Genomic DNA, 99,325 nt, shown 5'->3' on the forward strand with positions numbered 1-99,325 from the left:
ATGACACGCGGATACTTGTAAGGCGCCGTTATCTCCTTGACGAACTTCTGAATATCAACAATCAGCTCGTCACTCGGTTCATATCCGGAATTAAGGACAATAAACGCCTTGACGACCATACCGCGTATTCGGTCGGGTGTGCCGACAACCGCCGATTCCTTGACCGCGGGATGCTCCAGAAGTGCCGATTCGACCTCGAACGGACCGATTCTGTATCCCGAACTCTTAATGACATCATCGTTTCTGCCGACGAACCAGAAATATCCGTCTTCGTCGCGGTATGCCTTATCTCCGGTATAGTAAAATCCGTTCACGAACGACTCGCGGTTCGCCTCTTCGTTGTTGAGGTATTCGACGATAAGACCGACGGGTCTGGGATTGAGCGAGATGGCAATTCTGCCCTCCTCGTAGTCCTTCACGGGTTTTCCTTCGTCATCGTGAAGCTCGATATTCCAGCCGGGCGAGGGCTTGCCCATCGAACCGGGCTTGTTCTTGATACAGGTGAAGGACGCTATCGCACAGCAGGTCTCGGACTGACCGTATCCCTCGTGAATCGTAAGACCGGTTCCCTCCTCCCAGATTCTGATAACCTCGGGATTCAAGGGCTCGCCGGCACTGCAGCAGTGGCGAAGCTCGGAGAGATCGAATTTGCTTAAATCCGCCAATATCAGCATGCGGTAGATTGTCGGCGGACAGCAGAAACTCGTAACCTCATACTTCTCGAGGAAGGGCAGAAGCTGGGTTGCCTCGAATTTGCCCCTGAAATCAATTACAAGCTGACATGCGCCCGCAATCCACTGACCGAAGATCTTGCCCCACGCACATTTCGCCCATCCCGTATCCGAGGACGTGAAGTGGACGTCGTTTGGTGTAAGGTCATGCCAGAGTTCGGCGGTAACGCGGTGACCGAGCGGATACGCATTGTTGTGCAGCACCATCTTCGGCTCGCCCGTGGTGCCGGATGTGAAATATATAAGCATCGGATCTTTGGAGCGTGTGCGCAGATCCGCGGGCATACTGACGGATTTATGGGATACCGGCGCCGGATAGAGAAGTTCCATCGGATAGCTCGCCCAGTTCTCGAGCTCTCCGTCGACGACCATCCTTGTCCTCAGCGTCGGGCACTGCTTGCAGATCTTGTTGATCTTGGGTGCATTCTCAAGGTCGGTGATGACCATCTTGAACTTGCCGGCATTTATTCTGTATTTGAGGTCCTTCGGTGTAAGCAGAGTCGGACACGGACATACAACCGCACCGAGTTTTATGAGTCCGATGACAAATATCCACCATTCGGGGACGCGGTGCAGCATAATCAGAACGCGGTCGCCTTTGTTTATATTGTATTTTAACAGGATATTTGCGACCTGATTCGAGAGATTCTTAAGATCGCGGAATGAATACTTCTTCTCCAGACCCTGCTGATTGGTCCAGATCATTGCAAGTTTGTTTCTGTCGGTCTCCGCCCACTTGTCTATGACATCGTATCCGAAGTTAAAGTATTCGGGAACGTCTATCGAGAATGTCTTGCATGTCTCCTCGTAATTCTTCATATTGTAGGCTTTCTCAAACGGCACTCTTGATACGGATTCTTCGGGAATGCTCTCGGCGCCGCTGGCTTTATCGATTTCGCTCTGCGGAATTCTCCAGAGTCTGCCGATCTTTACCCCCTTCATCTGACCGTCACGAAGCCATGTGTGTACCGTACGCGCCTCGACCTTGAGTGCGTCGGCAACTTCCTGAGGCGTGAAGTACTTCTCGGAGTCTTTGTTCATGACTACATGTATGTATCTCTAGTAGATTAATGTTGTTTTACGTCACGACACTGCACCGCAATTTCTGACACAAAACAACATAGTACGCCAAAGCAATCGCTTACCCGTTACCTCAAAGTACTTCGGATGCACCGTCACACCCGTCCGGACACGTCCCTGCACACCGGACATGCCCGACACTCCGGGACACTTCGGGACACGTTCAACACTGCGAACAATTTATGATCTCAGCCCCGCTTTCACCGGCAGCTATCTTACGCCATATGCCGTCATGAAAGGAAAACATCTTTTTTTAACGGCAATTTGCCCATATTTTCGCAAAGAAATAGTTAATATTATGCTAAGGCGGACTGAAAATTATATACACAAATGTCTGATAAGAAATACGAGTCCCTGAAAATAGAAAATATAGTTGCCTCGGGAGAAATAGCGGACACAATCGATCTGGAAAAGATATCCAAGAACATTGAGAACTGCGAACTCAATACAAAACGCTTCCCGGGAGCGGTCTACAGAATAGAAGATCCTAAGGTAGCATCCCTCATCTTCTCCTCGGGAAAGGTTGTTCTTACGGGATTACGCGACAAAGACGAACTTCCCCGCGGATTAAAGAAGATCATCTCGTCGCTCGGAAAAGTGGGAATAAAGACATTCGACGAACCGCGGGTTGCGATAACAAATATTGTCTGCTCATACGATATCGGAAAGCAGATCAACCTTAACCGCGTTGTAGTGACCTTAAATCTCGAAAGCATCGAGTATGAGCCGGAACAGTTCCCGGGTCTCGTCTACAGAATCGACGATCCCAAGATTGTCGCCTTAATCTTCTCCTCCGGCAAAATAATCCTCACCGGCGGCAAGAATATCGATGACGTAAAACGCGGTCTGGACTTCCTCGAGCAGAAACTCGACAGCATAATGTAGATCTCCCGATTTGACCCAAATACGAAAAACGGAAAAAAATCTTTTTATATTTTATTTGTAATTTTTTAAATTCCAAATTTTTAATTTCTTAAATTTTTAAATTTTAAATTTTTAATCACTGCCAGAACTTGTGGTTCTTGATATAATTTCTCTCCGCCTTTAAGATCTCCATATAAAACTCATCGCCCTTCTTAAATGTCGCAATTATTCTGGATACGGAATCGGGACCGACACCCCTTGCGGCAAACGCGGTTACCGCCGCCTTTCCGCTTGATAGAACAATGTTGGCGTTACGAAGCATCTTTACCTCAACGGCACGCTCTTCCGGCGTCTTTGTCTTCTTCGTCGCAATTTTGATATTGTCTTCCTCATAGGGCTTGAGCGCCGCAATCAGCCTCGCACCGCACTTCGGGCAGACAATCTCGTCGGGAACGCGCCCTACCGTGGTCCTGCTCTTCCAATCGCGGCAGTTCATGCAGAAGAGAATGATATTGTCATTCTCCAGCCTGTTCTTTATCGTCGTCAGAACCGCGGCATCCGCCGACTGCGGTGGGATTACATCCCGCGACGAAGATATACCCTCGCGCCCGATGGCACTCAGCGGCGCTATAACGACATCGCAGGCACCCGAATGAATCTCCGAGAGGATAAGTTCCGCCTTATCCGTGTCCATATTTATTGTGAAAAGCTCGCGATAGGCTTCTTTTTGTATGACGGTATTGTCGAAGAGTTCGGTCAGGCGGTGAATGCTTATCTTTTCGTAATCGGCATCGGAATCGATTGCACCGAACTTCTTTGCGACCTGAACCAGCTTCCATTTGTAGATTGCCGTGCGCTTAAGGGCAAGCTGGAGAATCCCGCGAACAGACTGCGGATCTATCGACCTTATCACTTCCAGGACGTCGGTCGAGCGGATTCCGCTCGTGAGTCTGAACACGATTCTGTATGCTCCGACCTCTATCCCCACCGAACTTCCGAAACGTGCGGCAAGAAGAACCGAGATAACGCGTCCGAGAGCCTCGTTTCCTTTGTGACCGCCGCAGACGTTTAAGACGACACCGTCGGGGTAGTATTCGATTGTAATCAGATTGTCCGATGCAATCGGCGAATTCGTATGCACCATACCCTCGAGAAAACTCTCGGCAAACCTGCGCGAGACCGCATCCGTCTTATATCCCGCAAAATCGCCGGTACGCCTGAGTCTGCCGACCTCGCGTGCAACATCGAACGGAACCGGGATCTGCTCACCCTCCCATGACGGCAGTTCGCCCTGAGCCTTCTTGGTCGGCTCCACCTTGATGATGCCGTCCTCGATTGCAAGAACGCGCCAGAGCTGACCTTTTGTTATGAAAGCCGCGCCCGTATAGATAAAACCGACGACAAAGGACTCGTCCAGAGTTCCCACATTCCTGCGCGAGACTATATCGTAGACTTTGACCTTTTTCTCGTCGTTTATCATCGAAAAGTTGGAATACAGATAATCTCTCGTCCTGCCGGTCTTGATTATCATACCCGATTCCGTCTTTATCATGCGGTGCTTGACCATCTGACCTGCGACGGTCTCTATGAGTTCGTCGAGGGTCTGTGCCCCGCAGTCCGAGAATACCGCCGTCCTCTCGAGAATATCATGCAGACGCTCGAAGGATATCTCGCCGTATTCGACCGCAATCGCGGCAATCTGGTTGGCAAGGACGTCGGCGGCATTCCTGATGAGAGTCAGATCCTCGCATTCGTTCGAAAGTCCGCGCCTCACGATAACGACGGACTCCAGAAGATCGTCAAAGCCGGTTGCAAGAATCCGCCCCACCGAGACCGTATCGAGTTTGTGACCGGCACGGCCTACCCTCTGAAGAAGTCGCGCCACCTCACGCGGAGAACCGAACTGAATCACCTGACCGACATGCCCTATATCGAGACCGAGTTCCATCGAGGACGTGCATATGAGGGCTTTGAGTTCGCCGCGCTTGTATCTGTCCTCGGCGTCGATCCTGACCTCGCGAGAGAGAGAGCCGTGGTGCACGTCGACATCGCCCCTCTCAATCAGTTCGTGACCCAGAGCTTCGGCGGTCACCCTCGTATTCACGAAGACGAGGGAGGAATCCTTCGAGTCTATCGCTTTTTCGACGGCTTTCACCTGCTCCGTGAAGGATTCGCCGGCATACTTCACGTCGACCGAGAGCAGGGGGGCGACGGGTATGTTGACAAGCTCATACGGTCGCTTTCCGCAGAGATACTCGGCAACGGCATCCGGATTGCCGACCGTTGCCGAGAGTGCAATCCGCTGGAATTCGCCGGAATACTCCCGCAGGCGCTCAAGTCCGACCGCAAGCTGTGCGCCGCGCTTGTTGCCGGCAAGCTCGTGAATCTCGTCCACGATGACGTAACGCACGTTTTTCATGTGCTCCCGCAGTTTTTTGCCGGTGAACATCGCCTGAAGAGTTTCGGGTGTCGTTATAAGCAGGTCGGGCGGCTTCAATGTCTGTTTTCGTCGCTCCGCCTGTGTCGTATCGCCGTGGCGGACGCCGACGGTAAGCCCGAGTTCATGGCACCACCACTCGAGGCGCAGGAGTATGTCGCGGTTCAGAGAGCGCAGCGGCGTTATGTATATCGCCTTAAAGCCGCTGCCTTCGGTAGAAAGCAACTTGTGAAATACGGGGAGCATGGCGCTCTCGGTCTTGCCCGTGCCCGTGGGTGCGATACAGAGGGTGTGACTGCCGCGCATTATAGGCGGAATCGTCTGTTCCTGCGTATCCGAAAGCTCCGTGAAGTTCCTTTTCTTCAAAAGAGCCTTTATTCTGTCGTCAAGCGAGTCTGCGGCGCCCATCTCAGTCCTCACCCCGTCTTGAGCCCTCGATATCGGGGCGGTTTCTTAAGCGATCTCCCGAACGCTTACTCCGGCGCCCGCTGTGCCCGCTGCTCCCGTTATGCTCTTTTCGCTTTTTTCGCTCTTTGCGCCCGTTACGCACGGGAATCTTCTTCTCTTCACCCTCGTCAATGAGGTTTCCGAGCGTGTTTATGTATGTGCCGTCGCTTAAGAAGACCTCGGCGTCGGATGTGTTTATGCACCTTGACAGCGGTCCGAGTCTGCTCAATTTCAGTTCGCGGACATCAATGCCGCCGGCAAGCTCAAAGAATGCGGGCACAAAGAGAACATGCGTATTTGCCGTCTTTTCGGCGAAATTTACGTCGGGTTCGGCATCGTTCGATTCGTTGTCATTCGTTTCGCCATTATTCTGTACGGCATCACCCGCCGTATCCGCATCACACGCGCAACTCTCGGAAAGTGCCGCTCTGCCGCGGGCTTTCCTTCCTGCGCTTTTTCCCGTTTTGTCCGTTTTCTCCGCTTTGCCCGCGTCCCTCTTCGAACCGCCGCCTTTACCTGCCTTCAAAGCCGCAGCCCCGCCTTCACCCTCATCGGAATAGGAACCCGATGATTCCATCCCGAAAAATCCGCCGTATTGCTCGTTCTTCCTGTATTTTGAGATGAATTCATCGGCATCGAGGCTGCATAGGAGATATGCGGGCTGCGAACGCAGCGAGCATCCTACCTCGTCATAAAGGCAGACCACGGGATGTGCGTGACCGCATACGATAAGTCTTCCGAGGAGGTCACCCGAGGGATATGTATGTCCGTGAATGTATCCGACGCCGTCTATGACCGCACCTTCTTTATCGAGGAGTTCGTCCGCCTCCAGAAAACGCTCGATGCCGACATCGTGGTTTCCGGGCAAGACCTTAAAGGGGACTTTCTCGCGAATCTTCGAGAATATCCTAGGCATCTCGTTTATCTCCTGCCATGTCGTCACGGGAATGGAGTGTTTGACGTCGCCCAGAAGAACCAGCAGGTCACATTTCGACTCGTCAATGCACTTTAAAAGCCGATTCAGACGCTCATCGCTGTTGCTTTGTATGTGAAGACCGTGGCGCGCCAGAAAAGTCTCCGCACCGAAATGCGCATCGGCGACGACCAGCACCCGCATCGTGTTCACGACTATGAGTGCGGGTCCCTGCGGCATAAATTCGGGCATCATTTTCGGTTTCCGTTCTCCTGCGTTCTCCTGTGTTCTCCTGTGTTCTCCTACAGTATCTTTATGTATCCGCCTTTTGGCAGATAGAGACTGCCGTCCTCCAAAAGTCTGTTTATGCTTTCATCGGCTTTCTCTCTGGGGATATTCCTCTCTTTACAGATATTGTAGAAGTCATCCCGCAATATGCCTTTCTTCGTGCTGTTCTCCTCTATTATCGAGAGAATGAGGTCATCGGCGTTTTCCTCCGAGGAACCGTCACCCGTGATTCCCGCACCGGCAACGCCGCTGCCTTCGGAACCGGCAGCCCCGTCCTCGCCCGTCGCCGACGGCATAAGACTGACGGCAATCACCGCGCTCTTCGCCATCGCACATATCTCCGCCGCCGCTTTCCTCCCGGCATCGGAGAGCCTTTCGGCGCCGGCGAGCAGGGACTCCATTCTCTCGGCTGTCTCATCCGCGGTCTGCAAAACCCATCTCACGCGGTTCTCCTTTGTCGACGGCGATACGGAATACGGGTGAATCATGCAGTCGCAGCCGTCGATTTTCGGACTTACTGCGGCTCTGTCTTTGAATAACGCCGCTTTTCCCCCACCGTCCGTTCCGCCCAATCCGACGAATCCGTCGGATCCGTCGAATCCCACGACTTCGCCGTATACGCATACAAACGAGGGTATCTCCATGCCGGAAATAACGCGGGCGCAGTCGGCCCTGTCGTTTCCGAAATTCAGCAGAAAAACGCCGGTCGGGTCCGCAACACGTGCGGAGAGGACAATCCCGCGATTATTCCTCTTTATATCCGTCAATACCCCGCAGACAAGAATGTCCTTCGGAGTCTCGGCGAAAATATCGGCAAACGAGCCTGCGGCTCTCCTCAAAGCGGGATTCAATGCCGCTCTTCCGACGCAGGCGCCGGCGGTACTGCCTTCATTGCCGGCGGCAACCGTATCATCCCGAGCCAATCTCTCGCGGATCCTGAATTCGCCGGCAAAATAACAGAGTGACATTTCCCTTGCTCCCTTGCTCTCCGGATTACCGATATTTCCCGAATAATCCTGTATATTATTTTATCGGGATAATTATTGATAATTTTCCGAGACCTTTTTCGGACAAATGATATTTTTGCGATCCGCTGCCGGACAAACAATCCTTCAGTCCACGACAAAATAATCCTTCAGAATTTTTCTTTGAACAATTACCCCGATATCGTTGCATATCCGACCGATATACGGCTGTATGAACAAATAGCATTTCATATTAATTAATGAAAGAAAGGATCTGTTATACAGTATAACAGCAATGTATAACTGCAATATACCGGCAATCCGTATCGGCATATAACGGTCAAAGGCGGTCCGAACGGATACCGAAAAAAAGAGGGAGATTAACGAGAATGGGCGAGAACAACACAATCTGGATTGAAAAATACAGACCGGCTACATTGAACGATGTCGTGGGGCAGCGCGAGATAGTCGAGCGTCTGAAGAACTATGTCGGTGCGCAGAGCCTTCCGCACCTGCTCTTCACGGGAACGGCGGGTATAGGAAAGACGACATCCGCCGTTGCACTGGCGCGTGAGTTCTTCGGCGAAAACTGGCAGGTAAACTTCAGGGAACTCAACGCATCCGATGAAAGGGGCATCGATGTTGTCAGAAATCAGATTAAGCAGTTTGCGCGCACGGCGCCGATAGGGAATGCGACCTTCAAGATACTCTTCCTCGACGAAGCCGACGCGCTCACAAACGACGCTCAGTCGGCACTGAGGCGCACGATGGAAAATTACGCCCACACGTGCCGTTTTATTCTGTCCTGCAACTACTCGTCAAAGATAATCGACCCGATTCAGAGCCGCTGCGCAATATACCGTTTCAAGCCGCTGGACAGGGAGGCAATCACCGAAGAACTCAAGAGAATTGCGAAGAACGAAGGTCTCACGATAAGCGAAGCCGCGATGGACGCCATTATCTACGTCGCGCAGGGCGATATGAGAAAAGCCATCAATGCCCTTCAGGGCGCGGCAATAATCAACGCCGATATCTCCGAGGACATGATCTATGAGATAACGTCGACGGCAAAACCCGACGAGATCCTCGAACTCCTCCACATCATTCTGAAAGGAAACTTCGAGGCCGCGGAGAACACCCTCAACGAGCTCACGGTCAAGCGCGGAATTGCCCCGAACGAACTCATAAATCAGTTCTACAGGACCCTTGTCAATGACACGACACTCGACCGCAGGCTGAAAGTCGAACTCATCAGCCATCTGGGCGAGGCCGATTTCAGGATAAGCGAAGGCGCGGATCAGAACATACAGATGGAAGCTCTCATGGCGCGCTGTGTCTTAAGCGCCGTCAATCACGGTAGTACAAAATGAAGGATAACGCAAAGGACAACGACGAAATGCTGCCCTTCGAAGGCGCGGATTCACAGAGCGAAGCCGCAAAAGTCACCGACAAGGCTGGCGACTGGGCGAAGTTCCTCAAAAAATACTACATGGCGGAACTCGGAGAGATCGGACGCGAATACTCCTTCCAGAACTCCAAAAAATCCCTTGTCATCGACTATCAGAAACTCGAGAAATGGGGACGAAAAGGTCTGGGTCTTGCCGACGAACTCCTCAAAAATCCCTCAAAGGTCATCGGCGACGTCAAAGACGCCGTCAAAACCTATAACCTCATCTTCACCAAGGAAGAGGAGGACAAGGCGGACGAGATCAATATCCGCTTCATAAAACTCCCGAAAAGGACCAATATCCGCGATATACGCTCCTCGCACATCAACACCTTCATCTCGGTGGAAGGTATCGTCAGAAAAGTAACCGAGGTCAGACCGCGTCTGGTCTACGGCGTATTCCGCTGCCTCAACTGCGGAACGCTGACGCAACCCTATGCCCAGCCGAGTTTCGGCGCCTTCACCGAGCCTTACCGCAACTGTACGCAGTGCGAGCGGCAGACAAAGTTCGAGCTCGTGCCCGCGCTCTCGAAATTCGTGGATACACAGAAGGTCAGAATCCAGGAGTCCCCCGAAGGTCTTCGCGGCGGAGAACAGCCTCAAAGCCTCGACGTGGACATCACCGACGACCTTGTATCGAACGTGTCGCCGGGTGACAGAGTCATAATAAACGGCATAATGCGCTCGTATCAGAAGACAAACGGCACCACAAAGTCGCCGCTCTTCGACCTCTACCTCCAGGCAAACTCAATCGAGATGAGCGAGAAAGAGTTCGAGGAGGTCGACATCTCGGAGGAAGACGAGAAAGAGATCCTTGAGCTTAGCCGCGATCCCGAGATCTACCGCAAATTCGGGCACTCGATAGCGCCGTCAATCTACGGCAACGACGAGGTCAAGGAATCCATAGCGCTTATCCTATTCGGAGGCGTCATGAAGACGCTCCCCGACGGCACCCACCTTAGGGGCGATATTCATATGCTCCTCGTCGGTGACCCGGGTATTGCAAAGTCGCAGATGCTGCGTTACGTTATCAGACTGGCTCCGCGCGGAATCTACACGAGCGGCAAATCCTCGACATCCGCGGGTCTCACCGCCACCGCCGTCAAAGACGATTTCGGCGACGGACGCTGGACACTCGAGGCGGGTGCCCTGGTCCTTGCGGATATGGGTATCGCCGCCGTCGATGAGATGGATAAGATGGATAAAGACGACCGCAGTTCGCTTCACGAGGCAATGGAACAGCAGTCTATTTCCGTCGCAAAGGCGGGAATCACCGCAACGCTGCGTTCGCGCTGCGCACTTCTCGGTGCCGCCAACCCGAAGATGGGGCGTTTCGACCAGTACGGATCGATCTCCGAACAGATCAATATGCCGCCGTCGCTTCTCTCGCGTTTCGATCTTATCTTCATCATGAGAGACCGCCCCGATCAGCAGCTGGACCGTGCAATCGGAGAGCATATCCTGAAAGCCCACGAAGTCGGTGAACTCCTTGAACTCAACAATAAATCGCCGATAGAAAACCTCTCCGAGGACGGTCTTAACAACAGGCTTGCGCCGGTCACACCCGAGATAGACCCCGTCCTGTTCAGGAAATACGTCGCCTACTCAAAGAGAAACTGTATTCCGCAGATCAGCAAAGAAGCCAGAGAGATACTTATTCAGTATTACCTCAACCTTCGCGGGCTTGCCGCCGACAACTCAAAACCCGTTCCCGTTACCGCAAGACAGCTGGAGGCACTCGTAAGACTTGCGGAGGCAAGCGCAAGGGTAAGACTCAGCCCCACGGTTGACGAATCGGATGCAAGCCGCGTCATTAAGATAGTCGACCGCTGTCTTCGCGATGTGGCATACGATCCCAATACGAATTCATTCGATATCGACAGACTTGAAACGGGATTTTCGCAGCAGAAACGCAATATGTTCCGTGACATAATCGACGAGATCAAGAAATATACCGAAAAAACGACGGATGACGGTAAGAGAGTGGATTTCGCACAGAAAGACAAGGTGATTGAAGGGCTTGTGGCCAAAGGTTACAACAAGGAAGAGGTAAAGAAGAGAATTGATGAACTCCATAAAGACGGCCAGATAATGGAGCCGAGAAACGGCATTCTGAAACTGCTGTAACCCGGGGAATCGGATAAAGAATAAAATAAAGAATCAAATAAGAATCAAATAAAGAATAAAAAATAAATAAATTATATTATATCAGGCTTTGAAAACAGTTTAAGGACAGGAAATGAGCGCAGATAAAACAGACAGGAATACGACGCCCGACAACAAAGCACAGGCAGTCTTTGAGGCGGGCATAAAACTCGGTGCACTCTATCACCAGTGGGTGGGGACACCGATATCACCGAAGACCGCGGCATCGGTCGAGAAGGCAATCGAGAATGCCGTCGGACTCCAGCCTTATGTCACTGACATAAAGGTGAAGATTCACACCGAGATGATGGCCATAAATTCGTTCGGATACAGCGAGCTTGCCGGAAAGATGTTCGAAGTCCGCATTACCACGGTATACGAAGGCGCAAAGTGTGTTGCCGAGCTTAAACTCGAGAACGAATACCCGATGATGAAGATTCTCAGTCTGGAAGAGATATAACCGTAGATATAACCGTAAAATAACCTAATACACATTTTTGGGACAGATCCTTCAAATGATTTTAGACGATATACCGATAACCGACGATCATATCCATATCGATACAATAAACGGTCTCGGAGTAAAGGCGGCAACGGATTTCAAAAACGCCGGCGGCACGCATATGTTTGCGGTCTCGCTGCCGTCGTGGACCTTCGGAATTGTTCCGCACCGTGCCGAAGATTTCCGGAAAGTCTTCGAGAACACCCTTGATGCCGCGGAATCGATACGCGGGACCGGTCTCACGGTTTTTGCCGTTATTGGGGTACATCCCGCCGAGATAACAAAGATTGCGGCGCATACGTCAATGGCACTCCCCGAGATCGAGGAGATTATGAAAGGCGGCATGGACATTGCCGCAAAGTATGTCGCCGAAGGCGAGGCCGTTGCGCTCAAGAGCGGCAGACCGCACTATCCCGTCGATGACGATGTATGGGCGGCGTCCAACAGAATACTCATGCATTCGCTCGAACTTGCAAAAGACTGCGGCTGCGCCCTTCAGATACACGCGGAGACGGGACCCTGCGCCGATGTCGCCGATATGGCAAAGAGCGCCGGCATCGACCCCTGCCGCGTCGTCAAGCATTTCGCGGAGAACGACACACCGCTTTCGCCATCGTTCATAGCAAAGTACGACGGCATTGCGGAATTTGCAGCGAAATCTGCGAGAGAAAACAGGTATTTTACAATGGAGAGCGACTATATGGACGACCCGACACGCCCGGGATCGGTTATCGGTCCGAAGTCGGTCCCGCGGTTCACAAGAAGACTTCTCGAGAAGGACGCAATTACCCTTGATGATGCGGTACGCATCCATAAGATCTCGCCCGAAAAGATATATTCCGTGGATATCGAGCTTTGAAACGGCGATTTCCGGCCGACGTTTTTCCGCCGGCGGTCTTCGGGGTACAGACCCATTCACAGACACTTGTATAATCAAACAGCACCAATAATAATGCAGAGATGTATCTGAAGGTTTACAGGATAGACGGAGTCGATAAACTTCTCGCGGCATGCGACAGAGAACTCATAAACCGGAAATTTACCGAAGGCGACCTTGAACTCGACATATCCGAAAAGTTCTACGGAACCGAGCTTTCCGACCGCGACGAACTTCTGAGAGCACTGAAGAAGGTCTCCATGGCAAACCTTGCCGGCGAGAGGGTTATCTCGATTGCGGTCGAGGCGGGGATCATCGACGCCGACGCCTGCATAAAGATCGCCGGCGTCCCCCACATCCAGATACTGTGAATCCTATGAATCATTGAATCCTCTGAAATCTGTGAATCTTCTGAATTCTCTGAATCCTCAGAATCCATAAAGAACCGAAATACCGAATTATCATGAATATACGACAGAATATATGCCCTAAATGCGGAGGACCCAGCGAGGGGGGTCTCTGCAACAGATGCAAAGCCGCCGCCGTCGAGTGGATCACGCATGACGCCAGAGTGCCCTGCGTGCAGTGCCCTACCTGCGGATCGCTCAAACACCAGAATACGTGGTCCGACTGCGCTCTCGACCGCGAAAAACTCATAGAAGAGATTGCGCTCAACTCGATTCACGTCCACGAGGACGTCCATGCACTCAGCGTCGAGATAAGGCACCATGACCCCAGCCCCAACCGAACCTCGGTCAGGGTAAACGTTCAGGGCAAGATATACGGCGTTCCCGTCGAAAAGGACGTCAATGTCCTTATTCTCTGGTCGAGAGAGCAGTGCGACAGGTGCAGCAGGTATGCCGGCGGATACTATGCGGGAACCATCCAGCTCCGCGCCGAAGGCAGAAAACCCGACGAATACGAGCGCAACAGTGCCGTCGATATCGCGCACAGGGTCGAGGACGAGGTCCAGAGGCACGGCGAAAGGCTATCGTTTGTCACCGATATCGAGGAAAACAAAGACGGCATGGACATAATCATCTCCAGCCACAATCTCGGAGAACTTGTCTCCAAGGCACTTACAAAGGAGCTCGGCGGCAAGATTACCCGTCACCCCAAACTAATCGGCGAAAAGAACGGCAAACAGGTCTACCGCATAACGTATCTGGTCAGACTGCCGAAATATCAGAAAGGCGACGTCTTCGAGAACAACGGCAGATACTACGAGATTCGCGGAACCGAAGGCAATCTCGTCCAGTACTTCGATCTCATGGACGGCTCCACGAAGATCTCGAAGGATGAGCCGGAAGGACGAAAGATAGGCAATGTCGCGGACTCCGAACACTCAACGGTGATCTACATAAACGGCGATACCGCCGCAATCCTCGATCCGAAGACCTACGAGAATATCGAGGTCATCATCTACCCGTGGCACGAGATCTACGCGGGAGACAGAGTCAGATTCCTCCGCGATCCGAGCAACGAGAGGATAATCTTCGTCGGATAAGAATCCGGCATCTCTTTTTTTCTTTTACCCATGCACGTCAGAATCGTTCCCGCCGAAAAACTCAAAGAGACGGATGGCGCTGAATGGGCGGATCCGACAAGGCGCACCTTTGTCGACGCGGGGAAGGCATATGTTCCCGTAAAAGACGGCTTTGACTATGACTGCGAACTGAATCCGCCGAAAAAATACCGCGGACCCGGATATCAGATGATCGGGGATACGGCGCTCATTCATTACCGTATGCCCTCCGAAGACGAACTGAAAAGTCTTATCGGGTGGGAAAAGCCCGCCTGCGTCCTGCTTCTCAAAGGATACGAAGGCGTAAAACGAACTCCCGCTGTCGAGGTGCTCTACGGCGAGACGCACGAGGTCTGCCATAAGGAGAACGGCTGCATATACTCTCTCGATCCCTCAAAGGTCATGTTCTCCATGGGCAACCGCAACGAAAAGACCAGAATGGCGAAGATGACGCGCAATGGCGAGAGGATTGCGGATATGTTCGCGGGAATCGGCTATTTCACGCTCCCTGCGGCAATCGCGGGGGCAAAGGTTCACGCAATGGAGATTAACCCCGTCTCTTACGGATACCTTGTGAAAAACGCCGGATTAAACAGCGTTTCACAACGTGTCGATGCGGAATGCGGGGACTGTCGGGATCTGCTCAAAGGAAAATACGACCGTGCATTCATGGGTCATTTCGAGTCGCAGGATATGCTCCCCGACATCCTGCCGCATATGAAACAGGGTGGTATTTTACATGTGCACAGCATAGATGATATTACACAGACCATCCGTGCGGCTTTGGGCGAGTCCGGTTTTGACGCCGATGAGGCTGAGATATCGGTAAACAGGGTAAAGAAATACGCGCCGCACAGATGGCATATTGTCTCGGATGTGATATTGCCATGAATGGTGAGGGTTATGGTTCGTGTAAAGATTCGGGAAACGGTGCAGGCAGCGGTTCGGGTAAATGTTCCGCTGTTCCCTTCGGCGAAGGAATAAGGCAGACTCTTGCGGGTAAAACCGTTGTTCTGGCGATTACCGGCAGTATTGCCGCAGTCGAGGTCGTGAAACTTGCACGGGCGCTGAGAAGGAAAGGCGCAAAGGTTCAGGCGGTTATGAGCGAAGCGGCAACGGGTATAATTACGCCCGATGCCGTGACATATGCCTGCGATACTCAGACGATTACGAAGATAAGCGGCAATATCGAGCATGTGAAGTTCTGCGGCATAGGCGGAACCGGGGACGTGCTCCTTATTGCGCCGGCAACGGCGAACACAATCTCTAAGATTGCCTGCGGAATCGACGACACCCCCGTAACCACCTTTGCGACGACGGCAATCGGCAGGGGAATGCCGGTCGTGATCGCGCCGGCAATGCACGAGAGCATGTATAATCATCCCGCTGTGGTCGAAAACATAAGAAAACTGAAAAGTTACGGCATTTCCTTCGTCGATCCTTTCATGGCGGAGAACAAAGCCAAGTTCGCATCGAATGACGAGATTATCCTCGAAGTCGAACGTGCGGTCGGCGGAAAACCTCTTCTGAACAAAAAAGTGATTATCACCGGCGGAGCCTGCCGCGAGGCTCTCGACGACGTCAGGGTGCTTACGACGCGTTCCGGCGGCAGAATGGGGCGCGAACTTGCACTCGAAGCCTACAGACTCGGCGCGGACGTTACCTATGTCCACGGCGGCGATGAGGTTGCGCTTGTAAGGAACGTGATTATCGAAAGCGCCGAAGACATGCGAAACGCCGTCCTCGGTGCGATTAAAGACGGCTGCGACTTCTATCTGAGTGCGGCGGCAATCTCGGACTACAAACCCGAGAAGATTGCTGGCAAGATCCCGTCAAACAGAGATATCTCGATAAAGCTCCTGCCGCTTCCAAAGATTCTCGACGAAGTCGTAAGCGCACTGAAATCAACGCCATCGTCGAAGAACGCAAAGATAGCGGCGTTCAAGCTCGGCGACGATGCCGACGAAAAGGCGGAAAAGATGGTTGCCGCGGGAATAGACCTTGTCTGTGCAAACGGCGCCGAGAATATGGGAGCAGACTGCGGCAGATACGGACTGCACACAAAGGACGGGGTTGCGCAGGTCAGCGGAACAAAAGAAGAAACAGCGGGGGAAATATGGAGAAGACTGCTCTGACATTCTGCCCCGGACATATCTCCGGCTGGTTCAGACAGATGCCCGACAAAGAAGGAAATCCTTCGAGCGTCGGCGGCGGAATCGTCATCACCGAGGGTGTTTTTGCCGAAGCGAAGAAATCGGATGAGTTATCCGTTAAGATCTGCTATGTCGACAGAAGCGGCAATGCCGTTGCCGAGATCTACGGCTCTAACGTGATTGAATACGCAATGCAGTCCCTCGGAATTACCGCGGAGATAACCACGAGAAGCATTCTGCCGATGAGCTCGGGTTTCGGTCTGAGTGCGGCATCCCTCCTCGCGTCCTTAAAAGCCGTATCCGACATCTTCGACCTGAAGATGAGCAACAAAGATATCGCAAAAATCGCAAACAGCACCGAGATTCATTTTAAGACGGGACTCGGGGACGTCGCCGCATGCATGAACGGCGGCTATATCTGCCGCAAAACCCCTGGCATAGACGGAAAGATAATCCGCCGCTACGATATGGAAAAACCAATATCCACGGTCACGTTCGGACCGCTGAGAACGGACACCGTTCTGAAAGATCCGAAGGCGATGGAAAGGATAAAAGATGCCTTCCGCGACGAATGCCCGAAATCGCCGGAAGATTTCTTCAGAATATCGCGTGAATTCGCTGAGAATTCGGGACTTATCTCGGATAAGGTAAGGGAAGTCCTTGACGAATGCGCCCTGAGGAACATACCCGCATCCATGACAATGCTCGGCAACGGCGTCTTCGCCTACGGCGAGAAAGCGCCGGGAATCCTCTCGAAGTTCGGCGATGTCTATATGATGAAGATGTCGCCCAACGGCTTTGTCTCTCAGAACAAGAACTGACGATAAGAGCTGACGGACCGGAACTGACGGATAAGAACAGACGATTAGAACAGACGGATGAGAACCGAGAACCGACCTATGCGGGACCCGTTTTTCGGGAATAAAATATCCTAATATCGTATAAGTTACATATAAAATAAGCAAATTAACGAATAAACAAGGAAATAATAAGGAATAAAATATGATACCGAAAGATCACCCGAGATATGCGTCGCTGGTAAGACGCGAAAAGATAGCGAATGCGGCATGGGATAAAATCGTCGCAATGGAAGGCGTCGGATCGCACGGACGCGGGGAAGCCTTTGATTATCTTATCGGTGAAAAGACGACCGATACCGCACTGCTTGCCGAGAGGACGGCGGCGGCGATGCTTTTAAACGCAAAGCAGGCGGTCATCTCGGTCAACGGCAACACGGCTGCGCTTGCCGCCGACCTTATCCGCGATCTTCAGAAGGAATCGGGTGCGATGGTCGAGATAAACCTCTTCCACCGAACCGAAGAGAGAATGCGGAAGATCGAAAAACTTCTGAGAGATAACGGCGTGGATGTCCATACGGGACCAGTGGAACGCCTTGTTCCGCTCTCTCACGACCGCGGTCTCTGCACCCGTGACGGCATCTACTCCGCGGATGTGGTGCTCGTTCCCCTCGAGGACGGCGACAGATGCGAGGCGCTCATCGGCATGGGCAAGAAAGTCATCACAATCGACTTAAATCCCCTGTCAAGGACGGCAAAGACCGCAACCCTAACAATCTGCGACGAACTCACGAGGGCGCTTCCGAACATTACCGCCGCCGTAAAAGAGCTTAAGGGCAACGGTGCGGCTGCTGACGAACTCATCAAAAACCACGATAACGGGAAACTGCTGGATTCGGCAGTGACCTCAATCATGGAGAATCTTTCCAATGCTCTGGGTAGAAAAGTATAGACCCGATTCTTTCGACAAAATACGCGGACAGACCGAGGTAATCGGGCATATCAGAAATTTCGCCGACGGGAAGAACATCCCGCATATGATATTCTTCGGACCGCACGGTAACGGAAAGAGCTGTGCGATGGAATGCCTTGCCAAGGCGGTTTACGGCGACGACGCCTTCATAACGAACGTCACCGTGATTCCCGCGGGCACGCTCTTTCGTCAGGGAAAGACATGGCTCGAGAAAGAAGGCGGATTCAAGCATCTCTATAAGCCCGACGAGAGCCTGATTGCGAACTTCAAGCATATCGTCAAGTGGTATGCCTCGATGAAGCCTTTCAACGCGGAGTTCAAGATAATCGTATTCGAGGATGCGGGTGAACTTACCTTCGACGCACAGGCGGCATTGAGGCGGACGATGGAGAAATACAGCAAGACATGCCGCTTTATCCTCATAGCAAGACAGCAGACGGCAATAATTCCGCCGATTGCGTCAAGGTGTCTGCCGCTCTTCTTCGCGCCGCTGAGCTCTTCTGAGATTGTCGCACAGCTTACCGAAATTCTCGAAAAAGAAGGAATCACGGAAGATAAAGTCGACAGCGGAACCGTGGAACTGATTGCAAAGGTCTCGAAAGGCGATCTGAGAAAGGCGATAATGTTCCTCGAGGCATTTGTAGCAAACGGCGATACGGACATCATCGATCTCACGAACTCGGAGGTATCGGCCATTGCCTATGCCCTCTTTGCAACCATGCGCAAGAAGGATCTGAAGAAATCATGCGAGATTGCCGAGATGATAATGCTCGAATACGGTCTTTCCGGACGCGAACTTATCGCGGAACTGAAAAATACCGCAAAACGCGAGTATAACGACGAAACTCTCACGATTATCCTTTCGGACACGGATTTTTCCCTCTGCACCGCACAGAATGAATACTTACAGATAAATGCTATGATTGCAAGAATTATAACGGAAGTTTTCGATAGAGAATGACGAAGGTTGCATCTCATTACGATCAGGTAGCGGATATCTACGACAGCAGATATGACGAAAGCGGGGGCAATACCTATTACAGCCATATCTGTTCGGGGGTAATGCGCAACCTTCCCAAAGATGCAAAACTTCTTGATCTGGGCTGCGGAACCGGTCTTTTCATGGAGAGGTATCTCAGGTTCGGCGGCGAGGTCATAGGTCTGGACATCAGCCGCAATATGATTGTAAGAGCCAAAGAACGGACAAACTCCGACGTGACTTTAGGCACCGCGGAGCAGCTGCCCTTCAAGGACGATACCTTCGACTGTGTCTCCAGTGTGCTTGCCTTCTCCTATCTTCAGAATCCGCAGGGGACAGTCGAGGACATTTACAGGGTCTTAAAGCCCGGCGGTTCGGTCTCGATATGCACCCTGGGCAAGAATGTCTTTACCTCGGCGGTTCCGACCGCACATAAAATCGGCGAGAAACTGCACGTGAAATCGGTCGGCATGGTCAATATCACCGAGCGCTACTATAAACAGGACGAACTCTCGGATCTCCTTATATCCGCGGGTTTCACGGATGTTTCGGTAAAACGCCGTTCGTTTGCACATGTAAGTCTTTCCCCGTCGCTCTACTCAATCGCAAAGAAGTTCGAGCCGATTATTGAGTCTAAGATTCCCTATCTTGCCTTCAACATGTGCGCTTCGGGAATAAAACCTAAGAATTAATTATTTTTTAAGGTAATCCGACGGCAATCGGTTAACCTGTGAAAAAAGTAATTTTTGGATTTTGGTTATTTTCAAATTTCGATAACTATCGGATTTCGGTAATTTTCGGATTTCGGTAATTTTCGGATTTCGGTATCTCTTCTTCAGTATCTCTTCTTTAATTTCTCAATTACTCTGAGTTTCTTCCCTATTGCGGCATCGGCAGAGGCTTTTACCTTTGCCTTCATCTCGTCAAAGTCATATGCGGGCTTATCCGCGACCTTCTTGACGGGAGTATACGCGGATTCGCGGAATGCCGGAACGAAGTCGCAGAGTTCTCCGCTGCGCAGAATCTTTGAGTCCGAGGGTCCATCAACCACATAACCCATCTTCTTCATGACGACGCCGGCGGACTTCACGACCGCGATTATCTCATCGGCAACCTCGGGAGGTGCGGTGACGAGAAGAGCGTCGAGGGAGACACCGAGATAGTCTATCTTAAGTGCATCGAGCATCTTCAGAACTTCGGGCTCGACAAGACTCCTTAAGTTCTCTTCCTCGACGACGATTCTGCACTTTGCCGTCTCCGCCATCTCATAGACGTCGCCTCTGAGACCGCCGTTCGTGACATCCGTCATCGAATGAATCTTATTCAGGACGGGGCTGTTCAGCAGCGCCTCGCATGCCTTAAGGAAAGAGAGATTTATCGTCTTCTCGACGACCTGCGGGTAGCCGGAGTATATCGCCGCGGTTGCAATCGTTCCGCCGCCGGCACCCTCGGTCATAAGGAGAATATCGCCGGGCTTCGTTGCCGAACGCTTCGTGACGTGGTTTGCGACACCGACACAGCCCACACAGCCGGTCATACGCTCGCCTATGACCATGTCCCCGCCTATGCGGAGCGTCGAGCCCGAGACCAGCGGCACATTCATCATATCGCTTACGACCGCGATTCCCGCCGTGTAATCGAAGAGCTTTGCGACATCGCCGTCATCGGCAACATGGATATCGGATAAAAGTGCCACGGGTTTTGCGCCCATCACATAGGCATCGCGGAGTGTGGCGCGGGTCACGTGGAATCCGGCAAGAAACGGGAAATCCGAGAGACGCGAGTGCATTCCGTCAACCGTCGTGATGATATATTGACCGCCGGCTTTGACAACACCCGCATCGTCCATCTCGTCGACGCCGACTGCCGTGTTGCTCTCTTTGCCCTCGGCACCTGCGCCGATTATCCTCGGAAACTGCCTGTGCACAAAAAAGTCGCCCGTGCCGCGTGAGCCGACTCCGAACTCCCCCATCCTGATGCCGGACTTCTCATAATCGAAGAAATCGCCGTTCAGTCCCGAGGAGTTGTCAACCTCGGTGACTACCGCCTTTGAAAACTCAAGAGCATATTTCCTGTCGCAGTTCTTTATCTCAAGTATTCTGTCCGCAAGTTTTGCGGCAATATCATCGCCATTCGCACCGATTTTTCGTTCCCTTCGTGCGAACTCTTCAACATCCATGTATATTGTTTCTGTGTGATTGTTCAAAAAGGATGCACATATGAAACAATAATGAAACAATACGCCCGCAGGCATATGCCTCAAAGCCTTTCTGCCTCAGCCTTCCCGATTCACTCTATTCCCGACTCCCCCTCTCTTCCCGACTCCATCTCGTCCGGATTCCTTCTCTTCCCGACTCTCTCTTCCCATATTCCATTCTTTCCGATACCGACAAGCATTAGAAAGAATGAACGGCTAATACTATTACATGGATTCGGATACACCTTCGGAGAGACAAAATTCGCGGATTACCGGGAGCGCCATGCCCTGCGCATGCACGATTGCCGGCTCGGACAGCGGCGGCGGTGCAGGCATACAGGCGGACTTAAAGACATTCGCGGCATTCGATGTCTGGGGGTGCAGCGTAATCACCTCGCTTACGGCGCAAAATCCCTGCACCGTGCTCGGCATAGAGAACGCATCCGCGGACTTTGTCGGACTTCAGATGCGGGCGGTCGCCGGGGATTTCAGAATCGCGGCTTACAAGACGGGGATGCTGCCGACCGAAGATATAATCCGAACGGTTGCCGCGAATATTCCAAAGAGTGTGCCGACGGTCATCGATCCCGTCATGATCTCAACAAGCGGCAGCAGGCTCATAGACGAAGACGCGGCGGAGGCATTGAGATCGAAACTGCTGCCGCTTGCAAAGGTGGTAACCCCGAACATTCCCGAGACCTGCGAACTGTCGGGGATTGATCTGAGCCGCAATCCCCCGGAGACGGCGATTGCGAATGCCGCGGAGGCAATTCTCGACGGCGGCACCGAATACGTCCTAATCAAAGGCGGTCACCTCAACGGCGACTACTCCTCGGATTACCTCATCTCGAAAGACCGCGAAGACCGCGTGGAGGGGATTGCGGCGGGAGACGCGGTGAGAGACGGATGGGGAGATGGGGGAGTCTCCGCCGGCATCCGTGACGACAGCCGATGCCGTACGGAGATTAAAACCGGCATAAACGGGCTTAATATCGTCAAATATACGGGACCGCGATTCAGCGGCGAGATACACGGCTCGGGATGCTGTCTTTCCTCGGCTATCGCGGCATGTCTGGCAAAAGAATATTGTGTCGAAAGAGCCTGCGCTTGTGCGAAGGTTTTCATCGGCGATGCCATCGCGGGCGCATACATCTCCGAATCAAAAAGATACAGCATAAATCCGGGACATCCAAAGAAATCCCTCTAATTCCCTACAAATTCCGACAAATAAGATTTACGTGACTTTTTTGAAAGAATTCCAACAATATGAAATAATGTTGACTTTTTTACCCGATATTTTTTAAAAATTTTTCAAATGATAACTATTATATTTCCATAAATCAGAGTCTTACAAAAGGGTATAATGTTGGATAAGGTAGATAATGCAATCCTGAACGAGCTTGCAAAGGACGGAAGAACGTCGATGGCGGATTTAGGGAAAAAATTGGACATTGCGCCGTCGACTGTCTTCAAGCGCATCGAAAAGCTCAGGTCAACAGGAATAATTCAGAGATTCACCATAGTGGTCAATCCCGAATTCTTCAAGAATTCCATCATAGTTTTTCTATCAATATCGGTAGATCCGCTTCAGAAACCCGAGATAGAGAAATTCCTGCTAAAGATGGATCATATACTCGAAGTGTATGAGACGCTTGAGCCCGATGATTTCCTTGCAAAAGCACGCGTTCACGAGATTGCACAGCTTAAAACCGGCATTTTGATACCACTCAGCGAGCTCAGCGGCGTTCGCGACATTAAACCCATTCTTACTGTCAAGAAGGTTAAAGAGCAGTTCTGGAATACGGAGGAGTATGATTTAAATGGAAATTGAAGTCTTGCAAATTGCCTTAGCGACGATAACACTTATTCTCGGTGTTGCACTCATTGTCTACCTGTATCAGGGATACAGGGTAGTAAAAAACAGGAGTTTCCTTCTGCTGATATACGGTCTTTTCGTACTTACCATCGGCATTGTGCTCCCCGATATCTCGTCAATCCTTGATCCGGAGATGTTCTGGTACTTCTGGTCGTCCATCTTCTCAAGGTTGCTCGTGATTATCGGTATGTGCACCATGATATTCTCGATAATGAGAGGGTGATCTTATGGGTGAAAACCGGTCTTTTGCAAGAGACTGGCAGCTTTTGAAGCTGACTCGCGATTGGAAACCTAAAGACAGATCCAACGAGATTGTTCAGAGGCTGCTGGCCGAGAATGATACGACGGTGAACGTCCATATCGATGCAATACTCAACGATATGGCGAAAAAAGATGCGGCAGAGATACTTCAGCGCATGCATTCGCAGATGGATAAGACTACCCTGATTGAGGGTATCCTGCTTATATCCGGCATTGCATACGATACCGCGAATGACGGTCAGGAGAAGCGTTACATGATAAGAAAGGCTGTGAAATCTTCGGAGACAAACAGCGTTTTCGACGTCAACATGAACCCCGTGTATCTGAGATCGTTTATCGAGACAATAGCTCCCGAGTCCGAGATCCTCGACAGGGGCGATCACTTTACTCTCGTGATGCAGGAATAATTCCGCAATCACTTCTTTTTACTGTCCTGTTTCCGCTTCATACTCATTTACGAATCATACATTTTTCAGCATCATACTTTTTTCAGCATCATACTCTTTCACACCATACCATTACACATCATACCCTTACACACCATACTTTTTCCGCAGCATTTTTGCATGCGGATGTTCGGATGTTCTTTGATGTCTTTTAGGTGTTTAATTGCTCCGATTTTGAATCGGAATACGGAATCGACTCAAAACACTAATATGCAATTAGAAAATATGGATATGTGTTAAGTAAATAGATGCGTTAAGTAAATTAAAGTCGCCGGTAACCGCGGCTATATGTTTGGGTGATTAAATGAGAGAATTTACAGAAAAGACCGAGGCTGTATCGCCCGTTATCGGCGTCATCCTCATGGTGGCAATAACGGTTATCCTTGCATCCGTAATTGCCGTTTTTGTCTTCGGACTTGCCGGAAATCTGGAAGCGAGCATGCATAAGGACGTCATCTTCAAGACCGGCGTTGACAATACAGGCAAACTGATCACGATTCAGGCATTCGCCGGCAAAGATCTCGGCAAAATTTCCTATATCACTGCCACGAACGGAAGTTCCTACTGGCTCCCAAAGGGCATAACCAAGAACACCGATGCCGGATGGCTCCATGTCGGCTGGATAAACACAACAACCATACCGCGTAACGACAAGACCGTGGTCTTTACCGCAACGTTCTCGGACGGCACCGAGCAGGTCGTTGCTCAGACGTAAAATTAATAAAAGATCAATCTGCAGTAACTTACATGGCATTAAAAGACGTGATTGCAGAATGTGAAGAGTTAAAAAGGATACTTAAACCCATTGAGACAAAGCCATATGGATTTAACTCAATAAATATAAAAAAACAATCTGATTTTTTAATGCTAAGTACGGATAAAAGAACGTTCTATTGGGAAGATGGGAGTGAAACATGCTTTTTCTTTGCAGATGGGGGCATCATCTACACATATATAATTACAGATGATGGTAATGCAGAATTACTGGAATATGTACAAAAAAACATGGAAATAACAAAAGAACATGACTTTTCATCGTGCACAGAGGATGAATTTTTGAACAATTGGCAAAATACAGATACTCAAAAAAGTTTATCTGAAATAATTGATGAAAGAGTAAAATGCCTTATACAAAAATATGACTGGCTTCCCGATGATTTCTTCGACAATAGTGTATATGATAAAGTTGATAGTGAATTATTAAAGATAAATAATCGTCTGGAAGAAGCTGAAAAAGAGTACTTAGATAAACACGATGACTCGGTTCCTAAAATCTACAGAAGAGCTAATCTAATCAATGAAGGAATAGACAATGTTGAGAGGTTTCTTATTTTTTTAGACTCTAATTTTTCTAATGAAATCTATGAAAAAGGTCAAAAATACAAAAAAGATACTGAAAACAGCATAAAAAAAGAAGCTAAGAAATTAAACTTAAGTAAATTAAACAGACGCAAACAAAACTTGGAGATTGACAGACTCTATAAAACCTATAATCCTAATAGTAAAAGAGATATGCATCACATCACTAAAAAAGAAATAGGATACATATTCAATGAATTAATTCAAAATCAATAATATTCGTGAAATAGAAAATGAATCATAAGACAATAAGATTCTAACAAAGCAAATATAATTCATAGACTCTAATCCAGTCACTTATTTTATATATTCCAGCAGCATATCCGCCGCTTCGGTCTCCCGTTCGCCGCCGCACTTTCTGGCAATCGAGATATCGTAGTCTATAAGCTCCTTAAGCTCCGCCGAACGAGATACTGCATAGCGTGTGGCATGAACCGTCGCATCGATAATTGCCGCAAAACCGCGGTTGAACGGGCGGACCTGCACGGAGAGAACCTTCTCGTACACGATATTCAGCTCGAAGATGCAGGACTCCGCGGATTCGCCGGTCTTTACCGCCTTAAACAGCACAAAACTTTCGGCGGATTTCAGCCTGAAAAATCTCTGAACGCATCCTTCCCCGTCCGCAAAATCCTCCGCAAAGTTTTCGCTTCCGATATCCTCAAAAGCGGTCTTCACGTAAAGAACGGGATCATGGACGATATTTGCGCAGAAGATACCGTTTTCGAGGATATTTTCAAGAGTATGCGTCCCCCTGAAGAGAACAAGACGCGATCTGCCGCTCCTGTTGATGATTCCTATCGGCGCGGCATTCGCTCTGCCGCTGCCGTCGAAGGTAACGGCAATAACCTCGTTTATCCCGCCCGCGATTATCGAGGAGTCGGAACTTCCCGAATCCCCGTTTTTCTTAATTCCTTTAATATCGCCGTTCATCTGTCCCAGTCCCACCCCTCAAGAAGTGCAATGAAAATGCCCGCTATCGTGATATCGGCAAGAGAACCCGGGTTTATACCCCTGCTCAGACATATGCGGTCGAACTCCTCCGACGTCATCTTCCCGTCAAGCACATCGCGGGCAGTCTCCATCGTCCATCTGCCCGCATCGGCGCCGAGTTTCTTGACGACAAAAGTATCCGTGTGCTCGGACATGAACCTCAGAAATACCTCGGGAATGGCATCTTTGCCCTTTCCCGACGCAATAAGGGCATCGGCAAACTTCCGTGTCAGAGCGAATCCGTTCACCCACTCCGCCGCAATCATGTCGTTTGCCGAGGAATATTCCATGACGTCATAAAGCGTCATTCCTTTCCTGCGGAGATCCCCGATTGCCGAAGGGCTGTTCACATCCATATCGTCGGACTCGTTCATGCGCACGCTCGTAAGCCCGAACGCGAGATAGAAGAGGACGGCATCGGAGACATTCGTCCGCTGAATAAGCTCCTTTGCCCCCGCGATACCGCGACCTGCGATAAGCGGTATAAGAAGAATAAACGCACCGAAATGCGTGTTGCCGCCGGAATGCTGGTTTGTGTCGGAAACGGCGTCATAGATAAGCCTGCCTATACCCGCCGAGAGAAAATCATCACGGTATTCCGGCGGATATCCGGGCCGCAGACCGGCGATACCCGCGGTACCTCTTTCGGAATCATCGCGGCTCTCAAAGTTTTCGGCGTCCGATAAGGCATCGTGCGCAAGAATTATCGACGATAAAAAATGTTCGAGTGCCGTGTCATCGTAATCATGACAGCGGTCCACATTTCCGGGTTTCTCTTTGCAGCAGACCTCAAGCATCATGGCGGTCTGCGCAAGTTCGCATAAACTCAGGTTCTTTTTCGGATTACTCTTCCGCATCGCTCTCGGACACCGCCGGAATTCCTTTTCTCGCATCGAAAATTCTTTTCATAATCTGCTCGGAAAGACGGCGTTTGCTACGCATATATTCCCTGTGCGAGAGCTGCTCGCGTTTTAACGAGAGATCCCGAAACATGCAAGGCGTTGACGACTTGCAGCACCATGCCAGACTGCCGAAGCATGTGCTCTCGCCGGGTGAGAGCTTCGTTCCGGCAACGCTCTCAACCTTGTAGTCATGATATTCCTTGGGACTCACGCCGATTTTGTCGAGGAAGGGAATCAGCGGACAGCGTTTTACGGGCATGCAGCAGAAAGCAAGACTGCGTATATCACCGCCGCGGCAGAGCTGCTTTGGGGAGTTGTACCATCCGCTCTCTTTCGCCTGAACCTCGATGCCGGCTCGGATGCCCGAAAGGGTTGCATTATCCGCATGACGACCGAGCGAGACAATGTCGGCACCGTGCGAGAACATGTCTCTCGCGGCCTCGAAATCGTTTATCGAGTTATTGGCGATTATCAGAATATTGCAGTTATTTCTTATCTCTTTCAGTTTTGCGGTCCCGAAATCCATAAGATCGACGTGGATTATGTCCGCACCCACATCGTCAATGACTGCGGCAAGAGCGGCATCGTCATCGCTTACGCCGGCGCGAATCTTTACCGAGACAACGGCGCCCGCATCCTTCAATGCACGGATTATCCCTGCGAGTTTTTCGGTATTCTTGAGCAGGTATTCTCCCGCACCCGCCCCGACCATCGCCGGCTGAAGACAGTGTGCGTCTATCTCATATATGACATCCTTTCCGACGGCATTAAAGACGTTTATGAACGATTGCGGCTCGCAACCGCGAAGATTCAGACCCGTAAGAACGCCGCTGTCCTTTAACTTTGATACCTCTTCTTTTATTGTCGCAATCGGATCGTCGGAGAGGAACTCGGCTCTGCCGCTCTTTTCCATCTCTTTACCTGCGCCGATTGTCGGCTCATCCGTCGAGTATCCGCCGATAAACGCAATTCCGCAGTTATCCTTGCGTGCCAGAACATAATCGGCGTCGGTAATCCCCGCCATCGACGCAAGTGCTATTGGTGTATTTACAGTTCGTCCGTTAATCTCAAGTTCGTACAGGTCGTAGGAATCCGTCATTCTTCAATACCATTTGTGTTCAATATATCTAATTCCTTTTGATAAAGTCCCTCGAGAACGTAACCGCCCTTAGACCTCGTCAGTTCCGTTCCCTCGCGGACAATCTCGTCCAGCGATATCCCGGGCGCCGTCTCCCTTATCCGAAGAACGGTCTGCCACGGAATCATGAACGCTCGATTGGGCTTTCCGCCGCCGCTGCGGAACTCCACGGCAAGAAAACCCTTTCTGCCCGTTTTGCCGATGAAATCCTTTATTGCATCTATCTGATGCACTCCGTCCTTATCCTCGTGAAAATGCTGCTTGAAATAGATTTTTTTGCCTTTCAGCGACTTGCATTCGACCGCAAGATAATATTGCGGGTTAAGGGAGTCGACAAGGATATCGACATACTGTGTATTGTATTTGGACTGTTTAAGGCGGTATGCATAGCCTTTGAGACCGTTATCCTCGAAATATCTGTTCAGGCAGTGTACCATATCCCTCTCGAAATCAGCCATCGTATTCCATCCGTATATATTCAATCCGTATGTATTACATCCGCATGTATTCCATTCGCATGTATTCCATCCGTATATATTCAATCCGTATGTATTCCATACGTATGTATTCCATTCGTATATCTGTTGGCGATGAAAAGACAAAAAACAGATCAAAGACTTTTGAATTGTTTAAGGCGCATGGAGACCCGCGGCATAAACCAGTAACTATTTTATTGAATATTGTAATAAATAATATGATATGTCAAAGACAGGATTCTTACTTGTAGGGCACGGCAGTACAAAACCCTACAATAAACAGCTTATTGAGAACACAGCCAAACTGATTGCACAGAAAGAAAAGGACTACATTGTCAAATGTGCTTTCATGGAGAACAGCACCCCGTCAATCCCCGAGATCATAGAAACGTTCAGAAACGAAGACATCGACAAAATGCTCGTTGTTCCTCTCTTCCTTGCAAGAGGCGTTCACATTGACGTGGATATCCCCGAGATCCTCGGCATTCCCGAATGCGGACACAGAGGCACGTTCAAGACGGCAAAAGGCGAGATTCCGCTGGTCTTTGCAAGCCCTATCGGCGACAACCCGATGCTTGCCGATCTTATGATCTCGAGTGCAAAGAATGCATTAAAAGAATATTTATAACCTTTTTTCCGGAAAAATGAACATACTGGTGCTTGACACCATTCACGGCGGAAAGACGATTGCCGGGTATCTGACGGCATCGGGCTGTATCTGCGATACGGTCGATGTCTACAGGCACGAAAGCGGCATATCCGAAGACGAAGCCGTCCGCAATCTGACTCTTAAGAGATATGACTTTGTCTGTGCGCCCGTTCATTTAAGCCCCGGGCATTGTATCCTGAAAAGCGCCGCCGCCGAAGGCATCCCCGTAATCTCACACCACGAGGTCGTATCCCTTATCGTATCGGGATTATCCGATACCGATTCGAATTCGGAGAATACGAAGCCGATTATCGAGATTACGGGCACGCGCGGGAAGACCACGACCGCATATGCCCTCTCGCATATGCTCTCCCGCGTAATCCCGCAAAAAAATAAGACAAATGATTCCGAAACAGGCGAATCGGGGATTCTTCACACCTCACGCGAGACCGTGACCGTTCCCGACGGCAGAGTTCTACAGAGAGTCAGCATAACGCCGGCAAGCTCCATAATGCCCGCATTATACGCATTAAAGAACAATCTCTGGTTAGTTGCCGAGGAATCCCTCGGAGTATGCGGTTTCGGAAACCTTGCCGTGCTGACCTCAACCGAGGACTACCCCTGCGCCGATAAAAAACGCAGTGCTCTTGCCGTAAAACTCGCTTCGATGGCGAAATGCGGAAGAGTTCTTGTCGGATACGGCGCCGATAAAAGAAAAGTCCTTGAGACGATTGAGAGCCTTCCGCAGTCGCAGAGAATACCCGAGGAGAGGCTTTTCTTTGCATCCGATGCCGTCCGCGTCGAAGACGGAGTATGCGGTTACGGCAACGGCAGCGGTGGATTTTCAAATCCGCTCCTGTATCTTGAAGGCTATAAGCAGGCGATAGCAACCGCCGCCGCTGCCGCCTGCCTGCTCGGATATAACCCCGATTCTCTGAGCGGATTTACATCCGTGCCCGGACGCCTCTCGCTTACCCGCGAGAACGGCATCACGGTCATAGACAACTCAAACAGCGGCACCAACAGGAACACGTCGGTTATTGCCGCAGAATACGCACGCAGAACAGAAAATGCCGGCATTATCCTCGTAATCGGCATCGAGTCCGAAACCGTCTGCGAAGGCTTCCCGAAAGAGGACGTAACATCGGCAATCACCGAGATAAAGCCGGAATGCGCGGTAGTTGTCGGCGATTCGCTTAAAGGCATAGTGCAGGAGGATTTCGACAACACTTCCGACAACACTATAATTTATCATGCCGATAATCTTGAATCAGGCAGAAAGAGGGCGCTCGAGATTGCGAGGGTATCGGGCAATGAAGCAAAACAGGGAGATTGCGGCGGAAAAACCGTAGTTCTCTGCGTAAAAACATGGAGGTAAAAACATGGAATACATACAGCCAAGACCGAGTTCAATCGTCGCGGGACTCTATACGGTAAGAGATCTCGGCGTCGACGTCGCAATTCTGCACGGACCGTCGGGGTGCTCGTTCAAGCATGCACGTCTCCTCGAAGAGGACGGACTGAGAGTGCTCACCACATCTCTTGCCGACAACGAGTTCATCTTCGGCGGTCACGACATACTCGTAAAAGTGCTCAAATTCGCCGAAAAAGAGTTCAAACCGCGACGAATTGCCGTCGTCGGAACATGTGTCGCCATGATTATCGGAGAGGACATGCAGGCGGCGATAGACGATTCAGGCATAAGCACCCCGGCAATCGCGGTCAATATCCACGCCGGATTCAGGGAAAACATCGACGGCGTCATTGCGGCACTTGAGCCCGCAGCCGATGCGGGGTGGATAGACGAAGATGAACTCGAACGCCAGAAAGTCCTCCTCCGTGCCGCAAATCAGGTGGAGCGTGCTCGCGGTGCGGCGTATAAGCCCTATGTGCAACCGCATCGCGGCGACCTTAAGCATGTCGTCGCAAAAAGACTCCTCGAACTTGCAAAGGAAGGCAAAAAGGGTGTTGCCATCCTCAACGCCAAGAAAGAGACGGCATACATGTTTGCCGACGTCCTGACCGCATTCCGCGAAGCCTGTCCGGATGCGGACGTGCAGTATATAGCAAACCTCGAAGCACGCGGTCTTCCTAAAGTCAGGGAGGATGCCAAAAACATCCTTCTCGGACTTGAAAAAGCGGGAATTGCCGAAGGAAAGAACCTCAAACTCATCGGCGCACTCGACGAATACGGCGCAAACGGCGAAAAACTCGGTGCGGCTCTCAAAGAGATTAAACCCGATTTCGCGATTATATCGGGAGTGCCGCATGCAATCGCTCCCGAATACCTTGAAGGAATCGAGGTCTTCTCGGTAACGAACGGTCCGAGACAGTATCAGCCGCTGAAAGAGTTCGGACATGACCATGTTGTCGTCGAGATTGACCTTCATCCAAAGACTCTCGGCGTCAGGGAGATTGTCCCCAGCGAGTTCGGAGATGTCATCCGCTCGCTAAAAGACGAATCCTAAGAGAATCGGGAAGTGCAGCGAAGTGCAATACGGGCATTGAGGGCATTAAGAAGGGACATAATAGAATGGCATCAAGAATGAGATTCAAGAGGGAGATAAAATGAAGAGTTTTCTCATAACCGGAGACAGATCAAGTAGCGGAAAGACAAGCATAACGCTGGGCATTTCCGCCGTTCTTGCGAGAGAATACAAAGTCCAGCCCTTCAAAGTCGCGATGGACTACATTGACCCTTCGTATCTTACCGGCGTCACCGGCAGAATGTGCCGAAATCTGGACAGCTATGTAATGTCGGAGGAGCAGCTTAGGGCATCCTACGACAATGCACGTGCCGATGCGGATATTGCCGTCATTGAAGGCGTAAGAGGACTCTACGAGGGCTCGGAAGCTCTTTCCGACAAGGGTTCGACGGCGGAGGTTGCCAAGATGCTCGACCAGAACGTGATAATGGTCTTAAACGCAAGGAGCATTACGCGCAGTGCCGCCGCGATAGTAAAGGGATTCTGCGACTTTGACCCCGCGATAAAGATTAAAGGCGTCATCCTGAATCAGATAATCAGCGATAAGCACAAAGAGAAGGCATCGATTGCGATTGAGCACTCAACCGGCATCCCAGTCATAGGCGCAATCCCCAGAAACGAGGAGATGGGGCTTACCATGCGGCATCTCGGTCTTATCCCCTACCTTGAGGGGAAAGGCGATGCGGAATTTCTCAAGCGCGTAAACAAGGTTGCCGATATCGTCGAGAAGAACACGGATATGGATGCACTTCTCTCAATCGCGGGTGAAATCCCCGCTCCTTCGGAAAAGCCGGAGATCTTCAGGGCGAAATCCGACGGCTGCGACCTCAAAGTCGGAGTCGCGGTTGACGAGGCATTCAACTTCTACTATAACGATATCTTTGACATCCTGCCGTCTTTAGGCGCCGAAGTCATAAAATTCAGTCCGATTCACGACCGCCTTCCCGATGCCGACGGATACATCTTCGGCGGCGGCTACCCCGAGATCTTTGCAAAAGAACTTGAGGCTAACGACAGAATGCGTGAGGCGGTAAGGGAAATCTCGCGGAACGGAACGCCGATATATGCCGAATGCGGAGGTCTCATCTATCTTACCGAAAACATAATCCTGAAGGAAGGCTGGGAAGGACGGACTGCCGATGAATCATACGAGCTTGCGGGCGTATTCAAAGGAAAGACGCGTATGCCGACAAAGCGGGTCATAGGCTACGTCGACGGCGTCTCAGACTCCCGTTCGCCGATGGGCGCAGGCTCTTTCAGCGGGCACGAATTCCACCATTCCGATGTCATTCTCTCCGACGATACGCATTATTCCTACAGGCTCTCACGCGGCAACGGAATCAGAGACGGGCTTGACGGCGCCGTTTCGCACAATACGCTTGCATCCTACACTCATCTGCATCCCGTCGCATCTTACGGGATGTTCAGGAATTTCACGGAAAAAATGCGCTCGCAGTGATACGGCGATACAATTCGGATACAATCGGAATACAATCACAAATTACCTTTTTTCGTGCAGCAAAACTGTCCCCGCGGAGCGATTTTATTTTAAAATCACAACCTATATATGCAATTTCTGAGAATATATTAAGGCAATCATTCTGATAGTGATTCCGTGCTGATATAGTGTAGAGGCCAATCATGCCGGCCTTTCACGCCGGCGACTCGGGTTCAAATCCCGATATCAGCACTTTTTGTTCTTTTACATTTGCCCGTTCTAATTGTAACTCAACTTTTGCCCGTTTCGGTTATAACCCAACATTTTGCACGTTTTAGAGTTCATCGGCGGCATTGCGCAGATATTCTTTGAGTTTTACTCTGAACTCATCGCGTCCGACCGCATACATCCGATGATCGCCGAATTTGAGAATTCTGTCCGCTTCCGCCGTAAGAATATCCATCGTGGCGGCGGCAAAGAGTATCGACGAATCGCCCAGCTTATCGCGTTCGTTTTTGCATATGACCGAGAGCGGAGTCACATCTGAACTCTGAATGCAGTTGGGGACAAGGAGATTTGTCGCCGACTTATCCTCATCGATTATTATCAGGGATGCACGCCGGCGGAGAGCTGCCGTGAACTGCGCCGCCATTCCCATCGAACCGCTCCCCCTGCCCGTGACATTCGCGGGCGTTCCCGACGTCCCCTTCGGCAGACTCTTAAAGAAAAGGCGTATATCGGCGCCGGTGATATCCGCCTCCGAGGATTCGGCTGACATCACGTTTCCGGACGTTATCGTGTATTCCCTGCCGTCGCCCGGGAGGTGATCGTCGCAACCCGAACGTATGGTCTGAAGGAAGGTCGATTTCCCCTCGGCATTCGACCCGATGACCGCAAAAACCTCTTTTTTCCGTATCACAAGCCCCGTTACGGTGCCGCCGGAGGCGGGCAGTTCCATCTCAACCGGCGTCAGCTCCGCGGGACATTCGTAAGGCACACTGCCGTGCTCATAGGTCACCGAATTACCTTTTCGGACGGCATAAAGTGCGGGACCGGCAACCCTGAAATAAGTCCTGTATTTCGTGTAACTTCTTACGGGCAAGGTGCCGTCGGCTATGAACGAGACCAGACCCTTCGGTTCGAGAGCGGCGCGAATTTGTTTCTGATCCATCGAGCAGAGCGCGTTCTTCTCGGCGGACTTTCCGTCATACGAGATGACCTCCTTTGCGACGGCATCGATAAGTGCGGCAAAGTTCTCGTTAAGCCTGCGAATCGCGGATGAATCCGGAGTAGCGGTTGAAACTTCGGGATACGGCAGTGCCCCCGAGAGATTAAGGAGAACTTTTCCGTCGGAAAGACAGTTTTTCTCGTCCGCTTTCCATAGATCGCTGCCCGTTCCGTAAGAAACATGACAGAAGGTCACAGGCTCGATATTTGCGCCGTAGTTCTTCGGCACGGCGGTATCGAGACCTCCGAGCGGTCTCAATGCGGGATTGCCGTGCACTTTGCTCTTTATACGCTCGATAATCCCCGCAATGCAGCCGTCGCTTCCGCTTTCGCATTCCGGAAAATTTTTCAGCGGATTATGGTTGATTACCGCGGGAAAAGAGAAGATAAGCGAACTTCCGTCATGCGACTTTACAAGATAAAAATTAGTCCCGTAATTGACCCTGCTGCGGTTAATATCGGCATCGCGGCTGCCTATGCCCTCAAAGACCCTGTCAATCACACTGCCGAACGACATTTTTCTCAGTTTACAAACGGCTTATGCCAATCCTATCAGCTTCTGAGGAAGAGCGAATCAAGCTTCGATCTTGAAAACAGGATCATTGTGGGTCTTCCGTGCGGACATGTATACGGAAGGTCGGTCCTTGCAAGCTGATTCAAAAGCCTCTCCATCTGTTCGCGGGTGAGAACCGCACCTGCCTTTATTGCGGCGCGGCAGGCAATCGTGCTTGTAATCTTCTCCTTCTTCTCCTCTATCGTCTTTCGCGAATCATCCATGAGATCGGTCAGAATATCGCTCAGAATCTCGGTGCCTATCCTCTTTCCGAGCACGAGCGGGACGCTTCGCACCGCAAACGTGTCTTTGCCGAACTCTTCGATGACAAAACCCTCCTCCTCGAGAAATGCCCTGTTCGCCATGAGTACCTCGGCTTCCCGGGGTTTGAGGGTGATTACCGACGGCACCAGAAGTTCCTGCGAGTTCTTCTTCGAGTTCCGTATCTTTGAGACCTTATCGTAAAGGATTCTCTCGTGAGCGGCATGCTGGTCGACGATAACAAGCTCGTCGCCGTCCTGATTTTTCATTCTGGCGATGATATACGCGTCGTCGTACTGACCGACCACCTCCATCGGAGGAAGCATTATCTTATCGGAATCGCTGTAATCGAAGTTCTCGGTCAGTCTGAGCTGGCTGTCCGTTGTGCTGAACTGCGGATGATACCCCGCAACGCCATCATCCGAGCGCAATCCCTCCGAACTGAAAAGCGCCTTTACGGATGACTCCATATCCGACAGCGAACCGGTGACGCCGCCGTTGCCCGCGGATTCCGTACCGCTGTCGCTGCAGAATAATCTGTTTGTATTCGGATTCGTGTTTTTATTGGAATTATCGGAATTCGGATACGTATTCGTATTCGTATACGTATTCTGATACGCATTCGGATCAGTATAGGAATGCGAAACCGCATCCGCCGCTCCCGCTCCCGAGAACAGGGATGTCTGTGCGGTCTCCGATCCCGCAGGGGCGGTTTCCGCATGGATATTTCCGCTCTCAAGGGCCTCGCGGACGGCGGCGACAATCTCCTCGCTTATCTCTTTCTCGCGCGAAAGCCTGACCTCGCGTTTTGCCGGATGAACGTTGACATCCACGATGCCGCTGTCTATCGTAATATTCAGGAACGCCGCCGGATACCTGTCCTTCGGCAGAAGCGTGCCGTAACCGCGTTTGACCGCACGGACAATCGCCTGGGAAGTGACCGGACGCTTATTGATTGAGATGATAATCTGCTTCGATATCGGATAATTGACGGTCTGAATCGAGCAGAGCCCGTCGATCTTCATGAAGACGCCTGCCGACTTCACCTTGCACATGTCGTCCGTTATCCCCCTGCCGTATATGTATGAAGCGGTCTCGAGAAGAGAATCCGTCTTTATTGTCGAGAGTTTCTCTTTTCCGTTATGGGTGAGGCTGAAAGAGATATCGGGGTTTGCAAGGGCGGCATTCTCGACGACCGAGTAGATATGACTGAACTCGGTCTGCCGCGACTTCAGGAATTTCTTCCTTGCCGGCGTATTGAAAAAGAGATTCTCGACGAGAACCGTGGTGCCTGCGGGCGCTCCGATATCGCTGACTTCGAGAATATCGCCGCCCTGCACCACAATCTTTGTTCCCGCGACGATGCCGCCAGCATTGCCGTCATCGCCCTCATCGCCGTAACCGCCGTTATCGCCGCCATCCCCGTGCCCTGAACGTCCTGTGCGTCCGAATCCCGTCTCCTTTTCTTTTGTGATCAGCGTAAACTTTGATACGCCCGCTATGCTTGCCAGAGCCTCGCCCCTAAATCCGAGCGTGTGAATCGAGAACAGGTCGGATGCATTCGTTATCTTGCTTGTCGCATGCCGCAGTATTGCCATCTGTGCGGAATCGCGGTCCATACCGCAGCCGTCATCGATTACGCGGATTCTGAAGATGCCCGCGGAGTCCGAGCCGATGTCGACGCTTATCGATTCGGCGCCGGAATCGAGGGAGTTTTCCACGAGTTCCTTTACCACGGATGCAGGTCTCTCAATGACTTCTCCGGCGGCGATCTTATTTATGGTCGCCTCATCGAGAAGACGAATCTCGCGCTTCTTCCTGCCCGACGGCGTCTGCGTCGTCATCCTTGAGAAAGGTTCTCCTTCAAAGTTCATGTTTCACCTGCAATTTCACCTGCAATACCGCAAAAGCATCATTGAGAATAAATTTTGACAATAAATTACGGTTTATTTTCATCGTTTCGTGCATCGTTCACAAGTTCGTAGAGGAACGCAAGCGCATCCCTCGGCGTCATGGAATCGGGATCGGAGTTGAGCAGTTTCTTTACCACGGGGTTGTCGCGTCTGGGTGCCGAGACCGGCGCGGGCGTATCTATCAGAAGCATCTGCGTGAACCGCGGCGATCTTCCCTTTTTATCGGTCGACGGGTCGAACTGCCTGTCCATCTCCTCTTTAAGTATCTGTTCGGAACGTCCAATAACTTTGTCAGGTATGCCGGCAAGCTTCGCGACATGGATACCGTAACTCTTGTCGGTCGCACCCGGAATCAGCTTTCTCAGGAAAGCGATATCGTTTCCCGTCTCTTTAACGGCGAAATGGTAGTTTCTGACGCGTTTAAGGTCGGCTTCGATATCGACCATCTCATGGAAATGTGTGGCAAAGAGCGTTCGCGGACCCTCGCCGCCTTTGCCGTGCAGGAACTCCAGAACCGCCTTTGCAATGGAATATCCGTCAAGCGTGCTTGTTCCGCGCCCGATTTCGTCAAGGATGACAAGACTGCGGTCCGTGACATTGTTCAGGATGTTTGCGAGTTCGAGCATCTCGACCATGAAGGTGCTCTGTCCGCTGGAGAGGTCGTCGAAGGCGCCGACACGCGTGAATATGCGGTCGACGATTCCGATGACCGCACTCTCGGCAGGCACAAAGCAGCCCGCCTGAGCCATTACGGTTATCAGCGCAACCTCGCGCATGTAGGTCGATTTACCCGCCATGTTGGCACCCGTGATTATCAGAATCTGATTCTCGGATGCGTCTATCTGGGCGTCGTTGGGGACAAAGCCGGCGCTTAAGTTCCTCTCGACGACGGGGTGTCTGCCGCCGCTGATGAGAAGGCGCTTTGAGTCCTCGATTACGGGGCGGACATAGTTCCTTGAGTGCGAGACGGCGCCGAGCGTCGAATACACGTCAAGGAGACCTATGCACTGCGCCGTTTTCTGAAGAGTCTCGGTCTCGGACTTTAATTTCAGAATCAGGTCCTGATACAGTTCGTATTCGAGGGCAATGAGTTTCTCCTCGGCATTCGCTATCAGGGATTCCTTCTCCTGAAGTTCGGGCAGGGTGTAGCGCTCGCCGTTTGCCGTGGTCTGTTTTCGGATGTATTCCTTCGGCACCATCGACATGTTCGACTTGGTGACCTCGATGAAATACCCGAATACTTTGTTGTAACCGACCTTGAGCGACTTGATGCCGGTTCTCTCACGCTCGGTCTGCTGGAAGTCGGCGATCCAGTCCTTTCCCGAGACCGAGATGTAGCGGAGTTCGTCGAGCGACTTGTCGTAGCCTTCGCGGATGACGCCGCCGCCCTTGGCAAGAACGGGCGGATCGTCGGTTATTGCCGATTCTATGAGTTTTCTGACCGCCTGCATCTCGCTTGTGCCCGCAAGGGCTTTTGCTATGAGTTCGGGAACGGAGTTGTTAATGCCGCCGTTAATGCCGCCCGCATCGCCGTCGCAGACCGCGGAAGCCCGTGAAATATCTCCGGTGCCGCACGTATTGATTCCCTGATTGATTCCGAATGCGCCGTGACCGCTGTCGAACGAGAGTTTGATGAGCGGAATTTTGTCGAGCGAATTTTTAAGTGTTATAAGATCACGCGGTCCCGCATTGCCGTAGGAGATTCTGCCAGCAATCCTCTCGATATCCGAGAACTTGTCGAGGCATTCGCGCAGTGACGAGCGTATCATCGGGTTTTTGACGAAATACTCAACGGCATCAAGTCTTTTCTCGATCTCGGTCCTGTTTATCAGCGGCGCCGTTACGTATTTCCTGAGGATACGCATTCCCATCGCGGTCTTTGTCGCGTTCAGGGTGCCGAAAAGCGAGGTGTCCGTGCCTTTCGAGCGTATGTTCTCGAGGACTTCGAGATTTCTGAGCGTGATTGCGTCAAGGATCATGCTCCCCGACGGCAGTCTCGTCGAGAGACCGCGGACATGGCTCAGGTCGCTCATCTGCGTCTCGCAGGCATAGGCAAGGCATGCACCCGCGGCTCGGATTGATGATTCCATGCCGATACATCCGTATCCTTCGAGGGAGGAGACGCCGAAATGCTTCTTCAGATATTCGCTTGCGGTATCGTAGTCGAATGCGGATTCCCTGTATGGCGTCACGAGTATTCCGCGGTTTTTCAGGTTTTCTGCAAGTGCGGGGTTTATCGGGCTTTGAACCACGCACTCCGCCGGCATGTACTTGGCAATATCGGAGTTTAAGTCCGCAAATGCGTTGCCGCTTCCGACCTCGGCAGCGGAATTCGTCTTTCCCGCGCCGCCGCCGGCATTCGAGGACGAGATGAAAAATTCGCCGGTGGATATGTCAAGGAACGCCGTTCCGTACTCGGATCTCTTCTTGTCGTAGAATATCGACATCAGATACGAGGGTCCCGATGTGTTGAACATTCCGGCGTCCATCATGGTGCCGGGCGTGATTATTCGCACGACGTCGCGTTTTACAATTCCTTTTGCCTTTTTAGGATCTTCAATCTGGTCGCAGACCGCCACCCTGTAGCCTTTTCTGACAAGACGGGAGATATACATCTCTCCGGCGTGAATAGGCACGCCTGCAAGCGGCATTTTTTCGCCGTCGGCATCTCTGCCGCGTGATGTGAGTGTTATCTCCAGTTCTCTTGAAACAACCTCGGCATCTTCCCCAAATGTCTCGTAGAAATCCCCCATCTGGAAAAAGAGCACAGTTCCGGGATATCTGCGCTTCATCTCATAAAATTGAAGCATTGCCGGAGTCGGACCTTCTTTGCTCATCCTGTATTAAGAATTGGTCATGAAAGATATTGATAGTTTTGAGTTTGTTGTATCCCGAAAGATGATCGGAAAAACAATTCAATAGATCCGAAAGGTGATCCTAAAATATGACTGAAATGCCGATCAGATGAACATCGCGTACATATAGCATTATATGGTTTATGGACCCATTGATGATTAGGTAAATACCACGTAAAGCGAATTCATTCGGAGAAAAAAGCCCGTAAAGAGGTCATTTGAAAGAAAAAGAAATAGCAGATTGATTATGCCCTATAAGGATATCGAAGAATATTGAATATGGACATTCCAGAAAAAAGGCAAATCGTTTTGTAATTGCCTGAATGCTTTTAATTCGAGAATCTTTCATATATTTAATGCAGACAATCAGCTCTGTATTACATGCCTCAATACAACTCTTCATTATTCATATTCTCTTAGCTAATGCCCGTTTATTCGTTTTTCGCCGGATCTCTGCCCAATAGGCATGGATTCACTTCCGATTCACTTCCGCACCGCACGCCCACGCATTAAATGAGTTTACCCCATATCGTAATGCAGGAAATGTCATACTGAAGTCTACGAAGAAAAACTGCGAAGGCATGCAATTAGGACTGGCTGGGTATGCAATCAGGCAGGCATCCGACCGGCTGCCTGAGCTGGAATAATATCCGGCATGACAGCCCACAGCTGTGAACCCTATGGTGTCATACATCATTTTTTCATTGAGGTCAACAGGGCAGCAGCAGAATTTTGTGGGCAATCGGTTTTTGCGCAGAATACATATTCTGCGTAATTATAAAATACAAGGAGAGATTAACAAATAAACAATGAAAGGGGATTATTTTTCCGAATGGCTGAAAAGGTTCAGCTACCAGCTCAAGATGAGGAATTATTCCCAACGTACAATCAAAAGTTACGAGGCGACGATAAAGATCTTCGCCTACTACATGTGGATTGTAAGAAATAAGGGTCAGGACAAACTCTCGGTCTTCTGGACGGATATTACCAAGGGAAGACTCGATACCGAGATAGATGTTTCAACCGCCCAGATTAATGACTTTCTGATGTTCATTTCGAATGAAAAAGAATACAAACCGACGACTCTTCGCCGCTATATTTCATCGTTAAGCTCATTTTACAAGTTTTGTTACACGCAGGAAGCTATCGGCTCAAATCCGATGATAAGCATCGACCGACCGAAACTGAAGGAAAAAGAGCTCAAATACTTAAAGCACAACCAGGTGATGAAACTCCTTGAATCCATCGAAGATGAGCGCGACAGACTCATAATCAGGACGATTTACGCCACCGGCGTCCGAGTATCGGAGCTCTGCGGAATCGACATATCCAATATCGATTTTGAAGACCGCACCATTCGCATTCTCGGAAAAGGAGGTAAAGTACGGACGGTTTTCGTCGACGAGGAGACACTCTCAGAGATAGATAAGTTCACCGGCGGCAGAATCGACGGTCCGCTGTTCCCCGGTCAGATGAATCAACCGATATCGCCGCGAACCGTCCAGTATATCTTCACGAAATACGCTCCGAAAGGGATAACCCCGCATAAAATCCGGCACAGCTACGCGAGCGAACTGTATAAACGCTCGAAGAATCTGCGTGTCGTTCAGGAAAATCTCGGTCACAGCTCGATTCAGACCACCGAAATTTACCTGCATACCGACGTTGACGAAAGAAGAGACATATATCAGAAGTATTTCCCGCTGTCAAATCATAAACAGGAATAAACAATACAAATACACTTTTTTTTTCACCCGCGATTTAACACAGTAAATTACGGTCAAACAGGAACATTTTGAGAAAATGCAACAAATATTGCACCTTTTGGCAAAAACAACACCCAGTCAATAAACCGCGGAATGCTATACAGACGAAGACAAAATATATATTCTTTTCCTTAAGAAACTATTATGGATGTCAGAAGGGGAAAACGACCAATACAATACCGATACGGGCGATATTCCAAAAGCCGCGGATTCGGAATATAATAAAGATTCAACCGAATCCGAACCGATAAACGCGGCTGAAAAAACCGCAGACCCACGCGGAACAGGCGGTGACTCGAATACGCCGGAAATGAATTTAACCGTAAATTCAGCGGAGATTGCCGAAAACACGGAAAGCGCGGGATACGGTGAAACCGGCGAAAACAGTGAAAACAGCGACAATAGTGAAAATACGGAAAACACTGAAAATACCGGCGAAGCCTCCGAAGAAACCGAATCTGCCGCGACCGAACAGGAGATTCCGCCGCAATACAAGCCGCCGCATGTCAGAAAACCACTATCCGAAGAGGAACAGGCAAGAATCAACAAATATAAGAAATTCAAGAAGGTAGACGGCGAAACCTACAAACGCGTCAATACCTTCCTGCGAAAACACACATATATTACAGCCCGCGAATGGGCAATCGCCCGCCTCTGCGCCGATTTCACGACACGCAGCGGTGCGGAAATGACGTTTATCGGCGAAAACCTGCCGGATCTGGTGCCGTTTATGACCGATACCTATTCGCCGCAGGCAGTCAACCAGGCGCGTGCGTCGTTCAAGAAAAAGGTCAAGAAATCCGGCGCCTCGTTCTTCTACGGCGCTCTCTGCGGCTTTTTCACCGCCGACGAACTCGACGACATTCTCTACGAATCCAGTGAAGTAGCCAGATTTTTGCTCGAAATCGAGGGCACTTCGGTCGATGTCGACGACGAAATCGAGGTCGAAGACAGGATTACCGACGTAATGAGAAACGTCGCCGAGGCGGCTTCAAGGATACGGGCACCGAAACTTCTCGTCGATCCTCAAAAGAACGAAAATGAGGACGATTTGGACGACGATGACGACTTTGAAGACGAAGACGGCGATGGTGAGTTCACCGAAAGCGCCATGGAAGAGATGTCAAAGATTATCGACAGCATTGCGCCCGAAAACACAAACGAAAAGAAATAATCATAAATTACGGATGGAAGAACAATGAAAATAATTCACATCACCGGACATTCGAACTCCGGCAAAACGACCTTTATTCATAAGCTTTTGGACAGGATGTGCAGGGAATATCCGGACAAAATCGGCGTTATCAAGCACATGGGACACCACTGCTTCGAGCTTGCGCCAGGAAAAGACACGACAACGCATTTTGAACACAACGCTTATGCGGTCGCCGGCATCGATTCTTCGAAAACGGTCGTTGCGGTTCACAGCGACGAATTTAAAGAGATTCTGGACAGTTTCTGCGATGCCGGGCTTAAATTCACAATAATCGAGGGCTTCAAAGATATCGGCTTTTCCAAGATAGTAATGGGCGAACTCGACGCGGAAAACTGTATTCTCAGGAATCCCTCGGTCGATGACGTCATTAATTCGCTTGACAGATTCGATGACTACTACACCATGCAGGGCGTTGTAAAAGAGCTTAAATCCGGGGTAAATCTCGATAATGCCGGCGCCGTGCTCTCCTTTAACGGCATTGTCCGCAAGTGCACGGGCAGCGAAACAACCGAGTATCTGGAGTTTGACAACGGCGAATATATCGACAAATTAATCGCCGAAATCGAGGAAAAAGCCCGTAAAGTGCCGGGAATAATCGGAGTTAAATTTTACCACACGAAAGGCAGGATATATGCCGGCGGCGACTTGACCTACTTTGCAATCGTCGCCGCACACAGGCAGGAAGCATTTTCCGCCATGGCGGACGCCATTGACGAATTAAAGGCAAGATTGCACGACGTCGGAAAAGAACTCTCGGCATAATCCCAAATTCTGCATTTTTCGTTTTTTCTCATTTTTTTCTTTTTGAGGGAATTTTCTCATATAACGCTGTTTTTCGCAATCAAAACCCGAATTATTGAATATTTTCAGGAGTAATGGTTCATTTTTCGGACAAAAAAGACCGCACGTTCAAAATTATAAACCATATAATGCTATATGTAAGCGATGCCGAAATACGCAATTTTTTGCTTCTTTCAGGGAGATCATGTAAACCGAAATGTATACCGAATGAAACTGAATGTAAAACTGAAATGCCAAACAGACCCCCGCATTGCAACCATGCGGAAAAGCAACAAAATATCATGCATCATGCACAAATAATGAAAGAATATCAAAGCAGAACAGGTTACGGCTATGTCAGCAGAAGAACCAAAAAAACAGTTATTCGGAACCAACGGCGTCCGCGGCGTCATCGGGGAATCGATGAACCCGACACTTGCAATGAAGATAGGTCTCTCACTGGGCACAATACGCAAAGGAAAGTTGGCGGTCGGCATGGACACGAGAACATCTGGACCTGCGCTCATCAACGCGGTAAAAGCAGGTATTCTTGCCGCCGGCTGCGACGTTGTCGATCTGGGTGTCCTTCCGACCCCCGCACTGCAATATATAATAAAGAAGTATTACGACGGCGGCGCCATGATCACGGCATCGCACAACCCTCCCGAGTATAACGGCATTAAAATCATCGATGCCGACGGAACCGAGATGGACGATGCCTCGACGATAGAACTCGAAAAAGTTCTCTTCTCCGAATCCTACACGGTCCGCGACTGGAAAAACGTCGGCACGGAAAGCTCCGCTCACGAAAGAATCAATGAGTACATCGACGGCATTGTGGCGCAGTTTCCCAAGGCCGACAAAGAATACGTCATAGCCGCAGACCCGGGAAGCGGACCGGCATGCCTGACAACTCCCGTAATACTCACAAAACTCGGCTGCAAAGTCCACACCGTCAACGGAAACTGCGACGGAAGATTCCCGGGAAGACTCCCCGAGCCCTCGGCGGAAGGACTTAAAGCGCTCTCCGAACTCGTTGTCTCCACCGGCGCCGAATTCGGTATCGCTCACGACGGCGATGCCGACAGGGCAGTCTTCGTCGACGACAAAGGCGAATATGTCGAGGAGAACGAAGAATTCGCCCTTATGCTCATGTATCTGGCAAAGAACAGAAAGGATAAAAGAGAAGGCGTTGTCGTAACGCCGGTGAGCACATCCTTCATTGCGGAGGCGGTTGCCAAACAGATAAACTGTAAAATGGTTTATACAAAGGTCGGCAGCATATATGTAGCCAGAAAGATGCTTGAACTTGAGGAAAAAGGAGAGAATGTCGTCTTCGGCGGCGAAGGCAACGGCGGTCTGATATATCCGAACCACCAGCACTGCCGCGACGGCGGAATGTCGGCTGCGGCAATGCTTGCACTCATATCATCCGAGGGCAAGAAACTCTCCGAACTCCGAAAGGAACTCCCGCCGCGTCACATGCTCCGCGAGAAGATATACACGAAGAATGCGGCGGAAGTCCTGAAGAAGACCGAGGAGGCATTCGCCGGCGACAGACTCGACAAGACCGACGGAATCAGAATAAACCGCGACGGAATGTGGGCACTCATCCGTCCCTCGGGCACCGAACCCTTCATGAGACTCTTTGTCGAGGCAAAGACAAAAGAAGAAGCCGAAAAGTTCTGCAACGAGATAAAAAGCAGGATTGAATAATTGAATGATTGAATAATTGAATAATTAAATTATTGAAAATTTGATTGAGTAAATAATCTATTCACTCATTTTTGAATAAATCGCGGGCATTAAAGAAATATTCGAGTGCATAGCCGCGATAATTCTCAAAGTTCTTCTCGGCAGTCTCGCGGATGAGATTGTCTATCTTCTCGTCACTGACGCCGAAATATGTGCCCTTAAGGTAAATCTTCAGGAATATGTCGCGGATATGCGCATCCACCGGAAAAGCCTCATAACGTTTCTGCGAAAGGAGCAGTATCCACTCGGCAACGCGGTGCTTCACACCTTTGAACTCCTTAAGCCGGTTAACCGCATCGTCATACGGAAGCTTCGACAGCTCATCCTCCCAGCCAGGATTCTCCAGAATTCTCTCCGAAGCAAGCATGATATTATCGGCGAAATATCCTATATTGCAGGACTTGAGAGCCGGCAACCCCGCATCGACAATATCCTGCGGACGCGGAATCGTATGGAATTCCCTGCCGTCAAAGTCGATCTTCTCCCCCAGTTTCGCGGAAATTCTGGTAATGCGGTCGGTAACACCCTTTGTCCTTATCCTGTTGACCGTCATCTGAAAGATGAGACATTCCCATGTATCCTGATTAACAAGCCTGAGTCCGTAATTCTTCTCAACCGCCTCACGCCCGAATATATCCCTTGTCATGACATCGTATACTTTATTCAGGTCGAAATCAAGGCAGAAATAATCACGGATAATATCCGCATCGACGCCGGCGAAGGTCAAAACATTGTCGTCCTGTTTTATTTTGAAAACGGAATCGCGAACCGTGCAATACCACCAGTCACCTTCTTTGAAGCATCTCGGCACCTGTCCGCATGACAATGTCTTGTCAAGAGAAAACGGTTGAGAACCACTCAATTCAATAGAATCAAACTCAGGCATCAATCATTTATTGGCATTGAATATAAAAAAGGGTATCCATAGTTTTTTTGGGCTGACTTATATTAATTTTCTGCCCGACTTAAAAGAAAAAGGGCGCAGCTTAAGATTTTACTGAAAATTTTATAGAATGTTAATACAAAATCAACCAAATTTTATTTTTTACAAATAATGTGTACACATTATGAAAAAGAGTAATATTCAGTAATACTTATATTAAAAAAAGTCATAAACTATCTTTGGTGACAATACATGCACATACCTGATGCATTTATTCCGCTGCCCCAGGCAGCGATATACTGGATTATTGCGTTGATCTTTGTCGCACTGGCACTGAGATGGGCAAGAAACGAGTTAAGTGAAGAGAAAATACCTTTGATTGCGGTTCTCGCCGCAGGCATATTCGCCATTCAGGCATTTAATCTTCCTGTCGGCATGGGAACATCCGGACATCTTGTGGGAGGCGCACTTGCCGCAATAGTCCTCGGTTCGCCGTTTGCGGCAGTATTCATCCTTACGATAGTTCTCATAATCCAGGGAGTCGTCTTCGGAGACGGCGGTATCACAACCATGGGTGCAAACATCATCAACATGGGTGTAATCGGCGGATTTGTGGGATACTACTCATACCACGGAATCAAGTCGGCAATCAAGAACAAATTCATCCCCGCAGCAATCGCGGCATGGCTCGGATGCTTCATAGCGGCAGTAGTCTGTGCGATTGAGATGTTCATTGCCGGCACATTCCCGCTCGTGCCCGGAATCATAGCAATGGGTACATACCATGCAGCCATCGGTATCATTGAAGGTGTGATTACGGCAGGTGCGATATATCTGATATACAGCACAAGACCCGATCTGATTGAACTTGACAAGGGTGATGCATAATGACAGACGCAAAGAACACTAACGGCGCAAAGATGAACGACGCGACCTTCATTGCAATAGGTCTCGTAATCGCGCTCATAATCGGCGTTGCCGCAGTATTCCTGGCATCGGGAGATCCCGACGGACTGGAGAGTGCTTCCTTATACGTACAGGGAGAGAAAGATCTCACAAGCGATGCGCCCGAAGACGCCGACCCTGAAGCCGTCGGTCTCGGAACATTCGAGTACAGCTCACCCTTCCCCGACTATTCATGGGAAGATCTGGGAAAGATGGGTGACATAATAGCGCTGGTTCTCGGAATCGTCATCGTCTTTGTCCTTATATTCGGCGTTTCACGCATTATAAAGATAAAGGCATAAATATAATCATTAAAAACTTTTTTTACACTCATGCACCTGATAGAAACACGCGACCTCACACACTGCTACAACGGGACCATCGAAGCACTGAAAGGTGTCAACTTCATTGCCGGCAGAAAACAGCGTATTGCTCTGATAGGGGCTAACGGTGCAGGTAAAAGCACACTGTTCAAGCACTTCAACGGCATCCTGAAACCTTCATCGGGAGAGGTGCTTGTTCACGGAGAACACATCACAAAATCCAATTTAAAAGAGATAAGAAAAAGTGTGGGCATTGTCTTTCAGAACTCCGACGATCAGGTCTTCTCACCCACGGTCGGGCAGGATATCGCATTCGGACCTACAAATCTGGGGCTGGATGCGGATACCGTCGAACACCGCGTAAGCGAGGTCTCAAGACTCCTTGACATAGAGCATCTGAGAGACCGTCCGCCCCACCACTTAAGCGGCGGAGAGAAGAAACGGGTCGCAATCGCGGGCGTTCTCGCAATGGAACCGCAGGTCCTTGTTCTGGATGAACCTACAGCGGGTCTTGACCCGAAAGGCGTCGCGGACTTAACCGCATTCGTCAACCGTCTTCCCGAGGAATACGGCATGACCGTCATTTTTTCGACACATCATACCGAGCTTGTCGCCGAGATTGCCGACTACATCTATGTCATGGACAAAGGCAGGATTGTGGCGCAGGGAACGGTCGACGAGATATTCGTGCAGCAGGAGATGCTCGCATCACTGAGGCTCGATGTCCCGATACTGCCGCGGCTCATAAAATCGCTTCGTGACAACGGCATAGATATCGATATGGCTTTTGACTACGAAAGCGCCGAGAACGCATTCTTAAAGGCGTTTAGAAAACTCTGACATCGGATCGGAGAGCCGGTCGGAAATATGATTGAAGAACTGCAGAACATAGAACGCCAGGCGATGGGTAACAGCCGGGTCCACAGGCTTGATGCCCGAACAAAGATTATTCTGGCATTTGCGGCAATCATAGCAATGGTCGCATACCCTTATTCGAAGGATGTCATTGTCCCGGGCATGCTTCTGTTTGCGTTCTTCTCCGTTCTCTGGGCATTCTCGGGTCTTTCGGTTCTCGCATATCTCAAACGCCTCATACTTATCCTGCCCTTCGGCATATTCATCATAATATTTCAGATCTTCTTCGAGAACAGCAGATACGATACCTTTACGTCAATACTGGATCTGCCTCTCGGCATTCACGTATATGCGGAATCCGTGGAGTTTGCCTCGATTCTGCTCATAAAGTTCATAGTCTGCATATCGTTCATAATCCTCCTCTCATCGACAACCACAATGCAGGATATGCTTGCGGGCGCAAAAAGGCTCGGAATGCCCTCGGAGTTTGTTCTTATCATCGGACTCATGATAAGGTATCTCTTCGTATTTGCCGAGATGTACGGTAAAGTCATAAATGTCTTCGAAGTAAAGTTCTTCAACGCATTCGACACGAATCTTCCCTACAAATACAGGCTCAGAACGCTTGCCTACGCAATCGGCACGCTCTTCATCAGGTCATACGAGCAGGGCGAAAGGACATATATCAGTATGCTCTGCCGCGGATACAGCAGGGATTCCTTCCTCAGGATTGAAAAGAAGAAGATTCAGGGAAAAGAACTCGGTTTCCTTATCTTCGGCATAATTTTTATTGTCGCAGGCGTTACCGTGCCCTACCTTATATTTGACCTTGGACTAATTCCATCCGTTTCCATGCAGTTCTGACGGACTGCAACAATTGAAAAATCAGATTCCCGCCGTTATATTCTCGAGGAGTATCTTGAGACCGACAAGAATCAGTATGACTCCGCCCAGTATCTCGGCTTTGTTCCGCGACTTTTCACCGATTTTATCGCCGAGGTAAAGACCCGCGAACGAGAAGGCAAAGGTCGTGATGCCTATGATGATCGCCGGTATCATAATCGGCTCTTCGAGAATCGCAAAGGAGATGCCGACGGCAAGCGCATCGATGCTTGTGGCAACGGCGAGAAGAAGAATCACGAACGGCTTTGTAAAATCCTGCGGTATCCCGTCGGTGTCGTCTTTAAGACCTTCTCTTATCATGCCGACGCCGATGAGCAACAGAAGAATAAACGCCGCAAAATGAGCGTATCCGAGAATCAGCATTGCGAAAAACGTTCCCGCATACCAGCCGATAAGCGGCATAATCGCCTGAAAAAAGCCGAACGCCGATGCCAGAACGGCGGCGGTCTTCAGCTTATCTTTAAGCGTCAGAGTGCCCGCAGACACCGAGACCGCGAAAGCATCCATAGAGAGACCAACGGCGATTGCAAAAATTCCAAACAGATTCATAAGACAACAATCGGACTGTTTTAGAGCACAACTAAACTACGGAAACACTGCGGAAATTCCGGAAATACTACAGACATACTCCGGAAATACTACGTAAATGCTACAGTAATCCAACGGCAACGCAGCGGCAAAAAAAGAAGATTACTTCTTGAAGTTCTCTTTTCTGATGCGGGTTGCCTCTTCTTCGTCCTCGACACTTACCAGAAACGTACCGTGGCACGGTTTTGTGAACGGGAAAATTATGGTATTTCCTTCGATGGCAAGCGAGATCGGCGGAACGCCGATGATGTGAACGTCAAATATCTTATATCCGGGCGCAACCGTGTATAGCTCCTTAAAATTCTTCTTAAGATACTCTCTGCACTCCGCAAAACTTGTCTGGCGCAGAATAATCTCATACGGCAGTTTATCTAAGCATCCCATTTTAACACCCTGTTAATTGCACTTATGAGCGGTTTCGGATTATGCGCCGCGACAGCCGTTATCTTCTCGCATTCGAAATCAATCATATCGCTCATCTTCTCGGCATCGCTTCCGAATATCACGGGATAAACGACTCCGTCGAGCAGCGAATGCATGGTCGCGGCATAGGAAACGCCCGCATCATTGTGTATGAAGACAAAACACGTCGGATACGATTCTTTCTTCTCGGCAACCTGATCGATAACCGTGTCGAGATCTTTTATCTCGTCGATATAGTGACCGTCGATATCGCCGTATTTTATCAGCAGACGTGCCGCCGGTGTCCCCGCGATTACCGTCCCGATACCTGCTTTCTTTAAGCGTCCCGCGATGTAAAGGACGGCTGTTGTCTGTATCGGCACCTGCGGACATCCCAGAACCAGAAGTGCCTTATCTGCCTTATCCGCCTTCTCGTTATTATTGCCGGTTTCCGAATTTTCCATAAAATCACCAGATATGTCTATTAATTGATGGTCGTAACTGATCCATGATAATTATTTTGTCGCCGCATCGACACATTCTTCGGTAGTGCCGATTCTGACATTGCAGCCGCACATATTGGGAACATATGCAAATGCCTTTCCGGAATTGACCATCACGGTATCGAACTTATCCATTGCCGGCGAGACCACGATGCAGGTATCCTCGACGACCTTTGCGCCGCTCTTCTCGATTTTGGCGACATACTCGGGATTTGCGGACTTAACGCCCTTTGCCGCGAAGACATAGAATGTCTTGGTTACCTTCTTTCCGTCCAGAAGTTCGGCAAGCTTTGCCAGCTCGTCGGGCGAGCAGTGCGGACAGCCGACCGCAACGGCATCGACATCGACCTCTTTGAAGAGTTCGTCGATATCGGACTTCTCGATTGTAATGGTCTCGGACGGAACCGCCTTGAAAGTCGGCAGTCTTGTCTCGGGGGTTATGCCTTTGACATGATAGAGCGCAACCGCGCCGGATGCCGCCATTGCCGCGCCCATCGCCTTTAACTGATCGCGTGACGGGCGGATATTCGTGAAGAGCGGAATCCTGTTGCCGACAAGCTTACCCGCAAGATATCCGACGGCGCCGAAATGATTCGCATACTTTGCGCCTGCCTCGACCTCAACGGCGACCTGCGGCATTCTGTTCTCAAATAGGTGAAGACCGTAATTCGGGGTCTTTCCTATCATTGCCGCAGCAAGCGCCGAAGGACCGCCTTCGCGGTTTGTCCTTGCGCCGAGCACCGAATTCGCGTATGAGACCGCGGATGACTCCGACCATGCCAGATGATCTCCGTAGTTTGTGATATTCAGATAATACGGAGTGCATGTGCATTCAAGCCTGATTCCAAGGCGCTTGTATGCCGCGATAACCTCGTTCTGACTGTCGGCGAAATCCTTCGGAATACCGATATCCTGCCAGTTCTCACGCGGCATTCCGATGGGATTCAAGACCGAGGGCACGGCAACCTTTGCGTCAAGATTGCTCAGCCATTCCAGACCCCATTTGCCGATTGTCTTGTATGACGCTCCGCTTATCTGCGCCGAGGTAATCGGCACAAGACTCTCGGCACCGAATACCTTGCCGAGCGCCACAAGAATTTCCATCATTTTCTGACGTGTCTCACCGTATTCGCCGGCAAGAATCATCTCATCTTCTTTGTCAAGATTCATCTTTTACTCCTTTTTCCTCATTTATCCGATATATCCGCAATTTTCTATCGCAATTTTAACAATTATCCTCAGTCACGCGGTTTTCAGTCATCCCAGCCGGCTCTGACAAACTCCGCTTCTCTGCCCATGACCATGGTGGCATCCACACCTATCTTTACGTTCATGCCGTCGCCGATTCTGCACGGGTCAAGCGACGAACCGCGAACGCCCGAAATAACCATAAGATCGATATCTCCGCGGACGCGGGTGGCAATCGCATACTCGACATCCTCCATATCGAAGATGTCGATGTCTTCGTCGACGATAACGACATGCTTTAGGGATGTGTGCGCCGCAAATGCCGCCATAATCGCGTTCTTGGCATCGCCCTGCGTATTCTTGCGTATCTGAACAACGCAGTGGAGATAACCGCAGCCGCCGGTGGTAAGCGAGACATTCCTCACGGTTGTCACACCCGCAACCGACTTGTAGATCTTCGGCTCATATGGCATACCCATGAGAAGTTTGTGCTCGCTGCCGCCCGGGAGAATGCCGTGATAGACGGCATTCTTCTTCACATACATCTTTGTGAGCTCTATAACCGGCGCCGGTCTTATGGGGTCGTATGTTCCCGTAATATCGACAAAAGGACCTTCTTCGGCCTTCTCCGCGGTTACAAAACCTTCGAGGACAATCTCAGCCTCCGGCACCTTCACGCCGTTTTCGCAGGTGTAAAGTTCAATCTCTCCGCCGAGGAGTTCCGCGGCATATGGCATCTCTTTTCCTTCGGGAACGCGCGTGCATGACGCAAACGTAACAAGGGGATCGGTTCCGATTGTGATTGCTATCGGCAGTTTCTTCCCGTCGGCAAGCGCGGCTTTAAGGAGAGTATGCGTATGGCGACCTTCGACGAGCCTTGCGGCAAGGTGGTTTTTGTCCAGAACAAGCATCCTGTGAACCGAGGCATTTACAACGCCGCCGTACTCCGAGAAGACAACGCCCGACGTAAGATACCTGCCCGCATCCTTCGGGAAATGCTTTAAAACAGGCAGCGAGTTCAGATCGGCATCAGCGGGTTTTACAATATCGCCGAGACTGCCTTTCACCGTAACTTTGCCGTTATAGTCGCATTTTGCAAGGTTCTTTACGATATCCTTCTCGTCATATCCTAGCGCAACCGAGAGAGCCTTCCTGCTGGATAAAAGATTCATCACAGCCTCGTGCCCGTCCAGATTGTGCAGATATACAAGCTTGTTTGTGCCCGCGGAAATTTTTGCGGCTTCAAACTCGGTCGATACGGGTCTTTCGATATCCTCTACGAGACCTGCATCTCTCATCTTTTTTATGAAATTTCTCATCAGTATCCGCTCCAGCGCTCTCCGACCGTATGTTCTATACCCAGATGATCCAGGACTCTGGCAATGACCATATCCACAAGATCATCGATACATCGTGGATTTGTGTAAAATGCGGGGCAGAGCGGCATTATTGTCGCACCCGCCTCGCTTAGGGAGAGCATATTTCTTAAATGAACGGTGGAATAGGGCATCTCGCGCGGCATAAGTATGCATTTACGACGCTCTTTGAGGCATACGTCCGCGGTTCGCGTGATAAGGTTGTTTGAAAAACCGGCGTTTATTGCCGCAAGTGTCTTCATGCTGCACGGGATTACAATCATGCCGTCATAAAGGAAAGAACCGCTTGCAACATCGGCAAAGAGGTCGTCTTCTTCGAGATATATTGCATCGAAACCTTCCAGTTCAACCCTTTCGTGAGCCGCAATGTCTTTGCCGACGTCGGATATAATGACGTGGACTTCGGCAAGATCGGAGAGGATCTCCAGAAGTCTTCGCGCATATATCATACCGCTTGCGCCGGTAATGCCAATCACATATTTTTCCATTTATCCACCCTTATTTGCAGGACAAATTTACACGACAGATCGGGAACATATTTACGGGATAATATACCCTAATATGCCTGCCCCTGTCAATTGTGTATTAAAGATATTTGATTTCGTGAATGCATATATATTGCGACAATATTGCGACAAAAATGTGAAATTATTCTGACATTAATGCGGATTTCACGGAATCAATTTAAGAATACCGGTTTTCGGAATATCAGTCAGAATATTTCAGGTATCAGTCAGAATACCAGTTTATCCTGTTTCGTCGGGCGCTCTATGTTTAAGAGATCGTATGCGCACTGCTCGACTGTCTTTCTGTTCTCGCCTGAGGTATAGATACCCATTCTCCATTCGCTCTTGCGTGTCATGTTGAGCGTCCTTATAAGGGGCGAGAGTTCCTCGAGCGAGACAAGTTCGTTATGATTCCTGACAAGCACGTCAATCTTCATCGGCGACGGAAAAGGCGGGATGTCCACAAGAACTTCGGTGCGGTCAAGACCGGCTTCTTTACAGACCTTCTCGGCAATGCTCTTTTTATCCTTCAGTTCCACAAATTTCTGAGCCGTAGAATACTTCACCTGATCCATGCCGATATAGACGGCACGTTTGTAAAGCTGCCGTCTGTAAATCATGCCGATAAGCTTGCGTGCTTCTTCGGAGGGGGAGTTTGAGAGCGCTATCGAGAACTCCGCATCATTCATCCGCATAAGTTCTCCTATATCCTTTCCTTCTGTCGCCTCGATATGTTCGAGTGCGGCATAAGTTACCATGGTCTCCGCGATTCGGCTGACGTGATGGAAATATACCGACGGGCGCATGATCGTTCTTGCAATAAGAAGGGATTCCGCGGCATTTATTCCGTTCTCGCGCAGGACAAGCCCTTTTTCGCCGAGAGTGGTGTTTCGTATGAGCCTGTGAACATCCACGGTTCCGTAAGGCGCACCCGTATAATGAGCGTCACGCAGGAGATAGTCCATTCTGTCGACATCGAGGTCGCCGTGTATGATACCCGTAATGAGATTATTGTCCTCCTTGCCTTCCACCATTGCGCAGACATCATCGGGGCTTATGTCGAGAGCGCAGAGAGCTTCGTTGAGATAGCCGTTGTTTACGTATTCGGCGATCTCCTGATGGCTGTGATGAAGATATTCCTCCATGAGCTGCTCGGAGGCATGAGAGAATGGACCGTGACCGATATCGTGCAGAAGTGCGGAGACCTCGGCAAGAAGAACCTCCTGCGGCTCAAGCGAGAGACTCTTTGCCATAAGTCCGGCAAGATGCATTGCACCTAAGGAATGCTCGAAACGCGTGTGGTTGGCGCCGGGATACACGAGATTTGCGAATCCGAGCTGCTTTACGTAACGCAGCCTCTGAACTTCTGGAGAGTCGAGTACCGGGATTATTTTTTTGTCAACCTCAACATATCCGTGCACGGGGTCCTGTATAGTCTTCATCAAATTACCTGCGCTGATCTGCTCTTGCATCGATCTGCTCTTATAATATTGAATCGGAGATTGTTGCTTATAAAGATATGTCTGTTTTGCCCGTTACAAATCACGGATGCAACCTAAATTACAAATATGACCGAGTATACCATTGTATAACAGAATATAACAGGAGTATTTCATTGTATAGCATTGTATTACATTATATAACATAATATATCTGTAATAACGGTAAACTAAATTTAAATGAAGACGGACAGTTGCGCCGAAGACAATGAAAGATCACCGCGGATAACTTTTCTCTCGGGCGGTACTGGCACCCCGAAACTCATCCGCGGATTTCGTAAGGTTATCCCCGATGAAAACATCTCGGTAATCGTCAATACGGCTGAGGATATGTGGATCTACGGCAGTCACCTCTCGCCGGATATCGACACTCTCATGTATCTTTTCGCAGGCATTCTGAACACGGATACCTGGTGGGGCATCAGAGGGGATACGACAATAACCCATGACAGAATGAAAGAACTCGAAGAAGACCTCTTTCTTACGCTGGGGGACAAAGACAGGGCAGTTAACATCATACGTGCACGCCTGCTCAAATCCGGCATCACGCTTACGAAGGCAACCGAAGAACTCTGCGCAAGGTTGAATGTAAAGGCGGATATAATGCCGATGACTGATTCAACCGTGACAACAAATATACTCACAGAGAACGGTCTGATTCATTTCCAGGAATACTGGGTCAGATACCGCGGCACGGTGCCGATTGAGAAGGTCGTCAGAACCTTCAGAGAAGGTATTCTTGAAACAGATTCGGAGGATGTGAAAGAATCAGACAAAAAGCCGTCAATAATTCCTGACGATGCATCGCCGAGAGCAACCGAAAAAGCACTCAATGCGATTAAATCCGCCGATATCGTAATCCTCGGACCGTCAAACCCGGTAACCAGCATCTCGCCGATATTGGAGTGCGAAGGCATAAAAGAGGCTCTGAAGAAAAAGTATGTGGTCGCCGTCAGCCCGTTTATCGGGGATGCGCCGATAAGCGGACCGGCAAAAGCACTCATGGAGGCGTGGGGGATGCCGCCGACATCAAAGGGCACATACGGGTTATACAAAGATTTCACCGACATCTTTGTGCAGGACGAACGCGACACGGAGATCGTTGAGAACGCTCTCAGATGCGACACGCTGATGATAAACGAAGAGATAAGCGTCAAACTTGCGCGGACAATCATGAAGCAGATTAAAGGCAAATACTGAACGCCGATAAATAAACACAAAAATAATACTAAAATCAATACCAAAACCAATACCCGAATAAATATCGGAATAAATACCGATAATAAACACCAATCAAAATCGATTTATCGTATCTGAGCGAAAAGTGAGTTCAATGATTACTGTTATCTCCGGCGGCGAAGATTCTCTGAAACTCATAAAAGCACTCAGAAATCTCCTTTACGACAGCGATATAACGGTAATTGCCGACACTTCGGATGCCATTTGGACACAGGGCTGCCTCGTATGCCCCAACCTTGACGACATTATCTATCTCTTCTCCGGTCAGCTGAATACGCAGAACTGGACCAGCATCAAAGGCGATACCTACTCCACGCACAATTTCCTTGAGAAGATATGCGCCGATGCGCCGGACACGGAAACGAGGACGGAGACGGAGACTGACACGAACACGCCGGACACGTCAGGATCAAATAATCCAAGCCCCGATGCAAATACAGGTATAGTTAAGTATCCGGTTTCCGATGCTCACAATAACGGGGTTTCCGACGGCGGCAATCGCATTCCCGATATAATACTGCCTTTCGGCGAGCCCGTGTATCCCGTCGGTGACAAACAGAGGGCAGTATGCATTGCGCACGCAATGCACCTTAAAAGTAAACTGACGCTGACGCAGTCGACGCGGATTCTCTCGAAAAGTTTCGGAATCACCGCGAATATCCTGCCGGCAACGGATTCGCGCATAACGGCATATGCCAAGTTCGCCGGCGAAATGTTCTCAATCGCGGATTTCAGGGCAATCTGTAAGACCGAGAAAACCGCGGACTACAAAGCCGAGATTGAACTGGAATTTACAAAGTATCCGCAGATTACAAAAGAGACGGCATCGGCAATAAACTCTGGCAAAGCGGTAATAATCGGTCCCGGACATCTCTCGACCATATCTCCCGTACTTGCCTGCCGCCCCATGAGAAAACTGCTTAAGAAAACTTTTACAATCGCGATTCTGCCGAGATTACCCGCAGATTATATCCCCGGCAGATACATTGCGCTTGACAGAATTATAGAGACCTACAGGGGATTCGCCGACATCCTCATCCAGGACATAAAAGACGAGTATTGTATCCCGAATTCTACAAAGATAAACACGGATACGGATTCACCTTATAAAGCGGAATCGCTTGCCTGGGAAATTATGTCACATCTTGGCAGCCGATGATATACCTGATGCCGCGTTCATGAGAAAATCGAATACGCTGACAAGGAAGGAATATATCGCCGAGAATATCTTTATCGTGCTCTCTACACTGACCTCGGAATGAAGAATATCGTTGATATCGGAGAGCGTTCCGCCGTTGCCGCCCGTCAACCTGTCAATCTGAGATATCGGGGATGAGGATTTATCCGACGAAGACGGTGAAGCGGATGATGACGAGCCCGAAGACGAGCCGGATCCTGAACCCGATCCGATGCCGCTCAGCGATTCGAGTAAATCAAGCGGCGATGTGCTCTGAGAAGATCCGCTCTGACCCGTATTTCCGGTCGACACGGGATTTGTCGGATTTGCCGACGGCAATACCGTTGTTGCCGACCAGACACTGCCGTCTGCAGGCATGCTAAGACCTTTCTCGCTGTTCAGAGCTCTCGCACAGGAATATCCTTCGTCGGCCTTGTTCTGCGAAAGTGCGGCGTATTCCGCCGCGGCATCCATTGCCCCCGAAGAATACTTCTCTTCGGCAAGAACAAGCAGGGTCTTTGCATTGTCATTGTAGGACTTTATGACCCAGACGCTCTTATCCGAAGCAAGATCTTTGGTCACTTCAAAGTAATTTATGATTGAATCCAGCGACGCGGTCTTTTTCTTTGCCGCATTTATCGCATGCTCCGCATAGGTTTTCTTCAGGATCTCGTTTGCCTCCGCGATATAGCCTTTTGCCGAGTCCAGAAGCGCGTTCTGCACCGATGCCGTCGAGGTCTTCGCGGTCGCTACCGCATTGTTTGCAAGGGTATATTTCTCTTCGGCGGCGGAGGTGTCAACATCGACCGATGCATATCTGTCTATATCGGCACGCAGATTGGAGAGCAGTACCTCGGTGCTGCCCTGAATGCCCGCCATGTCTGCGGGATTGATGAATATCCTCGTCTCTTTTACGGTCGAGTCCGTATTTCCTGCGGCATCGAAATGCGTTACCTCAATCAGTTTATATTCGCCGGTTGCCGCCGTGGTCGGAACCGTGCCCGTAAGTTCCGCTCTTACATAGGTCTGATATGTTCTGGGATAATAGAGTTCAAAACCAGAAAGTGTCTCGTAGCGCCCGCTGATTTTGGGTTTGACGTGCTCGACGCCGTCAAGGATTATCGTGAATTTCCATACAGGGTTGTACAAATCCGTATAGAACATAAGGGATTCCTGATCGGAGTCGAAATCGTATTCCACGGTATAGAGTGCATATACCTCGTCGCCCTGCGCGGGATTTCCCGACGGGTTTGAATAACCCCACATCTTAAGTTCGTCGCTTCCGGCGGATACCGGAGGTATCATGCAGAGAGTTGCAATTATCGAAATTATAAGCGCATAAAAGATGAGACGTCCCCGATTCATATCTAATAAGTAATGGTTATTTATAGAATAATAGTTTTTTTCTGATTTTTGAGATTTTTGCGGAGTTATGAAGTTTATGAAGGGATATGGTGCTTTTCAATAAGTATTCTGACAAGATTGCGGACCAGGATTTATATTTCAGCATGACATATAAGTTATGATAATATGGGGAAAAAATCAGGAAAAAAGGGCGGCAGCGGCAGTACGAGCGATTCGGCATCGTATGCAAATGCCGATGAAAAATACGGAATAAATTCGTTTGGTGATTTTAACGCCGAAAATCTGAAGAATGTAATTTGCAACAACCGCTATGCACAGATGCTTATTCTGCTTACCGTTGCGGCATTTGCCTTAAGATTCTATAATCTGGGATTTAATTCGATATGGCTGGACGAAGCAAGTACACTAGTATTCGCAAAACTGTCTATTTCAGGAATCTGGGGAGCTACAGCAGGAGGAGAGTTTAATCCGCCGTTATTCTACTATATTGAGCACTTCATGCTGACATTCGGCGAAAGCGAATTTACCTTGAGATTTGTTCCGGCGTTACTCGGTGCACTGACAATCCCAATATTATACTTTATCGGAAGAGAGGTCTGCGGCAGAATGGGGGGAATTATTGCCGCGGCACTCCTCGCTTTTTCCTCATTCCACGTATATTATTCACAGGATGCAAGAGCATATACGACAATGCTCTTCTTCTTCTCGATTGCCGTATTATTCTATCTGATTGCGCTTCGTTCGGATTCGCTCAAGCACTGGATAATATTCGGTGTCTTTGCTTCACTCTCGTTCTGGACGCATTTCTACGTCTTTGTCGCGGTAGGCATCCTGATACTTCATGCACTGATTGTCAAGCGTGAAGCAATAATTAAGGACATTAAATCGATTAAAACAATTGCCGCAGGTCTTCTAGCATTCATTATAGTCTCACTTCCGCTGATATATGTTACAATTGGTCTGTTCTTCAAAAGAACGGCATCAGCGCCGACATGGGGATTGTCGGGGCTGGATGTCTTTACTCAAACCATACTGCAGATGACGGAGGGAATATACCTTGCAATAATCTTTGGAATTTTGGCAGTAGTCGGATGTATCTTCCTGTTATTGAACAAAGATAAACGCGATTACGGATATCTCATGATATTATCACTTATTTTGCCGTTTATAGTATCATATATCCTTTCATCAATGATACCTATGAGTCCGAGATATATGATCTACATACTTCCGTTCTTCTTTGTGAGTATAGCGGCGGCATTCTGCTTTATTCCACAAAATATCGATTACAAAAAGGTTGCCGCAGCTGCAATAGCTGTTCTGTTTGTCATATCGATACCTTATTTCATGGGATATTATACGACATATACTAAAAATGACTGGAGAGGATTCTCGGGACAGCTGTCATCGATTACAAACGAAGGTGATTATGTGGTCGTAATGCCTGATTACATTACAAAGCCGCTGAATTACTATTACAGCAATTCTACCGACGGCACAATTGAGGTAGGAGCTTCATCTGCCGCAACACTTGAGCAGATAAATGCAAAACGCCTCAACAGCACAGGTAATCCTGCAGCATATTACATAATAACATGGGATATCTCGGCTGCAAACCCATCCGGCGATGCACTGGATTGGATTAGTAAGAACGCACAGTTTATCGGACAGAATATGGGAATATATGTCTTCAGATCGGCATAATTTTGCCTTAACCAACTGAAATCAATAATATTTAACAGAAATATTTAACATAATATCGCAGGATGAAAGTTCATAGGGGCAAAAATGTCTGATTCAAACATAGCCGAAAAATACAGGATAACGGTCATTATCCCCACCTTCAATGAGATAGAAAACATTGAGAATATCACAAAAGCAGTACTGGATGTTTTTGCCAAAAGCGACATTAATGGCGAGATACTGGTCATCGACGACAAATCAAAAGACGGAACCATCGATGCCGTAAAAGCGATGCAAAAGTCATACCCGCAAGTCAGTCTGATTGTAAGGGAGAGCGATCACGGGCTTTCGCAGTCGGTTGTCGAGGGATTTGAAAAAGCAAATTCCGAGATAATACAGGTTATTGACGCGGATTTCTCGCATCCGGTAGAACTGATACCTCAGTTCCTGTCTGCTATTGAGAGCGGAGCCGATGTCTGTATGGGAAGCAGGTATACCAAAGGCGGAGATATCACGGACTGGCCGCTTAAGAGAAGGTTAATCTCATTGGGTGCAACTTTCTTCGGCAGAGTTCTCTTTCCCGAGGTTACCGATCCGGTAAGCGGCTTTTTTGCGATTAAAAAGGACGTTGTCGAGGGCGCCGAGCTTAGACCCCGCGGTTACAAGATCCTGATGGAAGTTCTGGGAAAAGGCAGATGGCAGTCATTTAAAGAGATTCCTTTTACGTTCAAGGACAGGGAAGCCGGAGAGAGCAAACTCAAACTGTCTACCATAATTGATTATATCAAACAGTGCATTGATATCGGTCTGTATGCACTCTCGCACCATGAAACGAGTGTATGGGGAGAATGGAAAAAGCTGTTGAAATTCGGCTGTGTGGGCTTATCCGGTATTTTTGTAAATACGGGCATATTGTATATCCTTACCGAATATGCAGGTTTATACTACCTTGTATCTTCACTCTTTGCCATTGAAGCGTCAATCATTACAAATTTCCTTCTGAATGACTCTTGGACTTTCAACGATAAGGTAAAATCGCAAATTGCGGAGAAATGGAAGAGGTTTGTGTCCTTCGAAGTTATCTCGGTATTGGGAGTCGCGATAAATATGGGTGTTCTGTATACCCTGACTGAATTTGCTGGGATGTGGTACATTCTGTCAAACGTTATTGGAATTTTTGTCGCATTTGCATGGAATTTCTATGTAAACAGGCATGTGACGTGGAAAGAGAATAATCACTTGAAATGATTGGATATTTACATAAAATTAAATGAAAACACATTTACAATAGAGATTACTTAATATCTGTAATCATATGAAATCAATAATAATGGCAGGCGGAAGCGGCACAAGACTCTGGCCGCTCTCACGCGAACAATATCCGAAACAATTTTTAAAAATAGACTCGACACATTCGCTTTTTCAAGATACATATATTCGCGCTCTGAAACTCTGCAATCCCGATGACATTGCTGTAGTCACCAACAAAAACTATGAATTTCTGGTAAAGAACCAGATCGAAGAATTGGGATACGGCATCCGTGAAGACAGAATACTCTGTGAACCCTGCGGCAGGAATACGTTTCCGGCAATAATCTGGGGAACAAAAGTCCTCTCGGAATCGGGGGACTGCCACATAATTGCCTTCCCCAGCGACCATCTCCTGAGCGATTCCGCAATCGGCATCTTTAAAGAAGCCGATGAAAAACTCGCCGGCAAACACATAGTTACATTCGGCATAGTGCCCGACTGTCCGAATACCGGATACGGATACATCAAGGCAGGCAAGCCTCTGGAATTCGGATTCGAGGTCGATGAATTCAAAGAAAAACCGGATACTGCCACTGCCGAAAAATACGTCAGGGCAGGCTACCTCTGGAACAGCGGCATAGTGCTCTTCGCATCATCACTGCTGATGTCCGAGGTAAAAAAATATCAGCCGGAAATGTATCGTGAGTTCATGAAATCCGACAAAAATGCAGGTATTGATTATAATGCACTTGAATCACTCTCTATCGATTACGGACTGCTGGAGAAGACTGACTGCGCAGCGGTTGCGGCGCTGGACTGTAAATGGAGCGATCTCGGCAGTTTCAAGTCGATATACGACGTGAAAGAGCATGACGACTGCGGCAACGCCGGAAATGCCGAATTCCTGGATTCAAAGAACAATCTGGTTCTGGCTGACAACCGTAAGACCGCAATTATAGGAGTCAATAACACGGCGGTCATCGATTCCGGCGATGCTCTGCTGATCTGCAACATGGACAGGTCCGAATCCGTAAAAGAGATTGTAAAGAGGTATCAGGCAAAGAATGATGATGTCGTCAAATATCATCTGACCGTCAATCGCCCGTGGGGATCATACACCGTGCTTGAAGAACATCAGTTCTTTAAGATTAAGCGTGTCAGTGTAAAATGCGGAAGCATACTCTCACTTCAGAAACATCACCACAGAAGCGAACACTGGATTGTCGTATGCGGCAGTGCCGACGTAATAATAGGTTCGGAATCCAAGACACTGACACAGGGTCAGAGTACTTTCGTACCCGCAGGTGTTGTTCATCGTCTGGAAAACAAGGGTAAGATACCTTTGGAAGTAATCGAAGTTCAGATTGGCGAGTATCTCGGCGAAGACGATATCGAGAGATATGAGGATGTTTACGGCAGAGAGATCTCAAAATAATTTTTTATGTCAGTTCTGCCCCGTCACTTCACAACCAGCGTCGTCCTGTCGCTGTGACTTACAACCGCACTGCTGACACTGCCGATTAAGAACTTTTCAAGATTGGACTTGCCTTTTGTGCCGAGCACTATAAGATCCGCATCAATCTCCTTTGAGAGATTGATAATTTCCCTTCGCGGATCTCCGTATACCGCATGGCATATCGTATCGATACTCTCCTCATTGGCGAGATCTTTTGCCCACTTCAATGTCTTCTCCCCGTCGGCGGCGTAGATATTCGTAAGTACATTGGGATCGGTGCTGACCATGCCGGTCGGATTTCCGGTCATCGGTGCGCTCTTTGCCTGAATGACATATACGGCGTGCAGGACGGCATTATGCAGTTTTGCCTCTTCGACCGCGACACGAAACGCCTTCTCGGCAATCGGCGACCCGTCGAGACATACAAGAATAACCCTATACATAATACTCAAAATCATCCTGAAGTTAATTTAATTTATCGATCATAGGGGTTTATCCGGGTTCATCCGAAAACACCAATGCAAACTAAAATAACAGTCAAAAACACACATTATTAGGACATTAATATGAGACTACCTATAAGCGAAGTTAAACCCGATACCGGGACTGCAACAGTCATAGGATGGATACATGAGATAAGAGACCTCGGCGGTCTTTCATTTTACATCCTGCGCGACCGCACGGGTTTTCTTCAGGCAACAATAGTCAAAAAGAAGGCAGGCGAAGACGTTCTTGCCGCGGCTAAAGAGGCATCCAGAGAATCAGTTGTAAAAATATCGGGCGTTGTAAAAGAATCCGACAAAGCACCCGGCGGACGCGAGATCATCCCTGAGAAATTCGAGATAATCAGCAAAGCGGAGACTCCGCTCCCGCTCGACGTCTCCGAAAAGGTCCCCGCCGAGATAGATACAAGACTGGATAACCGCTACCTTGACGCAAGAAGACCAAAAGTAGCCGCAATCTTCCGGATTAGGAGTGAAGTCACTCACGCAATCTCGGATTACTTCTACAAAAATGGATTCATCAATATTACCACATCAAAGATAGTAGCCGCCGCTACCGAAGGCGGAACCGAGCTTTTCCCGATTGCATACTTCGAGAAGGAAGCATTCTTAAACCAGAGCCCTCAGCTCTACAAACAGATGATGATGGGCGCAGGTTTCGAGAAGGTATTCGAGATAGGCCCCATCTTCAGAGCGGAAGAGCACAACACGACAAAGCACCTGAACGAAGCCACATCAATCGATGTCGAGGTCTCTTTTGCCGACCACAACGACGTCATGGCACTCCTCGAGAAGGTCATCAATGTCGCATATGAGGCAGTCGCTGAGAACTGTCAGCCGCAGCTGGACATACTCGGCACAAAACTCCAGATGCCCTCAAAGACCTTCCCGAAACTGCCCTATGCCGATGCAATCGATATCGCGGCAGGAAAGATCGACGAGGACATCAAATACGGCGACGACCTCTCGAGCAATGCCGAGCGCGCAATCGGTTCCGAGATGGGCGAGCACTACTTCATCACGGACTGGCCGCGCTCAATCAAACCGTTCTATGCCATGCCGTACGAGGACAGACCCGATATCTCGAAGGCATTCGATATGATGCACCCGAAGATGGAACTCTCCAGCGGCGCTCAGCGTGTTCACCAGTATGACCTGCTTGTCGAGCAGATAAAACTCAAGGGTCTCAATCCCGACAACTTCGAGTTCTACTTAAAGCCGTTCAAGTATGGTATGCCTCCGCATGCCGGATGGGGTGTTGGTATGGACAGACTTATTACAACCATGCTCGACCTTCCGAACATCAGGGAAGGCGTTCTCTTCCCGCGCGACAGACACAGAGTAACACCGTAATCACCATTTATTTAATCTTTTTACCCAATCATCCATCATGACGGCGAACAAGATACTACCCACAACCGTTGTCGGAAGTTATCCGGCGGTCAGATCGAAAGGACTTAAATCCCTTTTTAATCCCTATGCGTCCTCGCTTGAGACCGCGGTCGGCGACCAGGTCAAAGCCGGCGTCGACATCATATCCACGGGTCAGGTAAGAGGCGACATGATAACCTCGCTTACATCGCAGATTCCGGGTATCCGCGACCAGAGTGTCATAGGGACTCTGAAGCCCACGCAGTCGGCGATGACGGTTGACGACACGAAGTATGCTCTCTCGCGTCATTCGCAGGTAAAAGCCATGCTTGCGGGTCCGTCTACGATAGCGCATGCGTTGAAGATTGATACGCCGCTTTACAGAAACCGCGACGAGGTCATAACGGACCTTGCGAAGGTCCTTGCCGCGGAAGCCCTTCGTCTTCAGGATACGGGCATATCAATCTTTCAGATAGACGAACCGATTCTCTCTACGGGTATCGCCGATATGAGCACCGCGCAGGCGGCGGTCCGCGAGATAACAAAGAATCTCAAGGTGACGACCTGCATCCACGTCTGCGGAGACATAGACGGCGTTATCGACAGCCTGCTGAAGATGCCCGTAGACATTATCGACCTCGAGTTCTCATGCAACGAAAAGAATCTCGAATGCGTTGGTCGAAAGGAGTTCGGAGATAAAAGGATAGGATTCGGCGCCGTTGACTCGACGGACACCTCAATCGACAGCGTTGAAGTGATAAAGTCACGAATAGAGAAGGGTGTGGAGTTGTTCGGCGCCGAGAAACTCCTCATCGATCCCGACTGCGGTCTTAGGATGCACACGAGGGAGACGGCGTTCGGAAAGCTCTCCAATATGTGCGCCGCCGCCGATGAGGTCAGAAGAACGCTTTGATGCTTTACGAAAACAACGGATACGGATGACTGCACAGTACAGGAATAACTTTGATTTTTTACGTTTCTTAGGTGCGGCATTAATTATCTTTTCACACTCTTTTGCACTTTCTCTCGGTTATGCCAATATCTATGAATTCGACTGGCATATCCTGATAGGTCAGTTCGGACTTGCCGTCCTCCTGGTTATCAGCGGACATCTTATTCCTGCAAGCTGGGAGAGACTGCCCGATTACAAAGTTTTCTTTAGGAAGCGCCTGCTAAGAATTGCTCCGGGGCTTATTGTATCCATACTTGCAATTCTCTTTATCATAGGTCCCATTGCAACCGATCTCACTCTTACAGAGTATTTCGCGGCGCTCTTTTCGCCGGCAACATGGACGACACTACCGTTTTACACCGATGGTTCGGCACTGGGTCTTTTTACAACCAATCCCGTAACCTATGTGGATGCGCCGCTCTGGGCGATTCCTCTGGAGTTCTTCCTCTATGTCGTTGTCGCGGTAATGGGTATCGCGGGTCTGCTCAGATACAAAAATTCGATGGTGCCCGCTATCGCGGTCACTGTCCTTTTATGGGCGGTCTGCTACATGTTGCAGCCGTTTGACAAGATTCGTTTCATGATATACTTCTTCGTCGGTGCTTTCCTCTGGATTAACAGAGAGAGAATCGTGTACAAATGGTATGCTGTTGCTGCAATGTGGCTGTTAGCATTTATGTTCTTCCATACGCAGGTCTTCTACGTATTCGCATTTATTGCCATACCCTATACCGTAATCTGGTTTGCAAACCTTCCGCTTGAGAGGCTTCACAACTTCGGCAAATACGGGGATTTTTCATTCGGTATGTTCATCTACGGATATCCGTTACAACAGACCATAGTGCATTTTATGCCGTCAATAGAGATCTGGCAGTTTATCATACTATCGTTTGCGTTCACTATACCCGCCGCGGTTCTCTCATTTTATCTGATAGAGCGCCATGCCCTCGCAAAAAAGGATAAGATTAGGACAGATAAAGACCTTTAAGACCGCACCCCGCGCCCGCCTGCGAAGAGTTTCCGATACGGTTCAGATAAAGTTCAGACACGGTTCAGATGTAGCTGAGAACAATCACGAATATTCCCATGGCAATAAGCAGAATGCCGATTGCAATGCGCAGCCTCCTCTTATGCTCTTCGCGGAAGCGGTTTATCATCTCGGGCGAGATTCCGAGCGTGACAGCGAGCACTATGAGAATCAGCGGCAGTATAAATGCCAGATTATAGATTACGAGGTAGATAAGCCCCTCGTTGAATGTCAACTGTGAAGAGAGCAGACTTAAGACCGCGAGGTAGATTCCGCCGGTGCAGGGTAGCTCAAAGATGCCGACAAGTACCCCCAATACGAATGCCGCGGGAACGGTCGCCCTGCGTATGTATCCGGCAAAGAATTCTTTTCTGGACTCGGGTATGGAAAGAGATACGGGCGAATTTTTAAGGACGCCGTCGGCGATCTCGATTATACCCGCGGCGATCACCAGAATGCCGGCGATGACCGTGAAATAGAATGACAGCCCCGTAAGAGAAACGATTTTTATTATGCCTATGCCTGCGGTGATGTAGATGAGGAATACTCCGAGAGTATAGGTCAGACCTATCTGAAGGGCACGGCGTTTGGATTCGGCGGCGGTAAGCGCTATGAGCAGGAAAATGAGCACGGCAAAGGCACATGGGTTGATGCCGTCGAGGAGACCCGCAAGTATAACCGCCGGAAACGTGAGATCCTGCATTCCGATTGTGCCGGAGCCGTTCGCGGATGAGAACAGGCGCTTTTCATACCCGGCATCCGGGATAAGACCCGCGTCGACGGCTTTTGCAACCGAATCTATATTGCTGCTTATCCTGTTAAAGCCCTGAAGGACAACGGTGTCGCCGGCGAAGATAACGGGATACGATGGATAACTGACGCCGTATCTCTCCGCGAAACGGTTCATGAGCGAGAGATTCGAAGGCGAGCCCATATTGTCGAAACTGTAGAATCTGACATTCGGATACTTCGCCCGCGCTTCGTCGATGTAGGGCATTGCCTTATGGCAGGCGCCGCAGGTACTGCTGTAGAAGAGCGTTATCGAGGTATTTGCATTGGAGAGATAATACTCGACATCGGCGGCGGTAAGGTGGGATTGCGTATCCGCATACGATTCCGCGGGGATTATCTCGAGAACGGCGGATGCCGGCGCGATAAGCGCGGACAGTATGAAGATTAAGAGTGCGAGACAGACGAAATGTCCGTAAGAATGTCTCTTTTTATCTCCCGCGTCTCCGGCAGGTGCCCCCGAGGTTATCATTGAGTTAGCGAAAAAAGTGTTTGCAGGGTCTGGTTTTACTGGTTACCTGCAGTGTAGATGTTTCTTATGCACGATGTGGAAAACACCGCGACAAGCGGCGTAATAATCAGCGCCAGAATCAGACCCACAATCGGTATGACGTTTAAAAGTCCGATTACAATGCCGTAGATGACTATGATGATCCACAGAAGTATGCAGTAGCCGATGTAGCCCAGCCAGCCTACTCCGCTTGAGATTGCCTTATTGATTGCGCCGAAGTTGAAAGCTTCGCCGAGCTTGCCTGTCTGACCGAGTCTGATAATACCCATGAACAGGAAGAGCGTTATGATAATCGAGACCAGGAATATGATTGCAAGACTGAGAACCATTCCAAGTAAAATCTGGACGTTGGGCGTGCCTCCGGATGCGATTACCATCAATTCGGGAACCAATGCCAGGAATCCGAATACGACTGCAAGGATAATCACGGGCAGCATATAGATAAGTTCCACAATCAGAACTTTCCAGCCGTCTATGAAGAGCTTGACCCACTGGTTGACATCGGGTGCACTGTCGTTCGATCCCGCGACTCTAAGGAGATATCCGTTGAAGACCGGGACAAGGTAGAATGTAATCGCCTGAATGAATACAAGGATTAAAAGGAGTATCCATCTTTTCCATTCACCTAAAAATCCGTCTTTTGTATAGGTAAATGCTTTCCCAATAATATCATGAGACATAATAAATCACTTTCGTAGATATCTCTCATTATTCACATTTATAGTAATCGTCTTGTATGCGATGAAATGAAAAACAGTGCCCGACGGTTGATTCTGAAAAAACTGTGTATATATTGAAAGCTGTTGTTTTTGCTGCTGCTGACAAGGCTGCAAAAAACGATTGGGATTATACTCTCTTCTTGTTCATCGCATAGCGCGAGAGCGTGGCGTCTTTCTGATTGAGATATTTTGCATCGCCCTTTGAGCCGTAAGGGTTCGATGCCGTTGCCGTCTGATAAAATACGAGCTGTCCGATTGGCATTCCCGCATAAAGTCGCACAGGGCGCTGATTGACGTTTGCAATCTCAAGGGTTATCGTCCCCGAAAAGCCCGCATCAATCCATCCGCCTGTCTGATGCAGGGATATGCCGAGACGTGCGATACTGCTCTTTCCCTCGATGGTTGCGACGATGTTTGCCGGAAGGGTTATTCTCTCCAGGGTCTCGGCAAGGATGAACTTTCCGGGATACACGTCGAAATATTTGCCGCGTGTCTCGCAGACATGCGAGGATACGGTCTCCGCTTCATAGGGGTCGATTATATCGTCGCTCTCTTCATACCAGACGAAATGTTCTCCGAGACGTATATCCAGTGAATTCGGCTGAACAAGTTTGGGATCGTAAGGATCTATCTTTAAAAAACCGCCCTCAATCGTACTCTTTATCTCACGGTCAACAAGGATCATGGTTATCCAACTATCTAACTATAGGACATTAAAATTTATTAGCCTTTATCAATTGAATGACCATGAACACTTCCGCAAAAAACGTATCAGCGGAAAGCCCTGTCCGATGAATTAAGTTGCGAAAAAAAAACGAAAAATATTGAAAATTCGGATTTTATGATATCCGTTTGGTATCAGTTTGGTATCCGTTTTTTCTTTTGTAGGTATGTCGTTTTCGGGTTGGTTTGTGTTTGTCGGATTTCGCTATCCCGTGCGGGAATTGCGAAATAAAGGATTTCGATTAATTGCTTCAGCAGGTGTCCTTTACGCTACCGAGCTGGGCAATTATCGACGCATTTTTTGTTGTATTGATCTCCTCGGCTATCGCTTTCATGAGGATCTCGAGTCCCTGCATGAGAATACCGTCGGGCACCGTAACCGGAGGCATGATCTTAATTACCGTATCCTCTCTTCCGGAAAGCTCAAGGATAAGTCCGTTCTCGAAACAGAGCTTTCTGATATTCTGGGATGTTCCGGTAGGCATCTCGCCGCAGTCTATGCCCCACATGACACCGAGTCCGCGGTATGTGAGTCTGCCGTCGATTGCAGGAAGGCGGTTTGCAAGGAACTCCTCGATAATCTTACCCTTGCGGACGGACTCCGCCTCGAGGTTGTCGCGGAGCATAAGTTCGATAGCCGCCTTGCCCGCCACAAATGCCGGCTGGAAACCTCTGAAAGTGCCGTTGTGCTCGCCGGGTAAGAGAACATCATACTCGGGCTTCACGAGCGTAATTGCGCAGGGAAGTCCCATGCCGCCTATTGACTTCGCCATTACGACGATATCGGGCTTTATGCCCGCACGCTCGAAGGAGAAGAAGCCTCCCGTTCTGCAGCATCCCGTCTGGATATCGTCGAGGATGAGAAGCATGTCGTGCTTGTCGCAGAGCTCTCTGATTCTGATGAGCCACTCGTTGGAAAGGATATTGATTCCGCCTTCGCCCTGAACCGCTTCGACGATTATTGCCGCGGGTTTGTCAACGCCGCTGTGGTCATCGGTAAGCAGCATGTCTATGTATTCGATGGTGTCGAAGTTCTTCATCATCGAAGGGTGCGGAACATGGGTTACGTTGCCGAGCGCGACTCCGCAGGCGTCCCTTGCCGTTCTTTCGGTGGTAAGCGCAAGAGAACCGAGCGACATTCCGTGAAATCCGCCCATGAGTGCGAGGATATTTGAACGTCCCTTTACTTTTCTGGCGATCTTTAATGCTACTTCAACCGAGTTAGTACCTGTGGGTCCCGGGAACAGGACTTTATAGTCATAACCACGCGGAATCAGTACGGAATTCTGCAGACATTCTATGAATTCGCCCTTTGCAACAGAATACATATCCAGACCGTGGATCAGTCCGTCATTCTGCAGATATTCGATAACTTTTCCTTTGATATAGTCATTGTTATGACCATAGTTGCAGCTGCCTGCTCCACATAAGAAATCAATGTATTCGTTCCCGTTCTGATCAAATAATAAAGAGCCTTTGGCTTTTGAAAAAACAACAGGATATTTACGGCAGTACGATCTGACATTGCTTTCGTATTTCTCGAATACAGCTGATTCCATAACGACTTCTTTCTTTTCTTCTGGACCCATAACACACACCCCTTTTCAGTTCGGATAGCATGAATGTACAGGAATCTACCAACCCCCGCTTAATGCGGTTCTGAGATTACATTAGTAAATAGTCCTTTGAGTTCTTAAAACTGTCCCTTGTGAAAGAATGAATTATAGCCTGATTTATGGACTTCTAAACGTTATGCGCGAAGATAAAACTACTCAGATTATGTCAGAAAAGGGTATCCGTGACCACAGGAGGTGTAAATAGTTTTTGGATTTTTAGAGAGACAGTTCGTACATCTCCTAGTGGATTTTCACTCGCGCACAGCGGGTCGGCTTACCGGAAATTAGTTACGAAAAGCAGAATGTCCGCGGATATAAAGGACTCAAAAAAGACAGTTAAGCGCCGTGTGCTGCGGAAATCCGATATGCACGCCGTACCAAAGATATTATGAGAAATATTCAAAAAATATTATTTATTTTTCAGTTATTTTTGCCGACCGTTATCTCGCCTTTATCGTTCACTCCGATGACCTTTTCGCCTGCGCACCTGAGATCTTTGATATATTCGATAACTTCGGGGGTGAGAACCTCACCCGGACAGACGAAGGGGATGCCGGGCGGATAGGGAATTATCGAGGAGGCACAGACCCTTCCGGCACCCTGAGCAAGCGGTATGCGTTCCCTTTCGGCAGGAATGGGGCGCAGCTCAAGCCTGACCTCAAAGACCCTGTTAAGTGCCGATGCCGCCGAGATCTTGCCGCTCTCGGGAGCGCCTGCGAGGCACTCACCGCTTATCTCTTTGAGAGCATCGGCAAGCCTCCCGAGGTGCTCCGCGGTATTTCCTATGCCGGTCATGCACATGAGAATACTGCCGGTCGTAAGCTCCGCATATATGCCGCGTGCCATGAGTTTCTCCTCGAGTTCGGCGGCACTGAGTCCGAGGGCGCTCATGTCGAGGTTTATCTTCGTGATGTCGAGATTAACCCTGACGCGGCTGTCAAACGGATTGCCGATGACGCTGAGTCCACGGATGTTCAAAGCCTCGCGGTAGAAATCCGTGAGCGCATCATGCCATTCCTTCATGAGTTCGGTCTTATGTTCGGCAAGAAGTGCGGCATTGATATCCAGCGATGCCATCAGGAGATACGAGGGGCTTGTGGACTGTATCATCTGAAGTCTGTCCTCAAGCGTGTAGTTGTCGACGCGGTCGCTCATGAGGTTTAAGACGGCGCTCTGAGTGAAAGATGCGAGCGTCTTGTGGATTGAGTTGACGACAATATCCGCGCCCTGCTCCTCGGCGGACTCGGGCATATCCGAATACCCGCACTCGCTGAAGAACTTAAGGTGCGCACCGTGCGCCTGATCGACTATGAGGACTTTGCCGTGCCTGTGGACGGTCCCGGCAATCTTCCTTATATCCGAGCATATGCCGTAGTAGTTCGGAGACGGCAGTATAACGGCTTCGGCATCGGGATTTTCGGTGAGGAGTCTCTCAATCTCGCCGGCGGTTATTTCGCCCGCAATGCCGTATTCCTCCACCATCTCGGGGTAAGCGTATACCGGCTCGATTCCGCCGAGGATAAGCGCGTTGTAGATTGATTTGTGGCAGTTTCTTGCCATAATCAGCTTTTTGCCCTTCGGAACCGCCGCCGTTATCGCCGCAATCACACCGCCGCTCGTGCCGTTTATGAGGAGATACGACTTCTTTGCGCCGTATAACGAAGCATACCCATCCTGTGCGGCTTTTAATATACCTTCGGTCTGAAAGAGATTGTCGGCGCCCGGGATCTCGGTAATGTCGCAGTCCATGATATTGTCAAGAAACTCTCCGAACCCGTATCTCCGATAGATAGCCGAGCCTTTATGTCCGGGCATGTGGAACGAGACCGTCTTTCTGCCCGCATGTTCCGTAAGAAAATTCACTATTTCTCTTGCCGTCATATTGCATCACTCACATAATTTCGGGTCAACACCTATTTCAACACTTATTTTCATAAGCGGCGTCATCGTCTTCATCGTCTTTATAGGGCTCATCGGGTTCATCAGGTTCACAGTCTCCATCGTCCGCATCCTCATTCGGGAGCCTGCCGCCGTTGTGCATGACATACTCCGCCTTCCTCAGCAGACCGTGAAGGGTCGAGGCCTCGCGGATTGTGAGATTTGCCCTGCCGAGTATGCGCCTCAGCATCACAAGGGTATTGGCGCGTTTATGGGCGTCATGACCGATTGCCGTGAGAAACTCATCGAAATGCGCGTAGAGCGAGTCCATCTCCTGCCTTGATGCGGTGGTGTATTCGCCGCGGGGGAGGTTTGCAAGCTCATAGACGAGTATACCCACGGCATGGGATATGTTTACAATAGGATATATGTCCGAGGTGGGTATGGTGCAGATGATATCGCACTTCGCTATCTCCTCGTTCGAAAGACCCCAGTTCTCGCGCCCGAAGAGAATCGAGACGCGCCCGTCAATCTTCTCTATGATACCCCTGATCTCATGAGGCGTATAGTAGGGCATCCTCATGGCATGCGTCACCGTCTTTGAGACCGCGCCCGTGGTGGCAATCAGGACATTGCTCTTCTCGATTACCTCATCGAGCGAGGATACGATCCTGGCACCCTCAAGGACATCTCGGGCATGCGAGGAACGGGCAATGGCGTCATCCCCTATCGGAGGCGGATTTATGAGAGTCAGGTTGTTAAACCCGAAGTTTTTCATAACGCGGGCGGTAAAACCGATATTGCCCTCATACAACGGTTCAACCAGTACTATCTCTATCTCGGGCATAAAAAAAAGAAAATTATCTGACTGCTTTTATTGTCTCTTTCAGTGCCGCCGCGCCTTCTTCGTAGACGGCATTGCCGACCACGATTGTATCCGCGTATTTGCCCATCTCCGCGGCTTTTGCGGCGCAGTTGATGCCGCCGCCGTAGAAGAGGCGCGAGTTCTCCACGGTCTCGGAGACGCTCTTTACAATCTCCGGGTTTCCGTATGTTCCCGAATATTCGATATAGACAACGGGGAAGTTGTAATAGCGGTCGGCAACCGCGGCAATCGCGGAGACATCCTCGGCTTTAAGGTCGCATACGGCGTGAGTTACGCGTCCCACGGATGAGTTCGGATTCAGGACGATATACGCCTCGGGAACGACCATATCCCACCTGATGTTCTTATCTTTCTTCACCCAGTAGGAGTGCTTTCCTATGAACCATGTCGGGTCGGGCGTGTTAAGGACACTCGGTACGAAGAGACCGCTGACACCCTCGAAGATGGCACCGCTCGGGTCCGCGGGCTCGACAACCATGGGAACGTCATATTCCTTTACCTGCTCGCGCAGCTGAGTGAGATTCTCTTTCGTAACGTTGAGAGTTCCCGAGAGCATGAGAGCGTCGGTGCCGCTTGTGACAATGTCGGCAACGGACTCTTTTGGCATCTCCTTGTCGGGATCAAGTTTCGTTATATGTCTCCAGTTCTTCCAATCCTCTTTCATATTATCACCGTCTTAAAAATCATCAAATCTCCGAGATTATCTTTTCGAGTTTGTCCGCGGATATACCCAGAGTCTTGGACAACTCGCCGGTATTCGCGGATTTCAGTGCTGAAATATCTGTAATGCCTGCAAAATATAACTTTTCAAGCATTGCCTCGCCTATACCCTTGACTTTCAGAAGCTCTTCGCGCCCTGCCTCAAACGCCTTTTTGCTGATCTTCGCGGGCTGTTTTACGCCGCGTGCCTCATAGACCGGTGCCGTGTGCTTATACACGGTCTCGATATTGATGCCCGTCTTTTCGCTGAGGTATGCGGGATGCGCATTCACGAAGTCGTCGGCGCTGACAAATCCGGCGTCCATGTATTTCTTGAGGCTGACGGCGGGAATGCCCAGACTCTTGAGGAAGGCCTTGTTGTGGATGCACTTTGCCTGATAGATGAGGGACTCAGCCTCCTGCTCGCTCAGGAACATCTTCATGAGAACCTGCTTCTTCGTATCGGCAAGAGATGCGATATCGCCGATACCCCCTTCTATCATGGCGCCGGTGACCTTGGCGTGACTGCGTCCGCGTCTGGGCGGGATGACCGAGCGCACGAACTTCTTGAGCTCGGAGCGCTTTCTGAGTATCTCGAGGACATCCTTTGCGTCCCAGATAAGTGTCTCCGCGGTTCCCTCCGAGATGCCTGTCTTCCCGCAGAGTTCCTGCTTTGAGATGTTCGCAATCTCGTAAACCGAGTAGATATGCGCATTGTGCAGTTTTGTTATCAGCTCTTCGTTGATGGACGCCATCATGCTTAAGGACTCGCGGTTGGAGTTGATGTGACTGCAGAGCGGGCAGCCGATATCCCACGGTCTTGAGCCTTTTCTGATGAGTCTGATGTGATTGAGTCCGTGAATCTCGCAGACCTTATCGTCGCGGATTGCCTTGCCCCACTGTGCCGACGGAAGACCTATATTGAAGGAGCAGTCGGGATAGCCGTTGCAGCCGATAAACTGCGCCATTCCCTTGGATGTCTTGAGCATGAGGCTCTGACCGCAGATAGGACACTTACCGATGATGCGCTCCTCCGCTGTCCTGTCCATTATCTCGTTGCCGATATTCTCCTCGTTTGCCTCGAGTTCGTCGAAGATGCGGTGGAGCATCTTCTTTGACTCCTCGACGACGCCGTCCTTCGTCTTGTCGCCCTTCTTGATATCCTCCATATGGCGCTCAAGGGTCTGGGTCATATCGGGCTTTGTGATGAGGCTTGCATACTCCTCAAGTGTCTCGGTGACGGCTTTTCCGACAAGGGTCGGCTTGAGCGGGTTTTCCTCGACATAGCGTCGTGAGACCAGTTTTCCTATGACATCGTGGCGCGTCGATTTTGTTCCGAGACCGAGCTCTTCCATCTGCTGAATCAGTTTGCTCTGGGAGTACCTCGCCGGCGGCAGCGTCTCCTTATCCTCAAGAACTATTTTGTTTACCGGCAGTCTGTCGCCGACCGACATCTCGGGCAGAATCTGCTCTTTTGCCTGGCTGTATCCGTAGACATGGCGGTAACCCTCGACCTCGAGGCGCTGACCCGTCGAGGTGTATTCCTCGCCGCCGGCATCGAACATAATCTTGAGCGTCTTCCATCTCGCATCGGGGGAGAGCGTTGCCAGGAATCTTCTGACAACGAGTTCGTAGACCTTCCATGACTGCTCATCCATCATCGACGGATTTGCCGCGCCTGCCGGATGAATCGGCGGGTGGTCGGTGCTGGACTTCTTACCGCTCGTGGGCTGTGCGCGACGGTTCTTCTCGGTCCATTCGACATCGCTCTTGAACGGACTCTTCTTGAGGTCGTTAAGGATTGCGTCAAGGTCAAGGGATTTCGGATAGATTGTGTTATCCGTTCTCGGATACGAGATAAAACCGTTCATGTAGAGTTCTTCAGCGATTCTCATCGCATTCGAGGCACTCAGGCCCAGTCTGCCTGCTGCGACGATATATCCAGTCGTGTCAAACGGCGAAGGTGCCGAATCGCTCCTCACGCCTTCTTTTACGTCGGTAACCGTGAGCGGCGCCTTCGTGTTCGCCTCGGCGGTCTTTGCCTCCGCTTTGTCCCAGAACTTGCCGGTCGTATGCCTTGCCTCGAAAGGCTCGCCCGCTTTCTCCGACATCACCGAGAGCATCCAGTACGGAGTCGGAACGAATGCCTCAATCTCCTTCTCCCTGTCGACTATCATGCCGAGTGTCGGGCTCTGGACACGACCCACGCTTAAGATATTGTTGCCGCCGCGCTTTGCCGCAATACTGATGAATCTCGTAAGGGATGCACCCCATACAAGGTCAATCTCCTGCCTTGCCTCTCCCGCAGCCGCGAGATCGAAGTCTACGGTTGTGGGATTCTCGAACGCCGCCGCAATCTCCGGTTTCGTGATTGCCGAGAATATGGCACGGTTGACGGTAACGTCCCTGTTTGCGCTTCTGACAATCTCATAGGCTTCCTTGCCGATGAGCTCTCCTTCACGGTCATAATCCGTTGCTATGGTGACAAGGTCGGCTTTTTTGGCAAATTTCTTTATGAGCGCAACTATCTTCTTTTCCGTTGCTTTCTTGACGATACCCGCGTCGATAAGGGTTCTCGGAGTGTGCACCTCACTTCGCCAGTTCGTATATCCTTCCTCGAAGTCGATCTCGACAACGTGACCCTTAAGACCCATGGCCACCGAGTCACCGAAATGATATATGCTGACACCGCCGTCCTTCTCGGCGGTCACCCTGCCGCCCTCGGAGAGGAGACCGGCAATTCTCTGGGCGACAATATTCTTCTCGGCTATAATCAGGTGCATTCTTCCCTCACTCCATCGAGGCAATGTAATCGACGATAAGTTTGTTGAGACTCTTTGGGTCGGCTCTGCCCTTGGTCTCTTTCATAATCTGACCGACTATGAAGTTTATCGCATTTCCTTTGCCGCTGTGGTAATCGGCAACCGCCTGCGGGTTTGCGGCGACGACCTTCTTAATTATCTCGGTGAACTCGTCGTCGCTTCCTTTGCCGAGTCCGGATTTCTCGACGGTCTCGGACGGCATGGCGCATTTTCTGCCCTCGTGAATATCGTCGAGCATTGCACGCAGGACATCGACGGCGACCTTGTCCGTGACCTTCTTGTCCTTGAGAAGCGCGACAAGGTCGGCAAAGCATTCGCGCGGAACGGCGTCAATCTTCATGTCGCGGTAATAGAGTTCTCCGAGAAGGGTGTCGCAGACCCATGTCGCCGCAAGTTCGGTCTCCTTCGAGATTGCCGGATTCTTCAGTATGCCTTCATAGAAGTCGGCAACCTTTATGTCGCCGACAAGGGTCTTTGCGTGGTTGACCGAGATCTTGTACTGGCTCATGAACCTCTCGCGCTTTGCATCCGGCAGTTCGGGAAGTTCAATCTTATCCGCCCAGTCCTTTACGCGAAGCGGCTTAAGATCGGGCTCGGGGAAGTAGCGGTAGTCGTTCTCGTCCTCCTTGCTCCTTGAACCCGTGGTTATGCCGCGGCCTTCGAGGAAGTGACGGGTCTCCTGCACAATCTCCTGACCTCTGCGGATGAGGTTTCTCTGCCTTGTTATCTCAAAGGTGAGCGCTTTCTCGACGCCTTTGTAGGAAGAGATGTTCTTACACTCGACACGGTTGTGACCTTCGAGCGAGATGTTTGCGTCGACACGGATTGAACCCTCTTTTTCGCCGTCGAAGACATCCAGATATTCGAGGGTCGCGCGGAGTTTGTTGAGGAAACGTCTGGCTTCCTTGGGTGACGAAAGGTCGGGTTCGGTTACTATCTCGATAAGCGGGATTGAGGAACGGTTGTAGTCGACAAGGGTATAGCCCGCACGGTCGCGCGAGATCTTGTGAACCAGCCTTCCCGGGTCTTCCTCGAGGTGTATTCTCGTGATTCTGATGACCTTCTCGTGTCCTTCGTCATCGTCTACCGTCATCTTTCCGCGAAGGGCTATCGGTTTGTCGTACTGACTGATCTGATAGCCTTTCGGCAGGTCGGGGTAGAAGTAGTTCTTTCTCGAGAACTCGGATACCTCGGAGATCTCAAGGTTGAGGGCTTTTGCGACCTTAAGCGCATAGATTACCGCCTGCTTGTTGAGCTTGGGCAGTGCACCCGGAAGTCCCAGACATATCGGGCAGACGTGGGTGTTCGGGGCGTCGTCACGGAAATCGGCGGAACATCCGCAGAAGAGTTTTGTCTTTGTGTTCAACTGGCAGTGAATCTCGAGACCTATGATGACTTTAAGGTCCTTGACATCCTTCTCGGACGGCTTTGCCGCACCCGCGCAGCCTTTGCCGTCGCCGCATCCGCAGCCGCAGCCTGAGTTTGAATCGGACATTCAGTTTACCTCCTGTTCATAAGCAAATGCCGCATCGACGACACTCTCTTCGTCGAAGTGTCTGCCGATTATCTGAAGTCCCACCGGCATGCCGCCGACCTTGCCGCACGGCACCGAGATTGCGGGAACGCCAGCGAGGTTTGCCGGGACAGTAAGGATATCGGCAAGATACATCTCGAGCGGATTGGACGATTTTTCGCCGATCTTAAAGGCGGTGTTGGGCATTGTCGGACCCGCAATCAGGTCGGCTTCGTTGAGGACTCTGAGGAAATCGTTTCTTATGTTGGAACGCGCCACCTGTGCCTTTGCGTAGTATTTTCCGTAGTAACCAGCGCTTAAAGCGAATGTTCCGAGAAGGATTCTTCTCTGAACCTCTTCTCCGAATCTCTCTCCGCGGTAGTCGCGGTATTCGTCATGCCAGCTCCTCTTCATCTCGACCTTGGGTCCGAACCTTACGCCGTCGAATCTGGAGAGGTTCGAGGATGCCTCGCTCGTGCATGTGACGTAGTATGCCGCAAGTGCATATTTCATGCTCGGAATCGAGCAGTCGATTATCTCAGCACCCATCTCTTCGAGCTTGGAGATTGCGCCGCGGACACAGTCGGCGACCTTATCGTCGACACCTTCGCCGAAGTATTCCTTCGGAACCGCGATCTTCTTTCCCTTTATCTGAGCGCTCGGGGTGTGTACATACGGTCTGTTATAAGCTGTTGAATCGTATATATCGGGTTTTGAGATTACTTCCATGAGTTTTGAGACGTCGGTCACGTTCTTTGCCATCGGACCTATCTGTTCGAGCGAGTTCGAGTATGCTATGAGCCCGAACCTTGAGACACGTCCGTATGTGGGCTTGAGACCGACTATGCCGCAGAATGCCGCAGGACACCTGATTGAGCCGCCGGTATCGCTGCCGAGAGCCATCGGAACCATGTCCGACGCAATCGCCGCGGCGCTTCCTCCCGATGAACCGCCCGGGACGCAGGTCCTGTCGCAGGGGTTTGTCGTCGGGAAATACGCGGAGTTCTCGGTCGTTGTTCCCATACCGAACTCGTCCATATTGGTCTTGCCGACTATGACCGCGCCCGCCTCCTTTATCATGGCGACGGCATGCGCATCATAAGGCGGGACATAGCCCTCGAGGATCTTCGAGCCGCATGTGGTCGGAATGCCCTTTGTCGAGATATTGTCCTTGACGGCTACGGGGATGCCGCTTAACACGCCGCCCTCTTTGTATTCCGCATCCCTGACGATGGTGATGAACGCATTGTTCCCGTCCTCTGCGTCAAACCTGTAGCGCACTTACATCACCTTCGGCGACTTGATATAGCCCTCTTCGGTCTCGCCGGAGTTTACGAGGGCTTCTTCCTGCGTGAGCGAGGGCATGACCTCATCCTCGCGCAATACATTATACAGGTCGTCCTTCGTCGTTTCGTCGGGTGCGACCTGATCGAGTATATCGAAATATTCCAGAATATCGTTGAACCGGCTCGTGAATCCCGCCAGTTTTTCCTTTTCGATTGTGATATCAGCAAGTTTTGCTATTGATTCAACTTCTTCTTCAGAGACCATTCTTACAAGAACCTCAAATTAAGTAATCTATATACCGTTGTACCGATTTTTTATAACCGTTTTCCCGTGCAAGTTTCTGTATTTCTTTCATGATGCCGCTACCGTACTGCATGGCTTTCTTGCCGTAAAATGCAAATTCATCATCCATATTATGAGATGCAACCGCGCGCAGAGGATATTTGGCAATACCCCCGCGGACCATTTCGGACGGGTCGATTGCACGTGAAGCGCGCAGAACGCGGCTGTCGAGATAGGGGCAGGATATGTAGACGCCGTTATCCGCGGCAACACTCTGATCGCGTCTTATCTGCATGTAAAGTCCGTCAAAGTCCTTTTTCAGAGTATCTGCAACCGCTTCCGCGGATTCGCATTCGCGATACCGTGCGTAACCTCCGAAGAGCTCGTCGGCACCCTGCCCCGCAACGACTCTTCCGTAACCGTTCTCGCCTGCCCATTTGGTTACAAAATACATTGTCGCGGCAATCGAGACCTCAACCGGCGTTTTTACGGGTATCACGGGAATGACTGCACGGAGTGCTTTTTTAACATCTTCACGCGGTATTTCAATAAAGTTTGCGTCTTGAAGTCCTATACTTTCCGCCGCTTCGCGGGCATGCATGAGGTCATGCGAACCCGCAAGTCCGACGGTGACGCAGGGGCGATCCGCAAGTTTCGCAAGCAGTGCGGAGTCGACGCCGCCGGAGAACGCGACAACGCTGTCTTTCCTGCGCAGTGCAACCGCGGCGGTTATCGCCTCTTCAAGACTCAAATCTTCATCCGCATGCACGGGATTAATCGTGCCGAGTTCGGCAACTGCGCCGCAATCACCCGAATCGGACGAATATCCGACGACACGCGCCGGCGGGACGATATCGCTCTGCATGAGACCCATGAGATCACGCGCACGGATATCGCCGCAGTGAACAAGGAACTCGCCGCCGCATTCGCAGATCTTCGTGAGCGCTTCGCGGTTTCCTTTGCCGGCGGCGACGAAGAGCGCTTTTATCTCTTCATCGGAGAGAATGACGCCGTCATGCTCCATCCAGCCGCGAATCGAGAAATCCGGGAAATCCGAGAGATCCGCCGGGGCAGAACCGTTGCGGGTTATACCGTTGCAGGTTATAACGTTGCAGGTGATTTCGTTGTGTGTGCCGTTTTGCATCTTTAACCGGTCCGTATCTTGGAATTTGTTTTGGAATTTGTTTTGGAATTTGTTTTGGAGATATTGTTAGAAATTGTTTCGGGATCTTACATTCCGAAATCGAAGAGTGTCGTTCTCGATGGATCGACGTCGTTCCAGGTCATGCCGATCGCCTCGATGATCCTCGATATGGGCTGTTTTATGCTCTTGTCAAGCATTGTCTCAAGGTCTATGACGAACTCGGGGGGCACCTGATCGGCATACTCGAAGTCGAGGACATCGGTCTGCGGGTATTTGCCGGTAACCGCCTTGATATAGACGCGTTTGGGTTTACTGCCGCGCTTGAAATCCGTACCCAGATTGGCGTTGGAATACAGAGCGCCGCGGACATGGGCGTCCTGATTGCCGTAGGCGGTAAGTTCTTTTCCGAGACCGCCCGGGATTCCGATGTCCTCAAGGCTGTAGCCGCCTTTGCGGTATGTTTTGATTACGCCGGAGAGATACTCCTTCAGTTCCTTCTTTCCGCTGCCCTTCAGGATCATCTCGATTACGGTGTGCTGTACCTCTTTAGTAATGTGCGGAGAGTCGCTTCGTTTTATCTCAAAGCCGGTGATGTCAATCTTCTCGACTTCCTGTCCCTCTTTCCAGACCAGAAGACCGCCGTAACGCTTCTTTTTGCCCGCCTGGAAGAAACGGCGGTAGATCTTCTCGAACTTAATCGAGAAGTAGTGGGAATCGGCGCCGAGTGTCTCCTTCGCAAATCCCGAATAGGACTCGTTGAGAACTTTCTCTATTGCCCGCGCTTTGCTTATCGTCTCCTCGAGAGTGAGTGTCGTGCCGTTCTCTGCAAGCTGAATCATACACGAATCGGTATCGCCGTAGATGACCGTGTATCCGAGTCCTTCGATGACACGCTTTGTATGGTCTATGATTGCGCGCCCGACCGAGGTGACCGCCGAACCTATCTCGCGGTCATAGAGCCTGAACCTTGCATAGCCGCTCACGCCGTAGTAGGTGTTCATGATGACCTTGAGGACATTCTGCTGAATATCGTAGAGTCCATACTCGTAGGAGCCGTATTCGAAGGTGTTTCTCAGCGCCTTCTTCTCGTCCCTCTCTTTCAGAAGGTCGCTTATAATACTCCTCGTAAGTCCGTCGGGTTCTTTCCTGAAGCGGATGCCGTTTGGAGCGCGGAGTTCTCCGTCGCGGCTCTTTGTCTCCGGCGACGCGTTGATGGTCATCATGCACATCGGATAGAGGGATTTCAGGTCGAGCACAACGACGTTCTCCTTTACGCCCAGAGACGGATCGAAGACGGTTGCGCCCTCGAACTCTTCGGCATCGGCAAAACCTTTCGACGGGAGGACATATCTGCCGAATGCCTTCTTCAGAACGAAGATATCGATTATATTTGACGAATTCAGCGTTCTGTCAAGGGGGCAGCCGACATATCGGGCAATCTCACGGTAGAACTCGATGATATTGTTCTTTCTGTTGATGCCGACGCAGAGTTCCACGTCCTTGATATTGTATTCTATGAGTTTTGCGGGGCTGCCGTGCCATAGGTCGCAGATCGTGCCCGTATATCTGACCTTGCCTTCGCCGAGTTCGTCTTCGCCGACGGCATCGAGTCTGTATGATTCCTTTCTCGAGCCCTGAATCTTCTTGTATGCCGTGAGGAGATCGAAGACCGATCTGCCGCGTGCGGGATTTCTTGCGCCTGCGCCCGGAAGTCGCGAGAGGGAATCTTCGGGGATCTTGAGCATCTCCATGCGCTTTAAGATATAGGGGATATCGAAGTCGACGAAGTTCCAGCCCGAGAGAACATCGGGGTCTTTCCCGGCGACGTATTCCGAGAGTCCCAGAAGGAGAAGGTATTCGCTTTGGAATATGCGTATTGTGCATCTTCCCGATGCGGCGCTGCCCGACTCCTCCAAAAACTTCTCGGTCTCACTTATCAGCGCGCTGCAATATTCCTCTTTTTTGGCGTCGGGATGCCAGTAAAAGACCGTGTAGTGGTCGTCAAAGGAGTCCCACGCCGTTATGCAGTTGATTCTTTCGCTTTCGGGGTTGGGGAAGCCGTTGCAGTCCTCGCACTCGATATCCATGAAGCAGATTCTTGCCGGCGCATTCACGGTGCAAGGCTCAATCTCGGAGAAATGCACGGGATTTTTTCCTTCGGGGACGCTGATGCCGCCCGTGATACCCGTGTCAATCATGAAGCGTGTCGCAAACGGAATATCGGCTTCAAAATGGTGATAATCTTCGCGAATCGTCTTTACGTCGCCGGGTTTCCGGGTGTAGATTCTTACGAGGTCTTCGCCGCGGATTGATTTGTAACTGTTTTCCGTATCGGCTTCACAGTCGCCCGGGATGTCTCTCGAGTCGAGATCGCGGCGCAGGACATAGAAATACGGTCGGAATCCCGTGACAACGATCTCGCTTGCCGCTTTCGATTCATCGCGCCCGAAGATATGAATTACCGTTCCTTCGGCAGTGTTTGAGTATTCGACCTGATTTACGGCAATGCGGAGTCTGCCGTCGGAGACCGAGGGACTGCCGTTATTGCCGCTACCGCTCTCATCGGGAACCGCAACTCCCGAATCTCCGAACGTCTCCAGACTGCTCTGTTTCATTCGGCCTTCCCGCACAGCTCCTTTAAATGCCGTGCAGCGTCCGCAAATTTCCCGCTCTCCCATTCATCCAGAGGGCGTTCGACAATCTCCTCAACGCCCGACCTGCCTATTCTTGCGGGCACGCATATCGAGAGGTCATGGAGTCCGTATTCGCCGTCGAGAACACAGGAGCATGGGATGACCTCTTTTCTGTCGCGGATTACCGCATCGATGAGATTCGAGATATGGTATGCCGGTCCGAAGACCGTTCCGCCCTTGCCTTGAATCACCGGCATGCTTGCGCCGCGCATCTGCGCCTGTATCTCGTCGCGCAAAGATGCGGGGAAGGCTTTGCCGTCGCCTCCGCCGATAATGCCGGAGAAGACCGGAACCTGAAACTCGCCGTGCTCGCCCAGAATCCATGCGCCGTCATGGGGAAGCCCGCGTTCCTTAAGGAATATCTTCATGCGTGCAAGGTCGAGCTGACCGCCGAAACCCAGGCATCTGCCCCGCGGCAGCCCGGATTCCCTGAAGATGAAGTAGTTCAGCGCGTCCATGGGATTTGTGACCGTAATGACCGTGCCGTCAAATCCCGAGCTCTTTATCCGCGAACAGAACTCGCGGACAACGGGCAGGTTCACGTTGAGGAGATCGGCACGTGTCTTTATCTGCGGCGTCCGCGCAAAACCTGCGGCGAAGAGCAGGATATCCGAATCACCCATTCCGCTTAAATCCGTAGATATATTCACGTCGATTCCCGTATGTATCAGATCAAGATATTGTGCGTTGAGAAATTGGGGGACAACATCGGCAATGACTATTTCGTCGACCAATCCGCGTACCGCCGCAAGATAGGCGACTTCTCCGCCGATTTTACCCATTCCGTATATTGTGAGGCGGCTCATAATAGTATTGAGTTTGTCATGATATGAAATATAATCGATACTATCGGAATCGATACTGTCGGAATCGGGACTTCGATATATCGGGACTGTCTATATGTCGATACTGTCGATAATATCAACACTGTCTTATCCGTCGTTACAAGCAGTTAGATAAGACAAAAAATACAATAGATAAGTATCGATAAGTATCGCAGGGTGCCTTTCATGGTCAGAATAGAAAAAACCGACAAAGTTACCGCAGGCGGCGTTGAACTGAGAAATCACATGATTCTTGCCGCAGGCATACTGGGAACAACGGGGGCTTCGTTAAACCGCATCTTGAATCTCGGCGCGGGCGGAGTGATTACCAAATCAATCGGCCCCGAACCCAAGACGGGTCATCACGGACCTACCGTATGCGTCCTCGACGGCGCCGTCATGAACGCCATGGGTCTTCCCAACCCCTCATCAAACTTCGTATCCGAACTTGACGCCATCGAAGATATCGGCTCAAAACCGGTTATTGCAAGTATATTCGGCGGAAACCCCGAGGATTTCTCAAAGGTAGCGTCATGGTTCGCGGGCAGGGTCCGCGGCTTTGAACTGAATGTCTCATGCCCGCATGCCGAAGGTTACGGGGCGCAGATAGGGTGCAATCCCGACCTTGTGTATGACTGCACGAAAGCGGCGGTAAAAGCCGCCGGCGGTCTCCCCGTATGGGTGAAGCTGACGCCGAACGTGACCGACATAACGGCATCGGCAAAATCCGCGGAGAGGGCGGGGGCTTCGGCGGTCGTCGCAATCAATACCGTAAAGGCGATGAGAATCTCGACCGAACTCAGAAGACCGATGCTCGGAAACGGCACAGGCGGTCTTTCCGGTCCCGCGGTCTTTCCGATTGCCGTCCGCTGTGTCTGGGACCTTTACGAAGCCGTAAAGATTCCGATTATCGGGTGCGGCGGGGTCATGACAGCCGATAACGTCGTCGAGATGATGATGGCGGGGGCATCCGCGGTTGAGATAGGAAGCGGTGTTCTGGGTCTCTCGGGAGTGAATATATTCAAAGATATTGCCGCGGAGCTCTACGCCGACGCGGGCGAAGGCAAGGATACCGTGAAAGCGGAGGATATTATAGGGTGCGCACATGAATACTGAAAGAAACGAGAAAAACGGCAGGAATAACGGCAGTCTGAAGGCGATTCCCTCCGAGATTGTAAGAATTACAAGGGTCATCGACGAGACGCCGTCCGTAAAGACCTTCGAATTCGATAAGGACTTTGAGTTTAAGGCGGGGCAGTTCTGCATGGTCTGGGTGCCGGGCGTAGACGAGATTCCGATGGGGCTTTCGGCGGCAAACGCGATTACGGTGCAGAAGGTCGGAGAAGCCACGGAGGCTCTCTTTAAGCTGAACGCCGGCGACAAAATCGGAATCAAAGCGCCGCTCGGCAACGGTTTTTCAATCGGAAACGGCGGTCGCGTGCTTGCGATTGCCGGCGGAGTCGGTGCCGCACCGCTTCGCCCTCTTGTTAGGAGCGGCAGGTGCACGACCTTCCTTCTCGGAAGCCGCACGGCATCGGAGATACTCTACGGGGACGAACTCGCGCAGGGAACGGACCTGCGGATTGCGACCGATGACGGCACGAAAGGTCATCACGGTTTTGTTACCGATCTCATGAAGGAGGTCGACCTCCTCTCGTATAACAGCATCTGCGTCTGCGGTCCCGAGATAATGATGCGCGGCGTTTTGAGACTTCTTAAGGAGAAGTCCGAAGATACAAATACGGATCTTGTCAGCCGCGGTCAGTTCTCGCTTGTCAGATACATGAAATGCGGCGTGGGCATCTGCGGATCATGCTGTCTGGATCCCGAGGGACTCAGAGTCTGCAGGGACGGACCCGTATTCGCGGGCGACATTGTTGAAAAGAGCAGAGAGTTCGGCACATACTCGAGGGACGCTTCGGGAAGCAGAACAATGCCAGGCGGACACTGAATTCTTTTTAAAAAGAGAATTCCTTTTTTTTTTGTTTTATTGATTTCAATCGGTTTTAATCGTTTTAATTGGCTTTACCCGGTTTTAATCATAATCTAAAACGGCACGTATCAGCGGTGATATTTGCCGCCGGCATTGATTGAACAGGCGCGGTATATCTGTTCGACAAGAAGGAATTTTGCAATCTGATGCGTAAAGGTCATTTTTGAGAGGCAGAGCCGATAATCCGCACGCTTTATCAGACTTTCGTGGACGCCCAGACTTCCGCCGATGACAAAGACCGTTCTTCTTCCGGTCAGTTCCTGCTCCTTCATCTTCGCGGCAAACGCCTCCGACGTCGGAGTTTCTCCTTTAAGGTCGAGGAGAACGACGTAGTCAGTCTCTTTTAAAAGTCCGAGGATTTTTGCGGCTTCGCGTTCCGTTATCTTCTCGGCAGCGGACTGCGGGATATTGTCGGGAATGCTCTCATCGGGGACCTCGGTAAACTCAAGACTGACAAAAGAGTTGAGACGTTTTGCATACTCGGCTATGCCGTCGGCAAGATATTTCTCCTTGATTCTGCCGACCGAGATTATGCGCATCTGCTTGGCCATGATACCCCGCCGCGGTTATCCGCGGTTGTTCAGCTTTTCCAGATCGTTCAGATTGTTGATATTCGTAAAAGTCTTCAGATCCGCGTCATACTGCCGCAGGTCGTTCACATTCACGAAGCACGAGTTGATACTGTCTATCATGTCGCGAAGAGAGAGCGACTTATGGGAGTGCATATACCTTTCGAGGGCATCGCGTTTGTAAACGGCATGAAGCGGCTCGATGAAACCTTCTTCCCAGCGGGGAATCACGGCATCGCAATTCCCGGATAACGAGAAGAGATATCGGATGACATCACCGTTGACAAAAGGCATGTCGCAGGCGACCGCAAAGATAATCTCGCCGCCGGCGGACTGAACACCGGCATGAAGACCGCCGACGGGACCGAGTCCTTTACGGATATCCGGGACGATCTTTGCCTCGAAACCGGCGCATATCTCCTCGAATCTGCGGCAGTGGATATCGTCGCGGGCGACGATTATTATCTCGTCGACAGCATCTTTGAGCGTGGAGAGCAGTCTCTCAAGGAAGGTCTCGCCGTCATATTCGAAGAGATACTTTTCGCGCCCTCCCGCACGTTTTGCCTCGCCGCCGGCAAGGATGATTCCCGTCTTCATTCTCTTATTCCCTATTCCGTCACGCCGTCCGCGTCTTTGTATCCGCGGTTACCTGCGAACCTTTGTTCTGATTCTCGCGGAATTTTATCAGCCGCACCACGACCTCGTTTACGGGCGCGGGTATGCCGTGCTTACCTGCAAGCTCCACAATACTGCCGTTTATGAAATCGATCTCGGTCCTCTTGCGTGCCGCCAGATCCTGATACATCGAGGAGTAATGCTCCTTTGTCGCCGGCAGCTGATGCGAGTGCAGATGCTTCAGGTATTCCTCCGGCGTTGCCCATTCGAGTCTTACGCCTTCCTTCGCGCAGACGGCAAAGGCTTCTTTTACGATATCCTCGATTATCGACCACGTGTTTGCATCGGCGAGTTCGCCGTATTTTATGCCGAGGATTGCACTGAGCGGGTTTAATGCGGCATTGTAAAGCGCCTTGCCCCAGATGCCGCCGGCGATGTTCGACTCCGATACCGTGTTCATTCCGGCTTTTGAAAAGATTTCGACGAGTTTTGCGGATGCGTCGCTGATGCCTTCGGGATATACGCCAATCTTTATAGGCGCGGCCTCGACGGATACGAGAACGGCGGCATCTTTTACCCATTCAAAGCCAGTAATTATCATGCCGCCGAGCACGGTGTCGGTATATTCCGATATTATCTCCTCGTTTCCGATGCCGTTCTGAAGGCTTACAACCGGCGTATCCTTCAGATATTCTTTAAACTGCTCGCATACGGCACGGGTGTCCGTCGATTTGGAGGTGATTATTATGTAGTCGTATCGTTCGCCTGCCGGCAACGACTCCGAACACGGAAAAACGACGGTCTCGTTGCCCCAGATTCCCGTCATTACAAATCCCGTATCGTTTATTATATCGGTGTGCCGCTTTCTTGTGACCGCATATACGTCGCAGACTTTTGAGAGTTTTGCGGCAACGCAAAGACCTACCGCACCGGCACCGAGAACTGCTATCTTCATATTTACCCGCAGATGTTTTTTTCTGTTTTTCTTTATTTGATCTCAAGTATGATATAATTCGCTCATTCGTTTACGGACCGAATTAAGCAGGATATGTTGATTTATGCCGCGGATAAAGGTGTACGTCCGGTCTTCGGTTCCGGCAGGGTTCAGTCTTCCGTTCGGTTTTTGTCCGGGTCTTCATCCGATGCCGCGTTTGCCGACCTGCTCTTCTTCCTCAGGACTTTTTTCTCAAGATTCAGGAGATCCTTCTTTATCGAGATGTCGGGGGAATATCCGCCCAGTCCCGTCTTTGAGACAACCCTGTGGCAGGGGATTATAAGCGGCGTCGGATTTCTGCGCATGGCAACACCGACTGTCCTGTGATGCGTGCCGCTCGCTTCCGCAATCTCCGAATAGGTCCTTACTTCGCCGTAGGGTATCTCGGAGACGGCTTTATAGATATCGTAAAAAGGATAGCCGCGGCTCAGCGCAATCGAGCCGTAAGGGTCGAAGGACTCCGCTTTTCCGGAGAGATAACGGCTTACCGCCTGCGGAACGGGGGAGTCGTCACCGCTCCTTGTAAACGAAATCCGATGGATTAAATGCGCCTCTTCGGACCACTCGACCCGCACCCGCCAGAGTCCGAACCTGCAGATTCCCGTGCTGATATCCATGATTATCGATATTATCTAAGATCTATTCATTGCCTCTTTGAACGAATCTATAGTGCATTCCACGCATTCATCCTGCATCCACTTCGGGAGACCGCGTTTTACGGATTCGTCGAGGTACCGGCTCTCAATAAGAAGGAGAACGCCCTTGTCATCCGGCGTCCTGATTACCCTTCCGAGCGCCTGCGTGGCTTTGTTTACCGCCGGCAGCGTATACGAGAGGAATTCGCCGTCTTTGCCGAACTTCATCCTGAAATAGTCATTGACCATCTTTCTTACATCGTTGAAGGGGGCAAGCGGAAGACCGACGACGATGGCGCCGGTGAGCAGATCTCCCCTGTAGTCCAGACCCTCGCTCCATTTTCCGCCGCAGACACCGAAGATTATGCCGCTTTTTCCCATTGACGGCAGCGACATGAAGGTTCTCAGGTCGTTCGTCGACGCCGACGAATCCTGCGACTCTATGAATATCTCTTTGCCTTTCAGAGTCTTCGGAAGCCGCTCCGTAAAGGTCTTGAGCATATCGTATGAGGGGAAGTATACCGCCAGATTGCCTTTCCGCATCGCAAACGTATTGATGTATTCGATTATTCTGTTGCTGTTTTCGATGTCGCGCCGCATGCTGAAGGCTGATGTGGCATCGCGGGCGCAGAAGAGTTTCCTGTTCTCCTTCGGAAAAGCGTTCGGAAGCGATATCGCCGCCGCGTCCATATCGCCGAAATAGATCTTCTTATAGGCGTCTACGGGCGAGAGGGTGCCGCTTATGAGCACTGCCGCGTGATGCGCCTTTGCAAGATCGATAAGCGTCTTTGAGGGATCTATGTTTCTGACCTCGAGCGAGATTTCTTCGCCGCTCTTTTTGTATATCGTGAGATAGGACTCGTCACCCGCGGATTTCAGGATGCGGACAAAGAACTCGGTGAGCTTTTCAACGGCGCTCTCCCTGAAATCGCCCTTCTCGAGTTTGGCTTCATGAATCGCCTCGTTTATGGTCAGAAGGTCTTCCACAATCTCCTCGGTCTTCTGATACAGCGTTCCGCTTAAGATATAACGCATGAAAATTGCCGGATCGAACCAGTCCTCCGCCTTCATGGAGCGTTTAAGGCTGACCATGAAGTTCAGAACCTGCGGAATAAGATTCTGAATAGCCTCGGTTCCGCTGACACTGCCGCGCAGGTGACCGAGTTCGCTCTGCGCAAGTTCGAGGGACTGCTCGTTTAAGGTCACCGTCTGGATGCTCTGGACGGTATCGCCGCAGTTGTGCGCCTCGTCTATGAGAAGGATGACGTTTTCGGGCTCGATGCCGATTGACTGATACATCTGTTCGCGGATATCTTCGTTGAAGAGATGGTGGAAGTTCATGAGGATAACGTCGGCATCGCGGGACGCCTGAAGCATCACTTCGTACGGGCAGATATCGCCGCAGAGCTCATGGATTTTGTCCGGCGGCACTATGCGTCTTGTTGTCTGTTCCGCCTTCGTCTTGAGGATATTCGACGGCATCATCTTCAGACCGTCGCCGGTCTCCGCGTAGATCTTCGATCTGATGAAATACTGACAGAGAAGCGGATGCTCATAGTCCTGCAGTTGTATCTGTTTTTTTATGACGGCATCGTTTGCGGGTATAAGCGAGCCTTTCTGGGCGCGTTCGCGCATGAGTGAGGTCGAGAAGGTCTTGAGTCCTTCGCACATGCGGTAGACGTCGCCTTCGCCGCCCATCATGCACATCTTTCTCTTGCCGACAAGATACGAGACCTTAAGCCGCGGTTGTTTCCTCTTGATAAGTTCAAGTTCGCGGATGAAGATATTGAGCTGGGCAACGGTTCTTACCGCGACTATAATCTTCCTGCCGTTTGCCTGAGCAAGAAGCGCGGAGAGCACGCTCGATTTTCCGCTGCCGGTTGGCGCATCGATAAGACAGGTCTGCTGTTTATTCACGCATTCCGCCGCAAAATCAAGCATCTCTTTCTGGTGCGGGCGGTATGTGTCATACGCAAACCAGTCTTCATAAGAATTCATTGTCAGTAATTATGTTGCCAATCCATCATGTAATAATACTATCCGTGCGCCGCAAAAGTGAAACGCGAACCCCGACCGGTCACGCAACCCGACTCTTCATGACTCTTCACGACTCTTCACGCAACCGTGACTGTTCAAACATATTGATATTGCAAAAGCACCATAGAAGAATAAAAGAATATTCACTGAATGTATTCCGTCAGGGAATTTTCGGAGACAGATATGGATAAACTATACCGCTCAAAAGATGACAGGATGATTGCGGGTGTCTGCGGAGGTCTCGGAAAAAACACGGACATTGACTCCAATCTCATCCGAATATTGTTTATTGTGCTTGCATTCTGCTCGGTAGGCATAATGGTTCTCATATATCTCTGCGCATGGATTCTGATACCCGAGGAGGGAGATGCCAAGAGCGAGGTCATTGATGCGGAATACAGGATAAAAGAGTGATTCGACAAAAGATCCGATTTTATTTTACGATTTTTCGGACTTTTTTCGAACTTTTTTCGTTTACGATCTTACGATCTTTTTCTTTGCATCTTATACTCTTATCCGATATGCCGCAACTCAATCCCAATAATTTTACAATCCTATGACCAATATGTAAGCATATGGCTATCCACCCAATAGACTACCGTTACGGAACTGCGGAGATGCGCGGGATCTGGGACGAGGAACACAGGTTCAGATCAATAGTTAAAGCCGAGATTGCGCTTGCAAAGGCAGAGGGCGACGTAGGTCTCATACCTAAAGAAGATGCCGACAATATCGCCGCAAAGGCAATGAATGCGACCCTTGAGAGGGCGAATCAGATTGAAGCGGAGATCAATCACGATATGATGGCGGTTGTCAAAGCCGTTACCGAGGTCACCGGCGAATCCGGACGCTGGATACACTACGGTGCGACCTCCAACGATATCCTCGATACCGCCACGGGTCTTCAGATGAGGGACAGCCTTGAGATAATCGAGAAGAAACTCAAAAAACTCCTGAGTATTCTCCTTCAGAAAGCGGAGGAGAACAAAAAACTCGTCTGCGCCGGCAGGACACACGGTCAGATCGGTGTGCCGACCACATACGGTCTGCGTTTTGCCATTTGGGCGGCGGAGGTTGCGAGACATATCGAGAGACTGAACGAACTTCGCCCGCGTGTTGCCGTGGGGCAGATGACCGGCGCTGTCGGAACGCAGGCGTCGATGGGTAAGGACGGTCATGCGGTAATGACGGCAATGATGAAGTATCTCGACTTAAACGCGGTCGATGTCTCGAATCAGCTGATTCAGCGCGACCGCCATGCCGAGTATGTCATGTTCCTCGCAAACATGGCGACCACTCTCGATAAGATCGGCGTCGAGATACGCATGATGCAGCGCTCCGAGATCGGCGAGATGGAAGAGGCTTTCGGCAAGAATCAGGTCGGCTCATCGACGATGCCGCACAAGCGCAACCCGATTAAGTCCGAGCAGGTCTGCGGTCTTGCAAGAATCGTGCGCTCCTTTGTCGAGCCCGCTCTCCTGAACAATACTCTCTGGGATGAGCGCGACCTCACGAACTCCTCCTGCGAGAGGGTTGTCTTCCCCGAGGCATCGATTCTTGCTGATCATATCCTTACCGTCATGATAAAAGTCCTCGAGGGCGTAAGGTTAAGACCGGAGAATATCAGAAGGAATCTCGATCTCCTACACGGCGTCAATATGGCGGAGTCCGTCATGATTGAGCTTACAAAGAGAGGCATGGAGAGGCAGAATGCTCACGAGATTGTGAGGGTCTCCTGTATGACGGCGATTGAGTCAAAGACATCGGTCGCCGAGATATTTGCCTCAAAGCCGCAGGTCTCGAAGTATCTTTCGAGAGAAGAGATAGATGCACTTCTGCTTCCGGACAACTACATAGGCACGGCGGAATGGCAGGTCGACAATCTGGTCAAAAAACTCTCAAAACTCGTATAAAAAAGATATTTGTATAAAATAGATATTCGATAAAATAGGATTTTTTTCTTTTTTTAACTCTTTTGCGTGTCAGTTTTTCGAATTCCTGTATTTGAGGCAGGCGTTCTTCATGTCGTCAGCCCATTCGCCTATGATTCTCCAGTCGCGGAAATCGCCGATTCTCTCCTTCTCGAAGAGCCTCTCGCGCATGGTCAGATCTTCGGCATCCACCCTGCCGGCAAACATTCCGATATCGACAACGTCGAGTATGCGCGTGAACGACTCCGCAATCTTTTTTGTGGCGATAACTTTCTCGTCGTCGATATCCTTGAGGGATTCGCCGACAATGAAGAGAGCCACGGGTCTTTTGGAGAGCCAGTGCCTGTGAAGTTTTGCGAATTCGATAACCTCGGGGGCGAGCCTGTTCTCTTTAAGCCCCGCACCCACAACGACGAAACTGTATTTTCTGACGTCCTCGACATCCTGAATCGATTTGACCTCGGTCTCTATGCCGCCGTCGACAAAGGAGTTCTTGACCGACCATGCAATCTCGGATGTGACTCCGTCCTTTACGGAGTATGTGATGAGGGCTATGCTTTTTGGCATGCAGTTGGTGCCGTCGGCGGTCTTTCGTCCCGCGGATCTTGCGCCGGCGGAAGAGATCGACGACGCGGATGATGCCGCAGCCGCTTTATCCGAAGCCCTGCGCGTGACCGATCTGTTTTCGGTCGCACCGGTCGCATCCGCCGTGCCTTTCGTACCTTTCGAGCCTTTCACGTCTTCCGCGGTCTCCTTCGCTCTCGGAGCCGTGTGCTTCTTCGGAGTAACCGTCTTCAAGGCAATCGCCGCAAGCTTCTCCCCGTCGCCCGCGGTTGCCCAGCCGTATGCGGCTATTCCGGAGAGAACAATAAGGTCGGCGATATAGGGGACAACTTTCGAGTCGAACGGCGTCTCGGAAGTGCCGTTGTGCCAGATCTCCAGATGCTCCTCCAGCGAAAGAACGGAACCGGCGGTGGATTCGGGCGCGATGACGGCAATCTTGATATCCAGAAGATATAATACCGCCTCGTTTACAAGACCCACGGATAATGCCGTCTCGGAGCCGTCCGAACTTATCACGAGAAGTTCGTCGGGGTTGTCATCCGAGGTATAATAGGAAAATTTCTCCTCTTCGCCTTTTTTGAAGACGGATCTCGGAGAGCTGAATTCAGTCCCCTGCGACTCCCGAATAAATGTCTGCACTTTTTCAAAATCCGGATCCATATCTGAATATCCCCTTTACACTACCTTTGTAATACTATAGGACAGTGCGAATAATAAAAAGAGTGATATGGTTTCAGGGGTCGCGTCGTGTTTCCCGGTATTTCTCAGAGAAGGTCACGGAAATACTTCGACTCAATCTCTTCGGTCCATTTTTCTATCTCTTTATAGTCCCTGAAATCCCCGAACGGCGGTTTTGCGAGGATTACCAGATCCCTGTCGGCGTCGATGAGCTCATCGCGAATGAGTCTGCCGGCAAAGAGCTTTATCTCTTTCGGAGTCACGTACTGGCAGATCTCATCCGTGGCAAAGAGGGCTTTTCGGGTCACGTGATCGGTAGGGTCGGAGAGCGTGATGCCCAATGAGAACAATACCACGGGTATTTTAGATAAAAAGACCCGTTTTCCCTCCATGAACTCTTTTGCCTCGGGAAGCCATTTGCCCATCTGAATTGCACTGCCGGCGACGATTCCGCCGTATTTCGTTATGTCATCAACGTCCTGAAAGTCCATGCAGTCGCATTCGTGACCGAGTTTTTCGAGTTTTTCCGCAATACGTTCCGCGACTTCGAGCGTCGAACCGTATCTGGTTGCGTATGCGACCAATATTTTTCCTGCCATTTTATCGATATTGAAGGGTTATACCGTATTATATTAATTATATGCGATTGTACTGCCGCATCACCGCGGCATCGCTGCGGCATCATCCGAGCATCATAACCGCATTCCCGCAGCCTTTATTTCAACAACTCTGACAAGTGTGATAGATATAAATTAACCGCAGACTCATAGTCTACATATGAATATGAGCGCTCACATGGACGGAATATCCCGCAGGACTTTTTTGATTCCGGCGGTAATACTGGCACTGTTCCTTACGGTACAGTCCGCAGGCGCCGCAGGTACGGTAACGACATATTCCGGCAACACCGTGGAACTTTCGGGAAGTGCGACAGGTTCGGATTATGTATATCTCTTCGTCATAGGTCCGAATCTGCCGTCGGGAGGGGTGTCGCTCGAGGATCTCTCCCAGCCGGCGATATCGGGAGATCCGTCTACCTTCCTGAGGCTGACCGTCAAGAACAACCGCTGGAGTTACAAGTGGCGCACGACGGAGAGCGGCAGGATCCTCGATAACGGCAATTACATCGTTTATATCGTGAATAAGCCGAAAAACAGGCACGATCTCTCGCAGGCGGAGTATTCCTATATCAATGTCAGAATCATGGCGCCTACTCTGACGGCATACACGGATACCGGCGATCCCGATAAGAATTCGGAGGTCACGATGTCGCTGAATCCCCAACCCGCAGCAAATACGGAGTCTCCGACCGTGATGCCGACACAGTCTGCCCCAATCACGACCGCACCCACGCCGGCGACGCCTGCGCCGACCGTATCGACCGCCGATGAGGTCTCCGCGGGCACTCAGACGCCGCATGCACCGCCGGCAACCGCTGATTCGGGCAACGGCGGTAACGGAGATTCATCCCTAATCATCATCGGCGCGATTGCGGCTGTGATCGTCGTTATCGCGGTTGCGGTCTATGCATACAACGAAAACGAGAAGAAAAAGAGAGACAGATACAGATTCTGAAAGAGACGACTAAACATGGCACGTGAACTATCCGAAAGGGATTTACAGATACTAAGGACGCTTGCGCCCGAGAACGAACAGGAGCTTTGTCCGTCGGCGAACGTAAAGTTCAAGTCCATCCTGCCGCCGCTGTGCAACCATATCGCCGAAAGCACGGAGGACTTCGATCGCCGTCTATCAAATCTCTCGCGCGAAGACTGGGAGTATCTCACACAGCTTATTGTCAGCGGCGAAGAGAGCATATGCTGCCTCTCCGAGGAGGCAAAAGATATTGTTATCAGGCATATCGCCGAATTTTCCGAGGATGATGCCGCCATGGTCGGGAGAATATTCGAACTCGAGGCATGCGGCATGATCTGAGCCGCTTTTAACGGAGATTTACCTGATTTATCTGTTTTACCGGATTTATCTGATATACCTGATTTGCCAATTTTACCCAAATTTATCTATACTTTGACGTATTTCAGATCAAAAGCCGCAACATCGATGCTCATATCGTAGCCGATTGCCTTCGGACTTACCGTTGTCGTGATAGTGCCTTTCTTGTCCGACATCGTGAACGGAAGTTTCAAGGCGCCGTTGCTCGCGGTATACTCGTTTTTCCCCGTCTTCTCCCATGAAAAATCAAATCCGGCTCTCTGCGTGCCAATGACGGGTGCCGCCAGTTCGAAGACGGCATTGCCGGTATTGTCGTCATAGAAGAAGATATTCGACTGAAGCGAAAAGACGTAAGCAAACGATGTCGTTCCCGCCCACTTGCCTACGACGGGATCCGCGGAACCGCCGCCCTGCGCTACCGAAACCGCAAGAAACGTAAGCAGTGAACCGCAGACGATTCCGATAACCATAACCGCGACAAGCAGCGCGGCATCATCTTTCTTTATCTCCATAATACCCTGTCATATTTCTCGTCTTTTTCGGTCAAAAATATTCCGAGATATTGAGCGATTGACGAAGAAGGGTGAAAGATACGGAAAAGCGAAAATAAAAAAATGTTGTGTGGTTGTTCACTCACTGTGCATTGTCGTAGATGTTGCATACGTACTTTGCATACCACATGGCGAACAGTGGCGAAAGTATAAGCAGAATAATCATACCGAGAATCGGAATGAGTCCGAGGACAGCCTGGATTATAGCGATTATGATGCCGTATACAAGAATCTGGATGAACAGTGAGAACCAGCCGATCTCCTTAATCTTTGAAAGGATGTCACCGAAGGCGAATGCAGCTCCGAAGCTCTCTTTACGTGCAAAGTTGACAATCGCAATTGTCTCGAACAGGCTGATAATGATAGCCACAATTATGAATATAATTAAGCCTATTGCAAATGTGCCCATACCTGCTGCAACTGCCGAGGGGTCTGACATAAGCATAAATACGCCCGGACCCATCGTTACCATTGCAATGATAATCAGGGGTATCGCATAGATGAAAGCGATGATACAGTAAAGTATACCGTCAATAAGCATCTTTACCCAGTTGTCTGCTTCAGGTGCGGGGCTTTCTCCACGCATGACTCTGAGCTGATATCCCAGAATCAGCGGGAATATTATACATGAGATAAGGAGCAGAATCCATCTGACCCAGTGTCCTACTAAACCGTCTTTTGCATAACCAAAAGAACTCGACAAATTAGAACCAATATTCATAGTTTCCTCCATCAGGACGTTAAAAATCCTTAA

90 protein-coding genes and 1 tRNA gene (1 of these 91 only partly in view) are annotated in these 99,325 nt (G+C 50.3%); 46 read left to right on the forward strand and 45 right to left on the reverse strand.

Annotated elements, in window-relative coordinates; genetic code table 11:
* Positions 1-1,772, reverse strand: the 5' portion of a protein-coding gene (locus tag T502_RS06905) for an AMP-binding protein (RefSeq protein WP_042706456.1). Its footprint begins 94 nt before the window's first position; the window shows 1,772 of its 1,866 coding nt (coding positions 1-1,772); the start codon lies at positions 1,770-1,772; the stop codon falls past the left edge of the window.
* 369 nt (positions 1,773-2,141) lie between these two features.
* Here T502_RS06905 and T502_RS06910 point away from each other — a divergent pair, with 369 nt between their 5' ends.
* Positions 2,142-2,696, forward strand: a complete 555-nt coding sequence (locus T502_RS06910) for a TATA-box-binding protein (protein WP_042706457.1) — start codon at positions 2,142-2,144, stop codon at positions 2,694-2,696.
* A 115-nt stretch (positions 2,697-2,811) separates the two neighbouring features.
* On the opposite strand, the gene T502_RS06915 is transcribed toward T502_RS06910, so the two are convergent.
* Genes T502_RS06915 through T502_RS06925 form a run of 3 tightly spaced genes read right to left on the reverse strand, consistent with a single transcriptional unit; the run spans position 2,812 to position 7,728 of the window.
* Positions 2,812-5,520 carry a DEAD/DEAH box helicase gene (locus tag T502_RS06915; protein WP_042706458.1) on the reverse strand — a complete coding sequence of 903 codons (2,709 nt, stop codon included), beginning with the start codon at positions 5,518-5,520 and terminating at the stop codon, positions 2,812-2,814.
* A gap of 1 nt (position 5,521) precedes the next feature.
* Positions 5,522-6,727, reverse strand: coding sequence for a metallophosphoesterase (locus T502_RS09150; protein WP_052359233.1), 1,206 nt, complete (start codon positions 6,725-6,727; stop codon positions 5,522-5,524).
* 47 nt (positions 6,728-6,774) lie between these two features.
* Complete coding sequence (locus tag T502_RS06925; protein WP_042706459.1) at positions 6,775-7,728, reverse strand: hypothetical protein; 954 nt, start codon at positions 7,726-7,728, stop codon at positions 6,775-6,777.
* Between the two features lie 386 nt (positions 7,729-8,114).
* Here T502_RS06925 and T502_RS06935 point away from each other — a divergent pair, with 386 nt between their 5' ends.
* From T502_RS06935 to T502_RS06990, 12 genes are all read left to right on the forward strand, one after another.
* Entirely contained in the window at positions 8,115-9,095 is a 981-nt protein-coding gene (locus tag T502_RS06935) for a replication factor C small subunit (RefSeq protein WP_042706461.1), read from the forward strand.
* A 26-nt stretch (positions 9,096-9,121) separates the two neighbouring features.
* Complete coding sequence (locus T502_RS06940) at positions 9,122-11,299, forward strand: minichromosome maintenance protein MCM (RefSeq protein WP_042706548.1); 2,178 nt, start codon at positions 9,122-9,124, stop codon at positions 11,297-11,299.
* Positions 11,300-11,411: 112 nt separating this feature from the next.
* A complete protein-coding gene (locus T502_RS06945; RefSeq protein ID WP_042706462.1) occupies positions 11,412-11,777 on the forward strand; it encodes a dihydroneopterin aldolase family protein in 366 nt (121 codons plus the stop codon).
* Between the two features lie 55 nt (positions 11,778-11,832).
* Complete coding sequence (locus T502_RS06950; RefSeq protein WP_042706549.1) at positions 11,833-12,678, forward strand: TatD family hydrolase; 846 nt, start codon at positions 11,833-11,835, stop codon at positions 12,676-12,678.
* A 101-nt stretch (positions 12,679-12,779) separates the two neighbouring features.
* Positions 12,780-13,067: a DUF424 domain-containing protein gene (locus T502_RS06955; RefSeq protein WP_042706464.1), complete on the forward strand. Its 288-nt coding sequence runs from the start codon at positions 12,780-12,782 to the stop codon at positions 13,065-13,067.
* A gap of 92 nt (positions 13,068-13,159) precedes the next feature.
* Positions 13,160-14,203 (forward strand): 60S ribosomal export protein NMD3, encoded by a 1,044-nt coding sequence (locus tag T502_RS06960; protein ID WP_042706465.1) that lies wholly within the window; start codon positions 13,160-13,162, stop codon positions 14,201-14,203.
* Positions 14,204-14,233: 30 nt separating this feature from the next.
* Entirely contained in the window at positions 14,234-15,112 is an 879-nt protein-coding gene (locus T502_RS06965; RefSeq protein WP_042706466.1) for a class I SAM-dependent methyltransferase, read from the forward strand.
* Positions 15,109-16,356 carry a bifunctional phosphopantothenoylcysteine decarboxylase/phosphopantothenate--cysteine ligase CoaBC gene (gene coaBC, locus T502_RS06970; RefSeq protein ID WP_084173139.1) on the forward strand — a complete coding sequence of 416 codons (1,248 nt, stop codon included), beginning with the start codon at positions 15,109-15,111 and terminating at the stop codon, positions 16,354-16,356. Before T502_RS06965 ends, coaBC begins: the two co-directional genes overlap by 4 nt.
* A complete protein-coding gene (locus tag T502_RS06975) occupies positions 16,338-17,195 on the forward strand; it encodes a pantoate kinase (RefSeq protein WP_042706467.1) in 858 nt (285 codons plus the stop codon). Before coaBC ends, T502_RS06975 begins: the two co-directional genes overlap by 19 nt.
* Before the next feature lie 181 nt (positions 17,196-17,376).
* Positions 17,377-18,123 carry a 4-phosphopantoate--beta-alanine ligase gene (locus T502_RS06980; RefSeq protein WP_042706468.1) on the forward strand — a complete coding sequence of 249 codons (747 nt, stop codon included), beginning with the start codon at positions 17,377-17,379 and terminating at the stop codon, positions 18,121-18,123.
* Complete coding sequence (locus T502_RS06985; RefSeq protein ID WP_042706469.1) at positions 18,101-19,105, forward strand: replication protein C; 1,005 nt, start codon at positions 18,101-18,103, stop codon at positions 19,103-19,105. Before T502_RS06980 ends, T502_RS06985 begins: the two co-directional genes overlap by 23 nt.
* Entirely contained in the window at positions 19,102-19,815 is a 714-nt protein-coding gene (locus tag T502_RS06990; RefSeq protein ID WP_042706470.1) for a class I SAM-dependent methyltransferase, read from the forward strand. The genes T502_RS06985 and T502_RS06990 overlap by 4 nt, the downstream gene beginning before the upstream one ends.
* A gap of 143 nt (positions 19,816-19,958) precedes the next feature.
* On the opposite strand, the gene T502_RS06995 is transcribed toward T502_RS06990, so the two are convergent.
* Positions 19,959-21,302 (reverse strand): AIR synthase-related protein, encoded by a 1,344-nt coding sequence (locus T502_RS06995; protein WP_042706471.1) that lies wholly within the window; start codon positions 21,300-21,302, stop codon positions 19,959-19,961.
* 247 nt (positions 21,303-21,549) lie between these two features.
* Here T502_RS06995 and thiD point away from each other — a divergent pair, with 247 nt between their 5' ends.
* The 6 genes from thiD (at position 21,550) to T502_RS07025 (ending at position 25,478) form a co-directional block, all read left to right on the forward strand.
* Complete coding sequence (gene thiD, locus T502_RS07000; RefSeq protein WP_084173125.1) at positions 21,550-22,527, forward strand: bifunctional hydroxymethylpyrimidine kinase/phosphomethylpyrimidine kinase; 978 nt, start codon at positions 21,550-21,552, stop codon at positions 22,525-22,527.
* Positions 22,528-22,683: 156 nt separating this feature from the next.
* Positions 22,684-23,151, forward strand: coding sequence for an Lrp/AsnC family transcriptional regulator (locus tag T502_RS07005; RefSeq protein ID WP_042706473.1), 468 nt, complete (start codon positions 22,684-22,686; stop codon positions 23,149-23,151).
* On the forward strand, positions 23,141-23,419 hold the full coding sequence (locus T502_RS07010; protein WP_042706474.1) for a hypothetical protein: 279 nt from the start codon (positions 23,141-23,143) through the stop codon (positions 23,417-23,419). The genes T502_RS07005 and T502_RS07010 overlap by 11 nt, the downstream gene beginning before the upstream one ends.
* 4 nt (positions 23,420-23,423) lie before the next feature.
* On the forward strand, positions 23,424-23,864 hold the full coding sequence (locus T502_RS07015; protein WP_157197491.1) for a hypothetical protein: 441 nt from the start codon (positions 23,424-23,426) through the stop codon (positions 23,862-23,864).
* A gap of 343 nt (positions 23,865-24,207) precedes the next feature.
* Complete coding sequence (locus tag T502_RS08650) at positions 24,208-24,618, forward strand: type IV pilin (RefSeq protein ID WP_052359234.1); 411 nt, start codon at positions 24,208-24,210, stop codon at positions 24,616-24,618.
* A gap of 32 nt (positions 24,619-24,650) precedes the next feature.
* Positions 24,651-25,478: a hypothetical protein gene (locus T502_RS07025; RefSeq protein WP_042706476.1), complete on the forward strand. Its 828-nt coding sequence runs from the start codon at positions 24,651-24,653 to the stop codon at positions 25,476-25,478.
* A gap of 81 nt (positions 25,479-25,559) precedes the next feature.
* Here the strand turns inward: T502_RS07025 and T502_RS07030 are convergent, their stop codons facing one another.
* From T502_RS07030 to T502_RS07045, 4 genes are read right to left on the reverse strand one after another with little or no spacing between them, the layout of a single operon-like run.
* A complete protein-coding gene (locus tag T502_RS07030; protein ID WP_052359235.1) occupies positions 25,560-26,195 on the reverse strand; it encodes a DUF447 domain-containing protein in 636 nt (211 codons plus the stop codon).
* Positions 26,192-27,112, reverse strand: coding sequence for a triphosphoribosyl-dephospho-CoA synthase (locus tag T502_RS07035; RefSeq protein ID WP_042706477.1), 921 nt, complete (start codon positions 27,110-27,112; stop codon positions 26,192-26,194). The genes T502_RS07030 and T502_RS07035 overlap by 4 nt, the downstream gene beginning before the upstream one ends.
* Positions 27,099-28,256: a methanogenesis marker 9 domain-containing protein gene (locus T502_RS07040; RefSeq protein WP_042706478.1), complete on the reverse strand. Its 1,158-nt coding sequence runs from the start codon at positions 28,254-28,256 to the stop codon at positions 27,099-27,101. The genes T502_RS07035 and T502_RS07040 overlap by 14 nt, the downstream gene beginning before the upstream one ends.
* Positions 28,253-28,753, reverse strand: coding sequence for a Holliday junction DNA helicase (locus T502_RS07045; protein WP_042706479.1), 501 nt, complete (start codon positions 28,751-28,753; stop codon positions 28,253-28,255). The genes T502_RS07040 and T502_RS07045 overlap by 4 nt, the downstream gene beginning before the upstream one ends.
* A gap of 241 nt (positions 28,754-28,994) precedes the next feature.
* On the opposite strand from T502_RS07045, the gene cfbA reads away from it, so the two are divergent.
* From cfbA to T502_RS07070, 5 genes are all read left to right on the forward strand, one after another.
* A complete protein-coding gene (cfbA, locus tag T502_RS07050) occupies positions 28,995-29,399 on the forward strand; it encodes a sirohydrochlorin nickelochelatase (RefSeq protein ID WP_042706480.1) in 405 nt (134 codons plus the stop codon).
* 16 nt (positions 29,400-29,415) lie between these two features.
* On the forward strand, positions 29,416-30,798 hold the full coding sequence (gene cfbE, locus T502_RS07055; protein WP_052359236.1) for a coenzyme F430 synthase: 1,383 nt from the start codon (positions 29,416-29,418) through the stop codon (positions 30,796-30,798).
* A 4-nt stretch (positions 30,799-30,802) separates the two neighbouring features.
* On the forward strand, positions 30,803-31,888 hold the full coding sequence (gene cfbD, locus T502_RS07060; protein ID WP_042706481.1) for a Ni-sirohydrochlorin a,c-diamide reductive cyclase catalytic subunit: 1,086 nt from the start codon (positions 30,803-30,805) through the stop codon (positions 31,886-31,888).
* Between the two features lie 100 nt (positions 31,889-31,988).
* Positions 31,989-33,365, forward strand: a complete 1,377-nt coding sequence (gene cfbB, locus T502_RS07065; protein WP_042706482.1) for a Ni-sirohydrochlorin a,c-diamide synthase — start codon at positions 31,989-31,991, stop codon at positions 33,363-33,365.
* A gap of 158 nt (positions 33,366-33,523) precedes the next feature.
* Positions 33,524-33,596 (forward strand) — tRNA-Glu (locus T502_RS07070).
* Positions 33,597-33,678: 82 nt separating this feature from the next.
* Here T502_RS07070 and T502_RS07075 read toward each other — a convergent pair.
* From T502_RS07075 to mutS, 3 genes are all read right to left on the reverse strand, one after another.
* Entirely contained in the window at positions 33,679-35,088 is a 1,410-nt protein-coding gene (locus T502_RS07075) for a P-loop domain-containing protein (protein WP_052359237.1), read from the reverse strand.
* Between the two features lie 35 nt (positions 35,089-35,123).
* The gene (gene mutL / locus T502_RS07080; protein WP_042706483.1) at positions 35,124-37,259 is read right to left on the reverse strand and encodes a DNA mismatch repair endonuclease MutL; all 2,136 of its coding nucleotides are present in this window, start codon (positions 37,257-37,259) and stop codon (positions 35,124-35,126) included.
* Between the two features lie 65 nt (positions 37,260-37,324).
* Positions 37,325-40,135: a DNA mismatch repair protein MutS gene (gene mutS, locus T502_RS07085; RefSeq protein ID WP_042706484.1), complete on the reverse strand. Its 2,811-nt coding sequence runs from the start codon at positions 40,133-40,135 to the stop codon at positions 37,325-37,327.
* Between the two features lie 827 nt (positions 40,136-40,962).
* Here mutS and xerA point away from each other — a divergent pair.
* From xerA to glmM, 4 genes are all read left to right on the forward strand, one after another.
* Entirely contained in the window at positions 40,963-41,880 is a 918-nt protein-coding gene (gene xerA / locus T502_RS07090; protein WP_042706485.1) for a site-specific tyrosine recombinase/integron integrase, read from the forward strand.
* Between the two features lie 187 nt (positions 41,881-42,067).
* The gene (locus T502_RS09160; RefSeq protein ID WP_052359238.1) at positions 42,068-43,093 is read left to right on the forward strand and encodes a DUF5806 family protein; all 1,026 of its coding nucleotides are present in this window, start codon (positions 42,068-42,070) and stop codon (positions 43,091-43,093) included.
* A 24-nt stretch (positions 43,094-43,117) separates the two neighbouring features.
* The gene (locus tag T502_RS07100; protein ID WP_042706486.1) at positions 43,118-43,897 is read left to right on the forward strand and encodes a molybdopterin-guanine dinucleotide biosynthesis protein MobB; all 780 of its coding nucleotides are present in this window, start codon (positions 43,118-43,120) and stop codon (positions 43,895-43,897) included.
* Between the two features lie 372 nt (positions 43,898-44,269).
* Positions 44,270-45,631, forward strand: coding sequence for a phosphoglucosamine mutase (glmM, locus tag T502_RS07105; RefSeq protein ID WP_042706487.1), 1,362 nt, complete (start codon positions 44,270-44,272; stop codon positions 45,629-45,631).
* Between the two features lie 61 nt (positions 45,632-45,692).
* Here the strand turns inward: glmM and T502_RS07110 are convergent, their stop codons facing one another.
* Positions 45,693-46,556: a DNA-3-methyladenine glycosylase family protein gene (locus tag T502_RS07110; protein ID WP_084173127.1), complete on the reverse strand. Its 864-nt coding sequence runs from the start codon at positions 46,554-46,556 to the stop codon at positions 45,693-45,695.
* 249 nt (positions 46,557-46,805) lie between these two features.
* Between T502_RS07110 and cbiM the strand changes: the two genes are divergently transcribed.
* From cbiM to cbiQ, 4 genes are read left to right on the forward strand one after another with little or no spacing between them, the layout of a single operon-like run.
* Positions 46,806-47,441 carry a cobalt transporter CbiM gene (cbiM, locus tag T502_RS07115; RefSeq protein ID WP_042706489.1) on the forward strand — a complete coding sequence of 212 codons (636 nt, stop codon included), beginning with the start codon at positions 46,806-46,808 and terminating at the stop codon, positions 47,439-47,441.
* Positions 47,441-47,800, forward strand: coding sequence for a PDGLE domain-containing protein (locus tag T502_RS07120; RefSeq protein ID WP_245597781.1), 360 nt, complete (start codon positions 47,441-47,443; stop codon positions 47,798-47,800). Before cbiM ends, T502_RS07120 begins: the two co-directional genes overlap by 1 nt.
* Positions 47,801-47,830: 30 nt before the next feature.
* Complete coding sequence (locus T502_RS07125) at positions 47,831-48,661, forward strand: ATP-binding cassette domain-containing protein (RefSeq protein WP_042706490.1); 831 nt, start codon at positions 47,831-47,833, stop codon at positions 48,659-48,661.
* A gap of 27 nt (positions 48,662-48,688) precedes the next feature.
* Positions 48,689-49,540 (forward strand): cobalt ECF transporter T component CbiQ, encoded by an 852-nt coding sequence (cbiQ, locus tag T502_RS07130; RefSeq protein ID WP_042706492.1) that lies wholly within the window; start codon positions 48,689-48,691, stop codon positions 49,538-49,540.
* 21 nt (positions 49,541-49,561) lie between these two features.
* Here the strand turns inward: cbiQ and T502_RS07135 are convergent, their stop codons facing one another.
* The 7 genes from T502_RS07135 to T502_RS07165 form a co-directional block, all read right to left on the reverse strand.
* On the reverse strand, positions 49,562-50,128 hold the full coding sequence (locus T502_RS07135; RefSeq protein WP_042706493.1) for a manganese efflux pump MntP: 567 nt from the start codon (positions 50,126-50,128) through the stop codon (positions 49,562-49,564).
* Positions 50,129-50,269: 141 nt separating this feature from the next.
* A complete protein-coding gene (locus T502_RS07140) occupies positions 50,270-50,551 on the reverse strand; it encodes a DUF1894 domain-containing protein (RefSeq protein ID WP_042706494.1) in 282 nt (93 codons plus the stop codon).
* Entirely contained in the window at positions 50,539-51,033 is a 495-nt protein-coding gene (locus T502_RS07145) for a DUF1890 domain-containing protein (RefSeq protein ID WP_052359239.1), read from the reverse strand. The genes T502_RS07140 and T502_RS07145 overlap by 13 nt, the downstream gene beginning before the upstream one ends.
* A 51-nt stretch (positions 51,034-51,084) precedes the next feature.
* A complete protein-coding gene (locus tag T502_RS07150; protein WP_042706495.1) occupies positions 51,085-52,242 on the reverse strand; it encodes an aconitase X in 1,158 nt (385 codons plus the stop codon).
* An 83-nt stretch (positions 52,243-52,325) separates the two neighbouring features.
* A complete protein-coding gene (locus T502_RS07155) occupies positions 52,326-53,579 on the reverse strand; it encodes a UbiD family decarboxylase (protein WP_042706497.1) in 1,254 nt (417 codons plus the stop codon).
* Positions 53,579-54,124, reverse strand: a complete 546-nt coding sequence (locus tag T502_RS07160; protein WP_042706498.1) for a UbiX family flavin prenyltransferase — start codon at positions 54,122-54,124, stop codon at positions 53,579-53,581. The genes T502_RS07155 and T502_RS07160 overlap by 1 nt, the downstream gene beginning before the upstream one ends.
* A gap of 245 nt (positions 54,125-54,369) precedes the next feature.
* Positions 54,370-55,584, reverse strand: a complete 1,215-nt coding sequence (locus T502_RS07165) for an HD domain-containing protein (RefSeq protein WP_042706500.1) — start codon at positions 55,582-55,584, stop codon at positions 54,370-54,372.
* Positions 55,585-55,821: 237 nt separating this feature from the next.
* On the opposite strand from T502_RS07165, the gene T502_RS07170 reads away from it, so the two are divergent.
* A complete protein-coding gene (locus T502_RS07170) occupies positions 55,822-56,841 on the forward strand; it encodes a 2-phospho-L-lactate transferase (RefSeq protein WP_052359240.1) in 1,020 nt (339 codons plus the stop codon).
* A gap of 133 nt (positions 56,842-56,974) precedes the next feature.
* Positions 56,975-58,039 carry a 2-phospho-L-lactate transferase CofD family protein gene (locus tag T502_RS07175; RefSeq protein ID WP_042706501.1) on the forward strand — a complete coding sequence of 355 codons (1,065 nt, stop codon included), beginning with the start codon at positions 56,975-56,977 and terminating at the stop codon, positions 58,037-58,039.
* On the opposite strand, the gene T502_RS07180 is transcribed toward T502_RS07175, so the two are convergent.
* Positions 58,019-59,422 (reverse strand): hypothetical protein, encoded by a 1,404-nt coding sequence (locus tag T502_RS07180; RefSeq protein ID WP_042706502.1) that lies wholly within the window; start codon positions 59,420-59,422, stop codon positions 58,019-58,021. The genes T502_RS07175 and T502_RS07180 overlap by 21 nt on opposite strands.
* A gap of 165 nt (positions 59,423-59,587) precedes the next feature.
* On the opposite strand from T502_RS07180, the gene T502_RS07185 reads away from it, so the two are divergent.
* The 3 genes from T502_RS07185 (at position 59,588) to T502_RS07195 (ending at position 63,791) form a co-directional block, all read left to right on the forward strand.
* Positions 59,588-61,126: a glycosyltransferase family 39 protein gene (locus T502_RS07185; protein ID WP_042706503.1), complete on the forward strand. Its 1,539-nt coding sequence runs from the start codon at positions 59,588-59,590 to the stop codon at positions 61,124-61,126.
* Positions 61,127-61,210: 84 nt separating this feature from the next.
* A complete protein-coding gene (locus T502_RS07190; protein ID WP_042706504.1) occupies positions 61,211-62,353 on the forward strand; it encodes a glycosyltransferase in 1,143 nt (380 codons plus the stop codon).
* A gap of 67 nt (positions 62,354-62,420) precedes the next feature.
* On the forward strand, positions 62,421-63,791 hold the full coding sequence (locus tag T502_RS07195) for a mannose-1-phosphate guanylyltransferase/mannose-6-phosphate isomerase (RefSeq protein ID WP_042706505.1): 1,371 nt from the start codon (positions 62,421-62,423) through the stop codon (positions 63,789-63,791).
* Positions 63,792-63,814: 23 nt separating this feature from the next.
* On the opposite strand, the gene T502_RS07200 is transcribed toward T502_RS07195, so the two are convergent.
* Positions 63,815-64,255, reverse strand: coding sequence for a universal stress protein (locus tag T502_RS07200; protein ID WP_042706506.1), 441 nt, complete (start codon positions 64,253-64,255; stop codon positions 63,815-63,817).
* A 123-nt stretch (positions 64,256-64,378) separates the two neighbouring features.
* Here T502_RS07200 and aspS point away from each other — a divergent pair, with 123 nt between their 5' ends.
* Genes aspS through T502_RS07215 form a run of 3 tightly spaced genes read left to right on the forward strand, consistent with a single transcriptional unit; the run spans position 64,379 to position 67,626 of the window.
* Positions 64,379-65,668 (forward strand): aspartate--tRNA(Asn) ligase, encoded by a 1,290-nt coding sequence (aspS, locus tag T502_RS07205; protein WP_042706507.1) that lies wholly within the window; start codon positions 64,379-64,381, stop codon positions 65,666-65,668.
* Between the two features lie 37 nt (positions 65,669-65,705).
* Entirely contained in the window at positions 65,706-66,599 is an 894-nt protein-coding gene (locus T502_RS07210) for a methionine synthase (protein ID WP_042706508.1), read from the forward strand.
* A 25-nt stretch (positions 66,600-66,624) separates the two neighbouring features.
* Entirely contained in the window at positions 66,625-67,626 is a 1,002-nt protein-coding gene (locus T502_RS07215) for an acyltransferase family protein (RefSeq protein ID WP_042706510.1), read from the forward strand.
* A gap of 64 nt (positions 67,627-67,690) precedes the next feature.
* On the opposite strand, the gene T502_RS07220 is transcribed toward T502_RS07215, so the two are convergent.
* From T502_RS07220 to T502_RS07285, 14 genes are all read right to left on the reverse strand, one after another.
* Positions 67,691-68,926 (reverse strand): urease accessory protein UreH domain-containing protein, encoded by a 1,236-nt coding sequence (locus T502_RS07220; protein WP_042706511.1) that lies wholly within the window; start codon positions 68,924-68,926, stop codon positions 67,691-67,693.
* A 35-nt stretch (positions 68,927-68,961) separates the two neighbouring features.
* A complete protein-coding gene (locus T502_RS07225) occupies positions 68,962-69,645 on the reverse strand; it encodes a DUF4013 domain-containing protein (protein ID WP_042706512.1) in 684 nt (227 codons plus the stop codon).
* 166 nt (positions 69,646-69,811) lie between these two features.
* On the reverse strand, positions 69,812-70,369 hold the full coding sequence (dcd, locus tag T502_RS07230) for a dCTP deaminase (protein WP_042706513.1): 558 nt from the start codon (positions 70,367-70,369) through the stop codon (positions 69,812-69,814).
* A gap of 289 nt (positions 70,370-70,658) precedes the next feature.
* A complete protein-coding gene (locus tag T502_RS07235; RefSeq protein WP_084173131.1) occupies positions 70,659-71,996 on the reverse strand; it encodes an aspartate aminotransferase family protein in 1,338 nt (445 codons plus the stop codon).
* Between the two features lie 447 nt (positions 71,997-72,443).
* Positions 72,444-73,904, reverse strand: a complete 1,461-nt coding sequence (locus T502_RS07240) for an aminotransferase class I/II-fold pyridoxal phosphate-dependent enzyme (RefSeq protein WP_042706514.1) — start codon at positions 73,902-73,904, stop codon at positions 72,444-72,446.
* Positions 73,905-73,941: 37 nt separating this feature from the next.
* Positions 73,942-74,748 carry an RNA methyltransferase gene (locus tag T502_RS07245; RefSeq protein ID WP_052359241.1) on the reverse strand — a complete coding sequence of 269 codons (807 nt, stop codon included), beginning with the start codon at positions 74,746-74,748 and terminating at the stop codon, positions 73,942-73,944.
* A gap of 13 nt (positions 74,749-74,761) precedes the next feature.
* The gene (locus T502_RS07250; RefSeq protein ID WP_042706516.1) at positions 74,762-75,451 is read right to left on the reverse strand and encodes a phosphoglycerol geranylgeranyltransferase; all 690 of its coding nucleotides are present in this window, start codon (positions 75,449-75,451) and stop codon (positions 74,762-74,764) included.
* A gap of 22 nt (positions 75,452-75,473) precedes the next feature.
* Entirely contained in the window at positions 75,474-78,269 is a 2,796-nt protein-coding gene (locus T502_RS07255; RefSeq protein ID WP_042706517.1) for a DNA topoisomerase I, read from the reverse strand.
* Between the two features lie 7 nt (positions 78,270-78,276).
* Positions 78,277-79,803, reverse strand: coding sequence for an Asp-tRNA(Asn)/Glu-tRNA(Gln) amidotransferase subunit GatB (gatB, locus tag T502_RS07260; protein ID WP_084173133.1), 1,527 nt, complete (start codon positions 79,801-79,803; stop codon positions 78,277-78,279).
* Positions 79,804-81,102 carry an Asp-tRNA(Asn)/Glu-tRNA(Gln) amidotransferase subunit GatA gene (gene gatA, locus T502_RS07265; RefSeq protein ID WP_042706518.1) on the reverse strand — a complete coding sequence of 433 codons (1,299 nt, stop codon included), beginning with the start codon at positions 81,100-81,102 and terminating at the stop codon, positions 79,804-79,806.
* Positions 81,103-81,372, reverse strand: coding sequence for an Asp-tRNA(Asn)/Glu-tRNA(Gln) amidotransferase subunit GatC (gatC, locus tag T502_RS08950; RefSeq protein ID WP_042706519.1), 270 nt, complete (start codon positions 81,370-81,372; stop codon positions 81,103-81,105).
* Positions 81,373-81,385: 13 nt separating this feature from the next.
* Complete coding sequence (locus T502_RS07275; RefSeq protein ID WP_245597782.1) at positions 81,386-82,534, reverse strand: asparagine synthase C-terminal domain-containing protein; 1,149 nt, start codon at positions 82,532-82,534, stop codon at positions 81,386-81,388.
* 86 nt (positions 82,535-82,620) lie between these two features.
* Positions 82,621-85,149: a DNA-directed DNA polymerase gene (locus T502_RS07280; RefSeq protein ID WP_084173135.1), complete on the reverse strand. Its 2,529-nt coding sequence runs from the start codon at positions 85,147-85,149 to the stop codon at positions 82,621-82,623.
* On the reverse strand, positions 85,146-86,033 hold the full coding sequence (locus T502_RS07285; RefSeq protein ID WP_042706520.1) for a malate dehydrogenase: 888 nt from the start codon (positions 86,031-86,033) through the stop codon (positions 85,146-85,148). Before T502_RS07285 ends, T502_RS07280 begins: the two co-directional genes overlap by 4 nt.
* A gap of 204 nt (positions 86,034-86,237) precedes the next feature.
* Between T502_RS07285 and T502_RS07290 the strand changes: the two genes are divergently transcribed.
* Positions 86,238-87,167 (forward strand): dihydroorotate dehydrogenase, encoded by a 930-nt coding sequence (locus tag T502_RS07290; RefSeq protein ID WP_042706521.1) that lies wholly within the window; start codon positions 86,238-86,240, stop codon positions 87,165-87,167.
* Positions 87,157-88,002: a dihydroorotate dehydrogenase electron transfer subunit gene (locus T502_RS07295; protein ID WP_052359242.1), complete on the forward strand. Its 846-nt coding sequence runs from the start codon at positions 87,157-87,159 to the stop codon at positions 88,000-88,002. The genes T502_RS07290 and T502_RS07295 overlap by 11 nt, the downstream gene beginning before the upstream one ends.
* Before the next feature lie 110 nt (positions 88,003-88,112).
* On the opposite strand, the gene rlmH is transcribed toward T502_RS07295, so the two are convergent.
* The 5 genes from rlmH to T502_RS07320 form a co-directional block, all read right to left on the reverse strand.
* A complete protein-coding gene (gene rlmH / locus T502_RS07300) occupies positions 88,113-88,595 on the reverse strand; it encodes a 23S rRNA (pseudouridine(1915)-N(3))-methyltransferase RlmH (RefSeq protein WP_042706522.1) in 483 nt (160 codons plus the stop codon).
* A gap of 15 nt (positions 88,596-88,610) precedes the next feature.
* Positions 88,611-89,210 (reverse strand): molybdenum cofactor guanylyltransferase, encoded by a 600-nt coding sequence (gene mobA / locus T502_RS07305; RefSeq protein ID WP_042706523.1) that lies wholly within the window; start codon positions 89,208-89,210, stop codon positions 88,611-88,613.
* 19 nt (positions 89,211-89,229) lie between these two features.
* On the reverse strand, positions 89,230-90,183 hold the full coding sequence (locus T502_RS07310; protein ID WP_042706524.1) for a ketopantoate reductase family protein: 954 nt from the start codon (positions 90,181-90,183) through the stop codon (positions 89,230-89,232).
* 149 nt (positions 90,184-90,332) lie between these two features.
* Positions 90,333-90,839, reverse strand: coding sequence for a methylated-DNA--[protein]-cysteine S-methyltransferase (locus T502_RS07315; protein ID WP_042706525.1), 507 nt, complete (start codon positions 90,837-90,839; stop codon positions 90,333-90,335).
* A 15-nt stretch (positions 90,840-90,854) separates the two neighbouring features.
* A complete protein-coding gene (locus T502_RS07320) occupies positions 90,855-92,855 on the reverse strand; it encodes an ATP-dependent DNA helicase (RefSeq protein WP_042706526.1) in 2,001 nt (666 codons plus the stop codon).
* Positions 92,856-93,077: 222 nt separating this feature from the next.
* Between T502_RS07320 and T502_RS07325 the strand changes: the two genes are divergently transcribed.
* A complete protein-coding gene (locus T502_RS07325; protein ID WP_042706565.1) occupies positions 93,078-93,308 on the forward strand; it encodes a PspC domain-containing protein in 231 nt (76 codons plus the stop codon).
* A gap of 161 nt (positions 93,309-93,469) precedes the next feature.
* Positions 93,470-94,807 carry an adenylosuccinate lyase gene (gene purB / locus T502_RS07330; protein WP_042706527.1) on the forward strand — a complete coding sequence of 446 codons (1,338 nt, stop codon included), beginning with the start codon at positions 93,470-93,472 and terminating at the stop codon, positions 94,805-94,807.
* Positions 94,808-94,876: 69 nt separating this feature from the next.
* Here the strand turns inward: purB and T502_RS07335 are convergent, their stop codons facing one another.
* A complete protein-coding gene (locus T502_RS07335; RefSeq protein WP_042706528.1) occupies positions 94,877-96,049 on the reverse strand; it encodes a flavodoxin domain-containing protein in 1,173 nt (390 codons plus the stop codon).
* 104 nt (positions 96,050-96,153) lie between these two features.
* Positions 96,154-96,666 carry a flavodoxin domain-containing protein gene (locus T502_RS07340; RefSeq protein WP_042706529.1) on the reverse strand — a complete coding sequence of 171 codons (513 nt, stop codon included), beginning with the start codon at positions 96,664-96,666 and terminating at the stop codon, positions 96,154-96,156.
* Positions 96,667-96,862: 196 nt separating this feature from the next.
* On the opposite strand from T502_RS07340, the gene T502_RS08660 reads away from it, so the two are divergent.
* Both T502_RS08660 and T502_RS07350 read left to right on the forward strand, forming a co-directional pair.
* On the forward strand, positions 96,863-97,642 hold the full coding sequence (locus T502_RS08660) for a hypothetical protein (protein ID WP_157197492.1): 780 nt from the start codon (positions 96,863-96,865) through the stop codon (positions 97,640-97,642).
* Positions 97,643-97,657: 15 nt separating this feature from the next.
* Positions 97,658-98,002 (forward strand): hypothetical protein, encoded by a 345-nt coding sequence (locus T502_RS07350; RefSeq protein WP_042706530.1) that lies wholly within the window; start codon positions 97,658-97,660, stop codon positions 98,000-98,002.
* A gap of 86 nt (positions 98,003-98,088) precedes the next feature.
* On the opposite strand, the gene T502_RS07355 is transcribed toward T502_RS07350, so the two are convergent.
* Complete coding sequence (locus T502_RS07355; protein ID WP_042706531.1) at positions 98,089-98,532, reverse strand: hypothetical protein; 444 nt, start codon at positions 98,530-98,532, stop codon at positions 98,089-98,091.
* A gap of 121 nt (positions 98,533-98,653) precedes the next feature.
* The coding region (locus T502_RS07360; protein ID WP_245597783.1) for a DUF4013 domain-containing protein at positions 98,654-99,325 on the reverse strand (672 nt) is incomplete at its 5' end.

Origin of the sequence: Methanomicrobium mobile BP (assembly GCF_000711215.1) — an archaeon.
Classification (GTDB): Archaea; Halobacteriota; Methanomicrobia; order Methanomicrobiales; family Methanomicrobiaceae; genus Methanomicrobium; species Methanomicrobium mobile.

Bases quoted from the DNA above. Each gene is read 5' to 3' on its own strand.
- T502_RS06910 (WP_042706457.1), top strand. From the start codon at position 2,142: ATGTCTGATAAGAAATACGAGTCCCTGAAAATAGAAAATATAGTTGCC.
- T502_RS06915 (WP_042706458.1), bottom strand. From the start codon at position 5,520: ATGGGCGCCGCAGACTCGCTTGACGACAGAATAAAGGCTCTTTTGAAG.
- T502_RS09150 (WP_052359233.1), bottom strand. From the start codon at position 6,727: ATGATGCCCGAATTTATGCCGCAGGGACCCGCACTCATAGTCGTGAAC.
- T502_RS06925 (WP_042706459.1), bottom strand. From the start codon at position 7,728: ATGTCACTCTGTTATTTTGCCGGCGAATTCAGGATCCGCGAGAGATTG.
- T502_RS06935 (WP_042706461.1), top strand. From the start codon at position 8,115: ATGGGCGAGAACAACACAATCTGGATTGAAAAATACAGACCGGCTACA.
- T502_RS06940 (WP_042706548.1), top strand. From the start codon at position 9,122: ATGCTGCCCTTCGAAGGCGCGGATTCACAGAGCGAAGCCGCAAAAGTC.
- T502_RS06945 (WP_042706462.1), top strand. From the start codon at position 11,412: ATGAGCGCAGATAAAACAGACAGGAATACGACGCCCGACAACAAAGCA.
- T502_RS06950 (WP_042706549.1), top strand. From the start codon at position 11,833: ATGATTTTAGACGATATACCGATAACCGACGATCATATCCATATCGAT.
- T502_RS06955 (WP_042706464.1), top strand. From the start codon at position 12,780: ATGTATCTGAAGGTTTACAGGATAGACGGAGTCGATAAACTTCTCGCG.
- T502_RS06960 (WP_042706465.1), top strand. From the start codon at position 13,160: ATGAATATACGACAGAATATATGCCCTAAATGCGGAGGACCCAGCGAG.
- T502_RS06965 (WP_042706466.1), top strand. From the start codon at position 14,234: ATGCACGTCAGAATCGTTCCCGCCGAAAAACTCAAAGAGACGGATGGC.
- coaBC (WP_084173139.1), top strand. From the start codon at position 15,109: ATGAATGGTGAGGGTTATGGTTCGTGTAAAGATTCGGGAAACGGTGCA.
- T502_RS06975 (WP_042706467.1), top strand. From the start codon at position 16,338: ATGGAGAAGACTGCTCTGACATTCTGCCCCGGACATATCTCCGGCTGG.
- T502_RS06980 (WP_042706468.1), top strand. From the start codon at position 17,377: ATGATACCGAAAGATCACCCGAGATATGCGTCGCTGGTAAGACGCGAA.
- T502_RS06985 (WP_042706469.1), top strand. From the start codon at position 18,101: ATGCTCTGGGTAGAAAAGTATAGACCCGATTCTTTCGACAAAATACGC.
- T502_RS06990 (WP_042706470.1), top strand. From the start codon at position 19,102: ATGACGAAGGTTGCATCTCATTACGATCAGGTAGCGGATATCTACGAC.
- T502_RS06995 (WP_042706471.1), bottom strand. From the start codon at position 21,302: ATGGATGTTGAAGAGTTCGCACGAAGGGAACGAAAAATCGGTGCGAAT.
- thiD (WP_084173125.1), top strand. From the start codon at position 21,550: ATGGATTCGGATACACCTTCGGAGAGACAAAATTCGCGGATTACCGGG.
- T502_RS07005 (WP_042706473.1), top strand. From the start codon at position 22,684: ATGTTGGATAAGGTAGATAATGCAATCCTGAACGAGCTTGCAAAGGAC.
- T502_RS07010 (WP_042706474.1), top strand. From the start codon at position 23,141: ATGGAAATTGAAGTCTTGCAAATTGCCTTAGCGACGATAACACTTATT.
- T502_RS07015 (WP_157197491.1), top strand. From the start codon at position 23,424: ATGGGTGAAAACCGGTCTTTTGCAAGAGACTGGCAGCTTTTGAAGCTG.
- T502_RS08650 (WP_052359234.1), top strand. From the start codon at position 24,208: ATGAGAGAATTTACAGAAAAGACCGAGGCTGTATCGCCCGTTATCGGC.
- T502_RS07025 (WP_042706476.1), top strand. From the start codon at position 24,651: ATGGCATTAAAAGACGTGATTGCAGAATGTGAAGAGTTAAAAAGGATA.
- T502_RS07030 (WP_052359235.1), bottom strand. From the start codon at position 26,195: ATGAACGGCGATATTAAAGGAATTAAGAAAAACGGGGATTCGGGAAGT.
- T502_RS07035 (WP_042706477.1), bottom strand. From the start codon at position 27,112: ATGCGGAAGAGTAATCCGAAAAAGAACCTGAGTTTATGCGAACTTGCG.
- T502_RS07040 (WP_042706478.1), bottom strand. From the start codon at position 28,256: ATGACGGATTCCTACGACCTGTACGAACTTGAGATTAACGGACGAACT.
- T502_RS07045 (WP_042706479.1), bottom strand. From the start codon at position 28,753: ATGGCTGATTTCGAGAGGGATATGGTACACTGCCTGAACAGATATTTC.
- cfbA (WP_042706480.1), top strand. From the start codon at position 28,995: ATGTCAAAGACAGGATTCTTACTTGTAGGGCACGGCAGTACAAAACCC.
- cfbE (WP_052359236.1), top strand. From the start codon at position 29,416: ATGAACATACTGGTGCTTGACACCATTCACGGCGGAAAGACGATTGCC.
- cfbD (WP_042706481.1), top strand. From the start codon at position 30,803: ATGGAATACATACAGCCAAGACCGAGTTCAATCGTCGCGGGACTCTAT.
- cfbB (WP_042706482.1), top strand. From the start codon at position 31,989: ATGAAGAGTTTTCTCATAACCGGAGACAGATCAAGTAGCGGAAAGACA.
- T502_RS07075 (WP_052359237.1), bottom strand. From the start codon at position 35,088: ATGTCGTTCGGCAGTGTGATTGACAGGGTCTTTGAGGGCATAGGCAGC.
- mutL (WP_042706483.1), bottom strand. From the start codon at position 37,259: ATGAACTTTGAAGGAGAACCTTTCTCAAGGATGACGACGCAGACGCCG.
- mutS (WP_042706484.1), bottom strand. From the start codon at position 40,135: ATGAGCAAAGAAGGTCCGACTCCGGCAATGCTTCAATTTTATGAGATG.
- xerA (WP_042706485.1), top strand. From the start codon at position 40,963: ATGAAAGGGGATTATTTTTCCGAATGGCTGAAAAGGTTCAGCTACCAG.
- T502_RS09160 (WP_052359238.1), top strand. From the start codon at position 42,068: ATGTCAGAAGGGGAAAACGACCAATACAATACCGATACGGGCGATATT.
- T502_RS07100 (WP_042706486.1), top strand. From the start codon at position 43,118: ATGAAAATAATTCACATCACCGGACATTCGAACTCCGGCAAAACGACC.
- glmM (WP_042706487.1), top strand. From the start codon at position 44,270: ATGTCAGCAGAAGAACCAAAAAAACAGTTATTCGGAACCAACGGCGTC.
- T502_RS07110 (WP_084173127.1), bottom strand. From the start codon at position 46,556: ATGCCTGAGTTTGATTCTATTGAATTGAGTGGTTCTCAACCGTTTTCT.
- cbiM (WP_042706489.1), top strand. From the start codon at position 46,806: ATGCACATACCTGATGCATTTATTCCGCTGCCCCAGGCAGCGATATAC.
- T502_RS07120 (WP_245597781.1), top strand. From the start codon at position 47,441: ATGACAGACGCAAAGAACACTAACGGCGCAAAGATGAACGACGCGACC.
- T502_RS07125 (WP_042706490.1), top strand. From the start codon at position 47,831: ATGCACCTGATAGAAACACGCGACCTCACACACTGCTACAACGGGACC.
- cbiQ (WP_042706492.1), top strand. From the start codon at position 48,689: ATGATTGAAGAACTGCAGAACATAGAACGCCAGGCGATGGGTAACAGC.
- T502_RS07135 (WP_042706493.1), bottom strand. From the start codon at position 50,128: ATGAATCTGTTTGGAATTTTTGCAATCGCCGTTGGTCTCTCTATGGAT.
- T502_RS07140 (WP_042706494.1), bottom strand. From the start codon at position 50,551: ATGGGATGCTTAGATAAACTGCCGTATGAGATTATTCTGCGCCAGACA.
- T502_RS07145 (WP_052359239.1), bottom strand. From the start codon at position 51,033: ATGGAAAATTCGGAAACCGGCAATAATAACGAGAAGGCGGATAAGGCA.
- T502_RS07150 (WP_042706495.1), bottom strand. From the start codon at position 52,242: ATGAATCTTGACAAAGAAGATGAGATGATTCTTGCCGGCGAATACGGT.
- T502_RS07155 (WP_042706497.1), bottom strand. From the start codon at position 53,579: ATGAGAAATTTCATAAAAAAGATGAGAGATGCAGGTCTCGTAGAGGAT.
- T502_RS07160 (WP_042706498.1), bottom strand. From the start codon at position 54,124: ATGGAAAAATATGTGATTGGCATTACCGGCGCAAGCGGTATGATATAT.
- T502_RS07165 (WP_042706500.1), bottom strand. From the start codon at position 55,584: ATGAAGACTATACAGGACCCCGTGCACGGATATGTTGAGGTTGACAAA.
- T502_RS07170 (WP_052359240.1), top strand. From the start codon at position 55,822: ATGAAGACGGACAGTTGCGCCGAAGACAATGAAAGATCACCGCGGATA.
- T502_RS07175 (WP_042706501.1), top strand. From the start codon at position 56,975: ATGATTACTGTTATCTCCGGCGGCGAAGATTCTCTGAAACTCATAAAA.
- T502_RS07180 (WP_042706502.1), bottom strand. From the start codon at position 59,422: ATGAATCGGGGACGTCTCATCTTTTATGCGCTTATAATTTCGATAATT.
- T502_RS07185 (WP_042706503.1), top strand. From the start codon at position 59,588: ATGGGGAAAAAATCAGGAAAAAAGGGCGGCAGCGGCAGTACGAGCGAT.
- T502_RS07190 (WP_042706504.1), top strand. From the start codon at position 61,211: ATGTCTGATTCAAACATAGCCGAAAAATACAGGATAACGGTCATTATC.
- T502_RS07195 (WP_042706505.1), top strand. From the start codon at position 62,421: ATGAAATCAATAATAATGGCAGGCGGAAGCGGCACAAGACTCTGGCCG.
- T502_RS07200 (WP_042706506.1), bottom strand. From the start codon at position 64,255: ATGTATAGGGTTATTCTTGTATGTCTCGACGGGTCGCCGATTGCCGAG.
- aspS (WP_042706507.1), top strand. From the start codon at position 64,379: ATGAGACTACCTATAAGCGAAGTTAAACCCGATACCGGGACTGCAACA.
- T502_RS07210 (WP_042706508.1), top strand. From the start codon at position 65,706: ATGACGGCGAACAAGATACTACCCACAACCGTTGTCGGAAGTTATCCG.
- T502_RS07215 (WP_042706510.1), top strand. From the start codon at position 66,625: ATGACTGCACAGTACAGGAATAACTTTGATTTTTTACGTTTCTTAGGT.
- T502_RS07220 (WP_042706511.1), bottom strand. From the start codon at position 68,926: ATGATAACCTCGGGGGCACCTGCCGGAGACGCGGGAGATAAAAAGAGA.
- T502_RS07225 (WP_042706512.1), bottom strand. From the start codon at position 69,645: ATGTCTCATGATATTATTGGGAAAGCATTTACCTATACAAAAGACGGA.
- dcd (WP_042706513.1), bottom strand. From the start codon at position 70,369: ATGATCCTTGTTGACCGTGAGATAAAGAGTACGATTGAGGGCGGTTTT.
- T502_RS07235 (WP_084173131.1), bottom strand. From the start codon at position 71,996: ATGGGTCCAGAAGAAAAGAAAGAAGTCGTTATGGAATCAGCTGTATTC.
- T502_RS07240 (WP_042706514.1), bottom strand. From the start codon at position 73,904: ATGACGGCAAGAGAAATAGTGAATTTTCTTACGGAACATGCGGGCAGA.
- T502_RS07245 (WP_052359241.1), bottom strand. From the start codon at position 74,748: ATGCCCGAGATAGAGATAGTACTGGTTGAACCGTTGTATGAGGGCAAT.
- T502_RS07250 (WP_042706516.1), bottom strand. From the start codon at position 75,451: ATGAAAGAGGATTGGAAGAACTGGAGACATATAACGAAACTTGATCCC.
- T502_RS07255 (WP_042706517.1), bottom strand. From the start codon at position 78,269: ATGCACCTGATTATAGCCGAGAAGAATATTGTCGCCCAGAGAATTGCC.
- gatB (WP_084173133.1), bottom strand. From the start codon at position 79,803: ATGTCCGATTCAAACTCAGGCTGCGGCTGCGGATGCGGCGACGGCAAA.
- gatC (WP_042706519.1), bottom strand. From the start codon at position 81,372: ATGGTCTCTGAAGAAGAAGTTGAATCAATAGCAAAACTTGCTGATATC.
- T502_RS07275 (WP_245597782.1), bottom strand. From the start codon at position 82,534: ATGCAAAACGGCACACACAACGAAATCACCTGCAACGTTATAACCTGC.
- T502_RS07280 (WP_084173135.1), bottom strand. From the start codon at position 85,149: ATGAAACAGAGCAGTCTGGAGACGTTCGGAGATTCGGGAGTTGCGGTT.
- T502_RS07285 (WP_042706520.1), bottom strand. From the start codon at position 86,033: ATGAGCCGCCTCACAATATACGGAATGGGTAAAATCGGCGGAGAAGTC.
- T502_RS07290 (WP_042706521.1), top strand. From the start codon at position 86,238: ATGGTCAGAATAGAAAAAACCGACAAAGTTACCGCAGGCGGCGTTGAA.
- T502_RS07295 (WP_052359242.1), top strand. From the start codon at position 87,157: ATGAATACTGAAAGAAACGAGAAAAACGGCAGGAATAACGGCAGTCTG.
- rlmH (WP_042706522.1), bottom strand. From the start codon at position 88,595: ATGGCCAAGCAGATGCGCATAATCTCGGTCGGCAGAATCAAGGAGAAA.
- mobA (WP_042706523.1), bottom strand. From the start codon at position 89,210: ATGAAGACGGGAATCATCCTTGCCGGCGGCGAGGCAAAACGTGCGGGA.
- T502_RS07310 (WP_042706524.1), bottom strand. From the start codon at position 90,183: ATGAAGATAGCAGTTCTCGGTGCCGGTGCGGTAGGTCTTTGCGTTGCC.
- T502_RS07315 (WP_042706525.1), bottom strand. From the start codon at position 90,839: ATGGATATCAGCACGGGAATCTGCAGGTTCGGACTCTGGCGGGTGCGG.
- T502_RS07320 (WP_042706526.1), bottom strand. From the start codon at position 92,855: ATGAATTCTTATGAAGACTGGTTTGCGTATGACACATACCGCCCGCAC.
- T502_RS07325 (WP_042706565.1), top strand. From the start codon at position 93,078: ATGGATAAACTATACCGCTCAAAAGATGACAGGATGATTGCGGGTGTC.
- purB (WP_042706527.1), top strand. From the start codon at position 93,470: ATGGCTATCCACCCAATAGACTACCGTTACGGAACTGCGGAGATGCGC.
- T502_RS07335 (WP_042706528.1), bottom strand. From the start codon at position 96,049: ATGGATCCGGATTTTGAAAAAGTGCAGACATTTATTCGGGAGTCGCAG.
- T502_RS07340 (WP_042706529.1), bottom strand. From the start codon at position 96,666: ATGGCAGGAAAAATATTGGTCGCATACGCAACCAGATACGGTTCGACG.
- T502_RS08660 (WP_157197492.1), top strand. From the start codon at position 96,863: ATGGACGGAATATCCCGCAGGACTTTTTTGATTCCGGCGGTAATACTG.
- T502_RS07350 (WP_042706530.1), top strand. From the start codon at position 97,658: ATGGCACGTGAACTATCCGAAAGGGATTTACAGATACTAAGGACGCTT.
- T502_RS07355 (WP_042706531.1), bottom strand. From the start codon at position 98,532: ATGGAGATAAAGAAAGATGATGCCGCGCTGCTTGTCGCGGTTATGGTT.